This is a genomic window from Sphingomonas sp. (assembly GCF_029239295.1).
Lineage (GTDB): Bacteria > Pseudomonadota > Alphaproteobacteria > Sphingomonadales > Sphingomonadaceae > Sphingomonas.
Map to the genome: position 1 here is coordinate 1 of NZ_JAQZBC010000013.1, position 84,158 is coordinate 84,158.

Sequence of the window (84,158 nt, forward strand, 5' to 3'; positions counted from 1 at the left end):
ACGGCGTGCGTGGTCGTGGCGCACCCATGACGAACCTGTCCCATACGGCTTCCTTCCATTCCAACGAAAGGATCGCACCATCAAATCGTGGGATCAAACAGCTAGGGCCACGGTTGGATCGACGAGGACGCTCTTCAGAACATGGAAAACGAGTTTCAGCCCGGCATGCCGGACACGGTCGCGCGCACGCGTGCGGAGCAGCACGTCGATGCATTCGAGCAGCAAGGAGGCTTGTTTGTAGAGGCGGTCCGGCGAACCCGCATGCCGATGTTGGTTGCCGACGCTACCCTCCCTGGACACCCCATCACCTTTGCCAATCCGGCCTTCCTGGAACTGAGCGGCTACTCACTGGACGAGCTGCTCGGCCAGAACCCGCACTTCATGAACGGGGCGGGCACCGATCCGGAGGCGATCAAGCAATATACGCAAGCAATGCACGATCGCGTCGATGCCACGCTGGAGATCGTCCAGTATCGCAAGGATGGCTGCGCTTTTCGCGCCATGCTGTTCGCGAGCCCGGTGGAAGATGGTCAGGGCACCGTAATTAGCCATTTCCTCTCCTACCTGGACACCACGCAGCGTTGGGAAGCAGAGGAAAATCTGCGGATACTGACAGCGGAGCTCGAAGACCGCGTCGCCGCCCGTACCGCCGAGCTGCAGGCTGCAAACGCAGAACTTACGAAGCTGGTGGCCCAGCGCGACCTTCTGATGGTAGAAGTGAACCACCGGGCAAAGAACAGCCTTGCGGTGGCCGACAGTCTGCTCGCGGTACAAGCGAGGCGACAGCCAGATCCGGCGGTACGGGCGCAATTCAAAGCTGCCCATGAGCGACTGCACGCGATGGCCAAGGTTCACGACTTGCTGAGCAAGTCTGAGACGAGTCAACGTGTGGACCTCGCCACCTATCTGGTGCAGCTGTGCGACGCACTTGGCGGTATTGCAGACCGCGCCCGCATCCGAGTCCGCGCGGAGGCCGACACTGGAATATTGCTGGATCCCGACACGGCTTTTCCGGTTGGGATCATCCTCACCGAACTGATCACGAATGCTCTGAAGCATGCCTTTCCCGAGGGCTGGAGCGGGGCCATCCTCGCGCAGGCCCAACAGGCCGGGGGCGGGAGAATAGAACTTTTAGTTCGAGATGACGGGGTAGGTATGCGCCAACTTCGGGAAGGTTCGCTTGGTTTCGGCCTCGTCCGCTCACTAGTGAACCAGCTCCGCGGCGACATCGCGATAGAGGGAGGCGCGGGCGTCGCGGTACGGATCACCTTCGAGAACCCTGCCGCCTGACCGCCCCAGAGACGAGCAAAACCGACTCGCCGCTAAGGGTCCAACACGCCGCTCCACGCTCGATCCAATTGCGTCCACTTTTCGCGCTTTTGTCCCACAAGCTGCCTGGCCGCAGCCGGTCCAGACCGCTGCCGTACCGCTGCCTCAAAATGATTTGGCCCGCTTCGCAGACAAGGCGGGTTTCAGCATGAAAGTGCAAAGTCGCTTCGGTTGATATTAGAAGCACGAGCGCGCTACCCGCTAGCAGGCTGTTGAAGAAGTAGCCGAGAGGGCGCGGAAGGCTGCGGGCTACGGCTTTCGGCGGTCGTATTCGGCCCAGCGATCTTGCGTACACGGCGGCTCTGGGCGGCGACCCCGGGCGGGGCGAGGGAGACGGCGAGCATCGGGTGCGGGCGAGCCGCTGATGCGGTCGCTCCGAGCAGCTTGGGCAACCGGATCAGGTTATAGGCGGCCGCCGCGAAGGTGAACGACCAGTCGACCTTCTGGAGGTCGCGGAGCTTGGTTCGTCGCACTTGATCCAGCCGAACGCCTCCTCGATCCGCTCGCGGACGCGCAGGCTGGCGACCTAGACGGCGTGGCGAGTGGTGCGGAGATCGATCGCCGAACGTCTGCGGCTGACGTTCTGGGCGACGTGCGGTCGGACGTGCAGTGTACGCAGCTCCTCGACGAAGTCGGCGGCGTCGTAGCCGCGGTCGGCACCCAGCGTGATGCCGCGGGGCCGGACGGCATGGGGCTCGATCATCTCCAGCGCGGCAAGGCGCTCGGCATGACCGGAGACGCGCGTGAGCCGGGCATCGACGAGCAGACCCGACCGGTTCTCCATGAGGCCGTAGCCGATGAAGCAGAGCTTCGCCTCCATGCCCGAGCCCTTGCGGTAGAGCATCGCATCAGGATCGGTGGTGCTGGCGTGCGTGGCGTTGGAACGCTTCTCGGCGGAAGTCGACGGTCGGGTTGCGCCCGCCGTCGCCGCGATCGCCGCCCTCCGAACGGTCTTGCTCGTCCCGCGGGTGGAAGCTCTTCATGCTGGCCCAGACTTCGATGAGCGTCCCGTCGACGCTGAAATGATCGTTCGACAGCCGCCGCCGGACACGGGGCTGCGCCAGGATCGCGGACAGGAACCGCGCAGCGATGTCGCCGTCGAGCAGCCGGTCGCGGTTCTTGGAAAAGGTCGAGTGGTCCCACACTGGCTCGTCCACCCCGAGGCCGAAGAACCAGCGGAACAGCAGGTCGAACTCCAGCCGCTCCATCAGCTGCCGCTCCGAGCGCACCGAGTAGAAGGCTTGGAGCAGCATCGCCCGCAGCAGCATCTCGGGCGCGATCGACGGCCGCCCCATGCCCGAATACAGCGCCGCAAACTCGCTCGACAGCGCGTCGAGCGCTCCGCTCACCACCGTCCGGATCGCCCGAAGCGGGTGATCGCACCGGACCCGCCGCTCCAGGTCCACGTACGAAAACAGCTCGCCCGACCGCTTGTCCGTGCCCCGCATCCCACCCTCGCTCGAGGATCACCGCCAACAAGTGAATCACGTCCCAAACGCTCGCGCCACCGACTTCTTCAACAGCCTGCTAGAGGAAAACGTCATCAAAGCGTTGAGGACAGTAGTTGCCGACGAGTTCGGGTTCGCCGCCCCCGCGGGGTATGACCACTTCGACACGTCTATTCTGTGCACGGCCGACAGGATCGTCGCTTCCGTCGGGCCGAGTATTCGACACGATCGGCTCACTTTCACCTTTACCGGTTACCTTGAATGCGCGAGTTCGCACGCCGACCTGTTGCTTTAGCCGGCCGGTCACCTACTGTTACCCGAACATTGCGTCAGCGGCGTTTAATTGTTTGAACATTCGACGCTGTTAGATACGCAGACATGTCCTCGCTAGCGTGAGAAATTGATGACAGATGAGCGCGTACCGCATCGCCGGCCCATGCTGCATAGCGTGACCTTGCGTGGCCCCACAGTATTGGATTGCGAGGCGCGAGCCACGGATGTATCTGAGGCAGGATGCCGCGTATCCGTGCCGATCAAGATCTTGGCCGGCTCGTATGTAGAGGTGAGCTTCACCTCGTCTATCAATGCGCAGGGTTGGGTGGCATGGTCAAAAAATGGCGTGATCGGCGTTCATTTTGCGGTGCCCATGGCACCGAGGGTTGTTGCCCAGCTAACCGACATCGAGATTTAGCGCGTTACTGCGCGGCTGTGCCGGCGCTGCGACTCTCAGACGGCGGAACTTTACAACCTTTCGACGGAATTCTTGGCAACATCTAAGCGGCGACATATCCAAAGAGCCCGTCAACCACTTCGACGAATGTTGTGCGATCTGTGACGGGGGCATCTTCCCACCCCTACCTTGGCCAGCACGCTCGAGTGCTCGGGAAGGCTGTGCGTGATCGCGATAGTAGCAATGCGGCGTTGTTCCTGATGGCTGAGAACTGGCTGCATCTCGCCGCCGTAGCAATCACCGGTGATTGACCGCAGATCGGCCCTGCGTCTTATCGGCACCTCTCATGCTCAGGAGACTGGGCGACGACGCACTGTCGGCGCGCTTGGAAAGTCAAACCTTAGCTTGGCCATCACCTTACACGCGCAGTTTGCCGCGCGAGTACTGCTTAACACCTACGAAGATTTCATAACCGAAGTCGATAACGCCGGCTCCTGGGTTAGAACGAAAAACAGGAGACATAACAGGCCACAATAAAGATTACGGGAAAAAGGCCGATCATACCAGACGATTCTCACATGCACTGACGAAAAGGGCTCACACCATTAATGAAAAAGCCCATAGCTTAAGCATTCGGTAGTTTTTTATGATGTAAAAAACAACTTTGCATTGCAGGCGCAGGGAAGTGAACGTTTCTATTCACGCAAAGCTGGGACCGACGGCAACGACCGCGCGTTGGCTTTTTGACCCCGCGGGCAGCGTTGCCTCAAACGGCCGCGCCTTTCTTCTCGGGGAACTGCTCAGCTCAATTCCTGCAGCCCTTATGGCTTCATTTTGTTCGCTGATCGTCGCCGGGGCAGCGCTCCTCCGCAGTGGCGACCCGGTTTACGCCGGATTTTGTGCCCTCGAGGTTTTGCTGGTGGGCGCGCGATTGGCTGAGTGGCGATCACGCTCGTCGCGGGTGCGGAGCGATCCCGAATATGTGCCCAGTATAGGCCCGTCCGTCACGTTGTCGGTGCTATGGTGCGTGCTCCAAGGCGCCATGGCGTTCGTCATGATGTCGTCCGGCGACCTTGTACTTTGTGTCCTATCAGCCACACTGACAATGGCTATCCTGGGTCCGATCTGCGCGCGCAATTACGCTGCACCGCGGTTCGCCTTCTTGCTGGTGCTGCTGTGTGATCTGCCGTTTGTGGCCGGAGCGGTGGCATCGGGCGAACCTTGGCTTGCCGTCATCGTCGTGCTGACTCCGCCCTTTCTGATCGGCGCCATGCAGATCATTCGTTCGTTCGGCCACTCTATTGTTCTGACGCTCGAAGCCGAGGCCAAGGCGCTGCACTTGGCGGAGCATGATTCGTTGACTGGTATTCTGAACCGCCACGGCATGGATCGCGCGCTCAGCCAGATTACGCCAACGGGCGAGCGACAGATGGCGCTGCTCAGCATTGATCTCGACGGGTTCAAGCAAGTGAATGACAGACACGGTCACGGTGCCGGCGACGTATTGCTGACAATGGTGGCAGAGCGGCTGGGACGGGAGCTGCGAGCAGAGGATCTGCTCGCGCGCATGGGTGGTGACGAGTTCATGGCAATCGTCCGGGATATGACGCCCGAACATGTCGCACCCCTCGTCGATCGGCTGGTTGAAACCATCTCTCATGACCCGTACCGCGTCGGGGAACTCGCTGTTCGGGTGGGTGCAAGCATAGGCTTCGCTTGCCTTCCGGAGGATGCGGCGAGCGCGGCCGAGCTACGCCTGCGAGCTGACGACGCCCTGTATACCGCAAAGGGCGAAGGAAAAGGGGTTGGCCGGCGTTATCGCGGCACCCTGCAAACCGCAGAATGCGGGGCATCGGCGAACGACGCGCAGCAACTTCTCCTGGACTGATCATGGCAACCGGCACCGTGCGGCAGTGAAACGGCATTGGCGCCGGACAGTCACCGCCGGCAAGCCATGGATGCAACAGGACAGGACCGAGGAACTTGCCTGATTGTACCCCCTCCCGTACCCCTTGCTGTGCAACTCGCGAATAATGGGGTAGCAATGTCGCGCAATTTCGACAGCTTAGCAGGTGAGATTTAGCGGTCGGGACTCCCGTCCTCCCCACCATCCGTTCATCAGCGTTGAACTCTTCCGCCTCGACGACGGTCATCTGTTCGCCTGCCCCGCCAGTCGCAGCTGAATAGCTTCCGCCGACCTGATCGGCGCCAGCCACGTCCACCGCGGGAAATCAGGCGCTGTAGCTCGCCCGTCCGGCAACGCGACCGTGCCAGGCTGCCACATTCTCCCACTCCGCCATCGGCTCCATCCCGATCAGCGCGGCGAAATCGATGATCGTGACCGCTGCGATATCCGCCATCGAATAATCGTCCCCCATGATGAAGGCACGCCCGTCGGCCAACTCGCGATCTAACCACGCCATTGATCGCCCCAACAGCTCGCGATTCGACGCGCCATAATCCTGATACTGGGTCAGCAGCGCCGCGGTCGCCGGATGAGCGTGGCGCCAGAACATCTTGGTAGGCTCGCCGAACTGGATCTCGATCCGGCGGATCCACATGTCGACCAGTGCCTGCTCCAGCGGCGCCTGCCCGAACAGCGGCGGCTGCGGATGCAGGGCGTCGAGATAGCGGCAGATCGAGACCGTTTCGGAAATGGTGGTCCCGTCGTCCAGTTCCAGCACCGGCACCTGCCCCAGCGGATTGCGTGCGAGATGCTCGGGCGCCTTATGCTCCCCGCGCCTGAGGTCCAGCAGCACCTCGTCGAGGGACACGCCCTTCTCGGCCGCTGCCATGCGGACACGGCGGGGATTGGGGGCCGGCGATGGCGCGCTGTACAGTTTCATGGCGGCATCCTGACGCATGGCCCGGCAAAACAAAAGCCGTTGTGCGATCCCTCATCCGGCGTCACCGCCACGTTAATCTCTGCCCGCCCCGCCACCTTCAGCGGCCGCGCGGCAGCCTTGGTGAATATCGCCGTGATGAGAGGGACATAAAGCGACGCTCGCGCATTTCCGGTCAGCGCCATGACACTGCCCCAGAGCCTTTCGATCGCTATGCTCCTGGGCATGATGGTGCTCTTCATCTGGGGGCGCTTCCGCTACGACGTCACTGCCATCATTGCCCTGCTGGCGGCGTTGCTGGTCGGGATCGTAAAGCCTGAGGACGCCTTCAAGGGTTTCTCGGACGACATCGTGATAATCGTCGGCTCCGCGTTGGTGATCTCGGCCGCGGTGCAACGCTCCGGCATTCTCGAACGCGCGCTTCGCAAGCTGAGCCGCCGGGTGACCCGGGTGCGCTCGCAATTGCTGGTGCTCACCGGCTCGGTCGGCATCGCGAGCGCGCTGGTGAAAAATATCGGCGCGCTCGCGATGCTGATGCCCGCGTCGTTCCAGATGGCGAAGCGCAATGACACCAGCCCTTCCGTCTTCCTGATGCCGATGTCCTTTGCCGCGCTGCTGGGCGGGTTGATGACGCTGGTCGGCACGTCGCCCAACATCATCGTCAGCCGCGTACGCGAACAGATGACCGGGCATCCGTTCGGCATGTTCGATTATACCCCGGTCGGGCTTGGGCTGTTCCTAATGGGGCTGGTGTATCTGCGCTTCGCCTACCGCCTCATTCCGCGCGATCGCCGCGCTGCGCCGACGATGGGCGAGGCGCTGGATATCACCGGCTATGTGACTGAGGTCGAGCTGCCCGAGGGGTCGCCCGCGATCGGCGAGACAGTGCAGGCTTTCCTTGATCGCCACGAGGGCGAGATCATCCTCACCCAGATGCTGCGCGCCGGTATGCGTAGCGCGCCCGGCCCCGGCATGACGCTGCAGGAAGGCGACACGCTGATCCTCAGCGGCGCGCCTGACGCGCTTGAACGCGCGATCGCCAGCGATCGGCTCGCCTATGAGGGCGAAGGGCGCGATGCGGCGCAGGAACAGCGCGACAAGGAGAAAGGCAACACGTCGGGCGAGGTCGGCGTGATCGAGGCGGTGGTCAACATGGGCTCCACGCTGGAGGGGCAGACCGCCGGGCGGCTGAACCTGCAGCACATGTTCGGGGTCAATCTGGTCGCGATCTCGCGGCGCGGCGAACGACTGTCGCGCCGGCTAGCCAACACCGTGCTTCAGGCCGGCGACGTCGTCGTCCTGCAAGGCCCGCTGGACACCATGCCCGAAAAGCTGCGCCAGCTCGGCTGCCTGCCGCTGGCAGAACGCGAGCTGCGTCTGGGATCACGCCGCGCGACCTGGCTGCCGATCATCATCCTTGCCGCCGCGATGTTCCTGACCGCGATGGGCTGGGTTCCGGTCGCGGTCGCCTTCTTCGCCGCCGCAGGCCTCGTCATGGTGACCGGCGCGATCAGCCCGAGAGAGGCCTATGATCATGTCGAATGGCCGATCCTGATCATGCTCGGCGCGCTGATCCCGGTATCGGATTCGCTGCGGACCACCGGCGCGTCGGAGGTGATTGCCACCGGCCTGGCGCAGGTCGCCACTACCCTGCCCGCCTGGGGCGCGGTCGCGCTCATTCTCGCGGCGGCGATGGCGGTGACGCCGTTCCTGAACAATGCCGCCACGGTGCTCGTGATGGCGCCGATCGCGGCGCAATTCGCCGGCGACCTTGGCTATCGGCCGGAAGCGTTCCTGATGGCCACCGCCGTCGGCGCCGGTTGTGACTTCCTCACGCCGATCGGTCACCAGTGCAACACGCTGGTCCTGGGTCCAGGCGGATATCATTTCGCGGACTATGCCCGGCTGGGCGCGCCATTGTCGCTGTTGGTGCTGGTGCTCGGCACCCCGCTCATCCTGTTCTTCTGGCCGCTGTCCTGATCATCGCGACCTATGCGTCGCTGGGTGCCAAGCGCCTCGCGCGCCGTCACAGATTGGCCTGCTCCTCCTTCGGAAGCTCGGCGTCGGGGCCATAGTAAAGCGTTGCGCACTCCCCCGCGAGACAGCCCCCTTCGATCTCGATGTCGTCGCGATAGGCGTCGGCGATGAATGCCAGCGTGTCGACGTGCTTCGCCTCGAAATACATCGGGTGAACGTCCTCGCGGCCAGCGCCGAACACGACCCGTCTGACTTTCGACCAGATCGATGCCATGGTGCACATCCCGCACGGCTGCAGCGTCGAATAAAGCGTCGCGCCGCGCAACTCGAGTTCACCGGTCCCCTCGCAGGCGCGCCTGATCGCCATCATTTCTGCATGGGCGGTCGCGTCGGGCAACTCATGCGTCTGGTTGCGCTCTGCCGCGATCACCTTGCCATCCAGCACGATCACGCAGCCCAGCGGTGAGGTGGAGGGATGCGACCCCTTCGATCGGGCCACGTCCAGCGCCATCCGCATCCATCGTTCGTCGTCATCCTTGCGCATCAGCAATCCCTTCGACCGTGCCAACGCATCACGTGCCGGATCGCCGCCCGACAGAATGAGCAGGCGTCGCCCGCTGCGGCATTGCCCGAACTGTTAACCAGTCGCGATTATGCCGGCCCGGACCTTTCTGCGGCATCGCGTCGCATGGGGCATCGATCGGGGGCATGGTGGGGCACAAGGCGAAGACAACGATATTCGGGCGCTTGCGGGACGACCGCGGCGGCAACGTGCTTGCGATCATGGCCGCGGCGATGATCCCGATCATCGCCATGGTCGGCTCCGGCATCGACATGACCCGTGCGTATATGGCGCAGAACCGCTTCCGCCAGGCATGCGACGCCGGCTCACTCGCCGGCCGGCGCCTGCTCAGCGGGCTGGCGGTAACTGAGGCCGCTCGCGAAGAGGCAGCCCGCTATTTCGCGTTCAACTTCCCTCAGGGCGCGTTCAAGTCCGCGCCCTACACGCTCACCATGACCGTGCCGACGGCGGGCACGCTGAAGATCGCCACCGAGACGACGGTGCCGACGACGTTGATGAAGATGTTCGGCTTCGACACGCTGCCGGTCCATGCGGAATGCGCCGCGACGCAGGATTTCATCAACACCGACATCATGCTCGTCTTCGATCTGTCGGGCTCGATGAATTGCGCACCGGGCGGATCTGGCGACTGCGGCGGCATTGAGGCGTCTAATTCCAAGATCGGGGCACTGCGCACTGCGGCGATTAGCCTCTACGATACGCTCGAACCAGCGCAGACCCAGTTGTACGAAAACAACCTTCGTCTTCGCTATGGCTTCGTCAATTACAACAGCTCGGTCAACGTCGGTCGGCTCCTTTACCAGAAGAACCCGGATTGGCTGGTGGATTCAGCGACCTATCGGTCACGAACACCGAACTGGATCGATGCCAGAGCAATCTTCAACGGCAAGTCTGCGTGCGAACAGGCCTATAACGATCAACTGGCTAGCAAGAATGGCTATACCGGGTTCATGGGCGGATGGTGGCTGACCGGCAACAATTGCCAGGTCATCGGCCAGACCAAATCGCTGCCGAGCGGATACACCTACGAACGGCGCACGCTCGATGTTCGCGCCCATCTGGCGAGCAACCTCGCCGCGACCGGAGCAACCAATCCGGTCCCCATCTGGCCGATCATCGGCACCAACGCCCCCAATGACGACCGGCCGTACATCAAAACCTCGATTTGGAATGGGTGCATTGAGGAACGTCAGACGAATGCGACCGCGATCGACGGGGGCAATGCGACCGCCGCGCCGCTGGATGCCTATGATCTCGACATCGACATGATCCCCAATTCCGACGCTACGCGGTGGAAGCCGATGTGGGGTGACATCGCGTGGCGGGGGAACAACCAGCAACCCGACGCGCCCTGCCCGACCGAGGCTCGGCGGCTGCGCAACTATCACCAGAACAGGGCGAGCTTCGTCGACTATGTGAACGGACTGCGCGCCCAGGGTAATACCTATCACGATCTGGGCGTGATCTGGGGCGCCCGCCTCATCTCGGGGACCGGAATATTTCGCTCGTCCACACCCGAGACAAACGACATCAACGACCCGGACAATCCGGAGAAGATCCGCGGTTTCTCCGTCAAGAAGTACATGATCTTCATGACCGATGGCGAAATGGCGCCGACGACAACCGTTTATTCCGCTTACGGCATCGAAACGCTCGACCGGCGGGTCCTGGCCAATGCCGGCAACAACAACACCAATCTGACCCGCCGCCACCTTCAGCGGTTTCGGATGGCCTGCAATGCCGCCAAGTCGAAGGGCATCGACGTGTGGGTCATCGCCTTTGCGACCAAATTGACGACAGACATGGAGCGGTGCGCGTCGAAGCCCGGTCAGGCGGCTAGTCTGTCGACCAATGCGGCGTTGATCGCGAAGTTTGAGGAGATCGGCTCCAAGATCGGCTCGTTGCGGCTCAGCGAATAAGGGCTGCCACCGGCGCCCTCATTGCCGTCAGTCGGTGGCGCCGGCCCGCGCGGCGGCCACCGCCTCGCGCATGGTCGCCAGGTCCGCCGCCCCGGGCAGCAGATAGCGGCCGATCAGCAGCGCCGGGGTGCCGGCCAGCCCGATGGTCGCCGCAAAGCGGCCGGTCCGCGCGATGGCGGCGTCGATGGCATCGCCATGCGCCGCCAGGTCCGCCTGCAACCGCGCCCAATTCACCCCTGCCCGATCCGCCGCGACGCGGATCGACTGGCTCGTGATCCGGCCCTGCGTCTGCATCAGCGCATTGTTGAACGCGGTGTGCCGCCCCTGATAATTGACCGCGATCGCGGCGCGCGCCGCTTCGCGTGAGATCGCGCCGAAGATCGGCCAGTCGCGATAGACCACCCGGATCTTGGGATCTTCGCGGCGCAGCTGCTCGATCGTCGGGTGGACCTTGCGGCAATAGGGGCACTGATAGTCGGAGAATAAAACCAGCGTCACGTCCGCGCCGGCCGGGGCGATCGTCGGGAGGACCGGATCGTTCTGGATCTGGCGATGAAGCGCCGCGCCACTGGCGGGCGCGCGCGGCGTCCGGTCCACGGCCTGCGCCAAGGCGCCCGGTGCGGTGACCAGTGCCGCGGCAGCAATCGCCAGCATCACGGAATAACGGGCGTTCACGGCGTACTTCCTTCCAGATCGTTGATCGCCGCCATCAGGCTGGCGCGCGAGATCTCGCCGGTATGGCGATGGACGATTCTGCCCGCCGAATCGACGAACAATGTGGTGGGATAGCCGCCCGCCGTCGTTGCCACGGCGACATGGCCCCCGGGGTCCAGTGCAATCGCGTCGCCCCCCAGCCCCTCGCTCGTCAGGAAGCGGCGCACGGCGGCGCGATCCTCGCGCTGGTTGATCAGCAGAACGGGGATATTCGACTGCCGGGCCACGTCGATGATCATCGGCATCTCGCGCCGGCACGGGCCGCACCACGTCGCCCACAGGTTGAGCACGAAGGGCTTTCCCCGCATCGTATCGATCGCCACGGGCGCGCCGCCTAGGTTATAGACGGTCAGCCCGCGCGGCAGCGGCCGGGGCTCGGGCGCGAATGCTGCTGTCAGCCCCGCATGGCCCAGCGACAGCACGACCAGCGCGCCTAGCAGCAGCGCCGTCGCGCGCTGGCGCCCCAGCACCACCAGCACGGCGGTCGCCGCACCGGCCACCCCGATCGTCGGCGCAAAGCCGCCCTGCCAGATCGCGATTATCGACCAGGGCTCAGCCCGAAAGGCGGAAAAGTGCTGCGCCACAAAGCCTAGCCGCGCCGCAACCACGCCAGCCAACAGTGCCACGCCGGCGGCGCGTTCGGCCGGCGCTTTCGTGCGGCGCGCGATCAGCATGCCTATCGCCAGGAATATCCACATCGCGGCAACGGCCAGCGCGCGATCGGCCGCGATCATCAACGGCCCGATCGACCATGTCCCGTCCATCCGGTCGCCTCACTGATACAGGGCGTGCCCAAACGCCAAATGGTGCCGCGGCATGCTCGCCGCGTCGTCTGCCCGACTATGGCGCACCGCCTCGCAGATCAACCACACTGCGCCGGCGCGTCCGCTAAGCTCGCGCCGCCATCGGCACCGATCAGGAAACCGAGCGTTTTTGTGCGCTGCAACATAATCCCTTGAACGCCCGATATTTTCGCTGCATGGCAGCATTTCGCTACACTTCAGAAACAAAGCTTGGAACCAAAGCTTTGTTGGTTCGGTCCGCCGATACATGCCCTCCCCACCGCTGCCTTATGAGTTCAAGCCGCACGAGCGGCCCTTTCTGCCCGGATCGCCGGCTACGCCGGATCATCCGATGGGGCGGCGCATCGCCTATTTCGCGATCGGCATTCTGCTTGGCCTGACCGGCGGGCTCAGCAACGGGCTGCTGCTGGCGAACCTTCCGCAGATTCAGGGCTCGCTCGGGTTGAGCCCGGTCGAGGGCGGATGGCTCAGCGCGATCTATTCGATGACCAGCGTGTGCATGAGCATGCTGCTGATCAAATTCCGTCAGCAATTCGGCCTGCAGCGCTTCAATCGCGTGTTCCTGACCGGCTTCCTCGCGGTCACCGTCCTTCAGGTATTCGTCCACAGCTATGGGGTCGAGCTGTTGACACGCGCCGCGGCAGGGATCGTGGGCAGCGGCCTGACGACCCTTTGCTTCTTCTACATCATGCAGGCGATGCCCGCTCCGGCCCGGCTGTCGGGCATGATCATCGGTTTCGGCCTGGCGCAGCTGGGGCTGCCGCTCGCCCGGATCATCTCCCCCTTCCTGCTCGCTGACGGCAACATCCAGAATCTGTTCGTGTTTGAACTGGGGCTGACGCTGCTGTGTCTCGGTGCGGTCGCGCTGCTGCGGCTGCCGCCAAGCGAGCGCTTCCCGGCCTTTGAAAAGCTCGACTTCTTGACCTTTGCATTGTTCGCGCCGGGCATGGCGCTGCTGTGCGGCGTGCTGGTGCAGGGCCGCATCGTGTGGTGGAGCACGGCCTGGCTCGGCTATGCGACCGCGGCGGCCATTGTCCTGATCGGCGCCGCGATGCTGATCGAGCACAATCGGGCAAACCCGCTGCTCAACACCCGCTGGATGCGCACGCGCAACGTCTTGCGCTTCATCGTCATCGTCGCCGCGATCCGCGTTCTCCTGTCGGAGCAGACCTATGGGTCGACCGGGCTGCTGACGGCGCTCGGCATGGGCAATGACCAGCTCGTGACGCTCAACGTCATCATCTTGGCGGGATCGGTGGCAGGGCTGGCGGCGGGGGTGCTGTTCCTCAATCCCAAGGACCTGCTGTGGCAGGTGGTCGCCTCGGCAATGATCATCGCGGTCGTTGCTTTCATGGATTCGGATGCGACGAACCTCACCCGGCCGGGCAATTTCTACCTGAGCCAGGGGCTGCTCGGTTTTGCCGCGCTGTTCTGGATGGGGCCGGTGACGATGGTCGGCATCCTTCGCGCGATCTCCAAGGGCCCCAGCCATATTGTCAGCTTCTCGGCGGTGTTCGGCATTGCGCAAACGGTCGGCGGCCTCGCCGGAACGGCGGTTCTCGGCACGATCCAGGTCATGCGCGAACGGCTGCATTCGCAGGAGATCGTTCACACCCTCACCGCCGGCGACCCGCTGGTCACGCAGCGGCTGCAGCAGCTCGGCGGCGCTTATGCCCGGGTGGAGGGCGACGCGATGCTGCGTCAGGCGGAGGGTGCGGTGCTGTTCAGCCAGCAGGTAACGCGAGAGGCGAACATTCTCGCCTTCAACGATGTCTTCACCGGGGTTGGCATTCTGGCCCTGGTGGTGGTGCTATGGCTCGGCGGCCGTTGGGTGTGGTTGAAGATGCACGGGATCAATCCGTTGGCGGAGGAATTAGCGGCGATGCAGAAGATGCGTGAGCGTGCGACCCAATGAGCGAGACACGATCGCGCGCTGATCACCCGGCGGCCGAGGAGCGGCTGGAAGATCCGGTCGAAGCCGCAACGCCGGTGCCCGATCGTGGGCGCGGCTGGGCCCCGCCGCGCGGCGGGCTGCTGTCGACGCTGTTCTTCGTCGCACTGGTCATCGCCGGCGCGCTGATCGCGCTTTGGGCATGGGATCTGCCGCCCTTCCGCCGCAGCCTCCAGACTACCGACAATGCGTACGTTCGCGGCCAGACTACCGTTATCGCGCCGCAAGTGAACGGCTATGTCGTCGAGGTACTGGTGCGGGATTTCGATACGGTGAAGGCGGGTCAGGTGCTCGCCCGCATCGATGATCGCATCTACCGCCAGCGCGTCGAACAGGCGCGCGCCAACCTCCAGACGCAGCGCGCCAACCTTGCCAATTCGCAGCAGAGCGAACGCTCGCGCCGGGCCGCCGTCGGCGGGCAGGATGCCGCAATCGCTGGCGCACGCGCACAGCTCGCCCGAGCACAGGCCGACATGCGCCGCGTGGACGATCTGGTGGCGCAGGGCTCGGTCTCCTTGCGCGAACAGGATCAGACCCGCGCCGCGCTGGCGCAGGCGGCAGCAGCGGTGCGCCAGGCGGAAGCCCAGCGCACCATCGGTGAGCAGGAGGTGCGCTCCGTCACCGTTGGCCGCGGCGGGCTGGAGGCAGCGGTGGCGAATGCCCAAGCCGCGCTACGGCTGGCCGAGATCGATCTGGCCAATACCGTCATCCGCGCCCCCCAGGCGGGCAAGCTGGGCGAGGTGAGCGTCCGGCTCGGCCAATATGTCACCGCCGGCACGCAATTGATGTTCCTGGTGCCCCCGACGGTCTGGGTATCGGCCAATTTCAAGGAGGCGCAGACCGCGCGCATCTTCCCGGGGCAGCCCGCCGTGCTACGTGTCGATGCCCTGGGTGGCGCCGAGATCCGCGGCCGTGTGGAGCGGCTGTCGCCAGCGGCGGGCAGCGAATTCTCGGTCATCAGGCCCGACAATGCGACCGGCAATTTCGTGAAGGTGCCGCAGCGGCTGACCGTCAGGATCGCGGTTGACCAGCGTGATCCGCTCTACCCACGGCTCAGCCCGGGCATGTCGGTGGAGGCGCGGGTTGATACGCGCGGCGCGCCCGCGCCGGTGGCTCGATGAAGCCCGCGTCGACGCTCGCCCTCATCCTGGTGCTCGCCGGCTGCGCGGCCCCCAACCCGCCGCCGCCCGGCTCGGCCAGCGTCACCGCGCCGCTGCAATGGCGCACGACGCTTCCCGCCGACGATGCGCTGAACGCTGACTGGTGGCGGCGCTTCGGTGATCCGGTGCTGGACTCGCTCGTCGAACAGGCGCGCGCCAACAACCCCGACGTCGCGATTGCCGCTGCGCGCGTGCAGGAAGCGCGCGCCAGCGAGCGGCTGGCCCGGGCGCAGCTGTTCCCCGCGCTCGACGCCGGGGTCGGCGTCACGGAGGCGCGCGCGCTCAATCCGCTGGGCGTTGCCGCGGAGAATACCGGCGTCCAGCCGCTGTTCCAGGCCGCCTATGAGGTCGATCTGTTCGGCCGGATCGGTAATCAGGTAGAGGCCGCGCGCCAGTCCACCGCCGCCAGCGCCGCCGCGCGCGACGCCGCGCTTCTCTCGGTGACCGCAGCAACCGCCAGCGGCTACATCACGCTACGCGCACTCGACGCCCGCCGCGCGGTGGTGGAGGCGACCATCGCCTCGCGCGCAGAGGCGCTGCGCTTCGCCAAGTCGCGCGCGGACGTGGGCTACACCTCGCAATTGGAGCTGCGTCAGGCAGAGGCGGAGTATCGCGCCACCACACAGATCCTCCCGCAGGTACAGCTGGCGATCACCCGGCAGGAAAATGCGCTGAGCACGCTGACCGGCGTCACACCACGTGCCATTCCGCGCGGGCGACCGCTGTCCGCGCTGACCCCGCCGCCGGTGCCCGCCGGCCTTCCATCCGATCTGTTACGACGCCGCCCCGACATTGCGCAGGCGGAATACACCCTCGCCGCGACCGACGCATCGCTGGCAGCGGCGCGCGCGCAGTTCCTGCCCTCGCTGCGCCTCACCGGCTCGGCCGGACTGACGCTGTCGACCGCGCTCGCTGATCCGGTGTCGATCTGGTCGATCGGTGCCAGCATTCTGGCGCCGCTGTTTCAGGGCGGGCGGCTGCGCGCCAATGTCGAGGGCGCGGCGGCGCGGCGCAATCAGGCGGCGTTCGCCTATCAACGCACCGCGCTCACTGCCTTCCGCGAGGTCGAGGATAATCTGGCCGCCGTCGATCGCCTCGCAGCACAGCGGCGCGAGCTGGAGGCGCAGCGGACCGCCACGGCAGAGGCCCTTCGCCACGCCACCAATCGCTATCGTGCGGGCTATGCCGCCTATCTGGAACAGCTGGATGCGCAGCGCGCCTTGCTCAACGTCGATCTGACGCTGGTTCAGCTGCGCGCCGATCAGATCAACAGCGTGGTCGCGCTATACCAGGCGATGGGCGGCGGCTGGTCGGTCAATCAGCCGGGCGACTGACCGGGCCGCGCCCAAGCACGACGAGAATTGGCCCATCCCGCCCCCTGAGCGCCACCGTCACCGCACCGCAAGGGAGAACGGCACGACCGGCAGGGTGATCTCAGAGGGCGAGGGCCCGTGGCAGAGCGGCGCGTCCGGGGAGGGGGCTGGCGCGCGCCGCTCAGGGAACTGGTGTCAGCTGGCCGACTGGGTAGCGGCCAGACGGTCGAGATCAGCCATCAGCGCCGGGCGATCCGCCTCGGCTGCCTTGGCCAGGAATGGCGCCGGGTCGCCCACCTGCTTCGCCACATCCTGCTGGATCGCGTCGCGGCTGGCGTTGCACCACCCCGCCCGGCTGCCATTGGCAACGTTGCTCTCGACAAAGCTGCGCGAGGCAAGCACCCCGCCAGCGCCCGTGGCGGTACGGTTCACTTCCATGCTAGCCGACCACACGCAGCGCAGCGAGGACGGGCGGCCCGGCGGCGCCACGGCGCCCACCTGCTTCTGCTGGATCTTGATGTCGCCGCGATATTCCGCCTGCACGGCGCCCGACGAATGCTGGACGGAAAGGGTGTGGCTTGCCGGTGCGGCGCCGCTCGTCGCTGCTGCTGCAGCGGCCAAAATTGCGAAAATGGTCATGGTCATTCCTGAAACTGGGGAGAAGCGGCCGCTGAATGGGGCTGAAGGCGCTCGGAGGAGCGCCGCCGCCGCTGCTCAATGGGGCAGGGAAAGGCGGATCAGATCGCCTGTGGTTGCCGGACCATGGCGTGAAGTCGATCCTTCACCTGCAGCCGAAGGCGCTTCAAACGCAGCAGGCGGAACGAGTCCGGCACGCGCCGCTTCAATTCGGTACGGATCTGCTCGTCCAGGCGCGCATGCAGCCGGGTCAAATTATAACGAAGGAAACTCAACGCCTCTCTCCAATCAATGATTGAACGATCGGATCAGCGATGATGTGAGAAGGCAGACTCAGGCCTACATCGAGCTAACCCGATGCGGTCCGACATCACGTCCGTCCTGAGACGGGCGCCAGAGGGGCCCGGTCCGCACAGTTGAAATTAGAGGCCGGGGGCAAAATATCAACCACTTCAAACATTACATTTTATTGCACAAACGTCAGCTTTTCGGCCAATTTTGACGCGCGGTTGCCCCCTCGCCTCCCGTCGCTGCGGCACCTGGCGCGACCGAATTTTGCCCCTGTCCGGCGCCCTCCGCTGCGTCGCCGAGCGAGCGTAGATATTCCTCATGGTCGGCCGCCGTGCCGACGAACCGCTTCATGCGCGACAGCCGTTCCGGCGGCACCGACATTTCCGCCTTGGCCAGTTCCTGCGCGATATAAGTGGCGTTGAAATCGGGCACGCCGGCACGCTTCAGATTGCTGGCGTTGCGCATCGAATCGCCGCTGCACAGCAGCAGCTGCCAGCCATAATCACCCATTTCGAACAACGCCCGGCCGCCGAAGTCGCCCTGCGTCCAATCGGCCAGTGCATGGTTGCCGCTCACCACGATCGGCCCGACGTCGATCGGCGCCAGCTGGCTGCCGAAATGCGCCTCGGTTGCCTCGCGCACGCGCCGCTCCTCGACCACGGGATTGGTGATCCCGCACCCTGCCAGCAGGAGCGCGAGCGCCGGCAGCAACCACCTAAGCACGGATCAGATTCCGCAGCCGGGTCAGCGCCCGGTCCTCCGGCTCGGCCGCATCCATCGTCGTGGCAAAATCGCCGTTACGATCGAACAGCAGGATGCGCGCCGTGTGGTCGATCGTATAATCGCCGTTGGGGAGCGGCACGCGCTCGACATAGATCTTATACGCTTCCTCGATGCGCTTCAGTTCGGCCGGCTCACCGGTCAGGCCGATGACCGGCGCGTCGAACATCGACAGGAAACTGGCAATATCCTCACGCTTGTCATGCTCCGGATCGACCGAGACGAAGACGATGTTCATCTTGTCCCCGTCGGCGCCCAGCTTCTTGTGCAGCAGCGCCATCCGGCTCATCGACGTCGGGCAGATATCCGGGCAGCGGGTGAAGCCGAAGAAGATCGCATAGGGCTTGCCCTTGAGCGTCTGTTCCGTGACCACCTTGCCATTGGTATCGGTCAGGCGAAACGCGCCACCGGGAGCGTTCTGCGCCGCGCCTGCCGCCTCATCCGCCTTGACGGCCGGGCTACCCGAACAGGCCGCCGTGCCCAGCGCAAGCGCCAGCGCGATCGTGGCCAATGTCCCCCGGCGCATCACTGATGCCCTCCATGATGCTTCTCGGGCGCGCCGGCCCCCGCCGTGCCGACCGTGAAGATCACCTTGACCTCACCCGCGCGCGCGAAGCGCAGCGTCGCGGGAAAGCGGTCGCCCTTCTTCAGCGGCGCCGTCAGCCCCATGAACATGATGTGATTGCCCCCTGGTGCCAGCGGCACCGTCGCGCCTGGCGCCAGCGTGATGCCGCTGGTCAGCGGGCGCATGCGCATGATGCCATTCTCCACCGTCATCGTGTGCAGCTCAACGCGGGCGGCGCGCGGCGATGATACGCCGACCAGCCGGTCAGCCACCGTGCCACCATTGCGGATCTGCGCATAACCCGCGCCCACCGTCGCGCGCGCCGCGGTGGCGCGGGACCATGGCTGCGACACGGTGATCGCACCCTTGCGAACATCCTGCGCCGCCACCGGCGCGGACAGGCTCGTTCCGATCATGATCAGGGGCAGCGCATATCGATGGCTCATCGTCACTCCTTGAGCGAACGGGCGTAGCGCCGCTCGCTTGGCAACCCGCCTCCCCACCGGCACCAGCATGAGGACAGCGGCGGGCATGGCGCGTCGCTGGTCGCTATTACCTTGTCCGGTACCGGGCCGGTGGCCGTGGGTCACTTGGACATTCTGTCCCAGACCGCGGCTGTCGAGCGAGTGCTAGGCTGTAGACTCATAAGTCCGGAGCCACAGGCGCATTGAGGCAAGCTGGACCATGGCCAGGAAGTTGGCGGCGAGCTTGTCATAGCGGGTGGCGACGCGGCGGAAGTGCTTCAGCTTGGAGAAGAACCGCTCGATGAGGTTGCGCTCGCGGTAGAGGCGCTTGCTGAAGCATGGTTTCCAACGTCGATTGCTCTTCGGCGGGATGTTATGCGTGGCACCCTGGTTCTGGATCAACTCGCGGATGCGATCGGCGTCGTAGGCCTTGTCGGCCAGCACGACGGTGCGCGGGCCGAGGTGGTCAAGCAGCGTATCGGCGATCTGCCCGTCATGCGTCTGGCCTGCGGTCAGACCGAGCCTGATCGGGAGCCCTTGCGCGTCGACGACGACGTGGATCTTGGTCGTGAGCCCGCCGCGTGATCGACCGAGACAATGATCTGCACCCCCCTTTTTCCCGTCGCGGCCTGCTGGTGGCGCGAATATAGATCTCTTTATGAGCGACACGCCCGAGATGATGCTTCCGGAACTTATGCGATCTGCCGCTTGCCGCAGCGGTAACGAATGGGGCTGGCGACCTGAAGAAATACCGTTGGTGATCGATGAAGCGGAGAAAGCAGGTCTCCTCAACATCGGCGGACAGCTACAGTTCTCTATGCCGGAAGGCACATGCGAATGCTACTGGGTAGAGGTCGATGCGCTGGCCGATGAGCCAAAGGACTTGACCTGGACCGAGCGCGTTGCACTCGCCGCTTCCGCTGCCAGACACAAGATGGCGGACATCAGCCGGCGCTACGACTTCATTGAAGAGGGTCGGAAAGCGTTCGCCGCTCCCTTTCAGGCGTACGAAGCCGCCGGCGGTGATGTTCGCGACCGCGTGTGCTTCATCTGGTACTTACAGGCTGACCAACCCTAACCGCCCTTCACCCGTTTATGGGTTCACGGCCTAGTCGACGCCGCGGCGCGCCGCATCGGCTTCGCGGATCAACTCGCCGAGGCCAATCGGCCGCACGTTCATCTGGTCCAGCAGCCGCAGCATATTCTCCCACCAGCAGTGGAACCGCGCCAGGTCGGCCGCGTCACGAACATAGGGCGTGTTGCCCGGCACCAGGCTCGGCGAATGGAAGGAAAATGTCAGCAGCCGCTCGCCTGCCGCGACGGCCTCGCGCACAGCGGCCGCCGCTTCGGCGAACGACACGCCCTCGGGCGTCAACGGCACGCGCGACAACAGTCCCGATCGCGCCAGCACGCCGCGGCCGCGCGGCACCCTCCCCGCCAGCCGATGCAGCCGCGCGCCGCCTTGTCGAAGCGCGCCGATGTAGCGGCTCGTCAGCGGCACCTCGATCAGCTCGCCTTCCAGCCGAAACGCCGCCGCCCCGATTGCGCTGTAATCGGGGCCGCCGACCGCGCTGTAATCGTGCAGCGCGCGCATCGAGGTGTCGACGCGGTAGCCGCGCGCCGCCAGCAATGCCGCTGTCGCCCGCCCAAGTCCGTAGCGCCCGGCGCGGAACGCCAACGGTGCGGCGCCAAACGCCTCGGCAATCGCATCGGTCAGTCGGTCGATCTTCGCCGCCGCCAAGCCGGGGTCGAGGTTCCCGACGAAGGATGACCAGGCCGACGGCGTCTCGTCATGCGGCGGATTGACCCATGGGTGCAGCTGCGCGCCGAACGACGCCGCGCCATACGCCGTCAGGCTGCGCAGCGTGTCCACCGCGGCGGGGCTGGTGGCTACCGGATAGTCACAAAGGTAGCAGGGCGCGACACCATGGTCGGCGAACCGGCGATGCATCGCAGGCAGTGCGGCAATTGCCTCCACCGCGGTCGCGTCCCGCGTAAACGGCGCCGACCAGTCGAACTCCTCTTCAGTGTCGACGAAGATGATGAAGCGGCGGCCCAACGCCGCTGGCCACGCGATCCGATCCGACGGCGGCGGCGGCGGAACCCGCCAGCCTTGCGAACCGCCCGTCGTCACCCGCCGCTGGTTGCCGCCTGCCCCAGCGTCTCGGCAACCGTCGCCGGCAGCGACACCACGACCCGTCCGGGCATAATCAGCATCTGCCCGCCAAGGCTCGCCGACAGATTGCGCACCAGCCGAAGGGCAAATCCGGTACCGAGCAGCGGCGCGCCCGGCAGTTCGGCCTCGCGCTCGGCGTCCAGCGCAAACAATTCCTCTTCCGTCAGATCGGCCAGCGCCCGCGGGAGCGCGATCGATACCAGCGCGGTGTCCAGTCCCGATGAGCCTGCCGTGACGGTGATGGTTTCGCCCGGCTGCGCCGCCGACACGATCGTGCCGATCAGACGGCCGAACAGCCGCTCCAGCGCGCGATCGTCGCTTCCCACCGCCAGCGCCGCGTCCAGTGGCGCGATGGTCAGCGTGCAGCCGCGCATCGTCGCCAGCGATCGCACCTCCTCCGCGATACGCCCCAGCACCGGCGCCAGCGCCATCACCGCGGGGCGCAGCTGCAGCGCATCCCCCTCGATCCGGGCCGCCAGGTCGAGATCCTCGATCGCCGCGATCAGATCCGCCGCCAGGCTGCGGATGGCCGCGGCGCGCTCGCGATAGACAGGCGCCACGGGACCAAGCAGCTGCGCTTCGATCAGCTCGGAAAAGCCGGCGATCGCGTTGGTCGGCGTGCGCAGTTCATGCACTAGGCGGCGCAGCCCCTCGGCATTGCCCTCCTCCACGCTGCGTGGTGCGCGCTCGTCACGGCGCGGGCGCCGCGCGCTGCCGCGATAGCCGCAAAAGCGTGCCGTCGCCGCGTCGAACAGCGGCGTTGCAGACAGCCGCCACTCACCGGCGAGCGCCGCCGCACCGTCCAGCGTCAGCCGCGCGTCGGTGAAGCTGGTCCGCGTTCGGATCGCGCTGCTTACCACGTCGTCCACCTGCGCCGTGCCGCTGGCCGGTGCCGTCAGCGAAAGGCCGATCAGCGCCCCGCGCGGCATCGCGTCGGTCCATGTCACGGTTCCATCGGCGCCGGTCTCGAAGCGGAAGGTATCGACCACGCGCAGCCGCGGCGGCGGCGCGGCCGGCCCCCGTGCCCGCTGGAAGCTGGCGATCCGATCGACCAGTTCGGCGATCTCGAACCCGCCCGTGTCACGCGGCTGCGGCGCTGGCGCTAAATCCGGCGCAGCCGGTTGCGGCGCATCGCTCGACACGATCACGCTCAGCTCGGCGACCACGTCATCGTCGGCAGGGGAAACATCGGCAGGCGCCGCGCTCAGTTCGCCCGCCGCCGTGAACGGCGCGCCATCATAGCCCAGCACGAAATCAGTCGATCCGAACGCCTCCAGCGCGCGGACCACGTCGGGCGCCAGATCGTCGCGCCGGCGCAGCACCGCCCGTCCGACTGGCCCCAGCTGCGGCACCATCGTCATCCATTCGCTCGCCGAAAGCCGCGCCGCGCGCAGGGCGGCAGAGGCGATCTCGGGCGTATCGCCGGCGAAGAAGGATACCAGTTCGACCGGTGGGTGGCCCAGCGCAAGGCTGCGGGCCGATGCTGCGCGCACGGCGGCCGGAACATGCCCGCGCAATGCCCGCAAGCGGCCGATCGTCTCCGTATCGGGCTGGACGCGCCCCCGCGCAATGAGGTCGGTCAGCTGGCGGAACGTCGCCTGCGCGCCAAAGGCGGTGGAGGAATCCGCAGCCAACACAGTCTTTAGACTATCGTCGAACCGCACGAACTGCCCCGTTTTACCGCGGCGACCCTTCGCCACGTCATCCCGCTCCTACCCTACGTGTCAGCGATCGCAAGCAACAGAATCACACACTTGTCACACGGTGAGACAATTGCGTTCTCGCGCAACTAAACTATAGGACCGGGCATGTTCTTGATAGAAAAGCTGCGTGCGGAAAGCGCGCATGGTGCTTGACCGGATCGATCGGCGGATCCTCGCACTGCTCCAGGAAGATGGCCGGATGACCAACGTTGACCTGGCGGAAAAGGTCGGGCTGACCGCTCCGCCATGTCTGCGCCGGGTGCGATCGCTGGAGCAGGCGGGGGTGATCCGCGGCTATCACGCCAATTGCGAGCCGGCGATGCTCGGCTTCCCCATCACGGTGTTCGCGATGGTCAGCCTGCGCAGTCAGGCGGAGCATGATCTGGCGGCGTTCGAGCGGCATGTGGCCGGCATCCCGGAAGTGCGCGAATGTCACATGCTGAACGGCGAGATCGACTTCATCCTGAAGATCGTCGCGTCGGACCTGGAATCATTCCAGCGCATCCTGACCACGCATCTCACCGCCGCGCCCAACGTGGCCAGCGTCAAATCCTCGCTCACCATCCGCACGGCAAAGGCCCAGCCGGGCGTGCCGATCGTGGTGGAGGAAGAGTAACGCCCCAGCCTCTCGGGCGGTACTGACCTGCCATCCTCCACGCACTGAATTGCGTGCCACCAACAAAAAAGGGGCGGCCTCGGCCGCCCCTTTCCATGTGATCAATCCGCCAGGATCAGGCCGTCGGCGGGTTGTCCAGATACACCGACCACAGCGACGCGATGTCGGTGCGCGGCGCAGTCTTCACCTCGGCGAAGGCGGCCTTTGCGCCAGCCTTGTCGCCCGATTTGGCGAGCGCGATGCCGAGGTGTGTGTTCACCACGTCGGCATCGACGCCGCCCTTCTGCAGCGCGACGCGGTACAGCTCGACCGCCTTGGCATAATTGCCCATGCCCAGGTATGCGTCACCCGTGTTGAGCGCGATGCGGCCGTTCGCGCCGGCCTTCGCCTTTGCTTCGACCGGTGCCAGCGAACCCTCGCTCGCGATCGCCTGATTGGCGACGCGCATCAGGTCGTTGGCCGACTGGCTGCTCGCCGGGATCTTGCCCGCGGCCTTGCCTTCGTCCAGCACTGCCTTGGTCTCGTACGGCAGGCCCAGATCATAGGTCCACTGCGCATAGGTCTCGTAATCATACTGGTCGGCCAGCGCCTTGCTGGCGCGCATCAGGCGATACAGGTCGACCTTCTGCCCCTTGTCGAGCGTCACGGCGCTCTGCTGCGTCAGACCATAGGTCACGACGCCGTCACGCCAGTTCTTGGCGGTCGGATAGGCGACGACCCACTTCTTGATCCAATTGGCGGTCTGCGGTCCCATGCGCTTCTTGTTGGTCTGCGCGATGGCGTACTTGTACAGGTCTTCGCTCGGCTTCTGGCCGGCCGCGACCTGCGCGTCGATCGCCTTCTCCAGCTCGGTAGATCCACCGGCGATATCGCCCGAATCCATCTTCAGCTTGACCATCTGCAGCGGCAGATTGGGGTCATTGTAGCCCAGTTGCTGGGCGCGCTGGAAATAGCTGATCGCGCCGGCATTGTCCTTGGCGTTCGCCGCCATGATGCCCAGCTGATAATTGTACTTCGCCACGTCGACCGCCGGGGTCTTCGGATTGGCGATCAGCGCCTCCAACGGTGCCTTCAGCCCGGATTCGTTCACCTGCTGGTTGGCAGCGCGCGCTTCCTGGATCTTCACGGCCTCGGACTGAAGCTGAAGCGCAGAGACGATGTAGCGGTCGTCGTCGGTCTTGGCAGCGGCCTGCGCCGTACCCAGCGCTGCGGCGGCAGCGGCGAAATCCTTCGCGCCGATCGCGGTCTGAGCGGCAGCGGCAGCATTCTGCACGTCCTTGCTCAGCTTCAGCGACGGACCACCGCCCTTCTGCTCATTCTTCTTCTGAGCGACAGCCGGAGCCGACACGGCAACGCCCGCCACACCTGCCATAAGCGCCGCCGCAAAGGCGACGCGGGAAATGCTCTTCATGAAAACTGCTCTCCTTTGAGGCGTGAACACTTGAATAGACGCTTAGTGCCCTCGTGCCGCTCCATCAAGAAAGCGCGCTGAACGGACATTGAACGTAATGATTTGCACGCCTAGCCGTTTCTTCATGAAAACGGCAATCATCGGCGCAAGCGGCGGGATCGGGCAGGCACTGGCTGAGGCGCTGGAGGAAGAAGGCGCATCGGTCCGCCGCTACGCTCGGCCGGCGCTCGACCTTCTCGACGAATCGACCATCGCCGCGGCGGCCGCCAGCGCCGGATCGCCAGAGCTGGTGATCGTCGCCACCGGTATCCTGCACGATGCGGAAAACGGCCCCGAGAAATCGATCGCGGCGCTGGACCCCGCTTGGCTCGCCCAACAATATGCCATCAACGCGATCGGCCCGGCGCTGATCGCCAAGCACTTCCTGCCCATCATGCCCAGACAGGGCCGGTCGGTACTGGCGTTCCTGTCGGCGCGGGTCGGCAGCATCTCTGACAATCGACTGGGCGGCTGGTACGGCTATCGCGCCAGCAAGGCCGCGCTGAACCAGCTCATCCGAACGCTGTCGATCGAGGACAAGCGCCGCAACGAACGCGGCATCATTGTCGGACTTCATCCGGGGACGGTTGATACGAAGTTGTCGAAGCCATTCCAGCAGGCCGGGCGTGACCTGTTCAAGCCGGATCGCGCGGCGGTGCAACTGCTGGATGTGATCGACGGGCTGAAGCCGCAGGACAGCGGCCGGGTGTTCGCCTGGGACGGGGCGGAGATCGCGCCCTAGCCGCGGCCAGCAGCGGCCTTTGCGCCACCCGCGCGCGCCCGTACGCGCGCGTGACATTTCAGTTGCACCCTCCTAGAGCGGGACGATCACGGAACCCATAGTGAAAGTAGCGTTTTGACCGACGAGACCGTCCTCGCCGACCCATCGGACATCGCTCCGATCTCCATCGTCGAGGAAATGAAGACCAGCTACCTCGATTACGCGATGAGCGTGATCGTGGCACGCGCGCTCCCCGACGTTCGCGACGGGTTGAAGCCGGTGCACCGGCGCATCCTCTATTCGGCGAACGAAAGCGGCTTCACCTACAACCGCCCGTACCGAAAGTCGGCCCGCATCGTCGGTGACGTGATCGGTAAATATCACCCGCACGGCGATACCGCGATCTATGACGCCTTGGCCCGCATGACGCAGGACTGGTCGATGCGCGCGCCGCTGATCGACGGCCAGGGCAACTTCGGCTCGATGGATCCCGATCCGCCCGCCGCGATGCGTTACACGGAGGCGCGCCTGTCGCGCGTCGCCGATTACCTGCTCGACGATCTCGACAAGGACACGGTCGATTTTCAGCCGAACTATGACGGCTCGGAAAGCGAACCTCAGGTCCTCCCCGCGCGCTTCCCCAACCTGCTGGTCAACGGCGCCGGCGGCATCGCGGTCGGCATGGCGACCAACATTCCGCCGCACAATCTGGGCGAAGTCGTCGACGCCTGCCTCGCCTATCTCGATCGCGCGATCAGCGGCGGGGAGCCACTGACGACCGAAGAACTGATGGAGATCGTGCCCGGGCCGGACTTCCCGACCGGCGCCGTGATCCTCGGCCGTGCGGGCGCACGCAGCGCCTATGAGACGGGCCGCGGCTCGATCATCGTGCGCTCGCGCTATGTGATCGAGGAAGGGCGCGGCGAGCGTCGCTCGATCGTCCTCACCGAAATCCCGTACCAGCAGGGCAAGAATGCGCTGGTGGAGAAGATTGCCGAAGCCGCGAAGGACAAGCGGATCGAGGGGATCGGCGACGTCCGCGACGAATCGAACCGCGAGGGCGTTCGCGTCGTCATCGAGCTGAAGCGCGATGCCACGCCGGAAGTGGTGCTGAACCAGCTGTGGCGTCACACGCCGGCGCAGGGCAGCTTCCCCGCCAACATGCTCGCGATCCGCGGTGGCCGGCCGGAGATGCTGCCGCTGCGCGAAATCATCGCCGCCTTCATCCAGTTTCGCGAGCAGGTCATCACCCGCCGCTCGAAGTTCGAACTGGCGAAGGCGCGTGACCGCGCGCACATCTTGCTCGGCCTCGTCATCGCCGTGACGAACCTGGACGAGGTCGTCCGGATGATCCGCGGTTCGTCCTCGCCGGCCGAAGCACGCGCTGCCCTGATGGCGCGCGACTGGCCGATCGCGGAGATCGCCGGCTACATCAAGCTGGTCGAAGCGGTCGAAACCGAGATCACTGGCGACACCTATCGCCTGTCGGAAATCCAGGTTCGCGCCATCCTCGACCTGCGCCTCCACCGCTTGACGGCACTGGGCCGTGACGAGATCGGCGACGAGCTAAAGACGCTGGCCGGTTCGATCGCGGAGCTGCTCGCGATCCTTGCCGACCGCGTGAAACTGTATGCGGTAATGCGCGAGGAACTGACCGAGGTTCGCGCGCTCTTCGCCACCCCGCGCCGGACCGAAATCGCCGCTGCCGCCGACGGCATCGATGACGAGGATCTGATCGAGCGCGAGGACATGGTCGTCACCGTGACCATGCAGGGCTACATCAAGCGCACGCCGCTGGAGGCGTTCCGCGCCCAGGCGCGCGGCGGCAAGGGCCGCAGCGGCATGGCGACCAAGGACGAGGACGCCGTCACCAGCCTGTTCGTCACCTCGACGCACACGCCGGTGCTGTTCTTCTCCACGCTCGGCCGGGTCTATCGCATGAAGGTGTGGCGCCTGCCGGAAGGCAGCGCGAACACCCGTGGCCGTCCGATGATCAACCTCTTGCCGCTTCAGCCGGGCGAGACGATTTCCACCGTCCTGCCGCTGCCGGAGGACGAATCGGAATGGGGCAAGCTCCACGTCATGTTCGCGACCGCACGCGGCAGCGTGCGCCGCAACGCGATGGACGCCTTCACCAACGTGCCCTCGAACGGCAAGATCGCGATGAAGTTCGAAGGCGACGATGTCGACGATCGCCTGATCGGCGTCGCGCTGCTCGAGGAAAATGACGACGTCCTGCTCGCCACGCGCCAGGGCAAGGCGATCCGCTTCCCCGGCAACGACGTGCGCGAGTTCCAGAGCCGCAACTCGACCGGCGTGCGCGGCATGCGCCTCGCGCCCGGCGATGAGGTGATCTCGCTGTCGATCCTGCACCGTACCGGCGCCACGCCGGAGGAGCGTGAGGAATATCTCCGCTTTGCCCCGTGGAAGGCGACCGAGCGTGAGGGCGAGCCGCAGATCCCGATGGACCGGTTCGAATTCCTGCGCGCGCACGAACAGTTCATCCTCACCGTCTGCGCCAACGGCTATGGCAAGCTGTCCTCGGCGTTCGAATACCGCCGCACCGGCCGCGGTGGTCAGGGCATCACCAACATCGACAATATCGGCCGCAACGGCCCGGTCGTCGCCAGCTTCCCGGCGAGCAAGAACGACCAGCTGATGCTCGTCACCGATCAGGCCAAGCTGATCCGCATGCCGCTCGCGAGCCTGCGCGTCATCGGCCGCAACTCGGCCGGCGTGCGCCTCTTCAACGTCAGCGACGACGAACATGTCGTCGGCTGCGCACGGATCGACGAGGAGCCAGAGCCCGAGAACGCCGCCGAGGAAGCGGTCGCCGCGGAACTCTCGCCCCCTGAAATCGCTCCAGACACGGGCGCGACGATCGGCGATGATGCCGCCGCCGGCCCGGAGGATGGCCAGTGACAGAACCGACGGCAGCTCAAGTGACCACCGCGTACAAGGTGCTGACTGCCGAACAGATGGCGGCGCTGGAGCACGAAGGCTCCTTCGCCGGCGCGCCGGTGGATGTGGCCGACGGCTACATCCACCTGTCCACCGCCGCCCAGCTGACCGAAACGGTCGACAAGCATTTCGCCGGTCAGCACGATCTGCACGTCGCGGCGGTCGATCTGGAGGCGCTCGGCGACAAGATCCGTTGGGAGGAAAGCCGCGGCGGGCAGCTGTTCCCGCACCTGTACGGTCCGATGACGCTCGACACGGTCGTCGCCTACAGCCCGATGGAGCGTGAACCCGACGGCACGGTGCGACTGCCCGTCACTGGCTGACGCTTCTCGGCGGACGCAGGCCGCCGCCAGCCGCCCGCGTCAGGCGTACAGGTCCACCACCGGCTCGCCCCCGCCCTCTTCCTGCAGCAGGAGCGTGCGGTGGCAATGGCAGGGATCCCGCTCGTAACACAGCAGCGCGCTCGGCTTCTCCGCCGCCAGCGTCCGCATCACCGCAGCCGCCGCCTGCGCCTCGGGCAGCGCCAGCTGATGGTCATAGACCTCGCGCAGCGTCGCCACATCGCCCTTCTTGGCCGCATCGCGCCCCCGCTTGGGCGTGCCCAGCGGCTTCAGATGGACATAGTCGATCCCGGCCTCGCGCAGTGATGCCGCCAGCGTCGATTTGGAGAAGCCCGGCCGGCGCGACAGCGGCAGCGCGCGGACATCGATCACGCGCTCAACGCCGGCCTTTTGCAAGGCGCCGATGAACTCGTCCATGGTCACGCCTTCGTAACCGATGGTGAAGATGGTCATGCGCGCTCCCCTGGCGAGGTCGCGGCGCCGCTCAGGAACTGTGGTCGGCGATGATCCGCCAGCCTTCCTTGCGCCGTTCGAACAACAGGGTGGTCAGCCCGCTCTGAGCGGTGCCGCTCGCCGGGGTCAGCGTCCATCGCGCCACCAGCAGCATATGGACGTTGCTGATCGTCCGCCACGCTGCGGGCTGGAAAGACAGCCGCCCGCGTGCATTGCCACCCTCGGCAAAGCTGCCGGCATAGCGCTTAGCGATCGCGGCCTTGCCTCGCACCAGCTCCTTGCCGGAGGAATAGACGGCATCGTCTGCATAGACCGCCATGAACCGATCGAGCGAACCGGTGTTCCACCCCGCGGCGCTGGCGGCCAGCTCGGCTTCGATCGCTGCCTGCGGACTGACGACCGCCGCGGCGGCAACAGCCGCCTGCGTCATGGCGATGGCAATCATGGTCATGTGTCCTCCCCCTCGACCAGTTGGGCGAGGGTCCGTTCGTCGACTGGTCCCGCGCGCAGGAAGCCCTGATAGAGATCGCATCCTTCCGCGGCGAGCAGATCTCGTTCGGCGGCGCTCTCCACCCCTTCGGCGATGGTGTGCAGGCCCAGCCCCGCCGCGATCGCGATCACGCCGCGCACGACCACGCGGGCACGCGGACCGCCCATGATGTCCTGCGTGATGCTGCGGTCGATCTTCAGGTAATCCAGCGGCAGCGCCTTCAGATAGGCAAGGCTCGAATAGCCGGTACCGAAATCATCGATCGCGACCCGTACGCCCGCATCGCGAAGCTGCTGCAACCGCTCGGCCGCGACCGGCAGGTCGGTGACCATGCCGCTTTCGGTCACTTCCGCCGTTACCCGGTCTGGCGCGATGTCGGCGCGGGCTATCATCGCCAGGAAATGGTCGGCGAAATCGGTGCGGGCGAGATCGGTGGCGGTGACGTTCACCGCGACGCGCAACTCCGCCAGCGCCCCGCGCCACGCCCCCGCCCGGCGCAGCGCCAGCGACTGAATATGCTCGGACAAGGCGAGGCCCAGCCCGGCGCGGGCCGCTGCGGCAAACAAGGTGCTCGCCCCCAGCACGCTGTGCCGCGGATGCTCCCACCTGGCCAGCGCCTCCACCCCGACAATCCGGTCACTGGCCAGTGCCACCTGCGGCTGGAACAGGATGTCGATCTCGCCCCGGTCCATTGCGCGATGAAGATCGGCGGCCAGGTCGATCCCGTCGCCCGCCAGCGGCTCAGCCGCGGTCCGCACCGCGGCTCCCTCCCCCGTCGATGCCAGCATCAGCGCGTCGCGCGCCCGGCGCACCAGCGACTCCGCCGCCTCACCTCCGCTACGATGCGCCAGTCCGATGCGCGCGCCGACGCTGGCCTCCTCGCGGCCGAGCGAGAAACGCTGCCCCAGCGCGATCTCCATCGCCGCGATCCTTGCAGATGCCTCGGCATTGTCACCGCGCAGCGCGACGATGAACCCGGCGCCATTGTCGCGCTCCATCACTGCCGTCTCAGGCAGCGTTCGCGCCAGCCGCGCCCCTGCCTGGTGCAGCAAGCTGTCACCAGCGCTGCGGCCATAAGCGACGTTCACCGTATCGAAGCGAGAAATGGATATTACCGCCACCGCTGCCGGTTCGTCGGGCGGCAGCGCCTCGACGAACCGCTCAACCCCGCCCTCGCTCGCTTCGCCCGCACGGCGAAATCGTCCGGTGCCACGCAGGCGACGGGCGTAGCGCGCCGCAAACCGCAAGGTTACGGCGAGTGAGGGGCTGTCGGCACTGGCAAGGCAGACGTGGGTTGCCCCTGCATCAAAGGCGTCGGCGGCGTCCTCCTCGTGCGCTAGCAGGACGACCAGAGCCGCCCGCGCGCGTGCCGCGATCAACCCCTCCGCGGCGACGGCTTTCGGGCCAGCAGCAGCATCGATCAGGCGGACGTCGGCGGTATCGCCGCCTGTCTGCCATCCCATGGATCGGACAAGATCTGTCAGCGGCTCGCAACCACTGCCCAGCGCCACTTCGGCTATATCGCTCGCATTCGTGCTCACCATTGCGGCCGTATGGGTCGCCACGCGTTGCAGCAACCATGGACGCACCCTTGTTCCGCCGCCCCACAGGGCTTAGCTGTTCCGATATGGGAGAGATGCCGGCCGAACCCGCACTGATCGACGGCTTTGGCCGATCGATCCAGTACCTGCGCATTTCGGTGACGGATCGCTGCGATCTGCGCTGTCGGTACTGCATGGCGGAGAAGATGACCTTCCTGCCGCGCAATCGGCTGCTGGCACTCGAGGAAATCGCAATCATCGCCGAACGGTTCATTGCGTTCGGCGTGCGCAAGATCCGCCTCTCGGGCGGTGAGCCGCTCGTTCGTCGCGACGTGATCGAACTGGCGGAGCGGCTTGGCGGCCATGTCGGCGGCGGTCTCGACGAACTCACCATGACGACCAATGCGACCCGGCTCGCCGATCATGCCGAGGCGCTCGTCGCTGCCGGCATGCGCCGCGTGAACGTCAGCCTCGACAGCCGCGACCCTGCGCTGTTCCGGCATATCACCCGCCATGGCGACGTAGCGCAGGTGCTAGACGGCATCGCAGCCGGCCAGAAGGCTGGACTGGCAATCAAGATCAACATGGTCGCGCTGAAGGGCCTGAACGAGCATGAGATCGCGCCAATGCTCGAATGGTGCATGGCGGAGGGCCACGACCTCACCCTCATCGAAACCATGCCGCTGGGCGCGATCGATGAGGATCGCACAGACCGGTTCCTGCCGCTGACCGCTGTCTTCGATCAACTGTCGGATCGTTTTTCGCTCTCGCGTGACGCCCACAGCACGGGCGGCCCCGCGCGTTATTGGCAGGTCAATGGCACCGCAACTCGGCTGGGGCTGATCTCGCCGCTCACCGCTAATTTCTGCGAAGGCTGCAACCGTGTGCGGTTGACGACGGAGGGCCGGCTGTATTCATGCCTAGGTCATGAGGATCAGGTGGATCTCAAGGAAGCGCTACGCAGCGGCGGCGTTGAGGCGCTGGACGCGGCTATCCGGCGCGGCATCGCGGCGAAACCCGCGCGGCATGATTTCCGCATCGAACGCGGCGCTGCCCCTGCCGTGTCGCGTCATATGAGCGTGACCGGCGGATGACGCTTTATCCTCGGCGGGCCTTGCTCGCCTCGCCGACCGCCACCGCACAGGCGGCGCGTGCGGCGCTCGCCGACGCATGGGATTGGTGCCATATCGACGAGGCCGATCTGGTGATCGCGCTCGGCGGCGACGGCTACATGCTCCAGGTGCTCCATTTGCTGCTCGACGCGCGGCGGTCCGACGTCCCCGTGTTCGGGATGAACCTTGGCACCGTCGGCTTCCTGATGAACGAATGGCGCCAGCACGATCTTGAGGAACGGCTGACCAATGCGCGCGCGGTGAAGGTCACGCCGCTGCTGATGACCGCCACCGGCGCCGATGGCCGCATCCATACCGTTCCCGCAATTAACGAAGTGTCGCTGCTGCGCGAAACGCGCCAGACCGCGAAGCTCGAGGTGTCGGTCAACGACCGCGTCGTGCTAGAGGAACTGGCTTGCGACGGCATCCTCGTCGCGACGCCCGCCGGGTCGACCGCCTACAATCTGTCGGCGCACGGGCCGATCCTGCCGCTCGGCTCCGCCCTGATCGCGCTTACCCCGATCAGCGCCTTTCGCCCGCGTCGCTGGCGCGGTGCGATCCTCCCGGACAAGACCCGGATCAAGCTGCGCGTGCTCGATCAGAACAAGCGGCCCGTCTCCGCGGTGGCAGACCAGCGCGAGATTCGGGAGGTCAGGGAGGTCGACATCGCGATCGATCGCGCGCGGGAGCTGACGCTGCTGTTCGACCCCGGCCATGCGCTCGACGACCGGATCACGATGGAACAGTTCATTGTCTGAAAGAATCCGCTGATCGGGGGGTTGCAAGCCGCGAGAATCCGGCTAAAGACGCGCCTCCCGCAGCGTTCCCTGATAGCTCAGCGGTAGAGCTCTCGACTGTTAATCGAGCGGCCGTAGGTTCGAATCCTACTCAGGGAGCCAGCGGGCCGGTTCACGGCGGTCCACCTCGACCCGACCGACGTTGATTTCCCCTACATTCCGGTCATTTCGCTGGTTCATGCCGGTTCAAAGCGCACCATCCAAGGCCGCGCCGCTCCCGATCGGTCGTGATTGTCATCATTGTCTCTGGCTATTCGGCATCGGGAAGGTGCTGGAAAGGCGGGATCATCGGCAGCTGACCGTCTTGGAAGGGTTGCTGCAGCGTGCCCATAGGGTGCGCCGTAGCCCAACCAAGGCGGCGCCTGACGTCCTCGAGCTGGACCCGGGATCCGGCAACGTCGCGCACGCGCAGGCTGCGCTTGGCTCCTGGCGTTTTTTTCGACCACGCCTCTCTTGATCAGCTGCGCAATCAGTTCCTTCGCACGGCTATCGCTGATCGACAGTTCGCGGCTGATTTCAACAGACGTCGGCGCCGTGCCGAAGCGGACGATCGGCTCGATGATGAATGCCAGCACCTGGTCGCGTCGCCGCAACGGCGCCGGGAAGTTCGCGCCCATAATCCCCCTTCCGAACCCCCGCTGGGAACATAAGGAGAATCGACCAAGATTGCCGTCCTTCCCGGTGGCGGCGCGCTTTCCAGGTATGTTGATAGAGTTGGGGCCCGCGCATTGCCGCTCCAGCTTTAGAGGTGCCCCGGCGCATTGATCGACCTTAAGGCAAGCTGCTCTGATCGCTTATAAACACCTCTGATGCCAAGCTACAGCGTCACCATTATCAACGAACACTTCAGCCAGACGGGCGAGCAAGAAGCGCCTGATGATATTGGGGCATGGAAGGCCGCGATTGCGAGCGCCATTGATATTGGCAAGGATCAGGTTTCCCACGGCAGTCCGTTCTTCGGGGCCGAGGTGATCGTCGCGGAGGGTAACAGGCAGGTCGGCCGCTACCTTGTCTCCCTTGGTGCAAGCCCGCTGAAAGAATAGAGCCATTGGCGAGCCGCTGGCCGCGGCCGAGACAATCTGATAAAGTCCTGTATCGCTGACCTTTTTTAGGGCGTTGGCGGCTGAGAGTCTAACGTGCTCCCGCCCCAGGTGCAGGAGCCAGAATATGGCTCGATATTTCTTTCATATTCGTGATCACAGCAGCTCGATTCTCGACGAAGAAGGCCGTGAGCTCCCTGATCGGAAAGCAGCGGAGGCGAAAGCCCTGGAGGCTGCTCGCGATACGCTAAGCCACGACATCAAGAGTGGCTTCATCGACTTGCGTTACCGCATCGAGGTTGAAGACGACGATGGCATCGTCATTCACGTACTTCCGCTGGAGGACGCGTTCGTGGTCCGCAGATAGATGCGTGGGATACGCAGCAGGATCTGTGCGCGGGCTCGCGTGAGGCGCTCTATGCTGGTCCAGCGGAGATGAAGAGGGCATCAAGAGGCGAATCGAAGCGCGGCGAAACCTGATCGAGGTGCAGGTACAGCGGATTGAAGTCACCGACGCGCCGTAGCTTCTGCCAATTCGCAATCGAAATCGAGCGGCCACTATGCTCGATCAACCCATCTGTGGCGAGCGCCTTGATGGTGCGATTGACGTGAACACTCGTCAGGCCGGTTGCGTCGCCAAGTTGCTCCTGCGTCATCGGGAGCACGAACTTCTCGCTCGCGGAGATCAACCCCGCTCCGCGCATGCGGACTGCGATCTCGCACAGGATGTGCGCGATCCGCGCCCGCGCGTCCCTGCGCCCGACATTTAACACCCACTCGCGGAAGACGGATGCATCGATTAGCCCATCGACCCAAAACGCATTGGCCACCGCCGGACGCGTCAGGATCAGATCCTGCAGAACGTCGCGCTCGATGTCGGCGACTTCAACCTCGGTCAGCGCCTGCAGGCTGTGATCGGCGATGTTCAGCAACAGGTGCTGAAGATCGAGCAATTCGCCCGGAAGGTGGACGGAGACGATCTGGCGCGCGCCTTCAACGGTCAATTTGTGTCGAAATGCCATCCCGGAGATGAGGAGGCTGCACGAGCTTCTGGGCGGCTCACCTTCACGGATCAGGTATGTATTTGCGTTCAAGCGCCGGCGCACGTGTGGCAGTTCCGCGATAGCAGCACGATCAGCCTCAGACAGAGACGCCCGGTGCGACATGCGCTCAGCAAAGAACGAAAGATCAGCTGAGGCCGAGGACATGCGAGTTCTCCAAACGGCGGGAGCACAAGCATCTCTCAGTCGCCGGCGAGCCAGATACCGGAGCAGGCGATTTCACTCTTTAACATATCCGCAAACATGGCGCCTAACATATGAGACGTCGGTGCCGGCCGGGGGCGCCACCGGCATTATGGATGTGCAAGCTCATGCCGGAGCATGTCAGCTCCGCACTGAACGCCGTGAGCCGGCGGTTTGCCAAGCAATTGCATATAACTGCGTTAAGACAAAAAACGATCGCTCTTAATACAGATAAAGAACTGGCAGAGCGCTTCGCGGTAACTCTTCGGCAGGAGAGAGTCATGCCGCATAATGATCAGGAATATTACTATGCCCGCGCCGAGGCAGAGCTCAAGATGGCGGAGACAGCCCGTGATCCCGCTGCTGTTCGCGCCCATTACATTCTAGCCGGGCATTACCTCGATCGGGCTTATGGAGACCATGGCGAGCAAGGTGCTACGGCAGATCAGATCAGGGCGAGGATACCGATCCCTAATCCCCAGCAGTAGAGCGGGCGACTACGCGCCAATGGACGTTGGCGAAGGGCTCCTTTCGGGCGAATCACGCCGGAGGCAGCCTCCGCCACGGCTACACGGATCCGCCATTTAGCGGCGGTTAGTACCCGAAGATGTGGGGCTTCGTACCCAGTCAGTTGAGCGGCTCATAGCTGCTCCCATCATCCACCCACTAATGTGGACGCGGCAGTGCAGGCTGTGCCGAGAGGCCGCCTTCCGGCAGGCTCTAACGATCTGCGCGCCGTATCGTATCGCCTATATCCTGCTCGTCGCCAGGCGGCCGCGGGACGAAACAATCATGACCGCTCCGGCAGGTTTCGATGACCTCGATGACGATCTGCGTAGGCCCCGCGTCGGCCATCATGCCGCCGCGCTCCTCGTGATGATCGGCCGCAGCGCCAAGCGATGATCAAGCGGGGCCGGCACGAAGAAGGATGGAATATTCCGGTGCGAAGAACGCCCTGCCCACATGGCAGTGAAGGATATCGTCGCGCCCTTCGCCGGACATGGATGTTCTACGTAAATCCCGGTCAGCCACGGTTGGCGCCACGTTTGATCACCCGCGACTGCTTCCTGGGCGCAAGAAAAAGCGGGCGGATCCGTCTGGATCCACCCGCTTTCCTGATCTGATCAGAGATCAGATGCGTGTTTGTCAGGCGGCGTCGAAACGACGGCCAACCTCTTCCCAGTTCACCACGTCCCACCAAGCTTTCAGATAGCCGGGGCGGTCGTTCTTGTAGGTGAGGTAATAAGCGTGTTCCCACACGTCATTGCCCAAGATCGGCGTGCCCTTTTCCTTGGCATCGTCCATCAACGGATTGTCCTGGTTCGGCGTCGACGTCACCTTCAGTGCGCCCGACGAATCCTTGATCACCCAGGCCCAGCCCGAACCGAACTGACTCGCGCCCTTGCCGTTGAAATCTTCCTTCAGCTTGTCGAGGCCGCCATAGGCGTCGATCGCATCCTTCAGCGCGCCGGTGGGCTGGCCGCTCTTGGACGGGCTGGTCATGATCTTCCAGAAGAAGTCATGGTTCCAATAGCCGCCGCCGTTGTTGCGCACGAGCGGGGGCAATGACGAGATCATGCCGAGGATGTCCTCGATCGACTTGCCTTCCAGCTTCGGATCGGCGGCGACGCCCTCGTTCAGCTTGGCAGTATAGGCCGCATGATGCTTGTCGTGGTGATAGGTCATCGTCTCCTTGGAGATGACCGGCTCCAGCGCGTCATAGTCGTACGGCAGGGGCGGCAGTTCGAATGCCATGGAATTTCCTCCTTCTGGGGTTCGCGTTATCGAACGCGACGCTACCCAAATGGCTCCCGCCTGCTCGTTACGCAACCGCTCCGATCAGCGATCGTGCAATCGCGCGATACGGCGCGTCAGCCACCTGCACCGATCAGGTCATGCCGCCGCAGCGCATGGCGAAGCTGATCATAGGTCAGGCCCAGCGAATCCGCCGTCGCCCGCTGGTTGAACCGGTTATCCGCCAGCGCGCGTGACAGCAGTTCGCGCTCGAACAGTGCCACCCGGCTCTTGAAGTCGGACGGCCCGACATCGCAGGCCGCCACTTCGTCGCCCTCGTTCGCTCCCGCGCCCGGGCTGGGTCCCTGCCCTGCGCTCATTCCGCTTGGCGGCGCCGGCAACAGCATGGTCGCCGGCGCCCGGCTGGCCGGCTCGCTGCCCGCCGCGCCCGGGCGATAGGGCGACTCGAATGGATCGAATTCGATCGCCTCGATCGGCCCCTCCCGCGTCCAGCGGTACACGGCGCGCTCCACTACATTGCGCAGCTCGCGCACATTGCCCGGCCAGCGATAGTCGCGCAGCGCCTCCTGCGCCGGTGGCGAGAAACCGGGCCAGCGGTCCCATCCCAGTTCCGCCGCCATGCGACGGCCGAAATGATCCGCCAGCACGATGATGTCGCTCTTGCGCGCCCGCAGCGGGGGCAAGGTCACCACTTCGAACGACAGGCGATCGAGCAGGTCGGCGCGAAACTCGTTGCGCTCCACCTTGTCGGGCAAATGCTCATTGGTCGCCGCGACGATGCGAACATCGACCCGCATCGGGCGCGACGACCCGATGCGGGTGACCTCGCCATATTCCACCGCGCGCAGCAATCGCTCCTGCGCGCCCATCGACAAGGTGCCCAGTTCGTCTAGGAACAACGTACCGCCATGGGCTTCCTCGAAGCGGCCGACTCGCGCCTTGGTGGCGCCGGTGAAGGCGCCGGCCTCATGGCCGAACAGTTCCGCCTCGATCAGCGTCTCGGGAAGCGCCGCGCAATTCATCACGACCAGCGGCTGATCCCAGCGCGCGCTCAGCCGATGAAGCCGCTCCGCCACCAGCTCCTTGCCGGTGCCGCGTTCACCAATGACCAGAACCGGGCGGTCGAGCGTCGCGGCACGGCTTGCCCGCTCCAGCGCATCGAGAAACGCGCCCGACTGACCGATCACTTGTGACGCCCGTTCGACCATGTCGCTCCACCCTGCCCCGCCTAAGCCTTGGCGCATTTTCCCAATGCTTGGCAATATGTGTTTGAGCGTAATAAATCACATCCCGCTCAACCCGAGACACCGAGCGACACAGACTAACCGATTGGATTCGCTCAAGATGTCGCTGAGGCATCATTGCTCTCGGCGGCGGAAAAAGCGCTTTCGCGCGAATTGGCACGGCCCCTGCAATGCATTGGACAAGCCCGCAACGTCGGGTCTGACAAATCAGGTAGGGAGATACACCATGACCAATTTCGCATCGCTCGGCCGCACCTTCGCCGCCATCGCCTGCACCATCGTGTTCAGCACCACCATGGTGGTTGGCGCGGTCGGTCCGGCACAGGCAGGCTCCGGCGCCGGTTCGGGCATCCCCCTCGTTCGCGCCATCGCGTGAACGGTGCCGCCGGGGCGGGTCTTTCCCTCGCTTCGTCCCGGCGGCAAGCCTATAAAAGGGCATCACCAGGAGTTTCGTTGATGGGCATCTTTTCCCGTACCCGCGACATCGTCGCCGCCAATATGGCGGAACTGCTCGAGAAGGCAGAAGACCCCGCCAAGATGATCCGCATGATCATCCTGGAGATGGAGGAGACGCTGGTCGAGGTGCGTGCGTCGGCGGCACGGACGATCGCCGATATCAAGGAGATGCGTCGCCACATGGCCAAGCTTTCCGACATTGAGGCGAACTGGACCGAGAAGGCGGAGCTTGCCTTGTCGAAGGATCGTGAGGACCTCGCCAAGGCTGCACTGATGGAACGCCAGAAGGCGTCCGACATGATCGAACAGCTGCGCGCCGAAGTGGCCGTGCTGGACGATACGCTCCGCTCCTCGGAGGAGGACATCGCCAAGCTGCAGAACAAGCTGCGCGAGGCCCGTACCCGGCAGAACAGCATCGCCACCCGGCTGGAAAGCGCCAACAACCGCTCCCGCCTGCGCGAGATGTGGAACGGGCCACGCACGCACGATGCGTTCAGCCGGTTCGAGATGCTGGAGCGCAAGGTCGATGAAGCAGAGGGCCGCGCGGACGCGCTTGGCCTGGGCGCGCTGCCCAAGAGCCTGGACGAGGAAATCGCCGAACTGAAAGCCTCGGACAAGGTCGATGCCGAGCTCGCAGCGCTCAAGGCGCGCCTGAACAAGGATAATTGAGATGGAAGACGTGCTCGTACCCGTTTTCGTCGTCGGCATGCTCTTCATCGGGCTGCCGTGGCTGATCATGCATTATGTCACGAAGTGGAAGCAGGCGCCGGGCGCCATGACCACCGAGGACGAGGCGCTGCTCGATGAGCTGCACACGCTCGCCAAGCGGCTGGAGGATCGGGTGAATACGGTGGAGCGCATCGTCGCCGCCGACAATCCCGATTTCCGCCCTGGCATCGCCGATTACCGCTCTGAACCCGACTACCGGCTCGAAGACCGGAACCTGCGGAGGAACTGATGGCCGACAACAGCCGCACCAAATTCTACCTCAACCGGCAGGATCGCAAGTGGAAGGGCGTTTGCGCCGGGATCGCCGACTATACCGGGATCGAGGTGCTGTGGGTTCGGATCGGGATGATCCTGCTCACCCTCGCCGGTGGCTTCCCCTGGACGCTCATTGCCTATCTGCTGATCGGCTGGATGGCGGAGGATCGCCCGGCGAACCTCTACGGCTCGCCCGAGGATGCCAAGTTCTGGCAGGGCGTGCGCTCGAACCCGAAGCGCACGACGGCAGAGGTCCGCTCGAAGTTCCGCGAACTGGATCGTCGTCTGGCCGACATCGAGACGCATTACACCAGCCGCAACACGCAGCTCGCCGAAGAGATCGAGCGCCTGCGCTGATCATCGCGCCAATCGAAAGGGAGAGACCATGACCGCCGCCGAAAAGATTCAGCTCTTCTCCGCCCTGGCGCCCGTGATCGCCACGGTCGGTGTCGCGGCCATGCTGGGCTGGGTCGCGACGACCTGGATGCGCATCCGCAACGGCTATCCGCTCGACGGCCAATGGGGTCAGGCACTCTACCCTAAGCGCGACGATGAAACGATCGAGCGGGTCAAGCTGCTGACGCAGGAAAACGGCCAGCTTCGCGCCGAACTCGGCTCGATGAAGGATCGTCTGCAGAACGTAGAACGGATCGTCACCGACAGCGGCCACATGGTCGCACAGGAAATCGAGCAGCTGCGCGACCGCGCGAACTGAGGAGCATCACGCCATGCAATCTTGGGTTTTCCTCACCTTTTTCATGATCGTTGTCGGCCTGCCCGTCATCCTGGGTGTCGGCAGCAGCATGTTCCAGCGCTGGCTGAAGCATAAGGAACGCATGGCTGAGGCGCTCACCGCGCAAACGGCGGAAAAGGCGGCGCAATATGCCGCTCATACGGAGCGGCTGGAACAGCGGGTTCGCGTGCTGGAGCGGATCGTCACCGACAAGGGCATCATGCTGTCCGACCAGATCGAACAGCTGCGCAATCTGCCGCCCCTCGCCGACCGGCCGAACTGACAAGATACAAGAGGAGTAGCGCGATGCCCTGGTCAATCGTCTTCATGGTGATCGCGATCGTTCTGATCACGACGTTCGCCCGGCTCCAGAAGGAGAAGTACCGCGCGATCGGGCGCAGCGGCGGCGACGATCACGCCTTGCCCGCCGAGGCGATCGCCAGCCGCGAGGAAATCCGCCAGCTTCGGGAGCGGATCGCGGTTCTGGAACGCGTCATCACCGACAATCACGGCAGCACCGATCTGAGCCGTCAGATCGAAGAGCTGCGCGACCGCTGAGTTCGAGGAGGAGCAACGTCATGCCTGACCCCGGCTTCTATCTGATCATGGCCACCGCAGCGCTCGCGGGCCTCGCGATGCTGGTCTCGGCCGGCCTTGCCGGCTGGCGCGGATGGCTTCGGCTGAAGGAGCAGCAATTGCGCCAGGAGGCCGATGCCCGCGCGCCGCAGGCGGCCACCAGCGCCCGGATCGAGATCGCCGACCTGCGCGAACGGATCCGCAAGCTGGAGGCGATCGCCGCCGGGGTGGACCTTTGATCCACCCCCGCGCGTCGGCACGCGCCTGATCCGGCCGGTTGCCGCTGATCGGCCAAGCAGCTAGTCACCGCGCGATGTCAGATGCCGCACCCGAGCTAGCCGACCTTCGCGACGAATATGAATTCCTCGACGCCGATGATCGCTACCGTCTGCTGATCGATCTCGGCCGCGCGCTGGAGCCGATGCCCGACGCGCTGAAGACCGATGCGACGCTGGTGCGCGGATGTTCGGCGGCCGTCTGGGTCTATCCTACCCGCAACGATGATGGCACGCTTCACTTCCTCGCCGACAGCAACGCCGCGATTACCAAGGGGATCATCGCGCTGGTGCTGAAGACGGTGCAGGATGCGTCGCCGCAGGCGATCGCCGCGGCCGACATCGAAGGCGCGCTGGCCCCGTTCGATCTGCGCAACCAGCTCAGCTCGAACCGGACGCAGGGTATTCCCAACATGATCGCGCTGATCCGCGACACCGCGGCGCGCTACCTCTAGCATCGCGCCCAACGGCAGACCGCCGCCCTCCGCCGAAACGAAGGGCGGCGCGCCGGGTCAGGCCGCTTCGGCCTTGTAGCTCGGATAATCGATATAGCCCTCGGGGCCCTTCGAATACCACGTCTTGGGGTTGTCCTGCGTCAGCGGCAGGCCCTCGCGCAGCCGGTCGACCAGGTCCGGGTTGCCGATGAACGCGCGGCCGAACGCGATCGCATCGGCCAGCCCGGAGTCCAGATCGGCCTGCGCCTTCTCCAGCGTGTAATCCTGGTTGAGCACGAGCGGCCGGGTGAAGACCTTGCGGATCTGCGGGCTCAGCTTGGGAACCGCTGACGCGCCAAAGGTGCCGTCCGCCGATTGTTCGCGCAGCTCGAGGAAGGCGATGCCCAGTTCATCGAGCACTTTGGCCGCCGGGATGAAGACGGCTTCCGGGTTGCTGTCGTCGACGCCCTGAGTCTCGCCATTGGGCGACAGGCGGATCGAGGTGCGCTCGGCGCCCGCGACCGCGATCACCGCCTGCACCGCTTCCTTCATGAGACGGATGCGGTTTTCCGGTGAGCCGCCGTAATCGTCATCACGCAAATTGGTGTTGTCGCGCAGGAACTGGTCGATCAGATAGCCATTGGCGCCGTGCAGCTGCACGCCGTCGAAGCCGGCCTCCAGCGCGTTGCGTGCGGCCTGGGCATATTGCTCGATCGCTTCCTTGATCTCGTCCAGCGTCGCGGCGCGTGCTTCGCCATAGGGGTTCTTGTCCGGGATCGGATACGGCGCGCGCGTGGCGGAGGCCGACAGCGGCTGCAGCTTGTTCACGTCCGGACGCGCCAGACGTCCCTGGTGCCACAATTGCGCGACGATCTTGCCGCCTTCCTTGTGCACCGCCTCGGTGATCGGCTTCCACGCCTCGACCTGCGCGTCGTTCCAGATGCCCGGTGCATTGGGCCAGCCCAGTCCCTGGCGGCTGATTCCGGTCGCCTCGGAAATGATCACACCCGCGCCGGCGCGCTGGCGATAATATTCGATCATCATCTCCGTCGGCACGTGGTCGGCGTCGGCGCGGGTGCGCGTCAGCGGCGCCATCAGCACGCGATTGGCGGCGCGGATCGCCCCCAATTCGATCGGGTCAAACAGGCTCGGCATTCAATCTCCCCTTCGGTTTCACTTTGCTACGGGACTCGCCCGATCTAGGTGATTAGGGGGCAGCATGCACGAGGGTCAGGCCACAAGAAAAGCTGTATCGCGCGAAAGCGGCAGCGCCGTCGCCTTTGCCGCGCTGCTCGCCGGCAACATGGCGCTGGCGTTCGGTCCGTGGTTCGTCCGGCTGACCGATGTCGGCCCGGTGGCTGCCGCCTTCTGGCGCATCAGCCTGGCAACACCGGTGCTTCTCGCGCTCGCGATGATGACGGGGGGCAGGATCGTGTCCAGCGCCCGCGGCCTCGGCTGGATCCTGCTCGGCTCGGGCGTGCTGTTCGCCGGCGATCTCGCCAGCTGGCACATCGGCATCCACCACACCAAGCTCGCCAATGCGACACTGTTCGGCAACGCGGCGACCTTTGTCTTCCCGCTCTATGGTTTTCTGGTCGCGCGCACCTGGCCCACGCGGATGCAGGGCGTCGCGCTCGGGCTCGCGGCGATCGGTGCCGCGCTGTTGATGGGGCGCTCCTATCAGCTCGCGCCGCAGAACCTGATCGGCGACCTCCTCTGCCTGCTCGCTGGCATCCTGTACGCCGGCTATTTCATCCTTATGGCGCGCGCCCGGCAAACGATGGCGCCGCTGCCCGCGCTCGGCCTTTCCTCCGCCGCGGCGATGCTGCCGCTGCTCTTCGCCGCCCTGGCGCTGGGCGAACGGATCATGCCGTCCAACTGGACACCGCTGATCTCGCTCGCGCTGCTCAGCCAGGTGATCGGCCAGGGGCTGATGATCTACGCGCTCGGCCGGCTCAGCCCGCTGGTCATCGGGCTCGCGCTGCTGACCCAGCCGATCATCGCCGCGATCGTCGGCTGGCTCTATTATGGCGAGACGCTTGGCATTGCCGATCTCGTGGGTGCGATCCTGGTCGCGATCGCGCTGGTGCTGGTGCGCATCGCTCCGGCGCGCCCGACACCGGCCGCCCCCGCTGCCAGCGCCTGAGCACCGCCAACCGCGCGTCAAGAACGCAAGAGAATGGTACCGCGCGGCCGATTGCGGCGTATAAGCATCCTATGACTGATCCCGCGACTGATCCCGCAGACCTCACCCTCGACGAGATCCGCCTGCGTCTTGCCCCCGCGATCGCCGAAAACGCGGCCTTTGACGGCTGGTCGGATGCCGCACGCGACTATGCTGCCGACGGCGAGAACATCGATCGCGATGTCGCCGCCCTCGCCTTTGAGGGCGGCCCGGTGGCGATGATCGACGCCTGGTTCGAAACGGTCGATCTGGACATGATGGCCGCGCTTCCGCCCGAAACGCTCGCCGCGATGAAGATCCGCCAGCGCATCACCGCGTTGGTTGAGGCGCGCCTCGCGGCCACCGCCCCCCACCGTGAGGCACTGCGCCGTGCGATCGCGATCCTCGCCATGCCGCAGAACCTCGCGACGGCGAGCCGGCTCGGCTGGCGTTCGGTCGACACCATGTGGCGCGCCGCCGGCGACACGGCGACCGACTATAATCATTATACGAAGCGGGCGATGCTGCTGGCCGTCTATGGCGCCACCATCACTGTCTTCCTCGATGATGACAGCGAGGATCAGGCCGACACCCGCGCCTTCCTCGGCCGCCGGATCGACGGCATCATGCGCTTCGAAAAGGCGAAGGCAGGCATCGTTCGCCGCGCCAGCCACCGCCCCAGCCTCAGCCGCTTCGTCGGGCGCCTGCGCTACCCGGTCGTCTGACGATCCGGCGGCGCGGCCCCGCGGCTTCAGGCCGCTGAGGCCGCAAGCGCGCCGCGTCCTTGCCGCTATCGGAATTGATAATCGTTCGCATCTCCGATACAGCGGCGGCGTGCTTGCTTCCTCCCCTCTCCCGCTCGAATCACTCCCCGTTCGACGTCCCGCGACGGTGACCGCCATCGCCTGGGATCGGCTCGCCACCCCGGAGGCGCGCCGCCTGCGCGAATTCGGCTTCGAGGAAGGCGTCCATGTGGAGGTGCTGCATCGCGCCACGCTGTTCCGTGGCCCCGTCGCCTGCCGGATCGGTCGGATGACGGTCGCCCTGCGCCGCAATGTCGCGGCGGCGATCACGGTCACGGTCGACTGACATGAGCCATCTTCCGCTGATCGCACTCGTCGGCAATCCCAACGCCGGCAAATCCGCCCTGTTCAATGCGCTGACCGGCGCCCGGCAAAAGGTCGGCAATTATCCCGGCGTCACCGTGGAACGTCACTCGGGCCGCCTTGCGCTCGACGATGGGCGCCCGGTCGAATTGGTCGACTTGCCCGGCACCTACAGCCTCGATCCATCCTCGCCCGACGAACAGGTCACGCGCGATGTTCTGTTCGGCAAGCAGTCCGGTGAGCGGCGCCCCGATGCGCTGATCGTCGTAGTCGATGCCGCGAACCTCGATCTTCACCTTCGCTTTGCGCTTCAGCTGATCGCGCTCGGCCTTCCCGTCGTGATCGCGCTCAACATGGTCGATCTCGCCGAACGTGACGGCCTCACCCTGTCGGCCGAGGCGCTGTCGCAGGAATTGGGCGTGCCCGTCATCCCGACGGTGGCCGTTCGGAAGCGCGGGCTCGACACGCTGCGCGCGGCGTTGACCGACGTGGTGGACGGCGCCGCCGCCGGCCGCGCCTTGCCGCGCCCGGATCTCACCGCCGATCAGCCGATCGCCACCTTCCAGCGCCGCGCGCGCGAACTCTCGCGCCTCGCCACGCTCAGCGAGACGCCCACCCGCCGCTGGAACCACGCGCTGGATTCGGTAGCGCTCCACCCGGTCTTCGGCCCGATCGTGCTGCTCGCGCTCATGTTCATCATGTTCCAGGCCGTGTTCAGCTGGTCGGAAGCACCGATCGGCTGGATCGAGGACGGCATGGCCTGGCTTGATGGCGTGGTGCGCGCCGGCGTGCCGGCGGGGCTGTTCCAGTCGCTGCTGACCGATGGCCTCATCGCCGGTGTCGGCGCGGTGATCGTCTTCCTGCCGCAGATCCTGATCCTGTTCGCCTTCATCCTCGTGCTGGAGGCGTCGGGCTATATGGTCCGTGCTGCCTTCCTCATGGACCGCCTAATGGCCGGCGTGGGCCTGTCGGGACGCGCCTTCATCCCCTTGCTGTCCAGCTTCGCCTGCGCGGTGCCCGGCATCATGGCCACCCGCACGATCAGCGATGAAAAGGACCGGCTGACCACCATCCTCATTGCGCCGTTGATGACCTGTTCGGCGCGCCTTCCGGTGTACACCATCATCATCGGCGCCTTCATTCCCAACAGTCAGGTTCTGCCCGGCGTCGGGCTTCAGGGGCTGGTGCTGCTGGGCCTCTATCTCGCCGGCATCCTCGGCGCGTTCGTTGCCGCGCTCGTCCTTCGCCGTACGGTGACGAGCGGTGAGTCCTCGGGCTTCATGATGGAAATGCCGAAATATCAGATGCCACGGCTCAGCGACATCGCGCTCGGGCTGTGGAGCCGCGCGATGCTCTTCCTGAAGCGCGCGGGCACGATCATCGCGGCGACCACCGTCATCCTGTGGCTGCTGCTCAGCTTCCCCAAGGCGCCGGAGGGGCAGAGCCAGGTCGACTATTCGATCGCCGGCCGGATCGCCTCGGGCATCGAGGTGGTCGTCAAGCCGATCGGCTTCAATCACGAGATCGCACTGGCGCTGATCCCCGCCATGGCCGCGCGTGAGGTTGCCGTGGCCGCGATCGGCACCGTCTATGCCGTCGACGATCCGGAGGATGCGGCGGGCGAACGGACGATCGTCGAGAATCTCCAGCGACGCTGGTCGCTGCCCACCGCGCTCGCCTTCCTGATGTGGTTCGTCTTCGCGCCGCAGTGCGTGTCAACGATCGCGATCACCCGGCGCGAGACAAATGGGTGGAAGTGGCCGCTCTTCATGGTTGGCTATCTGTTCGCCGCCGCTTACATCATGGCCGGTATCACATATTGGCTCGCGGTCGCCGCGGGTCTTTGAGGAAGTTCATGGCAGGCAGCGTCAACAAGGTCATTCTCGTCGGCAACCTCGGTCGCGATCCCGAATCGCGCTCGTTCCAGAACGGCGGCAAGGTGGTGAACCTGCGCATCGCGACCAGCGAAAGCTGGAAGGATCGCAACAGTGGGGAGCGCAAGGAGAAGACCGAATGGCATTCGGTCGCGATCTTCAACGAAGGGCTCGCCAACGTCGCCGAACGCTTTCTGCGCAAGGGCTCGAAGGTCTATATCGAGGGCCAGCTGCAGACCCGCAAATGGCAGGACCAGCAGGGCCAGGACCGGTATTCGACGGAAATCGTGCTGCAGGGCTTCAATAGCGTCCTGACCATGCTCGATGGCCCGGGCGGCGGTGCCGGCGGCGCTGGCGGCGGCGCGCGCGATGATTTCGGCGGCGGTGACGAATTCGGCGGCGCTGCCGGCGGCAGCGGCTTCGGTGGCGGCCGCGGCGGCGGCGCGGCTCGTGGCGGCAGCGCCGGTGGCGGCAGTGGCGGCGGCTTCGGCCAGTCGCGCGGCGGCTTCGCCGACGATCTGGACGACGACGTACCGTTCTAACCTGGGGGCAAGGGCGGGCCGGCCGCTTCTGATCCGGCATTTCTGACGGGCCCCGTCTGAAGAGCGGCCCGCGCCGGCGTTACGGTCCCGGCGCGGCCTGCTCCTGACCGCCAGCCTGTCGCGTCATCAGACCTGCCTCTAATTCACATGGATCAACCTTCCCTCTCGATGGTTGATCCCCGGCCGAACTGCCCCGGAAGGAACCTATACGCTCTCCTCCCTGCCCGAACTCGACGAGATCGACCGCGCGCGCGTGATGGCGCTTTACGATCTCGCCGGCGCGCGTGACGACGGCGCGCTGGATGATCTCACCGCGTTTGCGGCCGAACTGTGCCAGACGCCGATCGCGCTGGTCAGCCTGGTCGAACAGCAAACCCAGCTATTCCTCTCCCGCGTCGGCCTCGACGCCGATGGCACCCCGCGGTCGCAATCGTTCTGCGCGCATGCGATGCACGGCCATGCGGTGATGGAGGTGGCGGACGCAACGCAGGATCCGCGCTTCCGCGACAATCCGCTCGTCACTGGCGATCCCTCGATCCGCTTCTATGCCGGCGCGCCGCTCGTCTCGCGCGAAGGCGTACCGCTGGGCGCGGTGTGCGTGATCGATACGGTGCCGCGCGGTGCCCTCACCGACTTCCAGCGTCGCGGGCTGGAAATCCTCGCCGCGGGAACGATCTCGCGGCTGGAGGCGCGCCGCGTCGCGCGGGAGCAGCGCGAACAACGCGTCGCCGTCGCCAAGACGCGCGCCGCGCTGGCCGACAGCGAGGAACGCTTCCGCACGCTGGCCGACACCATGCCGCAGATGGTCTGGTCGACCCAGCCCGACGGCTACCACGATTATTACAACGCCCGCTGGTATGAATTCACCGGCGCGCCGCCGGGCACCACCGATGGCGAGGGCTGGAACGACATGTTCCACCCCGAGGATCAGGATCGTGCGTGGAAGGTCTGGCAGCAAAGCCTGGAGACCGGCGAGGCGTATCAGATCGAATATCGCCTGCGCCATTTCGACGGCACGTACCGCTGGGTGCTCGGCCGCGCGCTGCCGATCCGCGATTCAGGTGGGCGGATCACGCGCTGGTTCGGCACCTGCACCGACATCCATGAGCAGAAGCTCGCGCTCGAAGAACGCGAGGTGATCAGCCAGGAACTGTCGCACCGCATCAAGAATATCTTCGCGGTGATCGGCGGCCTGATCCAGGTCGCGGCCCGCGCGCATCCCAATCTGGCGCCGCTCGCTGCCGATCTCCGGGCGCGCATCGCCGCGCTGGGCAAGGCGCATGACTTCGTCCGCCCGCACAGTCCGCATTCGCGCCCCGTCGCGCATCAGGACAGTCTGCGCGGGCTGCTGGAGCAATTGTTCGCCCCCTATCAGACGCAGCCCGGGGAGCGGCTGACCATCACGGGTGCCGATATCAGGGTGGATGATCGCGCCGCCACGCCGCTCGCGCTGCTGTTCCATGAGCTCGCCACCAACGCGAGCAAATATGGCGCGCTCGCGGCGATGGACGGGCATGTGCAGATTTCGATCGCCAATGATGGCGCGACCGCGACGATCGTCTGGCGCGAGGAAGGTGGCCCGGCGATCGACCAGGCAATCGTCACCTCCGGTTTCGGCACGCAGCTGATCGAGTTGAGTGCGGTCCGTCAGCTGGGCGGCAAGGTCACGCGCGATTGGCGCCCGGCCGGCCTCGAACTGGTGATGGAAGCGCCGGTCGCCTCGTTCAGCCGCGCTGGCTGATCCGGACGACCTCGTCGTCGGCAGGCTCGCCCATCCCGCTGGCCAGCGCCGCGGCGGCCAGGATCGCACGATCACTGAACGGCTTGCGAACATAGCCCAGCGCGTCGCAGGGGGCGCCGATCTGCGCCGGATTGGCGGTGACGAACACCACCTTCACGCCGTAATCGCGCGCGATCCGCTGCGCGATATCGGGCCCGGTCGGCCCATCGCGCAGGTTGATGTCGACAAAGGCGATCTCGCATCCGGGCGCCGCGGCCAGCGCCTGATCGCTGTCGGCCGCGATACCCGCCACGACATAGCCGGCATCAGTCAAAATCCGCTCCAGATCGAGCGCCACGAAGATTTCGTCTTCAATGATGAGTGCGGTCTTGGGCATGATTGAATTGGGCAACACAGATTAAGGGTGTTCAGTTCCCCGCAGCAGGAATATCGCATGCTCGGCAAGGATGTTTGCTGCGGCCGATGTTGTTTTCTTGTCACCCGACAGGAACCATGCGCCTTCCACGGCGACCCCTTGTTCGGCCAGATGCGCTCTGAAATCATCTACCGTCAGATGATGAATATTGGGTGTGTCGTACCAGCGTTCCGGCAGCAGCCGCGTGACCGGCATCCGCCCGCCCCACAGCAGCGACAGCCGCACGCGCCAATGCGCAAAATTGGGGAAGCTGACAAAGGCACGGTGCCCGATCCGCAGCAGGTGGCGTAGCACCACGTCGGGCGCGCGGCACGTCTGCAGAGTCTGGCTCAGGATCGCATAGTCGAAGCTTCGATCGGGATAGCTCGCAAGATCGACATCGGCATCGCCCTGGATGACGCTTAATCCTCGCCCGACCGCGGCCGCCACATTGCCCGGCTCCAGTTCCAGCCCGCGCGCATCCGCCTGCTTGCCATCGCGTAGGGCCGCCATCAGCGCCCCGTCGCCGCAGCCGACGTCCAGCACCCGGCTGCCCGGCGCCACATGGTCGGCGATGATGGCCAGATCGGCGCGGAGCGTCATGTCGCGGTTCCCATGAACCCGGCGACCACGCGGTTCATCTCCGGCGATTCGAGCAGGAAGGCGTCGTGCCCATAGGGGCTCGACAGCTCGACGAAGCTGACCGGCGCGCCGGCGGCGTTCAGCGCCTGGACGATGCTGCGCGATTCGCGCGTCGGGTACAGCCAGTCGGTGTCGAAACTGATCAGCGCAAAGCGCGCGCGGCTCTGCCGAAACGCATTGGCCAGCAGCCCGCCATGCTCCTCCGCCAGATCGAAATAGTCCATCGCGCGGGTGATATAGAGGTACGAATTGGCATCGAACCGGTCGACAAAGGCAATGCCCTGGTAGCGCAGGTAGCTCTCGACCTGGAAATCGGCGTCGAAGCCGAACGTCTTGGCCTCGCGCGCCTGCAGCTTGCGACCGAATTTCTCGGTCAGCCCCGCCTCCGACAGATAGGTGATGTGCGCCGCCATGCGCGCCACGGCCAGCCCGGCGGCCGGCGCCGAATGGCCATAATAATCGCCGCCGCGCCAATTGGGATCGGCCATCACCGCCTGCCGGCCCACCTCGTGGAACGCGATGTTCTGCGCCGAATGCCGCGCGGCCGACGCGATGATCACCGCCGCCTCGACCCGGTCGGGGAAGGTCGCCGGCCAGCTCAGCGCCTGCATCCCGCCCATCGACCCGCCGATCACCGCCTTCAGCCGCCCCACACCCAGATGGTCGAGCAGCATGGCCTGCGCGCGCACCATGTCGCGGATCGTGATCACCGGGAAACTCATCGCGAATGGCGCGCCGGTCGCGGGATTGACGGTCGCGGGGCCGGACGATCCCATGCAGCTGCCCAGCACATTGGCGCACACGACGAAGAATCGATCGGTGTCGACCGGCCGGCCCGGTCCCACCATCTGCGTCCACCAGCCCGGCTTGCCGGTCCGCGGATTGGCTCCCGCGACATGCTGGTCCATCGTCAATGCGTGGCAGATCAGGACCGCGTTGCCGCCATCGGGCGACAGCGTGCCATAGGTTTCATAGGCGATCTCGACCGGCGCAAGCTGCCCCCCGCCGTCTAGCGCCAGCGGGCCGGGCAGGATGACGTGGCGCTGGAGACCGAAACGCTGGTCGTCGGCGGACATGCAGGCCGCGCTAGCATTGTGCGCGGCGCAAGCAAACCATTCGTGTACCGAACATTTGGTGCCTCGCTGCTTGCGCCGAATTGCCGGCGCCACATTGCCAACCTGCGCCGCCGCCCGCTACACGCCCGCGCCATGAACGGACCCGCTCCCAAGCCATGGATCATGCAGATCGCGCCCTATGTTCCCGGTCGCTCGACGACCGAGGATGGGCGCAAGGTCGCGAAGCTGTCGTCGAACGAGAACCCGCTCGGCACCAGCCCGCGCGCGCGCGAAGCCTTTGCCAGCGCGGCGACCAGCCTGGAACGCTACCCCGATGCCGGCGCGGCCGACCTGCGCGAGGCACTGGCCGCCAAGCACGGGCTCGATCCCGCCCGCATCATCTACGGCAACGGCTCGGACGAGGTGCTTCACCTCGCCGCCGGCGCCTTCGCCGGGCCGGGTGATGAGGTGATCTACGTCAACTACGGCTTCGCGGTTTATCCGATCGCGACCCGCCGGACCGGGGCAACCCCGGTCATCGCGCCGGACAAGGATTATGCGACCGACGTGGATGCGATCCTGGCTGCGGTCACCGACCGCACCACGATGGTGTTCGTCGCCAATCCGAACAATCCGACCGGCACCTATGCGCCGCGCAGCGAGATCGAGCGGCTGCACGCCGGCCTGCGCGATGACATCCTGCTCGTCCTCGACCATGCCTATGCCGAATATATCGACGGCGCGGACGACGATGGCGCCATGGCCCTGGCGGAGCGTGCGTCCAACGTGCTGGTCACGCGTACCTTCTCCAAGATGTACGGCCTCGCGGCCGAACGGATCGGCTGGGGCTATGGTGCCGCGCCGCTGATCGAGGCGATGCACCGCATCCGCCTGCCCTTCTCGATCACCATCGCCGGCCAGTCGGCCGCCATCGCTGCGCTGGGCGATACCGATTTCGTCGCCAACGCCGCGGCGCATAATGCGAAGTGGCGGACGTGGTTCTCGGACGAGATCGCGAAGCTCGGCAATGCCGGTCTGCGCGCCATCCCCAGCCAGGCGAACTTCGTGCTGGTGGTGTTCGAAGGCGATCTGACGGCGGAGACCGCGTACAAGGGGCTGATGGACGCCGGCTATATCGTCCGCTGGCTGCCCGGCCAGGGCCTCCCGCACGGCCTGCGCATCACGATCGGTACCGAGGATGAGACTCGCGGTGTCATCGCGGCGCTCCGTACCCTCGCCGGCGCTGAATGATCCCCTCCCCGCGCCTCGCGCTCCCTGCCGCCCCGGCGGCTTGAACAAGGTGGCATGATGCTTCCGTTCGCACGCGTTACCATCGTCGGCCTCGGCCTGATCGGTTCCTCGGTCGCGCGCGCGGTACGCCAGTATATGCCCACCGTCGCGCTGGCCGGCCATGATGCCGATCCCGACGTGCGCCGCCGTGCTGACGCGCTGGGGATCGTCGACGACGTCACCGACACGATCGGCGCCGCCGTCACCGATGCCGATCTCGTCATCCTGTGCGTGCCGGTCGGCGCGATGGGCGCGGCGGCGGCGGAGATGGCGGCCGATCTGCCAGCCGATGCGATCGTCAGCGATGTCGGCAGCTGCAAGGCGGAGGTCGCCCGCGCGCTGACCGAAGCGCTGCCCGGCGCAACGATCGTTCCCGCACATCCCGTGGCAGGCACGGAGCAGAGCGGCCCGGAGGCTGGCTTCGCCACGCTCTTCCGCGGGCGCTGGTGCATTGTCACCCCGCTCGCCGATGGCGATCCCACTGCGACCGAGCGCGTGGTCGAATTCTGGCGCCGGCTCGGCAGCACGGTGGAGATTATGGCGCCCGATCATCACGATCGCGTGCTGGCGGTCACCAGTCACCTGCCCCACCTGATCGCCTATACGATCGTCGGCACGGCCAACGACCTGGCCGAAGTCACCCAGTCGGAAGTGATCAAGTTCTCCGCCGGCGGCTTTCGCGACTTCACCCGTATCGCCGCGTCCGATCCAACGATGTGGCGCGACGTGTTCCTGGCCAACAAGGAAGCGGTGCTCGAAATGCTGCAACGCTTCAGCGAGGATCTGTCGCACCTGCAGCGCGCGATCCGCTGGGACGACGGCGACACGCTGTTCGATCTGTTTTCGCGCACTCGCACGATCCGCCGCTCGATCGTCGATCAGGGGCAGGATGATGCCGCCGCGGACTTTGGCCGAAAGCACGACTGACGCGGCCGATCTTCGCCGCAGACAGGCCGGAACCGGGCCGAAAGCAGGCCGGCGGCTAGGCCTGCGCGGCCGGCTCCAGGGCGTTGATTTCTTGCCAGACGCGATGCTCGACGTCCTTGCGCGGCAGCCCCGGCGGGATCGGCTTGCCGAAACGGATGGTCACCACGCCCGGCCGCTTCGCTCCCTTCTTCGGCATCACCAGCCCACTGTTTAGCGCGATCGGAACGACCGGCAGGTTCACCGCCTTGTACAGGCCGGCAAAGCCCGACCGCAGTGGCGGCGTGGTGCCTGGCGTAACCCGCGTTCCCTCGGGATAGACGATCACCGACCGCCCCTGCGCCCGCAGCGCCGCGCCCTCGGTCATCAGCCGGCGCAGCGCCTTGGCCGATGCCTCGCGATCAACCGCAATCGATCCATATAGCTTGGTCGCCCACCCCCACAGCGGGATCCGGCTAAGCTCGCGCTTCAGCACCATCGCCGGGCCATGAAGGATCAGCTGCAGCTCGGTCGTCTCGTACATCGACTGGTGCTTGGCTGCGAACAGGAACTGCCCCTCCGGCACCTCCCCCTCGATCCGGGTGGTGATCCCCAGGAACACGCGCGCAGCCCAGCGATTGAGCTCGGCCCAGCGGTGCGCATGGTGGATCAGCGCCTTCTGCCCGAACGGTGCGAAGAACGGCACCAGCAAGACGATCACCACCGACCCTGCATAAAAAACGATCTGGTACAGGATCGTACGCAGCCTGTTCATATTCCGTCAATTCCTGCCCACAAAGCGATCCGTCTCAGGATCAACTTGTTGTATTCATTGAGTAGTCGGCCTAGCGGTTGTTCGGCACGCACGCCGTCGCGGTAAATGACGACGTCCGCGTCCAGCGCTGCACCCAGCTCCATCCGCGCGCGCGCCATATGCCAGTCCGACGTGACGAGCCGGACCGATTTATACTCATGCTCGCGCATCCAGCGCGCGGTTTCTTCCGCGTTCGATCGCGTGTCCACCGCCTCGCGCCCCAGGTCGACGCAGCAGGCGATCGCCCGCGCATGCCCGTTGGCGGCGATCAGATCGGCCTTGCGCAGTCCAGTCGCGACGCCGGTCACGAGCATCCGCTTCGCTCGTCCCGCGTCGATCATCGCCAAGCCACGCGGGATCCGGCCGGGCCCGCCGGTCGGCACGACGATGGCGTCGGTGCGCAGCGCCGGATCGGCCGGCTCCGCGAGGCGCAGCATGAACACCGCAAAGCCTAGCGCCCAGGCCACCGCCATCAACCCGATGAAGCGCGCGATCACAGCACGCGCTCCAGCGTCCGGGTGATCGCAAATCGCGCCGCGAGCGCCGCCAGAAGGACGAAGCCGATCGGCAGCAGGGCGAGCGTTGCCCAGCCGCCCGGTCCCAGCCTAGCCTGCCCCAGCAGCTCCGATCCGAGCCCCGCAGCCTGTGCGCTGATCACCAGCAGCATCACGATCGCCGCCAGTCCGCCGATCGTAGCGCCAATAGCCGCGTCGCGCGCGATGCGGCGCTGGAACAGCCGCGCAATCTGCACGTCGGTCGATCCCAGCATGTGCATCACTTCGATCGTGTGACGATGCGCCTCAAGCCCGGCGCGGGCCGCCAGCACCACCACCGCCGCCGTGGCGGTCGCCAGCAGGATCACCAGCACGGCAGCGATCAGCACGATCAGGTCTAGGAAATCCGCCACCGGCGCCATCCACGCCTCATGCGCATCGACGCGTGCGGCGGGCGCGACCTTCGCCACCGCCGCACGCACCTTCGCCAAGGTCGCCGGCTGGCTACTGGTCAGTTCAAGATCGATCATCGTCGGCACCGGCAAATCCGGATCCGCCCCGTCCTCGCCCAGCCAGGGGCGAAGCAGCGCGGCCAGCTCGCGGCGATCGACCGGCGTTGCCGCTTGCACCTCGGTCAACCGTCGCAGCGCGCCGAGCACGCGGTCCGCCTCGGCTGCGCGCCGCGCAGGATCGCCGGTAACGATCTGGACCGTGGCTCGCCCGACCAGCTGGTTCTCCAGCGTGGCCGCCGCATTGCGCGTCGCCAGCCCCAGCGCCGCGCCCAACACGGTCAGGAACAGCATGATCGCGATGATCCACACCATCGCCCGCACACCGCGCGCCTCGTCCAGGACACGCCGGGTCCGCTCGCCGCCGGTGCTCATAGCATCTCGCGCGCCGGTGGGTGGCGCAGCGTTCCGGTCGGATCCTGCAGCCGGCCCTTCACCAGCCGCATCATCTGCGCGCCGGGCAAACGGTGCATCAGGTGAAGGTCGTGTGTCGCCACCACAACGGTGGTGCCCAACCGGTTGAGCGAATCGAACAGCAGCAGCAATCGCTCCGCCATCTCGGGGTCGACGTTTCCCGTCGGCTCGTCCGCTACCAGCATCTCGGGACGGCCGATCACCGCGCGGGCGATCGCCACTCGCTGCTGCTCACCGCCCGACAGCGTTTCCGGCTTCGCATCCGCCCGTTCCGCCAGCCCTACCCAGGCCAGCATCTCGCTGACCGGCTCCGCGATCTCCGCTTCCGGCATGCCGGCGATCCGCAGCGGCAGCGCGACATTGTCCGCCGCCGACAGGTGCGGCACCAATCGAAAGTCCTGAAAAACCACGCCGATCCGGCGTCGAAAACCCGGCAGCCGCCCGCGTGGCATCGTCACCGCATCCTCGCCGAACAGGCGAATAACCCCCCGGCTCGGTCGCTGGGCAAGGTACAGCAGGCGCAGCAGCGACGTCTTCCCCGCGCCGCTGGCGCCGGTCAGGAAATAAAATGACCCGGGCGCCAGCGCGAAGCTGACATCAGATAGCGTTTCGGGCTCTTGCCCGTAGCGCAGCCCCACATTCTCGAACTGCACGATATTCGCCATTGCGGCGCTGCTCGTCCCTTGAACCACCTATGCCCCGCACGCGCCATCGCACGATGCAGCCTCCCGCTTCAACCTCCGCTTGCATGCAGGGCACAGGGCGTGTTTAGATTCGCGATGGCTTCAGCCCTTCTGTCTTACGCCGGTAACGTCGCGCGATGATCCTCGAATGTCCCGAATGCCGCACCCGGTATCTGGTGCCCGACACGTCGATCGGCCCGGAGGGTCGAACGGTGCGCTGTGCCAACTGCCGGCATAGCTGGCATCAGGAGCCCGACGCCCGCGCGATCGAGGCGATGGCCGCCCCGCCGCAGCCGACTGGTCCGTCGCCCGAGGCGGATGCGGTATCGTCAACGGCCGTGTCCCTGTCTGAGACGCTGTCGCCGCCGGAGCCCGGCGCAGCGACGCATGCCGCCGACGCGGCGCCGCCCCCGGTTGGCGCCGTCCCAGTCAAGGGTCCCGCGCCCGGATCATTTGCCGCCGCCATGGCGGGCGTGGCGCCAGCCAGCGCCGGCCCGGCTCCGGCGCGGGCAGCGCGCCCCCGCACCAACCCCGCGCGTCGCTGGACAATCGCTGCGGTTCTCGCCGCGCTGCTGATGCTGGTCGCGGTCGGCGCGATCCTGTGGACCAGTGCGCCGGGGCTCGCCTCGCAGCTCGGGCTAAACTTCGGCCCGGAGGAAACCCCGCTCCGCCTCATCGACAATCCGATCGAGCGCCGCGAAATCAGCAACGGCAGTGAATTGTTCGCAGTCAGTGGCAAGGTGCTGAACCCGTCCAATGAGCGTCAGCGCGTGCCTGACATCCGCGCCGACCTTCGCGATGCGCAGAACCGGATCGTCTACACCTGGACGATCATCCCGCAGCAGCGGACCCTGGCACCCAAGAGCGCGATCGATTTCAATTCGGCCAAGCTCGATGTGCCGGCCAGCTCCAAGAAGCTGGAGCTAAGCTTCGTGGGCGAAGGCGACAGCTGATCCGGGCCATATAATGGCATGGTCTCCGCACGTTCGCTTGGACGCGCGGAGCCTTCGGGCACTTTTTCCGCATAACTTTTCGATCTGATTGCGCAGACCCCATTGCCAGCCCCCACAACCCTTGCTAGTGGCCCGCTCCTGCCAGCCGCCGGGCCTGCCCGGTGGACATCACGTGCGGTCGTGGCGGAACTGGTAGACGCGCAACGTTGAGGTCGTTGTGTCCGAAAGGACGTGGAAGTTCGAGTCTTCTCGACCGCACCATTGATTATCGGCGGGGTTATGAAACACTCTCTTGAGTGCCCCGCCGCTTCTCTTGCCGGCTGATCATGACCCTCCCCTTCCGCACCGCGGCCCTTTATCAATTCACCCGCTTCGACGATCCTGTCGCCTTGCGCAACGGTATCGAGGCGTGCTGCCGCCTGCATGATGTGCAGGGAACGCTGCTGCTGGCGCACGAGGGCATCAACGGCACGATCGCCGGCCCGCCGCCTGGCATCGAGGCCGTCATCGCGCATCTGCGAACCCTTCCGGGCTGCGCCGATCTGGCGGTGAAATACGCCGAGGCGCCGACGCCGCCCTTTCATCGCCTGAAGGTCCGGCTGAAGCGAGAGATCGTCACCATGGGACAGCCCGATCTCGATCCGCTCGCGGACGCGGGTACTTATGTCGCGCCTGAGGACTGGGACGATCTGATCGCCCAGCCGGACACTGTCGTCATCGACACGCGCAACGATTACGAGGTGGCGATCGGCACCTTTCCCGGCGCCATCAACCCGGAAACGCGCAGCTTTCGTGACTTTCCCGCCTGGTTCCGGGCCAACCGCGACCAACTGGTTGCCGGCAAGACAAAAGTCGCGATGTTCTGCACCGGTGGAATCCGCTGCGAGAAGTCCACCGCCTTTCTGAAGGGGGAGGGCATAGAGGAGGTCTACCACCTCGAAGGCGGCATCCTGAACTATCTCGAGAAGATACCCGCCGATCAGGTGTCATGGCAGGGCGAATGCTTCGTCTTTGACGAACGCGTCGCGGTGACGCCTGAGCTTCAGCCCGGCACCCATGTCCTCTGTCGTGCCTGCCGGCGCCCGGTAAGCCCGGAGGCACGGCAATCCCCGCTTTATGAAGAGGGGATCAGCTGCCCGGCCTGTCACGCCGATCTGGACGACGCCAAGCGCGCTCGCCTTGCCGAGCGCCATCGTCAGGAGGAACTGGCGCGTGCCCGCGGGGAGCGCCACGTCGGCGCGAAGATGGACTCACGGTAGCACCGCTCTTCCTGTCGCCGGCCGATACCCTGGACGGCAGCAGCAACAGTCCTACGAACCAGCCATAGCGAAACGGGCGCCGACACTGTCGACGCCCGTTCTGGTTTCGGGATCGTGGCGAGCGGCCGTCACGCGGCGCGGCGCGCGAAGTCCTTGTTGATCGCCAGCGCGGCCAGCGTGCACGCAGCGCCCGACAGTAGGTACAGGCCGACCGACCACAGGCCGAAACGGCTGGCGAGGAACAACGCGACCAGCGGCGCGAAACCAGCACCGATAACCCAGGCGGCATTCGCGACGATCGCAGCGCCGGTGTAGCGCGATTCCGGCGGGAAGTTGTTGTTCACCGTTCCCGACGACTGGCCGAACGCCAGGCCGAGCAGGGCGAAGCCGCCGATCATGTAGATCGCCTCACCCACTTCACCGCCATCCAGCAGTCGGGGGGCAAAGCCACTGTAGACAGCGATCAGCGCCGCCGAGACGCCGAGCACGGCACGCCGGCCCACGCGATCCGCGACCACGCCCGAGGCAAGGATCGCGAGGATGCAGACTACCGCGCCCATCGCCTCGATACCCAGGAAGCGGACGGGATCCTCGCCGATCTCGACCGTTACCCACGACAGCGGGAACACGGTTACGAGGTGGAACAATGCAAAGCTGGCAAGCGGCGCAAACGCCCCCAGGATGATCGTGCGACGCTCACGGAACATGGTGGCGAACGCCGGCGACGGCTGCAGCTCGCGGCTTTCGAACAGACGCTCGAACTCCGGCGTGGCAACGAGTCGCAGGCGGGCGAACAGCGCCACGACGTTGATCGCCAGCACCACGAAGAACGGATAGCGCCAGCCCCAGCTGATGAAGTCCTCCGGCGACAGGATCGCCAGGAAATAAGCGAACAGGCACGAGGCGACCAGCAGGCCAAGCGGCGCGCCCAGCTGCGGGATCATCGCGTACCAGCCGCGCTTTTCCTCGGGCGCATTAAGCGACAGCAGCGACGGCAGTCCGTCCCATGCGCCGCCCAGCGCCACGCCCTGGCCGATACGGAACAGCGCCAGCAGAACGGCCGACAGCGTGCCCACCTGCGCATAGCTGGGCAGCAGCGCGATCGAGATCGTCGATCCGCCCAGCAGGAACAGCGCAATGGTCAGCTTGGTCCCCCGACCGTGGATACGGTCGATCCACATAAACAGCAGCGTGCCGAACGGGCGAGCGACGAACGCCAGCGCGAAAATGGCGAAGGAATACAGCGTGCCGGTCAGCGCATCGACGTACGGGAACACCAGCTGCGGGAACACCAGCACCGACGCGATCGCATAGACGAAGAAGTCGAAGAACTCGCTGGTACGGCCGATGATCACGCCGATCGCGATCTCACCGGGTGCGACATCCTTCTGGCGCGCATTGATCAGCCGGGCATCTCGTTCCAGGGCTGCCGAATCCGGCGCGTTGGTCGATGCAGTCATTTCCGTCATGCTCCCGCGGCAATCCGCCGTGCGATTAATGGTTGGCCCGCCTCGGGGTTCACTAATACACTCCTCTGCCCAACCGACGCCAGTGACGGGATTGGACAAATTGTCCAATGTAGCGCCCCGTGGACTCGGCCTAGGAGCGCCTGGATATGCCCGATCATCCCGCCCCGGCTCCGCGGCTCGCCCGCCTGGCCCTGCTTCCGCTCCTGCTGTTCGTTGCCGGCTGCCAAGGCGCCGTGCTCGATCCGGCAGGCGATGTCGCGCTTCAGGAGCGCAACCTGATCTATGCATCTGTCGGGCTGATGCTGCTGATCATCGTTCCGGTGATGATCCTGACGGTCGTGTTCGCCTGGCGCTATCGCAAGGGCAACAAGGACGCGACCTACGATCCCCATTTCGATCACAGCACCTCGCTGGAACTGGTGATCTGGTCGGCGCCGCTGCTGATCATCATCGCGCTGGGCGCCATCACCTGGTCCAGCACCCACCTGCTCGATCCGTTCCGGCCGCTGAACCGCATCTCGGCGACTCAGCCCAAGCCGAAGAATGAACGGCCGATGCTGGTTCAGGTCGTGTCGCTCGATTGGAAGTGGCTGTTCATCTATCCGGAGCTGGGCATCGCGACGGTCAATGAACTGGCGCTGCCGGTGAACCGCGAAGTGCGCTTCGACATGACGTCGAGCAACATGATGAATACCTTCTACGCGCCGACGCTCGCGGGCATGGTGTACACCATGCCGGGGATGCGCAGCACGCTGCACGCAGTGCTCAATCGCCCGGGCGAGTATGAGGGCATGTCCGCCAATTACAGCGGCGCCGGCTTCTCCTACATGCGCTTCAAGCTGCTCGGGCAGGACAATGCCGGCTTCGATCGCTGGGTTGCCGAGGTGAAGGCGCGTGGCAACACGCTCGACACGGCCAATTACCTGAAGCTGGAAAAGCCCAGTGAGAAGGTGCCGCCGATGTTCTTCTCCAACGTCCAGCCGGCACTGTTCCAGCGCATCTACGAACGCTGCGTCACGCCGGGCACGCCGTGCATGAGCGAGATCATGGCACGCGACGCGGCGCTGCGCGGTGCCAAGCCGCACGAAATGCGCCCGGGTGCTGGCGTCCCGGCCGGCCGCACGTCCATTCCGCGTGAAAAGCCGGAGGGCGCGCTCCTCAAGGATAGCGAGGAGATCGAGCCCGCACCGCACCTCAGCAAGCCGCCACTGCCCGGCGCGCCTGGTGCGACCAAGCCCGACTCGCCGCGCAATCGCGACATGTCCTTCCTTCTCCTGCCAACCGTGCCCGGTCTCACCGGCGCGGCGCGCGGCTGAGCCGCCGGAGCTCCTCATGTTCAACGAATCCGTCCTGAAGACGATCTTCGGTCGCCTCAGTTTAGAATCCTTCCCGATCCACGAGCCGATCCTGCTCGTCACCTTTGCGGTGGTCGTGGTGCTCGGCCTCGGCATCGTCGGGGCGATCACCAAGTACAAGCTCTGGGGCTATCTGTGGCACGAGTGGTTCACCAGCGTGGACCACAAGAAGATCGGGATTATGTACATAATCCTGGGCATCATCATGCTGCTCCGCGGCTTCGCCGACGCGGTGATGATGCGGGCCCAGCAAGCGATGTCCTTCGGCGCGAACGAGGGGTATCTCAACGCACACCATTATGATCAGATCTTCACCGCACACGGGACGATCATGATCTTCTTCGTCGCGATCCCGCTGGTGGTGGGCATCATCAACTATGTGATGCCGCTGCAGATCGGCGCGCGCGACGTGGCCTTCCCCTTCCTCAACAATTTCAGCTTCTGGCTGACCGCTGCCGGTGCGGCGCTGGTCATGGTCTCGCTGTTCGTCGGCGAATTCAGCCGTGCGGGCTGGCTGAACTATGTGCCGGTCGCGAACCTGCAGAACAGCCCTGATCCGGGGCCTGACTATTATCTGTGGGCGCTACAGATTGCCGGCATCGGCACCACGCTGTCGGGCATCAACATGGTCGTCACCGTGATCAAGATGCGTGCGCCTGGCATGACGATGATGAAGCTGCCGGTGTTCACCTGGACGGCGCTGTGCAGCAACGTGCTGGTCGTGGCGATCTTCCCGGTCCTCACCGCCGCCTTCGCCATGCTCATGCTCGACCGCTACGTCGGCACCAACTTCTTCACCAATGATCTCGGCGGCAACCCGATGATGTATTGGAACCTGGTGTGGATCTGGGGTCACCCAGAGGTATACGTCCTCATCCTCCCGGTGTTCGGCATCTATTCGGAAATCACGTCGACCTTCACGGGCAAGCGCCTCTTCGGCTATTCGTCGATGGTCTATGCCACGGTCGTCATCACGATCCTGAGCTACCTGGTGTGGCTGCACCACTTCTTCACCATGGGTTCGGGCGCCAGCGTCAACAGCTTCTTCGGCATCGCGACGATGGTCATCTCCATCCCGACGGGTGCGAAGATCTTCAACTGGCTGTTCACCATGTACCGTGGCCAGATCCGGTTCGAACTGCCGATGCAGTGGGTCGTCGCGTTCATGCTCACCTTCGTGGTGGGCGGCATGACGGGCGTGATGCTCGCGATCCCGCCGGCAGACTTCGTGCTGCACAACTCGCTGTTCCTGGTCGCGCACTTCCACAACGTGATCATCGGCGGCGTCGTGTTCGGCCTGTTCGCCGGCATCGATTACTGGTGGCCCAAGGCCTTCGGGTTCAAGCTCGATCCGTTCTGGGGCAAGATCCACTTCTGGGGCTGGGTGATCGGCTACTGGATCGCGTGGACGCCGATGTACGTCGCCGGCCTGATGGGCGTCACCCGTCGCCTGCGTCACCTGGACGATGCGACGCTGCAGCCGCTGTTCATGATCGCCGCCGTCGGCGTGGTGATCATCGCCATCGGTATTGCCGCCTTCGTCATCCAGATCGCGGTCAGCATCAAGAACCGTGACAAGCTGCGCGTCGGTGATGATCCGTGGGACGGCCGTACGCTGGAATGGGCGACCAGTTCGCCGCCGCCGGCGTACAATTTCGCCTTCACCCCGGTCGTGCACGATCTCGATGCATGGCACGACATGAAGGCGCGCGGCGTCAAGCGTCCGACCAGCGGCTTCAAGCCGATCCACATGCCGCGCAATACGCCGGCGGGTGTGATCCTCTCGGCGCTGGCGGCGGTGCTCGGCTTCGCGATGATCTGGTACATGTGGTGGCTGGCAGCGGCGAGCTTCGTCGCGATGATCGGCTACGGCATCTTCCACACCTTCAACTACAACCGCGACTATTACATTCCGGCCGAGGAAGTGGCCGAGAATGAACGCAAGCACGCGCTGGCGGGAGCCTGACATGACCACCCATTCCCCCACCGTGGAGGATGCACGGCAGATGGCCGGGGCTGACGACGCCCCCCCCATCTTCTACCAGACCGAGGCGGATCATCACGATCACAGCTCCGGCGGGACGATGCTGGGCTTCTGGATCTATCTGATGAGCGACGCGCTCATCTTTGCGACGCTCTTCGCCACCTATGGCGTGCTCAGCACCGGCTACGCGGGCGGCCCGGCCCCGTTCCAGATCTTCGATCTGAAGCTGGTCGCGCTGAATACCGCGATGCTGCTGATCTCCTCGATCACCTGCGGCATGGCCATGATCGCGATGGAGCGCGGCAACGTTCGCGGCACGCAGATGTGGCTGGCAATCACCGGCCTGTTCGGCGCGGCGTTCATTGCCATCGAGCTCTATGAGTTTGCGGAGCTGATCCACGAGGGCGCGACGCCGATGCGCAGCGCCTTCCTGTCGGCCTTCTTCACGCTCGTAGGCACGCATGGCCTTCACGTGTTCAGCGGTCTGATCTGGATCGCCGTCATGATCGTCCAGGTGGGGCAGCGGGGGCTGATCCCCGAAAACCGCCGCCGTCTGATGTGCCTCAGCATGTTCTGGCACCTGCTCGATGTCGTCTGGATCGGCGTCTTCACCTTCGTCTATCTGCTCGGAGTTCTGCAATGAGCACGCCTCCCGCAACGGCTCACGCCTCCGACCACGCGCATGATCAGCATCATGACGGGCCTCCGCCTGATGGTGGCCATGGGCATGGCTCGGCTCGCGGCTATGTCATTGGCTTCCTGCTGTCGGCAGTGCTGACGGCCATCCCCTTCTGGCTGGTCATGTCCGGCACGCTGGCGGCACAGACAACCGCCGTTATCGTGGTCGCGCTCGCCTTCGTGCAGATCATCGTGCACACGGTCTTCTTCCTGCATGTGAACCGTCAGGCGGAAGGTGGCTGGACGCTGCTGACGCTCCTGTTCACGCTGGTGATCGTCGCCATCGTTATCGCTGGATCGCTGTGGATCATGTACCACCTCAATACCAACATGATGCCGATGGACGGCATCGGCATGTGATGCGGCGCGTCGCTTTCGCCGCCTTGTGCCTGGCGCTCGCCATTCTCTTCGCGGGCCTGGGCATCTGGCAGGTCGAGCGACGCGCTTGGAAACTTGATCTGATCGCCAAGGTGGAGGGTCGGGTTCGCGCCGCCCCCACCGCCCTCCCCCCCCGGAACGAGTGGCAGCGGGACAACGCCTACCGCCGCGTCCGCGTGACCGGCACCTTCCTCCATGATCGCGAAACGCTGGTTCAGGCGCTGACCGCACTGGGCGGCGGCTGGTGGGTGCTCACCCCGCTCCAGACGAACGATGGCACCATCCTCGTCAACCGCGGCTATGTGCCCGACGACCGCCGCGATCGCGCGACCCGGCGGGAGGCGCTTCCGTCCGGTTCGGTGACCATCACCGGCCTTATGCGCGCAACCGAGCCAGGCGGCGGCTTCCTGCGCAACAATGATCCGGCCGCTGAGCGATGGTTCTCGCGCGACGTGGCAGCCATCGCCAAGGCACGTAATCTGGGGCCAACTGCGCCGTTCTTCATCGACGCGGATGACACGCCCAACCCCGGCGGCTTTCCGGTCGGCGGGCTGACGGTGATCTCCTTCCGCAACAATCATCTGTCCTATGCCGTGACGTGGTTCGCGCTCGCGCTGCTCAGCGTGGCGGGATCTGTGATGGTCCTGCGCAGCGGCAAACGGCGGCACTGATGGAGGCACCGATCCTCGCGCTCACGCGCCGCCGGTCGGACCAGGCGGGATCGTCGCGCGATTCCACCACCGCGGAAAATATGCGGCAGTTGGTCCACCTGCGCTGGATCGCAGTGGCCGGGCAGCTCATCACCATTCTATTCGTCGAATACGGCCTCGGCTTTCACCTCCCGCTGATGCCGATGCTGCTGGTGATCGCGGCTCAGGCGATTGCCAATATCATCAGCTTCGCGCTGCTGCGGCGACAGCAGGTACCGCGCGTCGCGCTGCTGCTCGGGCTGCTGTTCGACGTTGGCTCGCTGACCGCTCAGCTCTCGCTCAGCGGCGGCGCATCCAACCCGTTCGTGTCGCTTTATCTCCTTCAGGTCGTGCTGGGCGCGATCCTGTTGCAGACATGGTCCGTATGGGTGTTGGTGGTACTGACCGCCATCTGCTTCGCCGGGCTGACCGTCGGCAGCCGCCCGCTTGATTATCCGCCCGAACTGGAGCCGTTGATCGGTGATCTCACGACATTCGGCGCGTGGCTCAGCTTCGTGCTCAGCGGCGTGCTGTTGGCGATGTTCGTGACCCGCATCAGCCGCAACCTGCGCGCCCGCGACGCCTTTCTCGCCGACCTGCGTCAGCGTACTGCGGAGGAGGAAGGCATCGTTCGCATGGGCCTCTTCGCCAGCGGTGCCGCGCACGAACTCGGCACCCCCCTGGCCTCGCTCGCCGTCATTCTCGGCGACTGGCGCCGCTTGCCCAAGATCGCTCAGGATCCGGAACTCGCCGCCGAGCTCGATGACATGCAGGCCGAGGTGCAGCGCTGCAAGGCGATCGTCACCGATATCCTCCATTCCGCCGGTGAGCCGCGCGGCGAGGCAATGGAAAGCGTCGCGGCGCGCGCCTTTCTGGCCGACATCGTCGACGAATGGCGCCCGACGCTTGCCAGTGCGCCGCTGGTCGTCGATCTCGACACGTTGGGCGACGCTGCCGTCGTCGCCGGTGCGGCGCTTCGCCAGGCAGTCTGGAACTTGCTCGACAATGCTGCGGAGGCGTCGCCCGGCGGCGTAACGTTGCGCGCCAGTCGTCAGGCGGACGAACTCGTCATTGCGGTGATCGACGGCGGCCGCGGCTTTACCGAGGCGCAGCTGGCCAGCCTCGGCAAGCTCTATCAATCGGGCAAGGGCGCGGGGCACGGCGTCGGCCTGTTCCTCGCCAACAATGTCGCGCGCCGGCTGGGCGGCCGGCTTGAGGCACTCAACCGCGCTGGCGGCGGCGCCGAAGTTCGGCTGGTTCTGCCACTGGCGCCGCAGCGCCGCTCGGATCAGCGCGGGGCGTCGTTTTGAATGCAGCCCCAACCTGTTAGATCAGCAACATGACCGAACAGCGCCGCCTTCTCATCGTCGAGGATGACGCGACCTTCGCGCGCACCCTGCAACGCTCCTTCGAACGGCGCGACTATACAGTCTGGGTGGCACACGGTCCGGCTGAGGTCGAAACAGTGCTTGAAGCTGGGCATCCCGGCTATGCGGTGGTGGATCTGAAACTGGGCAGCGCCTCTGGCCTCGCCTGTGTGGCGCGGCTCCACGCTTTCGATCCCGCGATGCTCATCGTCGTCCTGACCGGCTTCGCCAGCATCGCGACGGCGGTCGAGGCTATCAAGCTGGGCGCGTGCCATTACCTCGCCAAGCCTGCGAATACCGACGACATCGAGGCCGCATTCGGCAAAGCCAGCCTCGGCGATGCGGCCGTCCCGATCGAGGGCCGCAGCACGTCGATCAAGACCCTGGAATGGGAACGGATCAACGAAACGCTCGCGGAAACCGGCTTCAACATCTCGGAAACCGCACGGCGGCTGGGGATGCACCGGCGCACGCTGGCCCGCAAACTGGAAAAGAAACCCTTGCGGTGATCCGGGCAAATTAACTTTTAGGTAAGCATTGTGACAGAAGGTTCCGGCATGTCGCCCGCGCTTGAAGAAGAGCGCTTGCGCGCCCTCCGCACTCTCGAAGTGCTCGATACGGCGCCGGAAGCAGAATTTGACGCCGTCGTTCAGGGTGCGCGCTATCTGTTCGGCTGTTCGATGGCGTTCGTCTCGCTGCTCGACGTGAACCGCCAGTGGTTCAAGGCACGCTGCGGCTTCGACGGGGAGGAGACCGCCCGCGACTTGTCGATCTGCCAGCACACGGTGGCGGCGGACGAGACTCTGGTCATCCCTGACACGCTGAACGATCCGCGTTTCGTCGCCAATCCGTTTGTGACTGATCCGCCGCACATCCGCTTCTACGCCGGCGTCCCGCTGCGCATCCGCGCCGATCCGGATCGCCCGCCGATGCCGGTTGGCACACTATGCGTCGCCGATGACAAGCCACAGCATCCCTCGTCCGAGCGGATCGCGCTGCTCGAAGGAATGGCGCGCGTGATCGAGGCAGTCCTTGTCGCCCGTCGAACCAGCCGAACCAGCCTGCGCCTCGCCGTTGAGCGGCAGGAGGCGCTGGTCGAGATCGAGCGTGCGCAGCGCCTGTTGCAGCAGGCCGAACGCATGGCCCGGATTGGTTCGTGGCGGGTCGATCTCAAGACCGGCCGTTCGCACTGGTCGGCGCAGACCTATGCGATCCACCATCTATCCCCCGACGTCGATACGTCGAGCATCGAGCCGCTGTCCTTTTACGCGCCGGGTGACCGCGCGCTGCTGCAAGAAGCGCTGGCCGCATGCCGGAAGCATGGCCAGCCGTGGGATCTGGAGCTCGACTTCGTGAACGCCGATGGCGTGCAGCGCCGCGTTCGCACGATGGGCGAGCCCGAATGGCGTGATGGCGCGGTCGTGGCGATGATCGGCGTGGTCCAGGACATTACCGAGCGCTACAAGTTCGAACGCCGCCTGCGCGAGTTCGCGCTGACCGACGACCTGACCGGACTCGCCAGCCGGCGCGCCTTCAACGAACAGCTCGACGCCGCGATTGCCACCGCGGCAGGGACATCCTCCCCGCTCGCCGTCGCGATCATCGACCTTGACCGGTTCAAGGAGGTCAACGACCGCCTTGGCCATCCGGCAGGCGACGAGGTTCTTCGCGTCATCGCCTCGCGCCTGCGCGAAGTGGACTATCTGGGTGATTGTCTTCCCGCCCGGCTCGGCGGGGATGAGTTCGTTCTTCTGTTGCGCGGTACGCATGCGCGCGAGCGGCTGGCGGAGGGGATCAAGACGTTGTTGTCGGAGCTTCGCCACACCGTCTCCGCGGATGATCGCGCGATCACGGTCTCCGCCACGATCGGTGCATGTGTGCTGGATTCCGGTCATCCGGATCGCTCGACGCTGCTGCAGGGTGCGGATGACGCTTTGTACCGCGCCAAGCGCCTGCGCCGCGGCACCGGCGCGATTGCCGGGCAGCCCGCGATCCTCACTGCCCCCGACAGTCAGACGATCTAGGCGGGAGCCGCAGGCACGCGCCTTCAAAGCGGTCGCCACTTCCCCTTCCGCCGGCTGGTCAAATGAACCATGCGGCACCGGTCGCAGCGGTAGGGAAACAGCGCCAGCTCCTGCTGCTGCGCGAACGCTGTCGCCTGCTCCACACTGGCGAACTTCCGTTTGCGCTGACAAATACTCAGCCTGGTTCGCATTCCTGCCCCGCCCCTGCCCGCCCCCTGCCCGGATGACGCAGACTAGCGCATCCCGCGTCGCAACGCTCTAAGCGGCGATACTCGCGGCATAGCTCTTTTCCTCAACCAGGTCTGAATCGAGCGCATGGTTGATCTCGCGCTTGATCGCGGCGCGCTCGTCATTGCGCTGATAGACGGCGCGCGCCAGCCGGATGAACTCGGGCCCAAAATCGCGCGCCGCTTCCTGTTCGCGGATCGCGTCCTCGATCTCCCACAGCGCTTCATTGACCCGCTTCAGCGCTTCGACCAGCACCGCCACCCCGCCGCGGTTCAGCGCCGCCGCGCCGATCGACTGCAGCAGACGATATTCGCGTAGCACATTCGTCCGTGCATCCGCGCGCGTGATCCGGTCGCGCTTGATCTCCAGGATCGTGATCTTGTCGAGCAATTCACCCCAGGACACGGGAACTGACGGTGCCGCAATCGTCGCCATGATCCGACCTTTCGTTGTTGGTGAGGGAGGCATTGCGCGCCGCGATCGCTCGGCCGACGCGGGCGATCACGCCCGCCCAGTCGCCGGGCGACTGCTGCACGAACAGGCGCATGTTCGGGTACCAGGGGGTGTCGATTTTCGCCGGGTTCCAGCGCCAGTCCGGCTCCGCCTTCAGCAGCAGCCAGGTCGGCCGCCCAAGCGCCCCGGCCAGATGCGCGATCATCGTATCCACCGTGATGACGAGGTCGCACGCCGCCACCAGCGCGGCGGTAGCGTCCATGGAGAACGGACAACCGTCGGGGTTGAGCACCGGCAGCGGTGACGGCTCGGGCACCAGCGAGACGCAGCGGCCACCCTCAGCGATCGGCGCCAGCAGCCGCGGATCGAACGAGCGCGACGGATCCCAGTCCCCGCCCTGATGGCACAGTCCGATCACGTCGCCCGGCACTGCCGCCGGCGTGGCGCGCAGATACGGGATCGCCATCGCGTCGGGCCGGCGTCGCAGGGCGAACGGCAACTCGGTGATCTCGATGTCGCATTCGGCGGGTGGAAGGGGACGGGCATGGTCGAACGACACCAGCGACAGCCTTGCATCCACGCTGCTGAGCAGGGGATGCAGCCGCTCTGGCGCCTCCACCGTCACGCCCCCCGCCCTGGCCGCCAGCGCCGGCAGAAATCGCGCAAACTGAAGCGTGTCACCCAGCCCGTGATAACAGCGAACCAGCACGTCGCGGCCGTCAAACGGCCGGCCATCCCACACCCACCGCTGATGATAGGGAACGCCGGGGTCGTCGCGCTTCGCCGGGTCTCGCGCCGCAAGATCACGCGCTGACAATGCCCAGGCACGCGGATAATCCTCCGCGCGCATCGCCAACATCCATTCCCGGGCGCCATCTTCCATCAACAACCTGGAATGTTGCTGAGGCGCCCGCGGTTCCATCAAAGATTCGCCGGGCCTGCATCACTTACCGCGCCCTGCGAACAGGGAACACGTTGAAAGTCCGTTCGTTAAGCGAAACGATGACTCTCTCCACTTGGTGGGTGAGGGGCTTAATGCTGTCGTGGCGCCGCACACTGCGGGCCGACATCCAGGGGGTGCGATGCCGGTAGCCGAACGTTCCAATGACCAGACGCAGCATCACTCGCTAAGTGACAGCATCGCTGCCCTCGCCCCGTGGTTTCACAACATCGATCTGAACGGCGTGGAGACTGCGCCCGACCATTTCCTGGGCAATTACCCGGCGGACAAATTTGCCCGCTTCGCCTCGATCGTCCCCGCCGATCTCACCGGCAAGAGCGTGCTCGACATCGGCTGCAACGCCGGTTTCTACTCGGTCGAAATGAAGCGGCGCGGCGCAGAACGTGTCGTCGGTGTAGACAGCGACGACCGCTATCTCGCGCAGGCCCGCCTCGCGACCGGGGCACTTGGCTTCACCGGCGTCGAATTCCGCAACATGTCGGTTTATGATGTCGCGGCGTTGGGCGAAAAGTTCGATCTCGTCATCTTCATGGGCGTGCTTTACCATTTGCGCCACCCGCTGCTCGCGCTTGACCTCATCCGCGAACATGTCGCCCGCGACGCCATGCTGTTCCAGACGCTGCAACAGGGCTCATCTGATGTGGCCGAGGTGCCCGAAGATCACCCGTTCTTCGAACCGGGCACCTATCGTCAGCCGGCGTATTTCGACGCGCCCGGCTATCCCAAGATGCACTTCATTGAACAAAAATTCGCCGGTGACTGGACGAATTGGTGGGCACCTAATGCCGCCGGCAGCCAGGCGATGCTGCGCGCCGCCGGCTTCAGCGTCGCGGCTCAGGCCGATGGCGATGTCTATTTCTGCCGGGTCGCACCGGTGCCGTTCGAGCAGTTCGGCCCGGCAGCAGTCTATCCAGCTAAGGGGGGAATAAGTTCGTGATCGAAGCGGCGATGATCTGGAATGAGCCGAACAACAAATCGCATTGGGATCCGGAAATCGATCCCGATTGGTCATCCTACGCCGATCACGTCATTCGCGCGGGCAATTCGATCGCCGCGATCAACCCAGCCGTCACCCGCGTGCTGGGCGGCATGTCGCCGATCGACCCGCAATGGGTGAACCGGATGCGCGCGCATGGCGCGCTTGACGCGGTGGACGTGATCGCCGTCCATGGCTTTCCGCTCGATTGGAACCTGTGGTCGATCCATGATTGGCCCAAGAAGATCGCGGAGATCGAGGAAGTCGTCACCGACAAGCCGATCTGGGTGACGGAGGTGGGCGTCGGCTCCTTCGGGGCGGAAGAGGTGCAGGTCTTCGGCGTGGAGAAGACCGCCGAGCTGCTGATCGGCCGTGTCCCCAACATCTACTGGTATTCGCTGTTCGATCTGCCGCACTCATGGGGCGCGACCACCCGTCACCGCGAGGCGGAGGGGTCCAGCTATTATCGTCACTTCTATATGGGCCTCATCCGCGAAGATGGGACACCCAAGCCGTCACTCGACGCCTATGCCCGCTACGCCGCAGACATGGGGCTGATGCAGTGGTTCCATTTCGAGGATCCGCGGCTTGACGAGGCGGTGGACTGGCTGAAGCGGCTCGGCACGCGCAAGCTGCGCACCGGGCTCAGCTGGGCCGATCGCTTCCGCCCCAATGCGCTCGACTGGTTCGATCGCCAGATGGAGGCGCTGGCTGATTTCGAGGTCACCGTCACCTTCTGCTTCACGCCGGAGCATCTGGGCGTTCAGCCGCATCACACCAGCCCGGCGCGCGATCCGCAGATGTTCGCTGATTTCTGCGCCGAGATGATCGATCGCTACGCGCCGGCGCAGGCAAGCTCGGGGCAGGCCACGCCGCTCAAGCTCGTCGCTTCCGCCTGAAGGGCTGCTCGATGAAGCCTCGTCTCGGGTTCCTTGGCACCGGCTGGATCGGGCGGCACCGCATGGCCGCCATGGTCGCGACCGGCGGCGTCGATGCCGTCGCCGTCTGCGACCCTTCGCCTGAATGTATCGCTGAGGCGGCCACCATCGCCCCGACGATCCATATCGTCGATTCGCTCGACGCCATGCTCGCGCTCGACATTGACGGCGTGGTGATCGCGACCCCCAGCGCGCTTCACGCCGATCAGTCGATCCAGGCGTTTCAGGCGGGAAAGGCAGTGTTCTGCCAGAAACCGCTTGGCCGCACCGCGGCCGAGGTGGACGCGGTGATCGCGGCGGCGCGCGCGGCGGACCGCCTGCTCGGCGTCGATCTGTCCTACCGCCATACTGCCGGGATGGAGGCGATCGCCGGCCTGATCCGTGAAGGTACGCTCGGCGACGTCTTCGCGATCGATCTGACCTTCCACAACGCCTACGGCCCGGACAAGCCGTGGTTCTACGATCCGGCGCAATCGGGCGGCGGCTGCGTCGTCGATCTGGGCGTCCACCTCGTCGATCTCGCGCTCTGGGCGCTCGGCTTCCCCAAGGCGACCGAGGCGCAGGCCGCGCTCTACGCTGGCGGGCAGCCGCTGCACCCGGGATCAGTGGAGGATTATGCCAGCGCCAGCTTCAAGGCGGGCGGCACGAACGTGCGCCTCACCTGCTCCTGGCGCCTGCACGCCGGGCAGGATGCCGTGATCGCCGCCGACTTCTATGGCACTGAAGGAGGCGCGGGCTTCCGCAACATCGGAGGCAGCTTCTACGATTTCACTGCCGATCATTTCACCGGCACTGCCACTCACCGACTGACCGATGGGCCAGACGATTGGGGCGGCCGCGCTGCCGCCGCCTGGGCGACGCAGCTCGCACGCAGCCACCGCTACGATCCTGCGGCGGATCATTTCGCCCGCTCGGCGGAGGTACTCGACCTCATCTACGGTCGCTGATCGGCATGGCGTCGCGTCCCCGGACCATACGCAAGGTGGGCGTCCTCACCTTTCACCGATCGATCAATTACGGCTCCTATTGGCAGGCGCGCTGCCTGGTGGAGGGGCTTCGCGCGCGCGGCCATGATGCAGAACTGCTCGATCACCGGTCGCGCTGCGTCGATTGGCGGGAGGCGCGTAATGCCTTCCAACCCACCCTGCCCGCGCGGACCGATCCACGGCATTTTGCCGCGCTCGGTCGCAAGACGCGCGCAATGATCGCCGCGGTCGACGCGCTGCCGCTGTCGCCCCCCTTCCCGCTCGAGGATCCAGCGGCGTCGCCTCGCTACGACGCGGTCGTGGTGGGCAGTGACGAGGTCTGGAACTTCCGTCACCCGTGGTTCTCGGGGGCGTCGATCTTCTTCGGCAACCGCCTCAACACCGACCGCCTCGTCTCCTACGCGGCCAGCTTCGGCAATCACGACGCGGCGGATGGCGTCGACAATTGCTCGCTCGACCGCCTGCGCCGTTTCCACGCGATTTCGGTGCGGGACGAGAATAGCCGTGCCCTGCTCGCCCCCTTGGCAGCCCATCACGGGTCAGCAAGCGACGGCCTGCCGCTGGTTCTCGATCCCTGCCTTCAATTCCCTCGTGTCGTTCCTGAAGCCGCGCCGACAGGCGCCGGCAGCTATGCGATCGTGTACGGCCACAGCTTCCCCGACTGGTTCGCCGCCCAGCTGCGCCGCTGGGCGGACCGCACGGGCACGCGGCTTGTTGCGATCGGCTATCCGAGCGACATCGCCGATGAGGCCAGGATCGACGCCGATCCGGCCGAGTTCGCCTCATTGTTCGCCGGCGCGCGCGCAGTCGTGACCAATTTCTTCCACGGCTGTGTCTTCGCGATCCGCCACAATCGCCCGTTTGTCTGCGCCGCTTCGCCCTATCGCCGCAACAAGGTGCAGGATCTCACCCGCGTCTTGGGGCTCGAACATCATCTCGTCAGCGAAGGCGTCAGCGATGCCGACATCGCCGATCGCCTCGGCGCTCTCCCTACAACGCTCGCCGATCGTCTCGCCGAACAGCGGGCCGCCTCCGCACGCTTCCTCGATCATGCCCTCGCCTGACGCGCTCACCCCTTCGGACATCGTCGCCTCGGGGCTGTGCATTGGCTGCGGTGGCTGTGCGACGCGTGGAATGGAGTGGGATCGCTACGGTCAGCGCAAGCCAAGCAATGCCACCCTCACTGACCACGCAACGGCGCATGGCGCTGCCCACCCGGCTTTCGCCGCAACCTGTCCCTTCTCACCCATCGCGCGCAACGAGGACCAGCTCGCTCTCGCTCGCTTCCCCGCCGCTCCCCATCAAGACCACCGCTTGGGCCGCTACGAGGCCAATTACGTCGGCCACGCTAATCAACGGCCCTTCCGCGAGCGCGGCAGCTCGGGCGGCATGGTCAGCTGGGTCGCCGCTGACCTCCTCGCCGCAGGCGTGATCGACGGTGTGGCGCATGTGATTCCGTCGGCCGGCGACCGGCTGTTCCATTACCGCATCTCACGCACCCCGGATCAGATCCTGGAGGGCGCGCGCTCGCGCTATTATCCGGTCGATCTGGCCGAAGTGCTGGCTGAGATCCGCGCCACGCCCGGCCGATACGCCATCGTCGGCGTTCCCTGCTTCATCAAGGCGGTCAGCCTGTTGCGCGAGCAGGATCCAGTCCTGAACGAACGCATCACGCACCTGCTCGGCCTGTTCTGCGGCCATATGAAAAGCGCGCAGTTCGTCGACAGCTTTGCCTGGCAGCTCGGGGTGGAACGCGAGGAAGTGCGCGCCGTCGAATATCGCCGCAAGGATCCTGATCGCCCCGCGAACTGGTACACCGCTCATCTGACGCTCAACGACGGCACCGCCCGCTGGCAGGACTGGTTCCACCTCGCCGACGGCGACTGGGGTGCTGGTTTCTTCCAGAATTCCGCCTGTGACGCCTGCGATGATGTGGTCGCGGAATGCGCGGACGTGTCATTCGGCGATGCCTGGGTAGAGCCCTATTCGTCCGATGGTCGTGGCACCAATGTGGTGATCGTCCGCTCGCCCGAGATCGCCGGTCGCATCGCCTCTGCGATCACCGACGGCCGCCTCGATCTCACCGCGGTGGACGCCGACTTCATCGCCGACACGCAGGCCGCGGGCTTTCGCCAGCGCCGCGAGGGCCTCGCCTATCGCCTGACATGGCAGAAGCGCCGGGTGACCGCGGTAAAGCGGGTCGCGCCGCGTGCCGGCGGCCATCCGCCACGCCGCCGCGCCATCTATCGCCTGCGCGCCGCGATTGCGCGCTGGAGCCACCGCACAGCCTATCTGGCAAAACGGTTGAACCAGCCCTGGCTCTACACCCGCTGGGCCGCCGCCAGCCTCTATGTCTATCAGGCCCTCGCCTACAAACGCGGCCGCCTCGGACGCCTGCTCGCCCGCCTCGACGGGGTTGAGGGCTGAGCGCAACGAAAAGGGGCTGCGAAGCGACCCCTTTCCCGTTTCACTCAACGATACGATCAATACCGGAGGCTCACGCCGGTCAGCTGCGATGCAGTAGCTTGGACGACCCGATCCTGGCTGATCCCCTGATTGCAACGGCAGAGCGACCTTCGACGACACCAAATCGCCCCATTATGTGACAGTTTTGTCACGAGAGCTCCAAAATTTCCGTTTCTGTGCACCGCGCGGTTGCGGCCGGGCGCCAAAACGAGTTTTCCGGCCGCCCCACGTTCAGGGAAATAAAAGAGGGTTTTGTCGATGCGTACTTTCCACTGGTTGTCAGCGACTGCGCTGGCGACCGCCGCCGTTATGATGCCGGGCATCGCCCTGGCGCAGAGCGAGCCGCAGTCCGGCGACGCGTCGACTGTTGGTGCCGCCACCGGCGAGCAGGAAGCTGATCAGTCCGGTGAAGCGATTGTCGTCACGGGTTCGCGTATCCGTCGTCCCAACGACGATGCGCCGACGCCGATCACGACGTTTGATTCGCAGCAGATTTTCTCGACCGGTCGCGTCGCGGTCGGCGACGCCTTGAACCAGCTTCCGCAGTTCCGCTCGTCGCTCGGTTCGCAGAACTCCACCTCGGGTCTCGGCGTTCGTGGTGTGAACTTCCTCGACCTGCGCTCGCTGGGTCGCGCTCGTACGCTGGTTCTGGTCAATGGCCGCCGCCATGTGTCGGCCGACATCATCAACAACGGCAACGCCGTCGACATCAACGCGATGCCGACCGACCTGATCGAGAACGTCGAAGTCGTCACCGGCGGTGCTTCGTCGGCAGTCTACGGTTCGGACGCGATCGCGGGCGTGGTCAACTTCCGGCTGAAGCGCGATTACGACGGTATCGCGCTTCGCGGTCAGACCGGCATCAGCGATTATGGCGATGCGGGTAACCAGTACCTCTCGATCGTCGCCGGCAAGAACTTCGCCGATGGCCGCGGCAATATCGCGTTCAACGCGGAATTCGCGCATCAGAGCGACTATTACGCCTCGGGCCGTCCGAACCTGCGTCAGAACGACGCCTTCATCGTTGTCGACACGGACACCGGCGCGGCGTTTGACAATGCTCCAGATCGCGTTTTCTATCGTGACCTGCGCGGCGCCACGATCTCGCTGGGTGGCCAGCTCGGCTTCCGTCAGGGTGCCAACCCGGGTTGCGGCGTCGACGCCGTGGGCACCGCCTTCACCTGCGGCTATCTGTTCGACCGCGACGGCAACCTGACGCCGCAGACCGGCGAGCGCGTCGGCCTGGGCCCGAACGGCAATTACATCGGCGGCAACGGCACGACGAGCCGCGAGGGTCGCCTGACCGCACTGTCGCCCGACCTGAAGCGTTATGTCTTCAACGCGCTCGGCCATTTCGAAGTGTCGGAGGGTTTCGTGCCCTTCTTCGAAGCCAAGTACGTTCGCACCGAAGCGCGCGGCTCGCAGAGCGGCCCGTTCTTCTCGCAGGGTCAGACGCTTGCCGACGGCGTAGCGATCGCGGGCTTCACCGACCGGTCCTACTCGAACGCTGGAAGCAGCAGGGTCAACCGCGAAGGCATCCGCCTCGACAACCCGTATCTGAACGCGTCTGCCCGTGCGACGATCGCTGCACAGCTTCGCAACTCGATCAATTCGGGCGTGAACCCGAACTCGGGCGCGGCGTTCAGCGGCGCCTCGGCCGCCGCCAACCAGGCAGCAGCGCTGGCGCAGGTCGATGCCGGTACCTATCGTTTCAGCCTGCGTCGCAACTGGCTGGACCTCGGCATCCGCGACGAGCAGATCGAGCGTGAGACGTTCCGCATCGTCGGTGGTGTCCGCGGCGATTTCAACGACGACTGGAACTACGAGTTGTCGGTGAACTACGGTGAGCACCGCGAAAACAACCTGATCTCCGGCAACGTGAACACCCAGCGTTACCTGCTGGCACTGGACACGACGCGCAACGCCGCTGGTCAGATCGTCTGCCGTGCGCAGGTTGACGGCGCCTATGCCGGCAGCGACCTGGGTGGAAACCCGGCACAGCTCGCTGCCGATATCGCAGCGTGTGTTCCGCTGAACCCGTTCGGCGAGGGCTCGGTCAGCCAGGCCGCGCGCAACTACATCCTGTCGCCGACCGAAGCGTCGGGCAAGTCGACGCAGCTCGTCGTCAACGGCTTCGTCTCGGGCGATTCCAGCCAGCTGTTCGAACTCCCGGGCGGCCCTGTCGGCTTCTCGGTGGGTGGCGAATATCGCCGCGAAACGCTGACCTATGACCTCGATCCGCTGACCCAGGCGGGCTACAACTTCTACAACGCAATCCCGAGCTTCCGCGCGCCTGCGTTCGAAGTGAAGGAAGCGTTCGGCGAATTGTCGATCCCGCTTCTGAAGGACGTGTTCCTGTTCAAGGAACTGACGATCTCGGGTGCGGCCCGCGTTGCGGATTACAGCGGTTCGGTCGGCACCGTTGTGGCGTGGAACGGCAACGCAACCTGGCGTCCGATCGACGACCTGTTGCTGCGTGGCGGTTACTCGCGGTCGGTGCGTTCGCCGTATCTGGGTGAGCAGTATTCGCCGCTCGGTCAGAACTACACACCAGCACCGAGCGATCCGTGCTCGGCGCGCAACATCAACACTGGTTCGGCAACGCGCCCCGCGAACTGTGAAGCGGCCGGGCGTCCGGCAGGTTATGACTTCGTCTACACCTCGTCGCTGGAAATCCAGAGCGGTGGCAACCGTCAGCTTGAGGCGGAAACGTCCAACTCGCTGACGCTGGGCGGTGTCTTCTCGCCGCGCTTCGTGCGGGGTCTGTCGCTGTCGGTCGATTACTACGACATCACGGTCAACAACGTGATCACGTCGCCGTCGGTCCAGCAGGCCTTGAACGCGTGCTACGACGCACCTAACCTCAACAACCAGTTCTGTGATCTGTTCACTCGCGCTGGTGCCGGTGGTGGTCCGAACGGCGAAGAGGCGTTCCGGGTTATCGAGGGATCGTTCCAGGATCTTCCGCAGAACTATGCCCGCTTCAAGACGCGCGGCATCGACACGCAGGTCGCCTATAACCGTGACTTCGGCTTCATGCGGGCGAACTTCAAGGCGGTCTGGACTCACCTGATCCAGCTGGACCAGTTCACCGATCCGTCGCGTCCGGACTTCAAGAACGTTCTGACCAGCGAACTCAGCTACCCGAAGGATCAGGTGATTGCGTTCACCGACCTTCGCTTCGGCAATTTCACGCTCGGCCACACGATCCGCTGGATCGATGGCATGTACCTGAACACGTTCGAAGACTATAACAGCGTGAACGGCCAGCCGCCGCAGAACCCGGATTATGCGACGATCCGCAAGTATCCGTCGGTTGTGTACAACGACATCCGCTTCGGCCTCGACGTTGAAGACAACTTCACGCTCGATTTCGGCGTCAACAACGTTGGCGACGTCAAGCCGCCGTACGGTCTGACCGGCATCACCACCGGCTCGGGCATCTACGACAACCGCGGCCGCTTCTTCTATGCGGGCTTCCGCGCACGCTTCTGATCCAACGATCGGATTGCACTTCTGGGGGGTCGGCGATGCCGGCCCCCTTTTTTTGTGCCGGCTTCGCCCTCGTCGTCGTTCGCTCTGGGAGAACGTTGAGCCCGGGGCGCGCATCGGTTGGCGAGGCAGCGGGAAGCGCACGCGCACGGGCAACGATGATCAATTCCGTCACCCGCTGGCATCCCCAGAGCCCAGTTCCTACATCGCGGGTCTATCCCCCCGACCGGAACGGAAGTAGAACTAGACGCATGCTGACTCACATCTCCGTCCGCGGCGCGCGCGAGCACAATCTCAAGGACGTAAGCGTCGATATCCCCCGGGATACGCTGACGGTGATCACCGGCCTCTCCGGCTCCGGCAAGTCGAGCCTCGCCTTCGACACCATCTATGCCGAGGGTCAGCGCCGCTACGTCGAGTCGCTCTCCGCCTACGCGCGCCAGTTCCTAGAACTGATGCAGAAGCCGGACGTCGATCATATCGAGGGGCTCTCCCCCGCCATCTCGATCGAGCAGAAGACCACCAGCCGCAATCCCCGCTCCACCGTCGCGACGGTGACTGAGATCTACGATTACATGCGCCTGCTCTGGGCGCGTGTCGGCATCCCGTACAGCCCTGTCACCGGGGAGCCGATTGCGGCGCAAACGGTCAGCCAGATGGTCGATCGTGTCATGGCGCTGCCCGAAGGCACGCGGCTCTACCTGCTCGCCCCCGTCGTGCGCGGCCGCAAGGGCGAGTATCGCAAGGAAATGGCCGAATGGCAGAAGGCCGGCTTCACCCGCGTGCGGATCGACGGCGAGATCCACGAGATCGAGGACGCGCCCGCGCTCGACAAGAAGTACAAGCATGACATCGAGGTCGTGGTCGATCGCCTCGCGGTGAACGCCGACATCGCCACCCGCCTCGCCGACAGTTTCGAAACCGCGCTGAAGCTCGCCGACGGCCTCGCCTATGTCGATCTCGCCGACGGCGTCGTGCCCGGCCGCGAGGATGAGGCCGCGTCCGGCGGCGCGATGAAGAACGCCGGCGTCCCCGCCAACCGCATCGTCTTTTCCGAAAAGTTCGCCTGCCCGGTCAGCGGCTTCACCATCGCCGAGATCGAGCCACGCCTGTTCTCCTTCAACGCCCCCCAGGGCGCCTGCCCGGCGTGCGATGGCCTGGGCGAAAAGCTGATCTTCGACGAGGATCTCGTCGTCCCCAACCACGCGCTCACCATCAAGAAGGGCGCCGTCGTCCCCTGGGCGAAGTCGAACCCGCCCTCGCCCTATTACATGCAGGTGCTCGGCTCCCTCGCCCGCGCCTATGATTTCAGCCTCGACACCCCCTGGGCGGATCTCTCGCCCGAGGTGCAGAGCGTCATCCTCCACGGCACCAAGGGAAAGCCGGTCACCCTCACCTTCATCGACGGCAAGAAGAGCTACGACGTCAGCAAGCCGTTCGAAGGCGTCATCGGCAACCTCAACCGCCGCATGCTTCAGACCGAGAGCGCGTGGATGAAGGAAGAACTGGGCAAGTACCAGTCGTCCCAGCCGTGCGAGGTCTGCCACGGCGCCCGCCTCAAGCCCGAGGCGCTGGCGGTCAAGATCGCGATGCAGGACATCAGCCACGCCACCCACCTCTCGGTGGTCGACGCGCTCGCCTTCTTCACCGATCTGCCCAGCCACCTCAACGACCAGCAGCGCGCCATTGCGGAGCGCATCCTGAAGGAGATCGTCGAGCGGCTCGGCTTCCTCAACAACGTCGGCCTCGATTATCTCAACCTCGATCGCACGTCGGGCACGCTGTCGGGCGGCGAGAGCCAGCGCATCCGCCTCGCCTCGCAGATCGGCAGCGGCCTCTCCGGCGTCCTTTACGTCCTCGACGAGCCCTCGATCGGCCTGCATCAGCGCGACAATGACATGCTGCTCGCCACGCTCCGCCGCCTGCGCGATCTCGGCAACACCGTTCTCGTCGTCGAGCATGACGAGGATGCGATCCGCACCGCCGACTATGTGATCGACATGGGGCCGGGCGCCGGCGTCCACGGCGGGCAGATCGTCGCGCAGGGCACGCTCAAGCAGTTGCTGAAATCGAAGGGCTCGGTCACCGCCGATTACCTCAATGGCACGCGCGAAGTCCCCGTGCCCGCCAAGCGCCGCAAGGGCAACGGCAAGAAGCTGACGGTGCACAACGCCACCGCCAACAATCTGACCGGCGTCACCGCGTCGATCCCGCTCGGCACCTTCACCTGCATCACCGGCGTCTCGGGCTCGGGCAAGTCCAGCTTCACGATCGACACGCTCTACGCCGCCGCCGCACGCCAGCTCAACGGCGCGCGCATCCTGGCGGGCAAGCACGACAAGGTCACCGGGCTCCAGCATCTCGACAAGGTGATCGACATCGATCAGTCGCCGATCGGCCGCACCCCGCGCTCGAACCCGGCAACGTACACCGGCGCCTTCACGCAGATCCGCGACTGGTTCGCCGGCCTCCCCGAAAGCCTGGCGCGCGGCTACAAGCCCGGCCGCTTCTCGTTCAACGTCAAGGGCGGCCGGTGCGAGGCGTGCCAGGGCGACGGCCTGCTCAAGATCGAGATGCACTTCCTCCCCGACGTCTACGTCACCTGCGACGTGTGTCACGGCGCGCGCTACAATCGCGAGACGCTGGAGGTGAAGTTCAAGGGCCATTCGATCGCCGACGTGCTCGACATGACGGTCGAGGACGCGGCGGAGTTCTTCAAGGCCGTGCCCCCGATCCGGGACAAGATGGCGATGCTGGTCGAGGTGGGCCTGGGCTACGTCAAGGTCGGCCAGCAGGCGACGACGCTCTCCGGCGGCGAGGCGCAGCGTGTGAAGCTCGCCAAGGAACTCGCCCGTCGCGCCACCGGCAACACGCTCTACATCCTCGACGAGCCGACCACCGGTCTGCATTTCGAGGACGTGCGAAAGCTTCTCGAAGTGCTCCACGCCCTCGTCGAACAGGGCAACACCGTGGTGGTGATCGAGCACAATCTGGACGTCATCAAGACCGCCGACTGGGTGCTGGACCTCGGGCCAGAAGGCGGCGTCAAGGGCGGCGAGATCGTCGCCGAAGGTACGCCGGAAGTGGTGGCAGCGGAACCGCGGAGTTTCACGGGCAAGTATCTGGCGCCGTTGCTGGGGAAGCGTCAGGCCGAGGCGGCGGAGTGATCCGTACTTCCTCCCCGAGCCTGCTCGGGGAGGGGGACCAGCGAAGCTGGTGGAGGGGCTGGCTGTGCGTGACGCCCGCCCGTCATCGTGGCCTTGAGCCGGGGTCCATCGAGCCGCAGGAGGCGGTGGTGCTGTAGGTGCGGCGACGGTAACACGACAGCCCGAGCAAATTCGCTAGGACGCACTACCTACGTCTTGCTCAAGATCATGCACTTCACGAGAGATAAGCTTGCTGAATTCGGCGTCGATCGAAGCCGCCTCCCAAGCAGCAACCACTTCTTGAGGACGACCTGACAGTGCGGTGATCGCCGCCACCTTGTCAGCAGAGTCGAAATTGTCGAAGTTCGGGATGTACTTTGTATCGGATAGATTGAACCGTGTTTCACGATATGATTTTAGGAATCTCTTTACCAAAGAAATCTTGTCTTCCGTAAATCCTACCGAATTCAACCTATTTCTCACGAACTTGTCGAGATGCGCCAACTGCGCCATATTTTCGGTGTAAGAGAAGAACATCATCCAGCCACGCCGCTTTTTGTCCACGATACAACCCGTTATCTTCAGGTTGAGACGAAAGAGCGTTCTTGTCCAGTCTCCGCGATACTTATAGTCCGTTATTACCTTTGACAGATTAATGAACATCTTGCGGTAAGATGATTTTCTAACCGACACCTTCTCAACTGAGATGTGATATCCTAGAAAGTCAATCCCCTGAGATACAGGCTTTATCTCTGTCTTTCCGGAGCTTCCCTTCGGATGTACAATTAGACCACGGCTTTTTAGAGCGCGCGATATCCTTTTGAGTTCATCATCGGCTTTTGCAGTATCGCATATCAGAAGTATGTCGTCGACGTACCGGCAATAGGACGGATTTCTATGTACCTGGGCTTCGTCGAACCTGATCATGTATAGGCTCGATAGCGCTCCAGAAATGCTCAACCCTTGCGGAACGCCACGGACGTTCGAACTCTCATCCCCGGTGGGTGTCGCTACAGCTTGAAGACACAAATTACGGACCATCTCAGAGGACAAGAATCTATTTAGCTCTCTATCTAGGAGCCTATTGACGTGCTCCCCTGAAACTCTGCCAGTTTGAGCTAGAGTCCGCCTTCGTGAGGAGACGGACGTGAAGAAGACCAGGTTCAGCGAGGAGCAGATCATC

At 65.2% G+C, this 84,158-nt stretch carries 85 protein-coding genes, 2 tRNA genes and 1 pseudogene; 54 read left to right on the forward strand and 34 right to left on the reverse strand.

Annotated elements, in window-relative coordinates; translation table 11 throughout:
- Positions 1 to 141 precede the first annotated feature (141 nt).
- Positions 142 to 1,290 carry a histidine kinase dimerization/phosphoacceptor domain -containing protein gene (locus K0S66_RS12585; protein ID WP_301075791.1) on the forward strand — a complete coding sequence of 383 codons (1,149 nt, stop codon included), beginning with the start codon at positions 142 to 144 and terminating at the stop codon, positions 1,288 to 1,290.
- A gap of 410 nt (positions 1,291 to 1,700) precedes the next feature.
- On the opposite strand, the pseudogene K0S66_RS12590 reads toward K0S66_RS12585, so the two are convergent.
- A pseudogene (locus tag K0S66_RS12590) lies at positions 1,701 to 2,777 on the reverse strand (IS5 family transposase); the annotation flags it as partial.
- 436 nt (positions 2,778 to 3,213) lie between these two features.
- Here K0S66_RS12590 and K0S66_RS12600 point away from each other — a divergent pair.
- Together K0S66_RS12600 and K0S66_RS12605 are read left to right on the forward strand one after the other, a co-directional pair.
- The gene (locus tag K0S66_RS12600) at positions 3,214 to 3,468 is read left to right on the forward strand and encodes a PilZ domain-containing protein (protein WP_301075881.1); all 255 of its coding nucleotides are present in this window, start codon (positions 3,214 to 3,216) and stop codon (positions 3,466 to 3,468) included.
- A 664-nt stretch (positions 3,469 to 4,132) separates the two neighbouring features.
- The gene (locus K0S66_RS12605; protein WP_301075792.1) at positions 4,133 to 5,335 is read left to right on the forward strand and encodes a GGDEF domain-containing protein; all 1,203 of its coding nucleotides are present in this window, start codon (positions 4,133 to 4,135) and stop codon (positions 5,333 to 5,335) included.
- A gap of 343 nt (positions 5,336 to 5,678) precedes the next feature.
- Here the strand turns inward: K0S66_RS12605 and K0S66_RS12610 are convergent, their stop codons facing one another.
- Together K0S66_RS12610 and K0S66_RS12615 are read right to left on the reverse strand one after the other, a co-directional pair.
- Entirely contained in the window at positions 5,679 to 6,293 is a 615-nt protein-coding gene (locus K0S66_RS12610; RefSeq protein WP_301075793.1) for a glutathione S-transferase family protein, read from the reverse strand.
- On the reverse strand, positions 6,290 to 6,532 hold the full coding sequence (locus K0S66_RS12615) for a hypothetical protein (RefSeq protein WP_301075795.1): 243 nt from the start codon (positions 6,530 to 6,532) through the stop codon (positions 6,290 to 6,292). Before K0S66_RS12615 ends, K0S66_RS12610 begins: the two co-directional genes overlap by 4 nt.
- Here K0S66_RS12615 and K0S66_RS12620 point away from each other — a divergent pair.
- Positions 6,516 to 8,270, forward strand: a complete 1,755-nt coding sequence (locus K0S66_RS12620; protein ID WP_301075796.1) for an SLC13 family permease — start codon at positions 6,516 to 6,518, stop codon at positions 8,268 to 8,270. The genes K0S66_RS12615 and K0S66_RS12620 overlap by 17 nt on opposite strands.
- A 46-nt stretch (positions 8,271 to 8,316) precedes the next feature.
- Here K0S66_RS12620 and K0S66_RS12625 read toward each other — a convergent pair whose 3' ends face one another.
- A complete protein-coding gene (locus K0S66_RS12625; RefSeq protein ID WP_301075797.1) occupies positions 8,317 to 8,811 on the reverse strand; it encodes a nucleoside deaminase in 495 nt (164 codons plus the stop codon).
- Positions 8,812 to 9,014: 203 nt separating this feature from the next.
- Here K0S66_RS12625 and K0S66_RS12630 point away from each other — a divergent pair, with 203 nt between their 5' ends.
- Complete coding sequence (locus K0S66_RS12630) at positions 9,015 to 10,769, forward strand: TadE/TadG family type IV pilus assembly protein (RefSeq protein ID WP_301075798.1); 1,755 nt, start codon at positions 9,015 to 9,017, stop codon at positions 10,767 to 10,769.
- Positions 10,770 to 10,796: 27 nt separating this feature from the next.
- Here K0S66_RS12630 and K0S66_RS12635 read toward each other — a convergent pair whose 3' ends face one another.
- On the reverse strand, positions 10,797 to 11,444 hold the full coding sequence (locus K0S66_RS12635; RefSeq protein WP_301075799.1) for a DsbA family protein: 648 nt from the start codon (positions 11,442 to 11,444) through the stop codon (positions 10,797 to 10,799).
- Complete coding sequence (locus tag K0S66_RS12640; RefSeq protein WP_301075801.1) at positions 11,441 to 12,247, reverse strand: TlpA disulfide reductase family protein; 807 nt, start codon at positions 12,245 to 12,247, stop codon at positions 11,441 to 11,443. Before K0S66_RS12640 ends, K0S66_RS12635 begins: the two co-directional genes overlap by 4 nt.
- A gap of 286 nt (positions 12,248 to 12,533) precedes the next feature.
- On the opposite strand from K0S66_RS12640, the gene K0S66_RS12645 reads away from it, so the two are divergent.
- Genes K0S66_RS12645 through K0S66_RS12655 form a run of 3 tightly spaced genes read left to right on the forward strand, consistent with a single transcriptional unit; the run spans position 12,534 to position 16,731 of the window.
- Positions 12,534 to 14,201: an MFS transporter gene (locus K0S66_RS12645; protein ID WP_301075802.1), complete on the forward strand. Its 1,668-nt coding sequence runs from the start codon at positions 12,534 to 12,536 to the stop codon at positions 14,199 to 14,201.
- Positions 14,198 to 15,358 (forward strand): HlyD family secretion protein, encoded by a 1,161-nt coding sequence (locus K0S66_RS12650; RefSeq protein ID WP_301075803.1) that lies wholly within the window; start codon positions 14,198 to 14,200, stop codon positions 15,356 to 15,358. Before K0S66_RS12645 ends, K0S66_RS12650 begins: the two co-directional genes overlap by 4 nt.
- Positions 15,355 to 16,731, forward strand: coding sequence for an efflux transporter outer membrane subunit (locus K0S66_RS12655; RefSeq protein WP_301075804.1), 1,377 nt, complete (start codon positions 15,355 to 15,357; stop codon positions 16,729 to 16,731). Before K0S66_RS12650 ends, K0S66_RS12655 begins: the two co-directional genes overlap by 4 nt.
- Before the next feature lie 174 nt (positions 16,732 to 16,905).
- On the opposite strand, the gene K0S66_RS12660 is transcribed toward K0S66_RS12655, so the two are convergent.
- The 6 genes from K0S66_RS12660 to K0S66_RS12685 all read right to left on the reverse strand — a co-directional run bounded on the left by K0S66_RS12660 (position 16,906) and on the right by K0S66_RS12685 (position 20,115).
- The gene (locus K0S66_RS12660; protein ID WP_301075805.1) at positions 16,906 to 17,349 is read right to left on the reverse strand and encodes a hypothetical protein; all 444 of its coding nucleotides are present in this window, start codon (positions 17,347 to 17,349) and stop codon (positions 16,906 to 16,908) included.
- Between the two features lie 98 nt (positions 17,350 to 17,447).
- Positions 17,448 to 17,621, reverse strand: a complete 174-nt coding sequence (locus tag K0S66_RS12665) for a DUF465 domain-containing protein (protein ID WP_301075806.1) — start codon at positions 17,619 to 17,621, stop codon at positions 17,448 to 17,450.
- A 205-nt stretch (positions 17,622 to 17,826) separates the two neighbouring features.
- Entirely contained in the window at positions 17,827 to 18,360 is a 534-nt protein-coding gene (locus K0S66_RS12670; protein ID WP_301075807.1) for a copper uptake system-associated protein, read from the reverse strand.
- The gene (locus tag K0S66_RS12675) at positions 18,353 to 18,943 is read right to left on the reverse strand and encodes an SCO family protein (RefSeq protein ID WP_301075882.1); all 591 of its coding nucleotides are present in this window, start codon (positions 18,941 to 18,943) and stop codon (positions 18,353 to 18,355) included. Before K0S66_RS12675 ends, K0S66_RS12670 begins: the two co-directional genes overlap by 8 nt.
- Positions 18,943 to 19,428 (reverse strand): copper chaperone PCu(A)C, encoded by a 486-nt coding sequence (locus K0S66_RS12680; RefSeq protein ID WP_301075808.1) that lies wholly within the window; start codon positions 19,426 to 19,428, stop codon positions 18,943 to 18,945. The genes K0S66_RS12675 and K0S66_RS12680 overlap by 1 nt, the downstream gene beginning before the upstream one ends.
- 183 nt (positions 19,429 to 19,611) lie before the next feature.
- Positions 19,612 to 20,115, reverse strand: a complete 504-nt coding sequence (locus K0S66_RS12685) for an IS5 family transposase (protein ID WP_301075809.1) — start codon at positions 20,113 to 20,115, stop codon at positions 19,612 to 19,614.
- On the opposite strand from K0S66_RS12685, the gene K0S66_RS12690 reads away from it, so the two are divergent.
- Complete coding sequence (locus tag K0S66_RS12690) at positions 20,105 to 20,524, forward strand: hypothetical protein (protein WP_301075810.1); 420 nt, start codon at positions 20,105 to 20,107, stop codon at positions 20,522 to 20,524. The genes K0S66_RS12685 and K0S66_RS12690 overlap by 11 nt on opposite strands.
- Positions 20,525 to 20,554: 30 nt before the next feature.
- Here K0S66_RS12690 and K0S66_RS12695 read toward each other — a convergent pair whose 3' ends face one another.
- Both K0S66_RS12695 and K0S66_RS12700 read right to left on the reverse strand, forming a co-directional pair.
- Positions 20,555 to 21,580, reverse strand: coding sequence for a WalW protein (locus K0S66_RS12695; protein ID WP_301075811.1), 1,026 nt, complete (start codon positions 21,578 to 21,580; stop codon positions 20,555 to 20,557).
- Entirely contained in the window at positions 21,577 to 23,322 is a 1,746-nt protein-coding gene (locus K0S66_RS12700) for a HAMP domain-containing sensor histidine kinase (protein ID WP_301075812.1), read from the reverse strand. The genes K0S66_RS12695 and K0S66_RS12700 overlap by 4 nt, the downstream gene beginning before the upstream one ends.
- Before the next feature lie 145 nt (positions 23,323 to 23,467).
- Between K0S66_RS12700 and K0S66_RS12705 the strand changes: the two genes are divergently transcribed.
- Positions 23,468 to 23,941 (forward strand): Lrp/AsnC family transcriptional regulator, encoded by a 474-nt coding sequence (locus tag K0S66_RS12705; protein WP_301075883.1) that lies wholly within the window; start codon positions 23,468 to 23,470, stop codon positions 23,939 to 23,941.
- A gap of 115 nt (positions 23,942 to 24,056) precedes the next feature.
- On the opposite strand, the gene K0S66_RS12710 is transcribed toward K0S66_RS12705, so the two are convergent.
- The gene (locus tag K0S66_RS12710; protein WP_301075814.1) at positions 24,057 to 25,352 is read right to left on the reverse strand and encodes a hypothetical protein; all 1,296 of its coding nucleotides are present in this window, start codon (positions 25,350 to 25,352) and stop codon (positions 24,057 to 24,059) included.
- Between the two features lie 124 nt (positions 25,353 to 25,476).
- On the opposite strand from K0S66_RS12710, the gene K0S66_RS12715 reads away from it, so the two are divergent.
- From K0S66_RS12715 to K0S66_RS12725, 3 genes are all read left to right on the forward strand, one after another.
- Positions 25,477 to 26,133 (forward strand): SDR family NAD(P)-dependent oxidoreductase, encoded by a 657-nt coding sequence (locus K0S66_RS12715; RefSeq protein ID WP_301075815.1) that lies wholly within the window; start codon positions 25,477 to 25,479, stop codon positions 26,131 to 26,133.
- A gap of 114 nt (positions 26,134 to 26,247) precedes the next feature.
- Positions 26,248 to 29,034: a DNA gyrase subunit A gene (gene gyrA / locus K0S66_RS12720; protein ID WP_301075816.1), complete on the forward strand. Its 2,787-nt coding sequence runs from the start codon at positions 26,248 to 26,250 to the stop codon at positions 29,032 to 29,034.
- Positions 29,031 to 29,396, forward strand: a complete 366-nt coding sequence (locus K0S66_RS12725; protein WP_366520833.1) for a DUF952 domain-containing protein — start codon at positions 29,031 to 29,033, stop codon at positions 29,394 to 29,396. Before gyrA ends, K0S66_RS12725 begins: the two co-directional genes overlap by 4 nt.
- Positions 29,397 to 29,435: 39 nt before the next feature.
- On the opposite strand, the gene K0S66_RS12730 is transcribed toward K0S66_RS12725, so the two are convergent.
- From K0S66_RS12730 to K0S66_RS12740, 3 genes are read right to left on the reverse strand one after another with little or no spacing between them, the layout of a single operon-like run.
- Positions 29,436 to 29,867 (reverse strand): DUF488 domain-containing protein, encoded by a 432-nt coding sequence (locus K0S66_RS12730; protein ID WP_301075818.1) that lies wholly within the window; start codon positions 29,865 to 29,867, stop codon positions 29,436 to 29,438.
- A gap of 31 nt (positions 29,868 to 29,898) precedes the next feature.
- Positions 29,899 to 30,318 carry an SgcJ/EcaC family oxidoreductase gene (locus tag K0S66_RS12735; RefSeq protein WP_301075819.1) on the reverse strand — a complete coding sequence of 140 codons (420 nt, stop codon included), beginning with the start codon at positions 30,316 to 30,318 and terminating at the stop codon, positions 29,899 to 29,901.
- Positions 30,315 to 31,820 carry a GGDEF domain-containing phosphodiesterase gene (locus tag K0S66_RS12740; RefSeq protein WP_301075821.1) on the reverse strand — a complete coding sequence of 502 codons (1,506 nt, stop codon included), beginning with the start codon at positions 31,818 to 31,820 and terminating at the stop codon, positions 30,315 to 30,317. Before K0S66_RS12740 ends, K0S66_RS12735 begins: the two co-directional genes overlap by 4 nt.
- Positions 31,821 to 31,993: 173 nt before the next feature.
- Between K0S66_RS12740 and moaA the strand changes: the two genes are divergently transcribed.
- From moaA to K0S66_RS12755, 3 genes are all read left to right on the forward strand, one after another.
- Positions 31,994 to 32,992 carry a GTP 3',8-cyclase MoaA gene (gene moaA / locus K0S66_RS12745; protein ID WP_301075822.1) on the forward strand — a complete coding sequence of 333 codons (999 nt, stop codon included), beginning with the start codon at positions 31,994 to 31,996 and terminating at the stop codon, positions 32,990 to 32,992.
- Positions 32,989 to 33,768: an NAD kinase gene (locus K0S66_RS12750; RefSeq protein WP_301075824.1), complete on the forward strand. Its 780-nt coding sequence runs from the start codon at positions 32,989 to 32,991 to the stop codon at positions 33,766 to 33,768. The genes moaA and K0S66_RS12750 overlap by 4 nt, the downstream gene beginning before the upstream one ends.
- 66 nt (positions 33,769 to 33,834) lie before the next feature.
- Positions 33,835 to 33,909, forward strand: a tRNA-Asn gene (locus K0S66_RS12755).
- A 74-nt stretch (positions 33,910 to 33,983) separates the two neighbouring features.
- On the opposite strand, the gene K0S66_RS12760 is transcribed toward K0S66_RS12755, so the two are convergent.
- Complete coding sequence (locus K0S66_RS12760) at positions 33,984 to 34,424, reverse strand: hypothetical protein (protein ID WP_301075825.1); 441 nt, start codon at positions 34,422 to 34,424, stop codon at positions 33,984 to 33,986.
- Positions 34,425 to 34,616: 192 nt separating this feature from the next.
- On the opposite strand from K0S66_RS12760, the gene K0S66_RS12765 reads away from it, so the two are divergent.
- A complete protein-coding gene (locus tag K0S66_RS12765) occupies positions 34,617 to 34,850 on the forward strand; it encodes a hypothetical protein (protein ID WP_301075826.1) in 234 nt (77 codons plus the stop codon).
- A gap of 124 nt (positions 34,851 to 34,974) precedes the next feature.
- Positions 34,975 to 35,214 (forward strand): hypothetical protein, encoded by a 240-nt coding sequence (locus K0S66_RS12770; protein WP_301075827.1) that lies wholly within the window; start codon positions 34,975 to 34,977, stop codon positions 35,212 to 35,214.
- 49 nt (positions 35,215 to 35,263) lie between these two features.
- Here the strand turns inward: K0S66_RS12770 and K0S66_RS12775 are convergent, their stop codons facing one another.
- Positions 35,264 to 36,055: a Crp/Fnr family transcriptional regulator gene (locus K0S66_RS12775; protein ID WP_366520834.1), complete on the reverse strand. Its 792-nt coding sequence runs from the start codon at positions 36,053 to 36,055 to the stop codon at positions 35,264 to 35,266.
- Positions 36,056 to 36,207: 152 nt separating this feature from the next.
- On the opposite strand from K0S66_RS12775, the gene K0S66_RS12780 reads away from it, so the two are divergent.
- Entirely contained in the window at positions 36,208 to 36,579 is a 372-nt protein-coding gene (locus tag K0S66_RS12780; protein ID WP_301075828.1) for a hypothetical protein, read from the forward strand.
- 658 nt (positions 36,580 to 37,237) lie between these two features.
- Here the strand turns inward: K0S66_RS12780 and K0S66_RS12785 are convergent.
- Together K0S66_RS12785 and pspF are read right to left on the reverse strand one after the other, a co-directional pair.
- Positions 37,238 to 37,846: a superoxide dismutase gene (locus K0S66_RS12785; protein ID WP_301075829.1), complete on the reverse strand. Its 609-nt coding sequence runs from the start codon at positions 37,844 to 37,846 to the stop codon at positions 37,238 to 37,240.
- A gap of 116 nt (positions 37,847 to 37,962) precedes the next feature.
- Positions 37,963 to 39,090, reverse strand: a complete 1,128-nt coding sequence (pspF, locus tag K0S66_RS12790; RefSeq protein WP_301075830.1) for a phage shock protein operon transcriptional activator — start codon at positions 39,088 to 39,090, stop codon at positions 37,963 to 37,965.
- A 226-nt stretch (positions 39,091 to 39,316) separates the two neighbouring features.
- Between pspF and K0S66_RS12795 the strand changes: the two genes are divergently transcribed.
- The 9 genes from K0S66_RS12795 (at position 39,317) to K0S66_RS12835 (ending at position 42,569) form a co-directional block, all read left to right on the forward strand.
- Positions 39,317 to 39,466, forward strand: a complete 150-nt coding sequence (locus K0S66_RS12795) for a hypothetical protein (protein ID WP_301075831.1) — start codon at positions 39,317 to 39,319, stop codon at positions 39,464 to 39,466.
- A gap of 80 nt (positions 39,467 to 39,546) precedes the next feature.
- Positions 39,547 to 40,215, forward strand: coding sequence for a phage shock protein PspA (pspA, locus tag K0S66_RS12800; protein ID WP_301075832.1), 669 nt, complete (start codon positions 39,547 to 39,549; stop codon positions 40,213 to 40,215).
- Between the two features lies 1 nt (position 40,216).
- Positions 40,217 to 40,504: an envelope stress response membrane protein PspB gene (gene pspB, locus K0S66_RS12805; RefSeq protein ID WP_301075833.1), complete on the forward strand. Its 288-nt coding sequence runs from the start codon at positions 40,217 to 40,219 to the stop codon at positions 40,502 to 40,504.
- On the forward strand, positions 40,504 to 40,887 hold the full coding sequence (pspC, locus tag K0S66_RS12810; RefSeq protein ID WP_301075835.1) for an envelope stress response membrane protein PspC: 384 nt from the start codon (positions 40,504 to 40,506) through the stop codon (positions 40,885 to 40,887). The genes pspB and pspC overlap by 1 nt, the downstream gene beginning before the upstream one ends.
- A gap of 28 nt (positions 40,888 to 40,915) precedes the next feature.
- The gene (locus K0S66_RS12815; RefSeq protein WP_301075836.1) at positions 40,916 to 41,245 is read left to right on the forward strand and encodes a hypothetical protein; all 330 of its coding nucleotides are present in this window, start codon (positions 40,916 to 40,918) and stop codon (positions 41,243 to 41,245) included.
- A gap of 13 nt (positions 41,246 to 41,258) precedes the next feature.
- On the forward strand, positions 41,259 to 41,546 hold the full coding sequence (locus K0S66_RS12820; RefSeq protein WP_301075837.1) for a hypothetical protein: 288 nt from the start codon (positions 41,259 to 41,261) through the stop codon (positions 41,544 to 41,546).
- Between the two features lie 23 nt (positions 41,547 to 41,569).
- Positions 41,570 to 41,821: a hypothetical protein gene (locus K0S66_RS12825; protein ID WP_301075838.1), complete on the forward strand. Its 252-nt coding sequence runs from the start codon at positions 41,570 to 41,572 to the stop codon at positions 41,819 to 41,821.
- A 20-nt stretch (positions 41,822 to 41,841) separates the two neighbouring features.
- Positions 41,842 to 42,078 carry a hypothetical protein gene (locus K0S66_RS12830; protein ID WP_301075839.1) on the forward strand — a complete coding sequence of 79 codons (237 nt, stop codon included), beginning with the start codon at positions 41,842 to 41,844 and terminating at the stop codon, positions 42,076 to 42,078.
- Positions 42,079 to 42,152: 74 nt separating this feature from the next.
- Positions 42,153 to 42,569 carry a SufE family protein gene (locus tag K0S66_RS12835; protein WP_301075840.1) on the forward strand — a complete coding sequence of 139 codons (417 nt, stop codon included), beginning with the start codon at positions 42,153 to 42,155 and terminating at the stop codon, positions 42,567 to 42,569.
- A gap of 57 nt (positions 42,570 to 42,626) precedes the next feature.
- Here K0S66_RS12835 and K0S66_RS12840 read toward each other — a convergent pair whose 3' ends face one another.
- Positions 42,627 to 43,703, reverse strand: a complete 1,077-nt coding sequence (locus K0S66_RS12840; protein ID WP_301075841.1) for an alkene reductase — start codon at positions 43,701 to 43,703, stop codon at positions 42,627 to 42,629.
- A 64-nt stretch (positions 43,704 to 43,767) separates the two neighbouring features.
- Here K0S66_RS12840 and K0S66_RS12845 point away from each other — a divergent pair, with 64 nt between their 5' ends.
- The 6 genes from K0S66_RS12845 to K0S66_RS12870 all read left to right on the forward strand — a co-directional run bounded on the left by K0S66_RS12845 (position 43,768) and on the right by K0S66_RS12870 (position 49,975).
- Positions 43,768 to 44,694: a DMT family transporter gene (locus tag K0S66_RS12845; protein WP_301075842.1), complete on the forward strand. Its 927-nt coding sequence runs from the start codon at positions 43,768 to 43,770 to the stop codon at positions 44,692 to 44,694.
- A gap of 71 nt (positions 44,695 to 44,765) precedes the next feature.
- Positions 44,766 to 45,437 (forward strand): COQ9 family protein, encoded by a 672-nt coding sequence (locus K0S66_RS12850; RefSeq protein WP_301075843.1) that lies wholly within the window; start codon positions 44,766 to 44,768, stop codon positions 45,435 to 45,437.
- 109 nt (positions 45,438 to 45,546) lie between these two features.
- Entirely contained in the window at positions 45,547 to 45,801 is a 255-nt protein-coding gene (locus tag K0S66_RS12855) for a FeoA family protein (protein WP_301075845.1), read from the forward strand.
- A 1-nt stretch (position 45,802) separates the two neighbouring features.
- A complete protein-coding gene (locus tag K0S66_RS12860; protein ID WP_301075846.1) occupies positions 45,803 to 47,665 on the forward strand; it encodes a ferrous iron transporter B in 1,863 nt (620 codons plus the stop codon).
- An 8-nt stretch (positions 47,666 to 47,673) separates the two neighbouring features.
- Positions 47,674 to 48,234 carry a single-stranded DNA-binding protein gene (gene ssb, locus K0S66_RS12865; protein ID WP_301075848.1) on the forward strand — a complete coding sequence of 187 codons (561 nt, stop codon included), beginning with the start codon at positions 47,674 to 47,676 and terminating at the stop codon, positions 48,232 to 48,234.
- 256 nt (positions 48,235 to 48,490) lie between these two features.
- Positions 48,491 to 49,975 carry a PAS domain-containing protein gene (locus K0S66_RS12870; protein WP_301075887.1) on the forward strand — a complete coding sequence of 495 codons (1,485 nt, stop codon included), beginning with the start codon at positions 48,491 to 48,493 and terminating at the stop codon, positions 49,973 to 49,975.
- Here the strand turns inward: K0S66_RS12870 and K0S66_RS12875 are convergent.
- The 3 genes from K0S66_RS12875 to K0S66_RS12885 are packed head-to-tail and all read right to left on the reverse strand — an operon-like array spanning position 49,959 to position 52,087.
- Positions 49,959 to 50,351 (reverse strand): response regulator, encoded by a 393-nt coding sequence (locus tag K0S66_RS12875; RefSeq protein WP_301075849.1) that lies wholly within the window; start codon positions 50,349 to 50,351, stop codon positions 49,959 to 49,961. The two genes, K0S66_RS12870 and K0S66_RS12875, sit on opposite strands and share 17 nt — an antisense overlap.
- A gap of 21 nt (positions 50,352 to 50,372) precedes the next feature.
- On the reverse strand, positions 50,373 to 50,972 hold the full coding sequence (metW, locus tag K0S66_RS12880) for a methionine biosynthesis protein MetW (RefSeq protein WP_301075850.1): 600 nt from the start codon (positions 50,970 to 50,972) through the stop codon (positions 50,373 to 50,375).
- Entirely contained in the window at positions 50,969 to 52,087 is a 1,119-nt protein-coding gene (locus K0S66_RS12885; RefSeq protein ID WP_301075851.1) for a homoserine O-acetyltransferase, read from the reverse strand. The genes metW and K0S66_RS12885 overlap by 4 nt, the downstream gene beginning before the upstream one ends.
- Positions 52,088 to 52,219: 132 nt before the next feature.
- On the opposite strand from K0S66_RS12885, the gene hisC reads away from it, so the two are divergent.
- Positions 52,220 to 53,317 carry a histidinol-phosphate transaminase gene (gene hisC, locus K0S66_RS12890; RefSeq protein WP_301075852.1) on the forward strand — a complete coding sequence of 366 codons (1,098 nt, stop codon included), beginning with the start codon at positions 52,220 to 52,222 and terminating at the stop codon, positions 53,315 to 53,317.
- A 57-nt stretch (positions 53,318 to 53,374) separates the two neighbouring features.
- A complete protein-coding gene (locus K0S66_RS12895; protein ID WP_301075888.1) occupies positions 53,375 to 54,283 on the forward strand; it encodes a prephenate/arogenate dehydrogenase family protein in 909 nt (302 codons plus the stop codon).
- Between the two features lie 55 nt (positions 54,284 to 54,338).
- Here K0S66_RS12895 and K0S66_RS12900 read toward each other — a convergent pair whose 3' ends face one another.
- From K0S66_RS12900 to ftsE, 4 genes are read right to left on the reverse strand one after another with little or no spacing between them, the layout of a single operon-like run.
- Complete coding sequence (locus K0S66_RS12900) at positions 54,339 to 55,034, reverse strand: lysophospholipid acyltransferase family protein (RefSeq protein ID WP_301075853.1); 696 nt, start codon at positions 55,032 to 55,034, stop codon at positions 54,339 to 54,341.
- Positions 55,031 to 55,570, reverse strand: a complete 540-nt coding sequence (locus tag K0S66_RS12905; RefSeq protein WP_301075854.1) for a YdcF family protein — start codon at positions 55,568 to 55,570, stop codon at positions 55,031 to 55,033. Before K0S66_RS12905 ends, K0S66_RS12900 begins: the two co-directional genes overlap by 4 nt.
- Positions 55,567 to 56,451: a permease gene (locus K0S66_RS12910; RefSeq protein ID WP_301075856.1), complete on the reverse strand. Its 885-nt coding sequence runs from the start codon at positions 56,449 to 56,451 to the stop codon at positions 55,567 to 55,569. The genes K0S66_RS12905 and K0S66_RS12910 overlap by 4 nt, the downstream gene beginning before the upstream one ends.
- A complete protein-coding gene (gene ftsE / locus K0S66_RS12915; RefSeq protein ID WP_301075857.1) occupies positions 56,448 to 57,155 on the reverse strand; it encodes a cell division ATP-binding protein FtsE in 708 nt (235 codons plus the stop codon). Before ftsE ends, K0S66_RS12910 begins: the two co-directional genes overlap by 4 nt.
- Before the next feature lie 155 nt (positions 57,156 to 57,310).
- Between ftsE and K0S66_RS12920 the strand changes: the two genes are divergently transcribed.
- The 3 genes from K0S66_RS12920 (at position 57,311) to K0S66_RS12930 (ending at position 59,385) form a co-directional block, all read left to right on the forward strand.
- Positions 57,311 to 58,126 carry a zinc-ribbon domain-containing protein gene (locus K0S66_RS12920; protein ID WP_301075858.1) on the forward strand — a complete coding sequence of 272 codons (816 nt, stop codon included), beginning with the start codon at positions 57,311 to 57,313 and terminating at the stop codon, positions 58,124 to 58,126.
- A 174-nt stretch (positions 58,127 to 58,300) separates the two neighbouring features.
- A tRNA-Leu gene (locus K0S66_RS12925) sits at positions 58,301 to 58,387 on the forward strand.
- A 65-nt stretch (positions 58,388 to 58,452) separates the two neighbouring features.
- Positions 58,453 to 59,385, forward strand: a complete 933-nt coding sequence (locus K0S66_RS12930) for a rhodanese-related sulfurtransferase (RefSeq protein WP_301075859.1) — start codon at positions 58,453 to 58,455, stop codon at positions 59,383 to 59,385.
- A gap of 128 nt (positions 59,386 to 59,513) precedes the next feature.
- Here K0S66_RS12930 and K0S66_RS12935 read toward each other — a convergent pair whose 3' ends face one another.
- Positions 59,514 to 60,845, reverse strand: coding sequence for an MFS transporter (locus tag K0S66_RS12935; protein ID WP_301075861.1), 1,332 nt, complete (start codon positions 60,843 to 60,845; stop codon positions 59,514 to 59,516).
- 155 nt (positions 60,846 to 61,000) lie between these two features.
- Here K0S66_RS12935 and cyoA point away from each other — a divergent pair, with 155 nt between their 5' ends.
- From cyoA to K0S66_RS12975, 8 genes are read left to right on the forward strand one after another with little or no spacing between them, the layout of a single operon-like run.
- A complete protein-coding gene (gene cyoA, locus K0S66_RS12940) occupies positions 61,001 to 62,170 on the forward strand; it encodes a ubiquinol oxidase subunit II (RefSeq protein ID WP_301075862.1) in 1,170 nt (389 codons plus the stop codon).
- A 16-nt stretch (positions 62,171 to 62,186) separates the two neighbouring features.
- A complete protein-coding gene (gene cyoB, locus K0S66_RS12945; protein WP_301075863.1) occupies positions 62,187 to 64,175 on the forward strand; it encodes a cytochrome o ubiquinol oxidase subunit I in 1,989 nt (662 codons plus the stop codon).
- Between the two features lie 40 nt (positions 64,176 to 64,215).
- Positions 64,216 to 64,836, forward strand: coding sequence for a cytochrome o ubiquinol oxidase subunit III (gene cyoC / locus K0S66_RS12950; RefSeq protein WP_301075889.1), 621 nt, complete (start codon positions 64,216 to 64,218; stop codon positions 64,834 to 64,836).
- The gene (gene cyoD, locus K0S66_RS12955; RefSeq protein WP_301075864.1) at positions 64,833 to 65,231 is read left to right on the forward strand and encodes a cytochrome o ubiquinol oxidase subunit IV; all 399 of its coding nucleotides are present in this window, start codon (positions 64,833 to 64,835) and stop codon (positions 65,229 to 65,231) included. Before cyoC ends, cyoD begins: the two co-directional genes overlap by 4 nt.
- Complete coding sequence (locus K0S66_RS12960; RefSeq protein ID WP_301075865.1) at positions 65,231 to 65,920, forward strand: SURF1 family protein; 690 nt, start codon at positions 65,231 to 65,233, stop codon at positions 65,918 to 65,920. The genes cyoD and K0S66_RS12960 overlap by 1 nt, the downstream gene beginning before the upstream one ends.
- On the forward strand, positions 65,920 to 67,248 hold the full coding sequence (locus K0S66_RS12965) for an ATP-binding protein (RefSeq protein WP_301075866.1): 1,329 nt from the start codon (positions 65,920 to 65,922) through the stop codon (positions 67,246 to 67,248). Before K0S66_RS12960 ends, K0S66_RS12965 begins: the two co-directional genes overlap by 1 nt.
- 29 nt (positions 67,249 to 67,277) lie before the next feature.
- Positions 67,278 to 67,814: a response regulator transcription factor gene (locus tag K0S66_RS12970; RefSeq protein WP_301075868.1), complete on the forward strand. Its 537-nt coding sequence runs from the start codon at positions 67,278 to 67,280 to the stop codon at positions 67,812 to 67,814.
- 30 nt (positions 67,815 to 67,844) lie between these two features.
- On the forward strand, positions 67,845 to 69,329 hold the full coding sequence (locus K0S66_RS12975; protein ID WP_301075869.1) for a diguanylate cyclase: 1,485 nt from the start codon (positions 67,845 to 67,847) through the stop codon (positions 69,327 to 69,329).
- Between the two features lie 258 nt (positions 69,330 to 69,587).
- Here the strand turns inward: K0S66_RS12975 and K0S66_RS12980 are convergent, their stop codons facing one another.
- Complete coding sequence (locus K0S66_RS12980) at positions 69,588 to 69,992, reverse strand: DUF6165 family protein (RefSeq protein WP_301075871.1); 405 nt, start codon at positions 69,990 to 69,992, stop codon at positions 69,588 to 69,590.
- On the reverse strand, positions 69,949 to 70,893 hold the full coding sequence (locus K0S66_RS12985; protein WP_301075872.1) for a glycosyltransferase family 9 protein: 945 nt from the start codon (positions 70,891 to 70,893) through the stop codon (positions 69,949 to 69,951). Before K0S66_RS12985 ends, K0S66_RS12980 begins: the two co-directional genes overlap by 44 nt.
- Positions 70,894 to 71,092: 199 nt before the next feature.
- On the opposite strand from K0S66_RS12985, the gene K0S66_RS12990 reads away from it, so the two are divergent.
- The 7 genes from K0S66_RS12990 (at position 71,093) to uvrA (ending at position 82,996) form a co-directional block, all read left to right on the forward strand.
- Positions 71,093 to 71,908: a TIGR04290 family methyltransferase gene (locus K0S66_RS12990; protein ID WP_301075873.1), complete on the forward strand. Its 816-nt coding sequence runs from the start codon at positions 71,093 to 71,095 to the stop codon at positions 71,906 to 71,908.
- Positions 71,905 to 72,846, forward strand: a complete 942-nt coding sequence (locus K0S66_RS12995) for a glycosyl hydrolase (protein ID WP_301075874.1) — start codon at positions 71,905 to 71,907, stop codon at positions 72,844 to 72,846. The genes K0S66_RS12990 and K0S66_RS12995 overlap by 4 nt, the downstream gene beginning before the upstream one ends.
- Before the next feature lie 11 nt (positions 72,847 to 72,857).
- On the forward strand, positions 72,858 to 73,832 hold the full coding sequence (locus K0S66_RS13000; protein ID WP_301075875.1) for a Gfo/Idh/MocA family oxidoreductase: 975 nt from the start codon (positions 72,858 to 72,860) through the stop codon (positions 73,830 to 73,832).
- Positions 73,833 to 73,837: 5 nt separating this feature from the next.
- Positions 73,838 to 74,935, forward strand: coding sequence for a polysaccharide pyruvyl transferase family protein (locus K0S66_RS13005; protein ID WP_301075876.1), 1,098 nt, complete (start codon positions 73,838 to 73,840; stop codon positions 74,933 to 74,935).
- Positions 74,922 to 76,298 carry a Coenzyme F420 hydrogenase/dehydrogenase, beta subunit C-terminal domain gene (locus K0S66_RS13010; protein WP_301075877.1) on the forward strand — a complete coding sequence of 459 codons (1,377 nt, stop codon included), beginning with the start codon at positions 74,922 to 74,924 and terminating at the stop codon, positions 76,296 to 76,298. Before K0S66_RS13005 ends, K0S66_RS13010 begins: the two co-directional genes overlap by 14 nt.
- Positions 76,299 to 76,646: 348 nt before the next feature.
- Positions 76,647 to 79,832 carry a TonB-dependent receptor gene (locus K0S66_RS13015; protein WP_301075878.1) on the forward strand — a complete coding sequence of 1,062 codons (3,186 nt, stop codon included), beginning with the start codon at positions 76,647 to 76,649 and terminating at the stop codon, positions 79,830 to 79,832.
- A gap of 248 nt (positions 79,833 to 80,080) precedes the next feature.
- Complete coding sequence (gene uvrA / locus K0S66_RS13020) at positions 80,081 to 82,996, forward strand: excinuclease ABC subunit UvrA (protein ID WP_301075879.1); 2,916 nt, start codon at positions 80,081 to 80,083, stop codon at positions 82,994 to 82,996.
- A gap of 174 nt (positions 82,997 to 83,170) precedes the next feature.
- Here uvrA and K0S66_RS13025 read toward each other — a convergent pair whose 3' ends face one another.
- Positions 83,171 to 84,157: an RNA-directed DNA polymerase gene (locus K0S66_RS13025; RefSeq protein ID WP_301075880.1), complete on the reverse strand. Its 987-nt coding sequence runs from the start codon at positions 84,155 to 84,157 to the stop codon at positions 83,171 to 83,173.
- Between the last annotated feature and the right edge of the window lies 1 nt (position 84,158).

Excerpts from the sequence above, each read along its gene's own strand:
- pspB (WP_301075833.1), top strand. The coding sequence starts at position 40,217 with ATGGAAGACGTGCTCGTACCCGTTTTCGTCGTCGGCATGCTCTTCATC.
- K0S66_RS12730 (WP_301075818.1), bottom strand. The coding sequence starts at position 29,867 with ATGACCATCTTCACCATCGGTTACGAAGGCGTGACCATGGACGAGTTC.
- K0S66_RS12845 (WP_301075842.1), top strand. The coding sequence starts at position 43,768 with ATGCACGAGGGTCAGGCCACAAGAAAAGCTGTATCGCGCGAAAGCGGC.
- K0S66_RS12645 (WP_301075802.1), top strand. The coding sequence starts at position 12,534 with ATGCCCTCCCCACCGCTGCCTTATGAGTTCAAGCCGCACGAGCGGCCC.
- K0S66_RS12795 (WP_301075831.1), top strand. The coding sequence starts at position 39,317 with ATGACCAATTTCGCATCGCTCGGCCGCACCTTCGCCGCCATCGCCTGC.
- K0S66_RS12980 (WP_301075871.1), bottom strand. The coding sequence starts at position 69,992 with ATGGCGACGATTGCGGCACCGTCAGTTCCCGTGTCCTGGGGTGAATTG.
- K0S66_RS13015 (WP_301075878.1), top strand. The coding sequence starts at position 76,647 with ATGATGCCGGGCATCGCCCTGGCGCAGAGCGAGCCGCAGTCCGGCGAC.
- K0S66_RS12785 (WP_301075829.1), bottom strand. The coding sequence starts at position 37,846 with ATGGCATTCGAACTGCCGCCCCTGCCGTACGACTATGACGCGCTGGAG.
- K0S66_RS13005 (WP_301075876.1), top strand. The coding sequence starts at position 73,838 with ATGGCGTCGCGTCCCCGGACCATACGCAAGGTGGGCGTCCTCACCTTT.
- K0S66_RS12875 (WP_301075849.1), bottom strand. The coding sequence starts at position 50,351 with ATGCCCAAGACCGCACTCATCATTGAAGACGAAATCTTCGTGGCGCTC.
- K0S66_RS12910 (WP_301075856.1), bottom strand. The coding sequence starts at position 56,451 with ATGAGCACCGGCGGCGAGCGGACCCGGCGTGTCCTGGACGAGGCGCGC.
- K0S66_RS12690 (WP_301075810.1), top strand. The coding sequence starts at position 20,105 with ATGAGCGACACGCCCGAGATGATGCTTCCGGAACTTATGCGATCTGCC.
- K0S66_RS12710 (WP_301075814.1), bottom strand. The coding sequence starts at position 25,352 with ATGAAGAGCATTTCCCGCGTCGCCTTTGCGGCGGCGCTTATGGCAGGT.
- K0S66_RS12985 (WP_301075872.1), bottom strand. The coding sequence starts at position 70,893 with ATGGAAGATGGCGCCCGGGAATGGATGTTGGCGATGCGCGCGGAGGAT.
- K0S66_RS12765 (WP_301075826.1), top strand. The coding sequence starts at position 34,617 with ATGCCAAGCTACAGCGTCACCATTATCAACGAACACTTCAGCCAGACG.
- K0S66_RS12850 (WP_301075843.1), top strand. The coding sequence starts at position 44,766 with ATGACTGATCCCGCGACTGATCCCGCAGACCTCACCCTCGACGAGATC.
- ftsE (WP_301075857.1), bottom strand. The coding sequence starts at position 57,155 with ATGGCGAATATCGTGCAGTTCGAGAATGTGGGGCTGCGCTACGGGCAA.
- K0S66_RS12935 (WP_301075861.1), bottom strand. The coding sequence starts at position 60,845 with ATGACTGCATCGACCAACGCGCCGGATTCGGCAGCCCTGGAACGAGAT.
- K0S66_RS12885 (WP_301075851.1), bottom strand. The coding sequence starts at position 52,087 with ATGTCCGCCGACGACCAGCGTTTCGGTCTCCAGCGCCACGTCATCCTG.
- K0S66_RS12870 (WP_301075887.1), top strand. The coding sequence starts at position 48,491 with ATGGCGCTTTACGATCTCGCCGGCGCGCGTGACGACGGCGCGCTGGAT.
- K0S66_RS12620 (WP_301075796.1), top strand. The coding sequence starts at position 6,516 with ATGATGGTGCTCTTCATCTGGGGGCGCTTCCGCTACGACGTCACTGCC.
- K0S66_RS13000 (WP_301075875.1), top strand. The coding sequence starts at position 72,858 with ATGAAGCCTCGTCTCGGGTTCCTTGGCACCGGCTGGATCGGGCGGCAC.
- cyoA (WP_301075862.1), top strand. The coding sequence starts at position 61,001 with ATGCCCGATCATCCCGCCCCGGCTCCGCGGCTCGCCCGCCTGGCCCTG.
- pspC (WP_301075835.1), top strand. The coding sequence starts at position 40,504 with ATGGCCGACAACAGCCGCACCAAATTCTACCTCAACCGGCAGGATCGC.
- K0S66_RS12650 (WP_301075803.1), top strand. The coding sequence starts at position 14,198 with ATGAGCGAGACACGATCGCGCGCTGATCACCCGGCGGCCGAGGAGCGG.
- hisC (WP_301075852.1), top strand. The coding sequence starts at position 52,220 with ATGAACGGACCCGCTCCCAAGCCATGGATCATGCAGATCGCGCCCTAT.
- K0S66_RS12895 (WP_301075888.1), top strand. The coding sequence starts at position 53,375 with ATGCTTCCGTTCGCACGCGTTACCATCGTCGGCCTCGGCCTGATCGGT.
- K0S66_RS12990 (WP_301075873.1), top strand. The coding sequence starts at position 71,093 with ATGCCGGTAGCCGAACGTTCCAATGACCAGACGCAGCATCACTCGCTA.
- K0S66_RS12815 (WP_301075836.1), top strand. The coding sequence starts at position 40,916 with ATGACCGCCGCCGAAAAGATTCAGCTCTTCTCCGCCCTGGCGCCCGTG.
- K0S66_RS12920 (WP_301075858.1), top strand. The coding sequence starts at position 57,311 with ATGATCCTCGAATGTCCCGAATGCCGCACCCGGTATCTGGTGCCCGAC.
- cyoB (WP_301075863.1), top strand. The coding sequence starts at position 62,187 with ATGTTCAACGAATCCGTCCTGAAGACGATCTTCGGTCGCCTCAGTTTA.
- pspF (WP_301075830.1), bottom strand. The coding sequence starts at position 39,090 with ATGCGCCAAGGCTTAGGCGGGGCAGGGTGGAGCGACATGGTCGAACGG.
- K0S66_RS12825 (WP_301075838.1), top strand. The coding sequence starts at position 41,570 with ATGCCCTGGTCAATCGTCTTCATGGTGATCGCGATCGTTCTGATCACG.
- K0S66_RS12960 (WP_301075865.1), top strand. The coding sequence starts at position 65,231 with ATGCGGCGCGTCGCTTTCGCCGCCTTGTGCCTGGCGCTCGCCATTCTC.
- K0S66_RS12830 (WP_301075839.1), top strand. The coding sequence starts at position 41,842 with ATGCCTGACCCCGGCTTCTATCTGATCATGGCCACCGCAGCGCTCGCG.
- moaA (WP_301075822.1), top strand. The coding sequence starts at position 31,994 with ATGCCGGCCGAACCCGCACTGATCGACGGCTTTGGCCGATCGATCCAG.
- K0S66_RS12660 (WP_301075805.1), bottom strand. The coding sequence starts at position 17,349 with ATGACCATTTTCGCAATTTTGGCCGCTGCAGCAGCAGCGACGAGCGGC.
- K0S66_RS12735 (WP_301075819.1), bottom strand. The coding sequence starts at position 30,318 with ATGACCATGATTGCCATCGCCATGACGCAGGCGGCTGTTGCCGCCGCG.
- K0S66_RS12835 (WP_301075840.1), top strand. The coding sequence starts at position 42,153 with ATGTCAGATGCCGCACCCGAGCTAGCCGACCTTCGCGACGAATATGAA.
- metW (WP_301075850.1), bottom strand. The coding sequence starts at position 50,972 with ATGACGCTCCGCGCCGATCTGGCCATCATCGCCGACCATGTGGCGCCG.
- K0S66_RS12705 (WP_301075883.1), top strand. The coding sequence starts at position 23,468 with ATGGTGCTTGACCGGATCGATCGGCGGATCCTCGCACTGCTCCAGGAA.
- K0S66_RS12900 (WP_301075853.1), bottom strand. The coding sequence starts at position 55,034 with ATGAACAGGCTGCGTACGATCCTGTACCAGATCGTTTTTTATGCAGGG.
- K0S66_RS12680 (WP_301075808.1), bottom strand. The coding sequence starts at position 19,428 with ATGAGCCATCGATATGCGCTGCCCCTGATCATGATCGGAACGAGCCTG.
- K0S66_RS12610 (WP_301075793.1), bottom strand. The coding sequence starts at position 6,293 with ATGAAACTGTACAGCGCGCCATCGCCGGCCCCCAATCCCCGCCGTGTC.
- K0S66_RS12965 (WP_301075866.1), top strand. The coding sequence starts at position 65,920 with ATGGAGGCACCGATCCTCGCGCTCACGCGCCGCCGGTCGGACCAGGCG.
- pspA (WP_301075832.1), top strand. The coding sequence starts at position 39,547 with ATGGGCATCTTTTCCCGTACCCGCGACATCGTCGCCGCCAATATGGCG.
- K0S66_RS12600 (WP_301075881.1), top strand. The coding sequence starts at position 3,214 with ATGCTGCATAGCGTGACCTTGCGTGGCCCCACAGTATTGGATTGCGAG.
- K0S66_RS12930 (WP_301075859.1), top strand. The coding sequence starts at position 58,453 with ATGACCCTCCCCTTCCGCACCGCGGCCCTTTATCAATTCACCCGCTTC.
- uvrA (WP_301075879.1), top strand. The coding sequence starts at position 80,081 with ATGCTGACTCACATCTCCGTCCGCGGCGCGCGCGAGCACAATCTCAAG.
- K0S66_RS12775 (WP_366520834.1), bottom strand. The coding sequence starts at position 36,055 with ATGTCCTCGGCCTCAGCTGATCTTTCGTTCTTTGCTGAGCGCATGTCG.
- K0S66_RS12820 (WP_301075837.1), top strand. The coding sequence starts at position 41,259 with ATGCAATCTTGGGTTTTCCTCACCTTTTTCATGATCGTTGTCGGCCTG.
- K0S66_RS12585 (WP_301075791.1), top strand. The coding sequence starts at position 142 with ATGGAAAACGAGTTTCAGCCCGGCATGCCGGACACGGTCGCGCGCACG.
- K0S66_RS12770 (WP_301075827.1), top strand. The coding sequence starts at position 34,975 with ATGGCTCGATATTTCTTTCATATTCGTGATCACAGCAGCTCGATTCTC.
- ssb (WP_301075848.1), top strand. The coding sequence starts at position 47,674 with ATGGCAGGCAGCGTCAACAAGGTCATTCTCGTCGGCAACCTCGGTCGC.
- K0S66_RS12675 (WP_301075882.1), bottom strand. The coding sequence starts at position 18,943 with ATGCGCCGGGGGACATTGGCCACGATCGCGCTGGCGCTTGCGCTGGGC.
- K0S66_RS12840 (WP_301075841.1), bottom strand. The coding sequence starts at position 43,703 with ATGCCGAGCCTGTTTGACCCGATCGAATTGGGGGCGATCCGCGCCGCC.
- K0S66_RS12655 (WP_301075804.1), top strand. The coding sequence starts at position 15,355 with ATGAAGCCCGCGTCGACGCTCGCCCTCATCCTGGTGCTCGCCGGCTGC.
- K0S66_RS12740 (WP_301075821.1), bottom strand. The coding sequence starts at position 31,820 with ATGGGATGGCAGACAGGCGGCGATACCGCCGACGTCCGCCTGATCGAT.
- cyoD (WP_301075864.1), top strand. The coding sequence starts at position 64,833 with ATGAGCACGCCTCCCGCAACGGCTCACGCCTCCGACCACGCGCATGAT.
- K0S66_RS12625 (WP_301075797.1), bottom strand. The coding sequence starts at position 8,811 with ATGCGCAAGGATGACGACGAACGATGGATGCGGATGGCGCTGGACGTG.
- cyoC (WP_301075889.1), top strand. The coding sequence starts at position 64,216 with ATGGCCGGGGCTGACGACGCCCCCCCCATCTTCTACCAGACCGAGGCG.
- K0S66_RS12640 (WP_301075801.1), bottom strand. The coding sequence starts at position 12,247 with ATGGACGGGACATGGTCGATCGGGCCGTTGATGATCGCGGCCGATCGC.
- K0S66_RS13025 (WP_301075880.1), bottom strand. The coding sequence starts at position 84,157 with ATGATCTGCTCCTCGCTGAACCTGGTCTTCTTCACGTCCGTCTCCTCA.
- K0S66_RS12750 (WP_301075824.1), top strand. The coding sequence starts at position 32,989 with ATGACGCTTTATCCTCGGCGGGCCTTGCTCGCCTCGCCGACCGCCACC.
- K0S66_RS12970 (WP_301075868.1), top strand. The coding sequence starts at position 67,278 with ATGACCGAACAGCGCCGCCTTCTCATCGTCGAGGATGACGCGACCTTC.
- K0S66_RS12780 (WP_301075828.1), top strand. The coding sequence starts at position 36,208 with ATGTGCAAGCTCATGCCGGAGCATGTCAGCTCCGCACTGAACGCCGTG.
- K0S66_RS12615 (WP_301075795.1), bottom strand. The coding sequence starts at position 6,532 with ATGAAGAGCACCATCATGCCCAGGAGCATAGCGATCGAAAGGCTCTGG.
- K0S66_RS12760 (WP_301075825.1), bottom strand. The coding sequence starts at position 34,424 with ATGGGCGCGAACTTCCCGGCGCCGTTGCGGCGACGCGACCAGGTGCTG.
- K0S66_RS13010 (WP_301075877.1), top strand. The coding sequence starts at position 74,922 with ATGCCCTCGCCTGACGCGCTCACCCCTTCGGACATCGTCGCCTCGGGG.
- K0S66_RS12860 (WP_301075846.1), top strand. The coding sequence starts at position 45,803 with ATGAGCCATCTTCCGCTGATCGCACTCGTCGGCAATCCCAACGCCGGC.
- K0S66_RS12715 (WP_301075815.1), top strand. The coding sequence starts at position 25,477 with ATGAAAACGGCAATCATCGGCGCAAGCGGCGGGATCGGGCAGGCACTG.